Here is a 101,156-nt window from a genome sequence, read left to right on the forward strand (position 1 = left end):
CGAATTTGAGTGCAAATACCAAGCCTAATAGCTTGAGCTGGCATTCTGCGTGCTCTAACCTATTTAGCAAGGTGGCCAAGGTAGCAGCCGTTGGCCTCCTTGCTTTGGCCGTTTCTACTCCTGTTTTCGTCGGTACTCCCTCGCAGGCTGGTGGTGAAACCCGCAGCCTGAAGATCTATTATGTCCACACCGGCGAAAAGGCCGTCATTACCTACAAACGCAACGGCAAGTTCGATCCGGACGGCCTGGAAAAGCTGAACCGCATCCTGCGCGATTGGCGCAAGAATCAGCCCACCAAGATGAACCCGCGCCTGTTCGATCTGATCTGGGAGGCCTACCGCGAAAGCGGTTCGCACGAATTCATCTATGTGATCTGCGGGTTCCGTTCGCCTGGCACCAACGAGATGCTGCGCACGCGTTCGGCCCACACCGGCGTTGCCAAGAAGAGCCAGCACATGCTCGGCAACGCGATGGATTTCTATCTTCCGGACGTCAAGCTTTCCAAGCTGCGCGAAATCGGCATGAAGCTACAGGTGGGCGGTGTCGGCTATTATCCGACTTCGGGTTCGCCTTTCGTCCATATGGACGTCGGCGGCGTGCGTGCATGGCCGCGCATGGATCGCCAGGATCTCGTCCGCCTCTTCCCGGATGGCAAGACGATGCATATTCCGGCCGATGGCCGGCCGCTGCCGGGTTACCAGCAGGCAGTCGCCGATTACAAGCGCCGCATGTCGTCCGACGATATCCAGATCGCCAGCTCCTCTTCGTCGCGCCGCGGCTTCTTTGCCCGTCTGTTCGGGGGCGGTGGTGCGGATGAGGAAGAGGATAATGCGGATACCGGCACGGCGGCAGCACCGGTGGCTGTCGCTTCGGCTGTTCGCAAAGGCCAGCCCGCTCCAGCCGCCAGCGATGATGGTGACGATGGCGCTGCTCCAGCTCCGGCCCAGGTTCAGGTCGCGAGCGTAAACGCACCCGTTCCGCAGGTTCGCCCGGCATTCGGCAATCAGCCTGCCGGCAGCGATGTTGCTTCAGCTCTCGTTTCGCCGTCTCGTAACGCTGCTCAGGATGCGCTTGCCGCCGCCATGCCGGATACGGGAGATCAGCCGCAATATGCCGATCTTCGCTCCTATCATGTGCCGGTGCCGTCCTTGCTTGACCGCCGCTCACCCGGCGATGCCGAAGTGGCATCGGCCGAGGCTGACATGAAAGGCCAGCTGGCTGCCGTTCCGGTGCCGGCGCAGCGTCCGGAATTGGCCGAAAGCCTGCTGGCATCAGCCGATGCGGATCAGGAGGCTGCCGATGACCAAGCCGATGCAGGCGCACTTTCGCCTTCGGTCATTGCCGCTCTGGAGCAGAGCCGTCCGGATCGATCGGATGCCAACAATGCGGTTGCGATGACCCAGCCGTCGAACAACGTCGCGTCTAAGGATCAGCTGCCCGCGGCAGACAATGGTCTGGCTGCCGGTAATGATGCAGCGCAGGCAATTGCCTCCGTCCTGCCGCAGCAGAGACCGACCCAGCAAATGCCGATGCAGGTGGCCGCACTCGCGCCGGTTCGCAATGAGGTGAAGGCCAGCAGCCGTCGCTTCAACGACGGGTTCGAGCCGACAACGCCGCAGGAGCGCCCAATTGCCGCTGGCATTGCGACCAAGGGCGGCCGGCCGAACAAGCAGGATGCGGTCGTGGCCGATTCGGGCCGTGCAACTGTGACAACTGCGCCGACGCTGACGGATAAGATGATCTCGCAATGGGCGATCGCAAAGGCTCGGGTTGAGATCGTGAACCGCCCGGTCAAGGCTCCGCGCTTCGTGAGTCCGACGCTTCGTGCCCAGCCGACTGCCGTTTACACGGATGGCTTCAAGGTACAGACCGCGTCGATCGATCCCGAACGCTTCAGCGGAAGTGCAGTGAATTTCCTTCAGGTTAAGAAATTTAATTCGGTCGAATAGACCAGACAAACCGTTATTGTTTCGGGAGCCCGTTTGGGCTCCTTTTTGATTCGGCAAGATGTCACCTCTTTGCGTTCGCAATCGGTTTCTTGCACTCTCAAGCCCCACACAAATCTGAGCTGACGCGTGGTCCTCGGGCGCTGCTGTTGCTTGCGGGTGACATCGCGACGGCTTTCAGGTTCGTGTCAGCTTTTATGCATCCTTCCCCTCATCCGTCTTCAGTTTGGCTTCATTTGGCTTCGTTAGGTCGGCGATTTCAGACCTGATGGATACTCATATTTGACCCGCAAGACGGCAATCATCATCGGCAATGGCAAGCTGCAGCGCGACCTTTCCGAGGTCGTGGACAATGCGGAATTCGCAATGCGCTTCAACGAGCCGAAAGCCTCGATCGGGATGAGCGGCTCACGCACCGATATTCTCATGCTTGCAGCTTCCAGCAAGCCGATGCAGCGCCGATTGACGGACCCGGCCTTTCTGACAAGCCCGACTTTCACGGCGGCTAAAGAGGTCGTGCTGGCCTATCATCCCGATATCATCCGCAAATATCACCCCAAGCCCAATCTTCTCTCGCGCCTCAAAGGCAGGAGAAGCGATTGGACGATGCGGACGATCGAATTGGTCGGCGCGGCCGGCAAGGAAATCCGCATCATGCCGCCGCAATTTTACATCGAGGGCTGCGAGGAACTCGGCGTGAGCCAATGCCGCATGCACCAGCTCTTTCCGAGCACCGGCTTCTTCGGCATCCGATATGTGCTGTCACGATTGCCTGCCGACGAATGGGAGGTGAAGCTGTGCGGTTTCAGCTGGGAAGGGTGGAAACGCCATGCCTGGCTGGACGAGCGCCGCTGGGTTGAAGACAAAATGGCCAGCGGCCGCATCAGCACGCTCGTTTAGCCTTCCTTCAGTTGTTCAGAGCAGTTGAAAACAACCATTTTCAGTTTGGCCTCAGGTTTGCCTAAGCTCGCTTTCATTCAGGGTTGCTAGAGCCTCGCGAAATATGACCTCGAGGTATTCATTCATGCAAGCCCACGAATTCAACCCGTCTTCGGCGATGCCGCTCGAAAGATCTCACACGGGATTCGAGTTCGCTCCTGCGTCCAATTCGGTCGGTACCGTTCTGGACACGCCCGGCCAACCTGTCATTCGTGGCTTCATCATCCATCTCGCTCGCGCCCGCGATCGCATGCCCCAGGTTGAAAGGCTTGTTGCAAAGCTTCCGGTGCAGAGTGAGGTCATTGAGGCAGTCGATGGTCGCGCTCTGGGTGTCGCCGAGATCGACAATGTCTACCGTCCTCGGCTCCAGAGGCCATATTATCCGTTTGCCATGAGCGCGGGCGAGATCGCCTGCTTTCTGTCGCACCGTAAGGCTTGGGCCGCCATCGTCGAGCAGGGCATCGATGCCGGCCTTGTCTTCGAAGACGACGTCGAGATCGACGATGCGTTCCATGCCGCTTTTGCCGCCGCCAAGGCCTGCCTGAAGCCAGGTTCGTTTATTCGCTTCCCGTTTCGCATGGGCAAGGAGCATGGCAGATGTGTTCTATCCCAGGGAGCAACCAATGTCATTCAGCCGACGCGGATTGGGCTTGGCATGGTGGCACAGCTTGTCAGCCGCGATGCTGCCATCCGCCTACTGGAGGCGACCGCCATTTTCGATCGGCCCGTCGATACCACCGTGCAGATGAGCTGGTTTACCCGCGTGTCGCCGCTTTCGGTCTTGCCCGGCGGTGTGCGTGAAATCTCTCCCGAGCTCGGCGGCAGCACGATCAAAAGCCGCAAGACATTGACGGAAACGCTCTCCAGAGAGGTGTTGCGGCCACTCTATCGTGCCAAGATCGCGCTTCGCTCGCGCCGCATCATCTGAGATCATCCATCGTGGCCGTTCCGATCCTCGCATATCATCAGATTGCGGTGCCGCCGTCGCGCAAGGCGCCGTTTAGAAGCATGGTCGTCCACCCAGAAGCTTTCCATCGTCAGATGGAATGGCTGAAAAGGCTTGGAATTAAGGGTTTATCGCTGCGCGAGGCAATGCCTTACATCCGCGGCGAGAAGACCGGCAAAGTCGCCGCCATCACCTTCGATGACAGCTATGCCAATGTTTATGAGAATGCCTTGCCCGTGCTGCAGGAGTTCGGCTTTACCGCCACGAATTTCGTCGTGGCGAACCAGATCGGCGGCAGCAATGTCTGGGATGTCCCCCTTGGCGTGGCGCAGGCGCCTTGCATGTCGGTCGAGCAGCTGAAGCGCTGGCACAGTCTGGGGCATGAGGTGGGATCGCACACGCTCGATCACGTCCGCCTGCCGCAATTGCCCATGGAAGAAGCACGCCGTCAGATCACGCATTCGCGCGAGCTGCTCGAAGATTTGCTGGATGAGGGAATCTCGTCCTTCTGCTTCCCCTATGGCGACGAAACACCGCTCGACCGCGTGCTTGCCTATGAAGCCGGTTACAGCGCCGCAACGACGACACGCCGCGGTCGAGCGCGATCAAGCGACGATCCCTTCGGCTTGCCGCGCGTCACTATCCGGCGCAACGACAGCTGGCTGCATTTCGTCAAGAAATGTGCCCTCGGATAACGAGTCTCTGTAATCAGGGTGCTACCGTAAAGCTGTAACTGCCGTCGGTCTTATGGCCGGCGGGGCAGAAAGTACGGCGCCCACGCATCTTAATCTTCATTTCTGCCTTATCGGCCGCTGCGCCTGCTACTTCTGTTTTTGGGACGCTGAATTGGCCGTCGGATGAGCACTGCTGTCGCTGAGTATGGCAGCTCCACCGACATGGTTCTGTGCTGTCGCCGCCGGCGGCATGAGGGTCCAAGTGAAATAGGCGATCAGACCGCAAACGCCGAGCAGGAAGACGGTGAGGATCGCGGGGATGGACCACTCCTTCGTGAACATCGGTGTTTCCTGACGCGACTTGAAAGAAGCCCGACGTCCGGCTGCCGTCTTATTGAGCTGTGTTGGCACAAGCGCCTCCAATATTACGCGTCGCAGTCGAAAGTGTTGTTGTGAAGGTCGGTTTCCGCACGATCTTCCTCATTATCTGCCTTGATGAAGCACGTACGACATTCGTCATTTGGGCTCAATGCGGCAATTTGGTATGCCCACCATTGTGACCGTTTACAGGCCGCGCCGAGGTCGGCTACAGATGATCGACAGGGCTCGTGCCGGCGGATAGGCGAGCCTGACATCACCAAGTCGCGAGGCTCGGTCACGCTCCGGTGCTTGCGCGAAGGGGAATCGGAATGCCCATCGAATCCTGGAGAGGCGGCGAGGTCGACGTTGCCGTGATCGGCGCCGGCGCAGCCGGTGTAGCTGCAGCCCGGCAGCTGCAATTGCTTCGGCCGGATCTCTCGATCCTCTTGCTCGAGGCCTCCGATCGAGTCGGCGGCCGTGCTCGCTCGATCCATCCGTTCGGCACCGACGCCGCCGCGCTCGATCTTGGCTGCGGCTGGCTGCATGGCGCGCGCACAAATGCCTGGACTGATATTGCCGAGGAAGTAGGCCTGACCGTCGATCGCACGCCTGCGCCCTGGAGCGATGGCGGCCATCGGTTGGAACGGAACGATTCCGATGCAAAAGCCGCGGCCGCCGCCGTCAACGACTTCTTCGGGCGGGTCTATGAGTATGAGGGCGATGCAGACGCCGATCTCTCGATCATGTTGTCTCCTGATGATCCGTGGAATGAAAGAATTTACGCCGTTGGCGCCTTCATGACCGGTGGAGAGCTCGACAAGTCCTCGGTGATCGATCTTGGCCGCTACGATCCCGGCCCCGGTCCCGACTGGCGTGTGCTGCAAGGCTACGGTACCTTGGTCGCTACCTACGGCTTGCCGGTGCCGACCGTTGTCGGCGCCGAGGTCCGCCGCATCGACCACAGCGGCGCCGGCCATATCGTGCTTTCGACAGCCAAGGGTGAGCTGCGGGCGAAGGCTGTCATCGTCACAGTTTCAACCAATGTGCTTGCGGCCGAACGCATCGCCTTCTGGCCGCCTTTGCCGGAAAAGATCGAGGCGGCGTCCCGCCTGCCGCTCGGCCTGGCAAACAAGCTTTTCCTTCGTGTTGCCGAGCCGGCGATGTTTCCGGAAGACACGCATGTGACGGGATCGCAGCATAGCCGCCGGACGGGCGCCTATCAGCTGAAGCCATTCGGTGCGCCGGTCATCGAGGCCTATTTCGCTGCCGACCTCGCGCTCGATCTGGAGCGACAGGGCGTCGATGCGATGTTGGGTTTTTCGGTGGAACAGTTGAAGCGTGTCTTCGGTGCCGATGTCGGCAAGACGCTGTCGCCGCTGGCCGCATCGGCCTGGGCGGGAGAGCCTTTCTTCGGTGGTTCTTATTCCTATGCGACGCCCGGTGCTTCCGACCTACGCAGCGTCCTTGCCGCTCCTCACAACGAGCGTTTGTTCTTAGCCGGAGAAGCCTGCTCGAAGACGCGTTATTCTACCGCGCACGGCGCTTATGAAACCGGCGTTGCCGCCGCCGAAGCCGTTGCGAAAACGCTCTAATGGAAGCCTCATGAGATCGATAGCCAGCTTCCAGGCGAGAAATAGCGATTCGCCTCGTAATTTTATGCAAATCGCTCTTAAACTTGCGTGAGAACAGGCGTAAACGCAATCAAATACCACCCGATTTGATTTACACCATCCTTCGGGAGATGGGCGGCGAAAGCCGCAGCAAAAGAAGCATTGGAGGAGCCATGAGCACCGGCGAAACATTAACCTTCGACATCCAGAAAAATCCCAATCCCGCGACGGCGAGCGAGCGGGAAGCGCTGTTGCAGAACCCGGGCTTCGGCCGCATCTTCACCGATCACATGGTAACGATCCGCTACTCGCAGGATCGTGGTTGGCACAGCGCCAAGATCGAGCCGCGCAAGGCGCTTGCTCTCGATCCGGCAACCGTGGTGCTTCATTATGCCCAGGAAATCTTCGAAGGCATGAAGGCCTATCACTTGCCGGATGGCGGGGCCGCCCTTTTCCGCCCGAGCGCCAATGCGCGCCGTTTCCAGAATTCGGCCGAGCGGCTGGCGATGCCGCGCTTGCCGGAAGAGCTTTTTGTCGAGTCCGTACGCGAGCTGGTCAAGATCGAGCGCGAATGGATCCCGACCGCGGAAGGGGCATCGCTCTATCTCCGGCCGTTCCTGATCGGCACCGAAGTCGCTCTCGGCACAAAACCGTCGGCAGAATATATCTATTGCGTCATTGCCTCCCCCGTCGCCTCCTTTTTCAAGGGTGGCGGATCGGCCGTCACGCTCTGGGTCTCCGAGAATTTCACCCGCGCCGCGCCTGGCGGCACGGGTGCGGCCAAGTGTGGCGGCAACTACGCCGCAAGTCTTGCCGCATTGGCTGAGGGCCAGCGCGAAGGCTGCGATCAGGTCGTCTTCCTCGATGCCGTCGAAAAGCGCTGGATCGAGGAGCTTGGCGGCATGAACGTCTTCTTCGTCTTCGATGACGGATCGCTGCAGACACCGCCGCTCACCGGCACGATTCTGCCGGGCATTACCCGCGATTCGCTGATCAAGCTTGGGCGCGACATGGGCCTGACAGTACGTGAGGAGCCCTATTCGATCGAGCAGTGGCAGGCGGATGCCGAGAGCGGGCGCCTGCGCGAATCCTTCGCCTGCGGCACGGCGGCTGTCGTGACTCCGATTGGCAAGGTGAAGGGCCGCAAGCACAGCTTCACCATCGGCGACGGCAATGCCGGTACTACGACGCAGCGTCTGAAGGCGGCGCTGACCGACATTCAGTTCGGCCGCGCGCCCGACAAGAACGAGTGGCTGGACCGCCTGTTCTAAGCGAAGAATGAACCGATATTCGGCGGGAAAAGGCATGTGAGCTCTCCCGCCGGCTTCTGACTCAAGAGCGGTTCAGCTTTTCGTGAAATATCTGAACCGCTCGATCTCTTTGTTTCACGCAATTCCGGACGGAAAACCGCTGCGCACTTTTCCTGGAATTGCTCCAGAGTTCGCATAGTCACCCGAACCATCGGAGTTGTTATGATGAGCAACGTCAGCGAGCGTCCCGGCGCCGCGCCGGGCGAGGAAATTGGCTTTGTCGGTCTCGGCGTCATGGGCCAGCCGATGGCCCTCAATCTCGCAAAGGCAGGCACTAAGCTTGTCGTGTGGAACAGATCGCCGGCGGCGACCGATCCGTTGCGCGAGGTAGGTGCGACGGTCGCCGTAAGCGCAGAAGAGGTGTTCGAACGCACGCGCATCGTCATCCTGATGCTGGTCAACGAAACTGTGCTGGACGAGGTGCTGCGGCGCGGGACACCGGACTTCGCCAAGCTGGTTGCCGGCCATATCGTCGTGTCGATGGGCTCCAATCCGCCCGACTATTCGCGCGGGCTTGCCACCGATATTCTCGCAGCCGGTGGGCGCTATGTCGAAGCCCCGGTTTCGGGCTCGCGGAAGCCTGCCGAGACAGCGCAGCTGGTCGCGCTGCTCGGCGGCGATGCGGACACGGTTGCTGAGGTGCGGCCGCTGCTTGCGCCTATGTGCCGCGAAACGATCCTGTGCGGTCCGGTCGGCAATGCGCTGCTGATGAAGCTGACCGTCAACCTCTACCTTTGCACGATGCTGGCGGGTCTCGCCGAAGCCTCGCATTTCGCCGAGCGGAACGGCCTCGATCTCGAAACTTTTCAGGCTGCGATCGATTCCGGCCCGATGGCCAGCGATCTGACGCGCGTAAAAATTCCGAAGCTTGTTGCGCGGGATTTTTCAGTGCAAGCGGCGACAGCCGATGCGTTCAACAGCACGAAACTGATTGCCGAGGCGGCTCGTGCCGTCGGCATGGCATCGCCGGTCCTTGATGTCTGCCGTACTCTTTATGGCGAGAGCGTCGAACTCGGCAACGGCCGGCTCGACATGGTGTCGGTGGTTGCGGCCATCGAGGCTCGCACCGAAGCGCTCAGGCGGGGCTGATGGACCTAAATTTCGTCAAGCTCACGCTTGGGAAGCCGTCTTGCGGCACCTATGTTGCATGGAGACCTGAACAGACATTTCTGAAAGGACGCCGGACATGTCTGCCCCTATGGACAGCAATCTTTTTCAACAACTTGGTTTGAAGCATCCATTGATCGTCGCGCCGATGGCGGGCGGTCCTTCGTCGGTGGAGCTGGTGGCGGCGGCTTCTGCCGCAGGCTCGCTCGGCGCCATGGGCGGCGCCTATCTAAACGCCGCGGCGATCGAAGCCTTTGCAGCTCAGGTGCGTCAACGGACCGACAGGCCGTTTTCGATCAATCTCTTCATTCCGCACTCAATCCCGGAAGTTGCCACTGATCGGGTCGAGCGCGCGGCTGCGGCGACCGCACGATATCGCCGGGAGTTGGAGCTGCCTTCACCGCAGCTTGTGCCTCCCTATGAAGAGGATTTCGATGCGCAGTTTGAAGCGGTTTTGCGTATCAAGCCGGCTTGTTTCAGTTTCGTCTTCGGCCTGTTGCCGGCCGGCTATGTACGGGAAGCGAAGAAGGCTGGTATTCCGCTGATCGGCACGGCGACGACACTCGACGAGGCGAGGGCGTTGGAAGAGAGCGGCGTGGATGCGATCGTGTTGCAAGGGTTTGAAGCGGGCGGTCATCGCGGCATTTTCGATGCGCGGGCAGCGGATCCGGAAATCGGCATGCGCGATCTCCTGGCGCAAAGCGTCGGCACCATTCGTTTGCCGCTGATCGCAGCCGGCGGCATCATGACCCCCAGCGATATCCGGGCGGCGCTGCAGGCGGGAGCGCAGGCCGTGCAGATGGGCACGGCCTTCCTTGCCTGCACGGAAGCCGGAACATCGGCACCCTATCGCAGGAAGCTGCTGGAAACGCCGGAGCGAAGGACGCGAACGACACGCGCCTTTTCGGGCCGCTTTGCACGCGGGATCGAGAACCGCTTCATGAACGAGATGGATGGGAAGCCTGATGCCATTCTTCCCTTTCCGGCGCAAAACAAGTTTACGCGGGACATACGCGCTGCGTCGACGGCGAACGGATCGCCGGATTTCCTGTCTTTATGGTCGGGAACCGGCAAGGGTGAGCTCTGGCAGGGAAGTGCTGCCGAATTGATCGGTCGTCTTTTCGCAGAGTGATGCGCTCAAAAAGAAAGGAGCCGGCTTGCCGGCTCCTGATCATCTCACAAGGCTGAGGGGAGCCCCGATTATTCCATGCCGAGTGCGGCCATGTATGTCTGCAGGATGGATTCTTCTTCCAGGCGTTCGTTCGCGTCCTTCTTGCGAAGGCGAATGATGGTGCGGATCGCCTTGGTGTCGTAGCCGCGGCCCTTGGCTTCACCCATGACATCCTTGATGTCGGACCCAATCGCGGCCTTTTCTTCTTCGAGGCGCTCGATGCGCTCGATGAATTGACGCAGTTCCGCCGCGGCCACGTTCTCGACGCTGTTCTCTTCCATGCACTTCTCCTAAAGGGTCTCAAAGGGTCGCTTGCAGCCCGTCGCAGATGAGATCGGTCGGTCACCGATAGGGGCACATCGCTTCAGGGCTTGCGCGGGATTTCGAATTCGATCGGGCAGTTGACGTGCCGCGAATGGCGCGCAAGGTCAAGCCGAATTGGTGAAGGGAGCGTTAATCTTTCGGCTTGTTTTGCTCGAAAGCGGCTTTTTGCACAGGCGAGGCTTCTTTCTGGTGCAGGTTTTTCCAATCCTCGTAGGGCATGCCGTAGATCACTTCCCGGGACACATCCTTGCTAACGGGCAGCCCCGCCTCTTCGGCCGCTTCGCGATACCAGTTCGAGAGGCAGTTGCGGCAGAAGCCCGCGAGGTTCATCAGGTCGATGTTCTGAACGTCGCTGCGTTCGCGCAAATGCGCAACGAGGCGGCGGAAGGCAGCAGCCTCGAGCTCGGTCTGCTGTTGCTTGGTGACTTCGGTCATCTCTTTCTCCTCAATTCGCTTGCCGGTTCACGCCTCATAGGGGCCGGTGCGCGAAGGGTATCGCCTATATTCATGGAGTGACGGATCGGCATTGATCTCCGCGAAGATCGGTGCCAGGCGATCGGCCCATTCGATAATACCGGCCTCGTCGCCGATCAGATCCTGCCGGACTTCCAGCAGCGCATGCCCAATGCCTTTCATCATGCAATGGCGGAACATGGTGTCGTTGCGCAGCGCACCGTCATACGGTTCATTGTCTCCGATAACGAGATCGGTATTGGCGCCGAGCTTTGCAAGGAGCGGCACGACGGCACGATCGTCGCTGTCCCAGAGTACGCTTGCATGCCAGGGACGCGGCACACCTTTCCAAGCCGGCGTGAAGGAGTGCATCGAGAAAACCAGGGGTGCCTTGCCCGTTGCCGCGGCCACGGCGGAGATCGTTTCGTCGACCGCTTCATGATAGGGCCGATGGAAGGCTTCTATACGGTAGTTCCATTCTTCATCCGTGATTGGATGATTGCCCGGGATGATCGCGCCATCCGATATTTTCATGATGAGCGTCGGGTCGTCTTCGCCGCGGTTCGGATCGATCAGCAGACGGGAAAAGCCGCCAAGCACGCCCGGCACGTCCAGCCGCGCGCAGAGATGACGGCAAAGGCCTTCAATGCCGATGTCGTAGGCGATGTGGCGGGAGAAGGCGGTCTCCGGCAGGCCGAGGCGGCCATAACGCTCGGGCAGGCGCCGCATGGCGTGGTCGCCGAGAATGACCATGCCTTTGTCACGATTGCCGGGTATAAATTCAAACGGTCTGAAATCAGCCATGCGGATTGTCGATTATTGAAATTTTCAACTCTTTGTTTGATTGCATGTGCGGATGGAAGGTGCAAGGTTCGCAGCTTCGGTCGGATGAGGGGCGGTGGATGGTGCCGCCACCATCCCGTGAAGAAAATATAATCGATTAGAGTTGCGTTGACATTCATGGGATGGCGGCGCAAGAAGACGCAACAACGAATAACCGGGAGCCAATTGGAAGCCGTGTCCAGCCAAGTCGCGCCACGTTTCGTTAAGCGGTCAGGCCCGCTCGCCCGAATCGCCTTCCTCATTCTCGCCGCGGCAGCGCCGTTCTTCTTCATGCCGAATGCGGCTCATGCCGATTTCCGAACATGCAACGGCACGCAGAACCTTGTCGGCGTTGCGATCGGCTATCGCGCCAAGGACGGCTGGGTGACGGAGGGTTGGTGGCAAATTCCGGCCAATACCTGCGCGACTTTGATCGAGGGGCCGCTTCAATCCCGCTATTATTATCTCTACGCAGAAGATGCGGCCCGCGGCGGCCGCTGGACGGGTGACGTCGAAATGTGCGTGGCGGAAAATGAATTCAAAATCCCAGGCGTCAAGGATTGCTACGCGCGTGGCTATCAGAAGATGGGATTCAAGGAATACGACACCGGGCGCCAGGCGAGCTGGATGGTTCAGCTTTCCGAGCCCTCGGGCAGCCAAGAAAGCCAGAATTGATGAGACGAAACCGAAAAGTCAAAATCCTCGCAACGCTCGGTCCGGCCTCCTCTTCGGAGGAAATGATCCAGAAGCTTCACGAGGCCGGCGCGGACCTGTTCCGCATCAACATGAGCCACGCCAGCCATGATGTGATGCGCACGCTGATCCAGCGCATTCGCGCCGTCGAAGCTCGCTGTGGTCGGCCGATCGGCATTCTCGCTGACTTGCAGGGTCCCAAGCTGCGCGTTGGCAAATTTGCGGACACCAAGGTCGATCTCAAGCCGGGTCAAACTTTCACGCTCGACAATCAGGATATCCCAGGCGACAACACGCGTGTCTACCTGCCGCATCCGGAAATCCTGGAATCGGTTCAGCCCGGCCACCGCCTACTGATCGATGATGGCAAGCTGGCTCTGCGTGCCGAAAAGTGCGACGGCAAGAGCATCGTCACGACTGTCATTTCGGGCACCAAGATTTCCGACCGCAAGGGCGTCAGCCTGCCCGATACGCTGCTCGGCGTCGGCGCGCTGACCGACAAGGACCGCGCCGATCTCGACGCCGTTCTCGCGACCAATGAAGTCGACTGGGTCGCGCTCTCCTTCATCCAGCGCCCGGAAGACCTGACGGAAGTTCGCAAGATCTCGCACGGCCGCGTTGGGCTGATGTCGAAGATCGAGAAGCCGCAGGCTGTCGAGCGCATCGAGGAAATCATCGAGCTTTCCGACGCACTGATGGTGGCTCGTGGCGACCTCGGCGTTGAAATGCCGCTGGAAGCCGTTCCGGGTATCCAGAAGCAGCTGATCCGCGCCTGCCGCCGCTCCGGCAAGCCGGTGGTCGTCGCCACGCAGATGCTGGAATCGATGATCTCCGCGCCGGTCCCAACCCGCGCCGAAGTTTCCGACGTCGCGACCGCCGTCTTCGAAGGCGCCGATGCCGTTATGCTCTCTGCCGAATCCGCGTCCGGCGACTATCCGGTCGAAGCCGTTTCCATGATGGCGTCGATTGCCGGCACCATCGAGCGCGAGCCACATTATCCGGGCATCATCTATGCTCAGCGCGCTCTACCCGAAGCAACTGGCGCCGACGCGATCTCGCTCGCTGCCCGCCAGATCGCCGAGACGCTGAAGCTTGCCGCCATCGTCTGCTACACGTCCTCCGGCACCACCGGCCTGCGCGCCTCGCGCGAGCGTCCGCAGGTTCCGATCCTGGCGCTGTCGCCGATCATCCAGACGGCACGCCGCCTGTCCGTCGTCTGGGGTATGCATTGTGTCGTCACGCACGATGCGACCGACCTCGACGACATGGTCAACAATGCCTGCCGTATCGTCGCCGAAGAAGGCTTCGGCAAGCCGGGCGACCGCATCATCATTTCGGCCGGTGTGCCGCTCGGCACGCCGGGCGCCACTAACATGTTGCGCATTGCCTATATCGGTTCGGACGGCCAGTCGGGCGTGTGATTGCCGACATCCGATTGCGGCAGCACCTCAAACATCCGAAACCCGCTGTCGAAAGACGGCGGGTTTTTTCTTGAAGCCGAAGCGCCTGCAATCCCAGGCAGGCGGATGAAGAAGGAGATATGTCAATGAAAGTCGGATTTATCGGAGTGGGCTAGATGGGCAGCGGCATGGCCATCAATCTCATCAAGGCCGGGCATGAAGTGACCGTCTACAATCGCTCACGCGACAAGGCCGAGGCTCTGGCCGGCGAGGGCGCCAAGGTCGCGGCGACCGTGGCGGAAGCGTGCGGCGGCGAGGCTGTCTTCACTATGCTCGCGCATGACGATGCGCTGTCGGCGATCGTCCATGGCGATGGCGGCGTTATGGCAAGCCTTGGCAAGGGTGCAGTTCATATTTCCGCCAGCACGATCAGCGTCGCCATGTCGGAAAAGCTGACGAGGGAACATGCCGCGGCAGGTCAGCACTTCGTGGCGGCGCCCGTCTTCGGCCGCCCGGAAGCGGCGGCTGCGGCAAAGCTCTTCGTTGCCGCTGCGGGTGCGCCTGATGCGATTCAAACGGTCACGCCGCTTTTCGACGCCATCGGTCAGCGCACCTTTGTCCTCGGCGAGGAGCCGAAGGCGGCCAATCTCGTCAAGCTCAGCGGCAATTTCCTCGTCGCTTCGGTCATCGAGTCGCTGGGCGAGGCTATGGCGTTGGTCGAAAAGGGCGGTGTCGACAGGCACGCCTATCTCGATCTCTTGACCTCGACGCTGTTCAACGCGCCTGTCTACAAGACGTATGGCGGGCTAATTGCGGACCGCAAGTTCAAGCCGGCGGGTTTCACCGCGCCGCTCGGTCAAAAGGATATTCGGCTGGCTTTGGCTGCCGGTGAGGCGCTGAACGTGCCGCTGCCGCTGGCGAGCCTGCTGCGTGATCGGTTCCTCAACCTGCTGGCGCATGGCGGAGAGGAACTGGACTGGTCGGCGATTGGCGCGCTGGCGGCGAAAGATGCGGGTTTGGTGGGGTAGTTCGAGGGTTGGAAGATTTACCCACAGCTGATCGAGTTTGTGGTGGGTGCGTGCCCCCTCTGTCACTTCCATGACATCTCCCCCACAAGGGGGAGATCGTTGGGAGTTGTCGCCCGTTCCTTTCAAACCGGTGAACTGTGGTTTCTGCACCTCCAATATTCGCTTGAGGTGCGCCGGGACCACGAGTTACCAATCTTCCCCCTTGTGGGGGGAGATGTCCCGATAGGGACAGAAGGGGGCTGCCAGAGGTTCGGCATACCGAAGCCTCTCTTACGCCCTCTTGCTAAGCACGGCACCACATGCAACTTTCCCCTCTTCCAGAGGAGAGACTCCCATGCATCTGACCACGCTGCTCGCCTTCGCCACTGTTTCCTTCATCGGTATCGCGACGCCGGGGCCGACTGTGCTTCTGGCGCTGACCAATGGTTCGCGCTTCGGCATCAGGCGCGCCTTGCCCGGCATGGTGGGAGCCGTTCTTTCCGACGCGGTGCTAATCAGCGCCGTCGCCATCGGCCTCGGCGCCTTGCTGGCTGCCTCCGAATTCTGGTTTTCGGCTCTGAAATGGGTGGGTGCGGCCTATCTCGCCTTTCTCGGTATCATGATGCTGCGCTCGAAGGGGAGCATCGACGGCGCATTGCAGGCGAGCGCGAGCCAATCGAAGGGAACCGCTTTCTCCATTGGGCTGAAGAGCTTCCTGGTCGCCGTGACCAATCCGAAGGGCTATCTCTTCTTCTCGGCGTTCCTGCCGCAGTTCATCGACCCTTCGGCGCCGCAGATGCAGCAATATATCGTGCTCGGCGCGATCTTCGCCGCGCTCGATTTCATGATCATGCTCGGCTATGCGGTGTTCGGCTCTCATGCCGTGCGCGTTCTGAAGTCGGAGGGGGCGAAATGGCTTGAGCGCGCCTGCGGCGGCGCGCTTTTGGCTCTTGCCGGATCGCTGGCGCTCTATCGCCGCACCGTGAACTAGGGTTTAGTGGCGGCTCAGCGCCGCCTCGAAGACTTCCTGGTCGACATTGCCGCCTGAAGTGACGGCGATCACCGTATCACCGTCGATGCCCTTGCCGTGGAAAAGCGCTGCTGCAAGCGCGACGGCGCCGCCTGGTTCCACGACGATCTTCAGGCGGGTGAAGGCGAGCGCCATGGCTTTTTGCGCCTCCTCATCCGTCACGACGAGGCCGGGGCCGCAAAGGCGCTTCAGGATCGGAAAAGTAATGTTGCCCGGCTGCGGCGTGATGATGGCGTCGCAGATCGAGCCTTGCAGCGCGGCGTTGCGCTCGATCTTGCCCGAGGCGAGTGAACGGGTGGTATCATCGAAATTTTCGGGCTCGCATGGGCGCGCCTTCAGGCCCGGAGCGCGGGATTCGAGCGCCAGTGCGATTCCCGAGGTCAGGCCACCGCCACCGCAGGGGACCAGCACGTCGGCAGTTTCGATGCCTTCCTCGGCAGCCTGCTCTGCGATCTCCAGCCCGGTTGTTCCCTGGCCGGCGATCACCTGCGGCTCGTCGAAGGGCTTGATGAGCGTCAGGCCTCGCTCCCTGGAAATACGGGCACCGATCTCGTCGCGATCTTCCTTGATGCGGTCATAGAGCACGACCTCGGCGCCGAAGGCGCGGGTGTTGTCGATCTTCAGCTTCGGCGCGTCCGTCGGCATGATGATGACCGAGGGGACGCCGTGCAGCTTTGCCGCCAGCGCCACACCCTGCGCGTGGTTGCCGGAGGAAAACGCGATGACGCCTCTGGCGCGCACGGTCGGCTCCAGCGCCGAAACAGCCGACCAGCCGCCGCGAAACTTGAAGGAGCCGGAGTGCTGCAGGCACTCGGCTTTCACGAACAGGCGGCGCCCGGCGATCTCATCGAGAAAGGGCGAGGAGAGCAGCGGAGTGCGGCGCGCCCGACCGCCGAGGCGAGTGCGGGCGGCTTCGATCATTGCGATATCGACCATGGAGGGATCACTCTTCGGATTCAGAAAGACTTTCCATCCATAAAGCTCCGGCCTTTCCTTTAAAACAAGGAGATTGTCTCCATGACACTTCAGGCGACGCCGGGCAGCGAAAGATGTCCGACATTGTAGGCTTGGACCCCGGATAGACCCGGGTCTTTCGGCGGCTCGGCCAGCAGACGGAAGCGCACCAATGTCCAGTGCGTCGGTTCGAAGGCGACGAGCGAGGCGAGTGCTTCGCCGTTCGATAGGGCCTGCGCCGCAGCCTCAGTCTCGTTTGCGCGGAGTTCGGCAAGCGATGTTTCGGCGTCAATCGCGACCACCTCGCGCGTTGCGAACTTGGCGCTGCGAATATCCGCAGATGTCTCGGTGTGCCATGCGATCCAGGTATCGACCTGAGGGCGGCCGAAGTTCTCGGTCAGGGCTGAGAAGCCTGGGCCAGAGACGAAGTCGCTCAGTCCTTCTTCCTGCTGCCAGACATAGAAGGGCGAGTAGAAGTTCTGTCGGCTCCCTGTGACGGCATCGCCCTTTCTCGCCGTCAGGTAGGCCTTGAACTTCAGGCCCGGGAGATTGTCGAGCAGGGGACCTTTTTCACGGATACGGTGATCGATGATCGCCATGTCGTAATCCGCGGGTAGGGGGAAGTTATATTGCATGGCGATCATCGGTCATTCCTCCAGCCAGGTTACAGCGCTTCCATCTTGCGCCGCCTGGATGCTGATATAGGAGAAGGCATTTTCCGGCGCTGCACCGTGCCGATGGCGTTCGTTCGGCGCGAAGCTGATGCAGTCGCCGGCGCGCAGTTCCTCGGCCGTGCCGCCGAAGCGTTCGGCAAGTCCGACGCCGGACAGAACGTAGAGGATCTGCCCGTGCGGATGCGTATGCCAGCGCGTCATGACGCCGGGTTCGAGTGCGCAGCGTATGGCTGTGAGACCGCCGTTTTCGGCATTCTCCACGAGCGACTCCACCAGGAAGGAGGCCGTGGCGATGCCCTCGGGCGATGGGCGCATATTCGTGCCGGCGCGATGTATGGTCGGCGATTGGGTCGATGTGGTCTGAGGCATCGCTCTCAAACCTGCTCGATCATCTGCGCGCGACCGTCGGAGAAGGACCAATCCTCGCGCGTGGCTGTGGTGATAGTGATCATGATGTCCTCGGGGCGAACGCCTGGTGCATCGGCGAGAAGCTCGGCGACACGGCGATAGAAGGCTTGCTTGACCTCGGTGCTGCGCGGCTTGCCGATGGTGACGTCGAAGAAGACGTAATCGTCCGAACGCGGAGTGCTGGCGAAATAGGTGCGATCGAAGATGAGCTCATGCGGCTCCAGCTGATGAATAGACTGGAAGCGATCGGTCGGCGGCACCTCGAAGGCTTCGACCAGAGCGCGGTGGAAATTGTCCGAAAGTGCCTTGAGATATTCCGGCGACTTGCCGCGCAGAAGGGTGATGCGGGTGAATGGCATGGGATTGCTCCTGTTTCCGTGTCACTTGACGAGCATAGAATGCCAGTGGATAATCATCCTGAAAATCAGATAATTCTTGATGTATAGTCCCAAAAATATGGATGATTATCGATGCGAAAGATCATCTTCGATCTCGATGTGCTGCGCAGCTTTGTCACCGGTATGGATCTCGGCAGCTATGCCAAGGCGGCAGACCGGCTCGGGCGTTCCACCTCGGCGATCAGTGCCCAGCTGAAAAAGTTGGAGGAGCAGGCGGGCACGCCGATCTTCCGCAAGGCGGGCCGGGGACTGGCGCTGACGGAGGCCGGCGAGACGATGCTTGGCTATGCACGGCGGCTGCTGGATCTGAACGACGAGGCGGCCACGGCGCTGCATGGGACCGAGCTTGAAGGCTGGGTGCGCCTGGGGCTGCAAGAGGATTTCGGCGAGACGCTGCTGCCGGACGTATTGGGCCGCTTCGCCCGTGCACATCCCAAGGTGCGTATCGAGGCGCGTGTCGTGCGCAACGCGGAACTTGTGGAGCGGGTGACGTCAGGCAAGCTCGATCTGGCGCTTGCCTGGAGCGATGGTTTCCGCACGGCTTATACGGACCGTATAGCTGAAGTCCCGCTCTGCTGGGTCGGCCCGGCCGGTGGCGACATGCAATGGCACGCCGATGGCGGCGAGGCCATGCCGCTCGCCTCGCTTGAGGCGCCTTGTTTGCTGCGCAACATCGCCACGAAGACGCTCGATCGCGCCGGCATCGGCTGGCGGATATCTTTCGTCAGCCCGAGCCTCGGCGGGCTTTGGGCAGCAACGGCGGCAGGTCTTGGCCTGACACTGCGCACGCCGCTCGGCCTGCCGCCAAAGGTACGGCAATTGACGCCGGGAGAGGTGGGCTTGCCGGCTTTGCCGACGCTCGATCTCGTGCTCCATCGTGCCGAGGCGGAAGGGAGCCCGGCAACGGAGCGCTTGGCATCGATCATGCTGCAGGCGGTGCGGCAGACCATCGAGGCGGTGCCGCAGAGCCGCATATTCGAGGATGTGTCTGGTCAGGATGTCGTCATGGCCTGAGAAGAGGGCTGTCGCGTGGAAACTTCGCTGCCGAGGTCGCTGATGCGGATTTCCGCCTGTGCGGCAAGCACTTGCAGATCGCGCGGCTGGCCTGCCAGCCGTTCCATGGCGGCGATTGCGACATCCGTCGTGACATAATCCGGCTTGTGGCCGAGATTGCGGATGGTGACGAGTTCGGCGCCCGCGATATCCCGGGCAAGTCCACGCGAATGCAATTCTTCGAGCACGATATCGTCACTGTCGCCGGTGATGATGACCGTGGGTGCCTTGATCTCGCTATAGCGCGGGGAATGGGCAGAGACATAGGCAAAGAGATTGACCACATCGATCGCATTGTTGCGGAAGGTCTGCGGCCGTAGCACCAGTTCCGGCGCCGTCTTGATTATATAATCCGCCGGCCGTTCGTTAGGGCGAAAGATGCTGAGCGTGCCATTTTCGACTCGGCGCAAGCCGATCGGAATGACGAAAAGCTGAGTGAAGAGCCAGCCGAAAACGGGCATGGCGGCAAGTGTATAATACCAGTCGACGCCACCAGGCCAGGGGTGAGTCGCCGGCGCGAGAAAGAGCAGCCCCTCCGTCTTTTCGGGGTGCCGCATGCCGAAGGCGGCTGCGATCGCACCACCGAAGGAGTGACCGACGATGATGGCACTCTTGATGCCGCGCTTGTCCATCAGCTTCGCGATCGCATCGGCTTGGCCCGAGGGCACCGCGTTTTCGGCCGGCCCGCGTTCGGAATAGCCGTGACCGGGGCGGTCGACGAACAGCATTTCGGCGCGGCCAGATAAAGGTGCCGCAAAGGCCTCGAACTGGTCGCGCAGATTGCCGCTGGCCCCATGGATAAAGACCAGAGCCGGCAGATCAGCCGTTGACGGGCGCGGCAAATGGACCGCGTTGAGGCGGTAGCCGCCAATATCGGTAAGTTCGCCAATATTGGGATAGGCCTGCTCGATGGCGCGGGTCTTGTACGCGGAAAAGCCCGCGGCGGCGATAAGAAGCAAGACAATGGCGACGATGAACAGAGAATCGATCATTGCGGCACGGATCAAATATCTTGAGACGCTAATCTAGGGCGATATGGCGGCTTTTCATCCCTCCAAATGCGATTTTCGCCGGGAGACCTCGGCGGAAAATCAGGTGCGGCTGCCGGCAATCTTTTCCGAGAGCTTGTCCGCTTCCTCCTGGGCCGATCGATTCGCAGGATAGACTTCGAGAAAGCGCTGCCAGGCCTTAAGGGCGAGAGCATCGTTGCCGCGTTCGGTCAGCATCGCCGCCATGCCGGCCAGCGCTCCGAAATGGCGCGGCTCGATGCGCAGCACCTGATTGATGTCTTCCATCGACTTGCGATAGTCGCCGATCGCGAAATTGAGCGTGGCGCGGCGGTTCCAGCCTTCGACATAGTCGGGCTTCAGCGAGATCACCTGATCGAGATAATCCATCGCGGCGGCATTGCGCTTGTCCTGAATGGCCTTGTCGGCCCATTGCATCAGGAGATTGATAGTGGCGCTGCCGGAATCGGCGAACTGGGCATTGATCTGGTCCGCAATCAAGCTTGCCTGGTCGGGATCGCGCTGTCGCTTCAGCGTCGTGAACAGATTGTCGAGCTGCTGCTTGGACGACAGGGTGCCGGAGGAATTGCCCTGATTCTGCTTTTCCACAGGGTTTGGTTCATCAGCCGGCGCCGCATGGGATGCAGAGGCAGTCAGAGCAAACAGAATCGGCAGGGCTAGATATGACAAAGCAAAAACACGCATGGCGGGCATAGTAGCCCGCCAATGTCGAAGATCAAAACAAATTTGATGCGATCAACCAAAACTGAGGCTCGATCCATGGGACCGGAGCCGCGCGCTGTATCAGCCCTGACGAGCCTTGTAGCGTGGGTTCAGCTTGTTGATGATGTAGATACGGCCCTTGCGGCGGACGAGACGGTTGTCACGGTGGCGCGCCTTGAGCGACTTGAGCGAATTCTTGATCTTCATTTTTCTGATCCGCGATCTCTGAGGGGGAATGTCACATTCGCCCGGGTCTTTAACAATCAAAAGCGCGCTCAGGGCGCGCTCTTTAGGGTGGGGAGCAAATACCCTGTCGGCCGTGCGCTGTCAACCATGTCAGGGCTTTTTCCCGCTGATCTCAGCGCAGAAGCTGTGTAACGTGCCCCATCTTGCGGCCCGGCCGGGCTTCGGTCTTGCCATAGAGATGCACTAGCGTGTCGTCAAGGCGCAGCCATTCCGGCAGTGCCAGGATGTCGTCGCCGATCAGATTCGTCATGACGCAGTCCGAGTGGCGCTGAGGATTTCCGAGCGGCAGGCCGGCGACGGCGCGGATATGCTGCTCGAATTGCGAGATGACGCAGGCGGCCTCCGTCCAATGGCCGGAATTGTGGACGCGCGGCGCCATTTCATTGGCGATCAGACTGCCATCGGCAAGCACGAAGAATTCGATGCCGATGACGCCGACATAGCCGAGCGCCGTCAATATCTTCTCCGCAGCATCGCGAGCGGCGTTCGCCGTCTCTTGCGAAATGCTCGCCGGCAGCGTGGAGGTGTGGAGAATGCCGTTGCGATGGACGTTCTCTGCCGGATCGTAGCAGGCGACTTTTCCGTCGCTGCCGCGGGCGGCGATGATGGAAACCTCGCGCTCGAAGGATACGAAGCTCTCCAGAATCAACGGAACGCTGCCCAAGGCCGCGTAGCCGCCTTCGGGGCTGTCAGCGGCGGAGCGATAGACGCGCTGGCCTTTGCCGTCATAGCCGAGGCGGCGCGTCTTCAGCACGCCCTGACCGCCGAAATCCGCTAGCGCCTTTTCGAGGTCGTCCTGGCTGTCGACGGCATGGAAGCGGGCCGTCGGAATGCCGCAGCCGTTGATGAAGCTCTTTTCGGTCAGCCGGTCCTGCGCCATTTTAAGCGCCTTGGGCGGCGGATAGACCGTTACCTGCAAGGCAAGATCCTCGGCGGCGGTTACGGGCACGTTTTCGAACTCATAGGTCACGACATCGCAGCGCTTCGCCAGCTCGGCAAGGGCGGCCGCATCGTCATAGGCGGCTGTGATCTGTTCGTTGGCAACATGGGCCGCCGGACAATCGGCCTGAGGCTCGAGGATGACGGTGCGAAAATTCAGGCGCGCAGCCGCCATGGCCAGCATGCGGCCGAGCTGGCCGCCGCCGATGATACCAATCGTCTTCGCGTTCATAGGTCGTCCATCGGATATTCGGCAACGGCGGCACTCTGGCGCGCGCGCCATTCGTCGAGCCGGTCGGCAATCTCTTCGTCGCCGAGCGCCAGGACGGCGGCAGCAAGAAGGGCGGCATTGACCGCGCCGGCCTTACCGATCGCGAGCGTGCCGACGGGAATGCCGGCCGGCATCTGCACGATCGAAAGAAGGCTGTCCTGACCGGAGAGCGCGCGTGACTGAACCGGCACGCCGAAGACCGGAAGAGGCGTCATAGAAGCCGCCATGCCCGGCAGATGCGCTGCGCCGCCGGCGCCCGCGATAATGACCTTGAAACCCTCGTCCCTCGCGCCCTTGGCGAAGCTCACCAGCCTGTCCGGCGTACGATGCGCGGAAATGATGCGCGCATCATAGGTAATCTCAAGCGCTTCCAGGGTGTCCGCAGCATTCTTCATGGTCTCCCAGTCAGACTGGCTTCCCATGATGATGGCGACAGGCGGTCTTTCGGTCAGCATCGTTGCGTTGTGCTCCTCAGGCGATGATGTCGGGGATGATCTGGTCTTCCAGCTTGGTCAGCTTGTCCTTGATGACGAGCTTCTTCTTTTTCATGCGCTGGATACGAAGGGCATCGCAGCCCGTCTCGATCATGGCATTGATTGCGGCATCATAATCCTCGTGTTCCTGGCGCAGCCGCGCCACGATCAGCCTGATTTCCGCCTGTTCCTGATCGGCCATGTTCATTTCCCCAGCATATCGCGGAATCGCATTCGTTCCGCCTCCTGAATTCCGCAAGCTCCTATCACCAAATGACGATAACGGGAAGTTATCCTTCTTCACGAATTTGCCGCCTATAGGCCACGTTTTCGCCTTCGACAAAGGCTCGATCTTATGGCACAGTAAGAAGGTTGACACCTAGAGCCTTGGCGAATGGATGGTCAGGGCTCTTCAGAGGAAGGAAGGGTCATATGACTGTTCAAGCACATCTTGAATCGCTCGAAAAGAAACATGTCGCGCTCGAGGAGGCGCTGCATGCGGCAATCTCATCTCCCTCTAGCAATGATACGGAAATAGCCGACATCAAACGCAGGAAACTGCGCGTCAAGGACGAAATCCAGCGTCTGCGTTCCTCCGTTCACTGAGGCAACGTTCCAAAGTTCAAAAAAGCCATCGATCTTGGGGCAAAAGAGGCAGATCGAAAGGTCTTGAGGCAAATTCCCAGTCAGGATCGATGAGCATTTCCGTCAAAAACGGATGCGCCAGCTTCGTAGTGTCGAAGGTAGGGGTTGGCGCAATTTCCCCATCTTATGCAACAAATGCCGTCGTTGGCGACTCTCGGCTCGTTGTGGTCGCGGCACTCGCTCATCCGGAGGTCATGTCGTTTCGATCGCGGACTTAACTGGAAGAGCCGCTTTTCACGTCTTCATGGCTGACGCTATCAGCTACCAAATTCCGCAAATTTCCAAGTATAATGAAAGCGGAAAAGCCGTTTCAGGACCAGAATTGATCCAGCCATAGATTCAACTTGTCGAAGCCGCGGCTGTTGACCGCATAAATGCGCTTCGTGCCTTCATTGGTGACGGAAACGAGGTTGCTGTCGAGCAAAGCCTTGAGATGCTGCGAAACGGCTGGGCGGCTGATCGGCAGGCCCTGCGCCAGTTCGTTGACCGTCTTGGGTGCGCGGCGCAATTCCTCCAGCAGATGACGCCGGTTCGGGTCCGCGATGGCTGCGAAAGGATCCATGGTCGACATGGCGGAAAGCTACGTCAAACGCCCAAGGGCGGCAAGTTAATTGTGCGCTGCATGATATATTGTGCGAATGGCCGCTCGCGGAGGTGGCGTGCCCGATGTCCTTCATCGCGAACTGCCCGTTTCGGCCGCTGCCCCTTGTCAGAGAGAGCTAACGGATTTACTCACGATTATCGAACCGGTGCGCCATCGCTGACGATGGAGGCCGAAACCATGGAAGCTCGCATGACCGTGCCCGAAGATCGTTGCCGCCTCGTACTCATCGTTCCCGACATTGCCGATATCGAGCAGCGGGCGACGGCAGTGGCCGATGCCCTGAGGGGTGGGGACGTCGCTTCGGTGATCATTCCTCAATATGGTCTTGATGACGGTACCTTCCAGAAACATGCGGAAAAGCTCGTGCCGGTCATTCAGGCCGCGGGTGCGGCAGCGCTCGTCGCCGGTGACAGCCGCGTGGCAGGGCGTGCCAAGGCCGACGGGCTGCACATTGCCGGCAATATTACCGAGCTTACGGAAGCCGTCGAAAAATTCGTGCCGAAGCTGATCGTCGGTGGCGGCAGCGCGGCCGATAGGCACAGCGCACTGGAGGTCGGCGAACTCAGGCCGGACTATATCTTCTTCGGCAAGCTCGATGGCGACATCAAGCCCGAGGCGCATCCGAAAAATCTGGCGCTCGGCGAATGGTGGGCTTCGATGATCGAAATTCCCTGTATCGTCATGGGCGGCACCGATCCGAAGTCAGCGCTGGAGGTGGCGCTCACCGGCGCCGAGTTCGTGGCGCTGCACAAGGCGGTCTTTGCCGATCCCGCCGCCGCCCCGTCCATCGTTGCGGAAGTGAATGCGCTTCTGGACGAAAAAGCGCCACGGTTTGAGGATTGATAGCGATTCATGTCGTCAGCGCCTCGATTCCGCCATCGATCCTTCCTTGCCGTGCTGGCAGCCGGGCTTGCAGCATTCCCGTTGCTGGCCGCGGCGCAATCCGGCAATGACAGTACGTCCCTGCCGGGTGTTTCGCAGCCGGCGGAGAAGGGCGCGCGACCGGAAGACAATGCGCAATCCGATGACGACACAACCGTGCCGGATGCACCGCAGCACAACGATAATGTCATGACCCGGCCCCTGGGCGCCGATGCCGGCACTTTCAAGACTGAAAAGATTCAGCCGGGCGCAGAGCCGAAAGCCGATAGCGACATCAAGCCATCCCAGGGCGTTGGCGTTTTCGAGCGCATGGGGGCAAATTTGCCGGACCTGCCGCCGGAAAAGCCTTTCACCGGCAAGGTGGATGATGCCTATGGTGCCTTCCAACGCGGCTATTACCTGACAGCTTTTCAGAAAGCATTGCCGCGGGCGCAGCTCGGCGATCCGGCCGCACAGACCTTGATCGCGGAGCTGATGGCACAGGGCCTGGGCGTCAAGCGCGATACGAAGGACGCCGCCTTCTGGTACAGCAAGGCGGCCGAGGGCGGTGATCCCACGGCGATGTTCAAATACGCGCTGATCCTGATGGAGGGCCGCGAAGTGCCCCGCGATCAGAAGAAGGCCGATGAATGGATGAAGAAGGCGGCCGATGCGGGTCAGCCTTCGGCGGAATTCAATGTCGCCCAGATGCTGACGGCCGAAAATCCAGGCCCGAAGGGTCTGCAGATGGCGCTTCCCTATTATGAAAAGTCTGCGCAGCAGGGCATTGCCGACGCGCAGTATGCCGTTTCGCAGCTCTATCTGAACCTTCCCGATCTGCCGCCGGAAAAGAAGGCGCGCGCACGCGAGTGGCTGTCGCGTGCCGCCAATGCCGGCTTCGATACTGCACAGCTCGACATGGGCATCTGGCTGATCAACGGCACCGGCGGCGCGCAGGACCTCGAAAACGGCTTTAACTGGATGCGGGTCGCAGCCTATCGCGGCAACGTCGTCGCGCAAAACAAGCTGGCGCATCTTTATATCAACGCCATCGGCACGAAGCAGGATCCGGTGGCTGCCGCCACCTGGTATGTCATTTCGCGTCGTGCCGGCCTGAAAGACCCCGAGCTTGAGGATTTCTATCAAGGGATCGAGGACTACCAGCAGAAGGCGGCCATCGACGCAGCCAACAAGTATCGGCGCGCGCGATAATAAAGGTGTCGGATTGAGCCTTGGCGGAGCTGATCTGAGGTCAGTTTGCGTCTGCCACAGCCTCACCACTTGAAATTCCCGCGATTTTATGGTCTTGAGGCCGCCAATCTTTATTTCCGCTGACGCTCCTGCTCCGTCGGTGCCTGCTTTCGGGCCCGGTCAGCGCTTTCTGCATTATCCAAGGAACCCCGATGGCCCGTTCTGCTCTTCTCAATGTCATGGTTCAGGCTGCCCTCAAGGCAGGCAAGTCGCTCAGCCGCGATTTCGGCGAAGTGCAGAACCTGCAGGTGTCGGTGAAGGGACCGGGCGATTTCGTCAGCCAGGCGGACCTGAAGGCGCAGAAGATCATCCGCGACGAGCTGTTGAAGGCCCGCCCGACCTACGGTTTCCTCGGCGAGGAAGGCGAAGAGGTCAAGGGCACGGATGGCGCCCATCGCTGGATCGTCGATCCGCTCGACGGCACCACCAATTTCCTGCACGGCATTCCGCTGTTTGCGGTCTCGATCGCGCTTGAGCGCAACGACGAGATCGTTGCCGGCGTCATCTTCAATCCGGCCACCGACGAACTCTATACGACCGAGCGCGGTGGTGGCGCATTCCTCAATGACCGCCGCCTGCGCGTGGCTTCGCGCCGCGTACTGTCGGACAGCGTCATCGGCTGCGGCGTTCCGCATCTTGGCCGCGGCAATCACGGCAAGTTCCTCGTCGAGCTGCGCCATGTCATGGGCGAGGTCGCCGGTGTCCGCCGTCTCGGTTCCGCATCGCTCGATCTTGCCTATGTGGCAGCGGGTCGCTTCGACGGCTTCTGGGAAACCGGCCTGTCTTCCTGGGATATCGCAGCCGGCATTCTGCTGATCCGCGAAGCCGGCGGCTTCGTATCGGATTTCCATGGCGGTACCGAGATGTTCGCAACGAAATCGATCATTTGCGGCAACGAGCACATCCAGAAGGCGCTTGCCGAAGTTGTCAAGCGGCCGGTCCCGACGAAATAAGCCATTCCCCCATTCGCCTTTTCGAGGGATAAAACGGTCTGTTGCCAACGGGCTGTTTTGTGCTTTCCGTCTCTTCAATTCGGCACAATGTTGCTCTAGTCTCGCCTGCGGAAAATGCGGTGGCGGAGCGTGCAATGGAAAATGTGAAATTGGCGGATCTGGGATCGACCGACAATGTGTCGGGCAGCTACACCTATAAGCTCTCGAGCCCGATGGCCTTTTTCTGGACGATGGTGCTTTTCCTCGTCATCGTCGGCTTTATCGTGGCTATCCTTTTCCGTCAGGCCCAGGTCGCGTTTCTGCACAATCCCGGCCTCAACGGCCTGATCGTCGGTGTGCTGGTCGTCGGCATTCTGCTGGTATTCAACCATGTGCTGATGCTGAGACCTGAGGTTCGCTGGTTCAATCACTTCCGCGCAGTCGGCAATGCGGACAAGGTCGGTCGTAACCCGCGGCTGCTGGCGCCGATGCGGGCGCTGCTCGGCAATCGCCGTGCGATGCAGCTTTCCACGGCGACGCTGCGCTCGATCCTCGACTCGATCGCCACACGCCTCGACGAATCGCGGGACACCTCACGCTATCTTATCGGCCTCCTCGTCTTTCTCGGCCTGCTCGGCACATTCTGGGGTCTGATCGGTACGATCGGCTCGATCAATGACGTCATCCAGGGCCTCGACGCGGGCACCGGCGACTCAGGTGACATTCTGAGCGCCTTGAAATCGGGTCTTTCCGGCCCGCTTGTGGGTATGGGCACGGCCTTCTCCTCCTCTCTGCTCGGCCTTTCCGGCTCACTAATCCTCGGCTTCCTCGATCTCCAGGCCGGCCGTGCTCAGAACCGTTTCTACACCGAGCTCGAGAACTGGCTTTCCTCGGTCACGGATGTCGGTTCCGATATCACGCCGGTCATCGAAAATGCCGCCGGCGCCTCCTCGGAGGATGTACGTGCGCTTTCCGACTATCTGCGCAAGATCGCCGAGGAGGGCGGTGGTCAACGCTCGGTGACCGCGATGGCGAACCTCGCCGAAGGCATTCAGGGCCTGGTCAAGAACATGCGTAACGAACAGCAGATGCTGCGCGACTGGATCGAGGCCCAGCAGGAAGAGGCGAAATCGATGCGCCGCACGCTCGACCGCCTCGCCGACCGGATCAGCCATACCGAGAAGACCGGGAGCAAGTAAGCCATGGCGCTCGCCCGCAACCGACGCCACCAGAGAAGCGTCGACTATTGGCCCGGTTTCGTCGATGCGCTGTCCACGCTGCTCATGGCGATCATGTTCCTGCTGACGGTATTCGTCGTTGGCCAATTCATCCTCAGCCGCGAAATTTCCGGGCGCGACGAAGTGCTCAATCGCCTCAACAGCCGCATCAACGATCTGGTGCAGCAGCTGGCACTGGAAAAAAGCGGCAAACAGGATCTGGAGGATGCTGTCGCCAATCTTCAGGCATCGCTATCCTCGGCGGAGACTGAGCGCTCGCGGCTGCAAGACCTTCTCGCAGCAGGCTCCGGCAGCAGCCAGGCTGCGGAAAAGCGGGCTGGATCGCTTTCGCAGGAGCTTGACGATCAGAAGCAGGTGAGCGCACGGGCGATGAGCCAGGTCGATCTCCTCAATCAGCAGATTGCCGCCCTGCGCAACCAGATCGCCGCTATCGAAGCTGCCCTTCAGGCATCAGAAGCCAAAGATCAGTCATCGCAGGTGAAGATTGCCGATCTCGGCCGGCGGCTGAACGTGGCGCTGGCACAGCGCGTACAGGAACTGAACCGCTATCGTTCCGACTTCTTCGGCCGCTTGCGCGAAATCCTTTCGGATCGGGATAATATCCGCATCGTCGGTGACCGCTTCGTGTTCCAGTCCGAGGTGCTTTTCCCGTCCGGCGCTGCTGATCTCAATCCGGCGGGCCAGGCGGAGATGACCAAGCTTGCCACAGCTCTCATCGATCTTTCCAAGGAAATTCCGCCCGAGATCAACTGGGTGCTGCGCGTCGACGGGCATACGGACAATGTGCCGCTTTCGGGCAATGGCCGCTATCCGGACAACTGGGCGCTGTCATCGGCGCGCGCTATCGCAGTCGTCAAGTTTCTGATCTCGCAGGGTGTGCCCGCCGACAGGCTCGTCGCTGCCGGCTTCGGCGAATTCCAGCCGATCGCACCGGGCGATACGCCGGATGCTCGCGCCACCAACCGCCGCATCGAGCTGAAACTGACGGAGAAGTAATCGATCATTGCTCCGGCGATGCGATGCCATCGAGGCGTGCCTGCAGGAATTGCCGCACGGCTTCGCTGTCACTGAGGCCGATCGCGATCCGATAGGCATTGGAGGCGCTTTCCGTATCTCCGGCTTCTGCCAGGAGATGGGCGCGCACGGCCCAATAGGGCTGATAGTTGACGATTTCGCGCTCGGCTATCCGGTCAAGGAGAGCCAATCCCGCAGCAGGACCTTCCACTTTGCCCGTCACCGCGGCATAGCTGACGCGGGCGCCGACGGTCGGTTTCATCATAACGAGCGCCTGATAAAGCTTGGCCAGAGCTGCCCAGTCAGTGATGCCCGAGCGTCGCCGGTCGGCATGCACGGACTGGATCGCAGCCTGACACTGGAACGGGCCGAAGCGCCCGAATGCACCCGCCTTTCGTAATAGATTGTCGGCTTCCGCGATCATTTCGACGTCCCAAAGGGTCATGTCCTGCTGGTCGAGAGGGACATATCGTCCATTCGCGTCGCGCCGCGCTTCACGACGGGATTGGCTGTAGAGCATCAGCGACAACAAGCCTGCCGCCTCCGGTTCCTCGGGCAGGGTCGCAAGCAGCGTGCGGCCGAGCCAGATGGCTTCATCCGCTAAAGATCTTTGCTTGCCGATCTCTCCGTCGACACCGTCCCAGCCGAGGCCATAGGCTGCATATATCGCCGAGAGCACGCTTTCCAATCGGTCCGGCAGTGCGGACCGCTCCGGAACGATGAAGGGAATATGTGCGTCGCGGATCTTGATTTTTGCCCGTACCAGCCGCTGGCTCATGGCTTGCGGCGAAACGAGGAAGGCCTTGGCTATGGTTGCGGCATCGACGGCGAGCACGGATTGCAGCATCAGCGGGGTGTGAGCCGAGCGATCCAGAGCCGGATGGGCGCAGACGAAAAGGAGCTTCAGGCGCTCATCCGGAAAGGTGGAATTGTCGGCATTCATGCGTTCCTCCGCTTCTTCGAAGGCCATCATGATCCTGTCGCGCGCTCCAGCCCTGACGTTCTCGTGCCTGACGCGGCGAAGGAGGTTACGCTTGGCTGCAACCAGCAGCCAGGCTTCCGGATTGTCGGGGATGCCACGTTCCGGCCAAGTACTCAACGCTGCCGCGATCGCATCCGACAAAGCATCCTCGGCCGCCGGCACGTCGCGGAAGCGCGCGGCGAGAAAGGCGATCAGCTTGCCGTAGGATTGACGCGCCGTTTGCTCGGCGGCGCGTCCGGCATCCAACTCCATGATGGCTACATCTGCAATCGCGGCCGTATCTCGACTGAACCTTGCTGGGAGATCGGGACGCGCAGCGCCCATTCCAGCGCGGCATCGAGATCCGGCACATCGATCAGGTAGAAGCCACCAAGCTGCTCCTTACCTTCAGGGAAGGGACCGTCCTTTACTTCATGGTCCTCGCCCTGGCGACGGACAACCGTTGCCGTCTCCGGCGCCGTCAATCCCGCGCCTCCCGTCATGATGCCGGCCTGGACAAGCGCCTGGGTGTAGGCGATCCAGCCGTTCTTATAGGTCGGATCGGCGCGACGCCCAAAATCCTCGGCTGATTCACGGATGATCAAAGCATATTGCATGAGATGGGTCTCCCATTTGCAGTTTTGACGATGGCCGTACGGCGTACCCCGAAAGCTGAATGCCGGAATATACAACACCGCTGGCAAAACGGCTTCCTGCCGCTTCGACATAATGAGTCGCGGGCCCAAGTGAATTCGACACTCGCGAAAAGATTTCTTGAAATTCGCCGCAGAAAAATCAAAACGACCGGCATGCCCAAAGGGCAGCCGGCCGTTAATGGCTTTGCAGCAAGTGCGTGACGCGAAAATTATGCGGTGGCGGTGGTCTGGTCGTCGATGACGGCGCCGCCAACGTGAGCCTTGATCGATTCGATAGCATGCAGGGCCGAGGCCTTCGCCTTATAGCCTTCCGAACCGAACATGGTTTCGCCGTTCGAGGCCTTGAAGCGGAAGCGAAACTCGCCGGCCTTGTCCTTGTAGACTTCAAATTTATACATGGTGCACGTCTCCTAGAATCGCGTCAGCGCGGGATAACGCTGAAAATCTAGCTCAACTTTGAAACTATTTCCACAAGGTTGTATTTGAGACGACTTGCCCGCTATTTCGCGACGAGCATGTGGTCCTCGATGCCGGCATCGAATTGCAGGCGCGCGAGCTTGGCGTAGATGCCGCCGTGACGGATCAGGCTCTGGTGCGTACCTTCCTCGACGATGCGGCCCTGATCCAGCACCAGAATGCGGTCGGCCTTGAGCACAGTCGCCAGGCGATGGGCGATGACGAGGGTCGTGCGCGCCTCCATCAAGCCCTCCAGCGCCTTCTGAACAAGGGTCTCGCTTTCGGCATCGAGCGCAGAGGTCGCTTCATCGAGCAGCAGGATAGGTGCGTTCTTCAAGATGGCGCGGGCGATGGCGACACGTTGGCGCTGGCCGCCGGAAAGGGTGACGCCGCGCTCGCCGACCTGCGTATCATAGCCCATTTCGAGGCGCGAAATGAATTCGTCCGCCTGCGCGGCAATCGCGGCGGCGCGCACTTCGTCGCGCGACGCGCCCGGGCGGCCGAAGGCGATATTGTCATGAATGGAGGCGGCGAAGATCGTCGTATCCTGAGGGACGATGGCGATGCGTTCGCGCAGCGCATCCGGCAGCACGTCGCGTGCATCGACACCATCCAGGGCAACCCGGCCCTTCTGCGGATCGTAGAAGCGCAGCAGCAGCGAAAAGATGGTGCTCTTGCCGGCACCCGATGCGCCGACGATCGCGACCGTCTCCCCCGGCTTCACGGAGAAGGAGAGCCCATGCAGTGCCGATCTGTTCGGTCGTGACGGGTAAGAGAAATGGACGTCAGAAAATTCCACTCGGCCCTGCGGCGGCTGTGGCAAGGGCAGGGGATTGGCCGGGGCGGCAATGGGTGAGACTTCTGCAAGGAGCTCGCCCAGGCGATCGGCAGCACCTGCGGCCTGGGAGAGCTCGCCCCAGACTTCCGACAGCGAGCCGAGCGAGGAGCCGGCGATGACGGAATAGAGCAGGAACTGGCCGAGCGTGCCGGCCGACATCGTGCCGGCGAGAACATTCTGCGCACCGACCCAGAGAACCGCGACGATGCTGCCGAAAACCATGGCGATGGCGAAGCCCGTCAGCAGCGAACGGGATTTGATCGCCGCGCGCGCCGCCTGATAGGCATCCTCGACGGCGCTGCCATAGCGCTGAGCGGCGGCGTTCTCGCCATTATAGGCCTGGATGGTGCGGTTGGCCGCGATGGTCTCGTTGGCGTAGGCCGATGCCTGCGCCAGCGTCTCCTGCGCGGCCCGCGAGCGCTTGCGTACGGAACGGCCGAAACTGACCAGCGGCAGGACGATGATCGGGATCGCGATCAGGACGATGCTGGAGAGTTTCGGGCTGGTGACGATCATCATGATCACGGCGCCAAGACAGAGGATCAGGTTGCGCAGCGCGACCGAGGCCGTGGCGCCGACTGCGGACTTGATCTGCGTGGTATCGGCCGTCAGCCGCGAGACGATCTCGCCCGATTGATTGACATCGAAGAAGGAGGGCGACAGCCGCGTGACGTGGTCGAAGACTTCGCGGCGCATGTCGGAGACGATGCGCTCGCCGATGGAGATGACGAAATAATAGCGCAGCGCGCTCGCAGCCGCGAGCAGCAGCGCCATGATCATGATCGCTACGAAATAACTGTCGATCAGAGCGCGGTCGGCTTGATCGAAGCCGTGATCGATCATGCGGCGGACGGCGACTGGCAAAGCAAGCGAGGTAACGGCAGCGATGACGAGCGATATGATTGCCCCGGCCACCATGCCTCGATATCGCCTGAGGTATGGCGTCAGTCGTCCGAGAGGACGGATTGAACGGGTTTTCTTTTCCTCAGCCTGGCCAGTTTCTGACAAGTCGTCTCCAATCCCCATATCAGCAAGGGACTCGGCGTTTCGCCCCTTGTTATCGCCGCTGCCTTCATGTATAGGCACGCCATCTTAATTGGAAGCCGTGGCCTTTAACGGACTGCGGCTTCATTTATTCAATCGGTTCGGTTGCCGCAATGCCTTGCGACAAATGGACCCTGGCATGACAGGAAGATTGTTATGAAGGCCAACATTCATCCCGACTATCACACCATCAAGGTAGTCATGACCGACGGTACCGAATATGAAACCCGCTCGACCTGGGGTTCTGAAGGCGCTGTCATGAACCTCGAAATCGATTCCAAGTCCCATCCGGCTTGGACCGGCGGCAACCAGCAGCTGATGGACCGCGCCGGCCGTGTTTCGAAGTTCAACAAGCGCTTCGGCGGTCTCGGCATCTAATCGCATTGCGATTTACCGCTTGAAAAGAGCCCGGTTTTGCCGGGCTTTTTTGCGTTGATACGGAGCCTCGTTCCTCATCGCACGCGCCGCAGGTAATCGGCACGGTCGAACGGATTTACGGCTGCGCGCTCCCGTACACGGTGCGGACCTGATAGTGGTGCATAGTGATCGAAGGCGTGCTCCAGGACGCCGGCTCCGCCCGATAATCCCGGCAATTGTCTTTGGAGCGTCTGGATCATCGATGATGCCACCGTGCCTTCCAGCCGGGCCAGTCCCTCGTCGATCAGCGATTTTCTCATCGATGCGCCGGATTTTGCGAGCAGGCTGTGCACACCAGCCAAAGCCGTTGCCGGTATCTCGACGTGAAAATGCTCGATGGGTTCGCAGAGGATCGTTTGTGCCGATGAAAGCGCTGATGCAAGCACCAATGGCGTCAGTTTGCGGAAATCCACCGCTGTGCTCGCCGGCGAGGTCTGTCGAGCCGCCGTCATGGCGACATGGCAGTCGATGATCTGCCAGCCGAAAAGACCTTCCTTGAGTGTTTCGAACGTGGCTTCCTCGACTGCCCGGTAGAAGCTTGCGGGCATCTGGCCGACATCTACTTCCAGGGCAAAGTTGTTGCCGGCGCCTTCCGGTCGCGGCTCGACGCGCAAGCCGACTGTTGCGAGAAACGGATTGGGCTCCTTGAATATGTGCTCAACCGCGCTTCCCGTTCCAGCCAGCCTTTCGACATAGATGACGGTGCTTTCCTCGAAAGCTATATCCAAGCCGAATTCCGTGGAGAGCGTTGCCTGGATGACCTCCTTCTGCACTTCGCCATAGAGTGAGACGTATATCTCGCCGGTTTCCTCGTTGGAGCGCAGGTTGATGAGCGGATCCTGTTCTGCAAGTTGCGCCAGAGCTAGCCAGAGTGCTGCATTTTCCGAAGGGCGCATCGGGCGGATGCGGGTTTCCAAAGTGGGCGGCGCAAAGTGGCGAAGCGTGCCTGGCCGGCTTTCGATGCCGATCCAATCGCCGATACGGGCGTTCGGAAGACCGCCGACCTTGGCGATCTGTCCGGCGCTGATCTGCGCGACCTTTTCCGCCTTGCCATCCCGGAAGAGCTGGAGGCTGCTGATCTTTGCCGGGCCGTTCGTGGTTTCGATATCGTCGCGAAGGCCGATCGTGCCAGACGCCAGATAGAGATAGGCGAGCTTCTCGCCACCCCATCCGCGTTCGATCTTGAAGATCGTCCCGGAAACCGGACCGTCATGGTTCGGCTCACGGCTGGGCAGCAAAGCCTGGACCGCCGAAATCAGGGTAGGGATGCCGAGGCCCCGTGTCGCCGCGCCGGCGAACGCCGGATGAATCAGAGACTTCCTCACCTGATCGACAAGGGCTTGCTCCAGCCTCTGCCGTGTCAGGCGCTCGGGAGCTAGAACATAATCTTCCAGGAAGAGCTCGTCGTTGACTGAAAGGGCTTCGCAGACGCGCGAGAAATGCGGATCTCTTCCGAGATCGGCGGTTTCCACCGTGGCGAGCCTGCTGCCGGCATCATGGACGATCGACATCGCAATGGGGCGAACCGCCAGCTGGCTCGCAATATCCTCAAGCACCTCATCATAGCGCGCGCCCAGGCGGTCGACCTTGTTGATGAGGAAGATGAAAGGGATGCTGAGGCGGCGCAATGCCCTGACGAGCACGCGGGTCTGCGATTGCACGCCCTCGACTGCCGAAACGACGACCACGGCCGCATCGAGCAGCTGCAGCACCCGTTCGATCTCGGCAATGAAGTCCGGATGTCCCGGCGTATCGATGAGGTTCACCGTGACGTCACCGACGGTAAACGAGACCACCGCGGCGGCAATGGTGATGCCGCGCTGTCTTTCGAGTTCGAGGCTATCTGTCTGCGTACTACCGGCGTCGACGCTGCCGAGCTTGTCGATTATGCCGGTATCAAAAAGGAGTCGCTCCGTGAGGCTAGTCTTGCCCGCGTCTACATGGGCGAGGATGCCCAGATTCAATGTGCGCATGGTTCATCATCTTCTCAGAATTTCGGATTTGATTTTCGTGAGAAGTGAGTCGGCGCATTGGGTCCTCCACGCACATTCGATATCGGCTCGCCCACCCCTTGAGAGAGGCAGGCACTCTCTTTTTACAGAGGTTTCGCTGAGATCGTCAAGCTTTGCCCGCTTGCTACTTGCGGTTTAACTCCCCGCGCACGGCTTTTCGAAGAGATGAATGACTGCTCAAAACAAAACCGGCCGCGCAGTGCGCGACCGGTTCGAATTCATAGCCGATGGTAGGGCTTAGTTGCCGCCGAATGCGGTCTGCAGCAGGGTCAGCTGTGCCTTGACGCTATTCTGGTTGTCCGGAACGATGGCCGCTTCCGTAGGACGATAGATCTCGCGATCGAGGATGGCGACGCGGTTCTGCAGGCGCAGCGAACGCTCGACGAGATCGCGGAAGGATTCCGGCAGGTCATTCCAGCCGGGTGCCGTGCGGTCGACGTTGAAGCCGTCGAGGCGAACCTTGTTCTTTTCGGCCAGCACCTGATCGCGCGACATTTCGCCATTGTTGACGGCGCGCTGGAGCAGCAGCCAGGAGGCCATCTGCATGAGACGGGTCGTCAGCCGCATAGATTCGGCAGCGTAGAGTACGGAGGCCATGCGCGGCAGAACCTTGGAAGCGGCGCGGCCCTGGCCGTCGAGATAGCCGGCAGTTTCTTCGACCAGCGACATGCCTTCAGAATAGAGCGCCCTGAACTGCGCCGACGATGCGGCGTGGCCAGCAAAGCTGATCGTGTTCAATCCAAGTTCCGACATTGAATAAATCCCTGCTTCACGCAACACTTTTGTTCAGGAAAGGCCGGTCAAGTCCCTAAGAGCTTTCGGCATCCGCTTTTATGACTTTAAGATGGTTGTTTTAACTGAAATTCGCAAGGCGATTCTTAAGAAAGGGTTAATCTCCACAGTTTCGGCAAGGTCCGTGATACAGGACAAAAAAGAAGAGCCGCAAAAGCGGCTCTCAAGGTAAAACAGGGAGAAAAATCAGACCAATTCGCCAAGTGGAGGAACTGTCTGAGTCCAGAGCGAATCTGGATGGTCCTAGTAATATGTCGTAAAGCTTAATATTCAGTTGACCATGTCCTGATCCAGGACTGCGCCGCCCAAATTTTGTGCTGCGGCGATGCATCTTGGAACGATGTCTCAGAAGCGGAAAAGGCTATCAGCCGCCTTGCGGCCGGAGGTCTTGGTGGCGATTTCCTCTTCCAGCCGGGCGATCTCGCCCTGGAGCAATGCGACGCGGCTTTTCAGCTCGTCCACCGATAGTAGCGACAGGTCGCTGCCGATCTCGTGGGCGGACGGCTGCTTGGGACGATCATCATCGAATAGGCTCATTTCGGCTCCTCCTTCCCTTCAAGAGGGATCAAGTGCCGTAATTTACAGTTATATCGTCCTTTTTTGAAGTCTCGCTCCGCGCGAGCGACATACTCTCCGGCGTGATCATCTGTGCGTTGGCCGACGGCATGGTCGTATAGGCATCGCGATCGCCTGCCGGCTTTGCGGCGCGCATGCGGCTGCGGAAGATCGAATAGGAGGTAATCAGCACATGGGCGATGGCCGTGACGAAAAACAATGAGTAGGGGCCGATGGAGGACATGACCGGGCCGCTGAGCGTCGGGCCGATGATCGTGCCGATGCCGTAGAGCAGCAGCAGGCCGCCCGAAACCTTGACGAAATCCTCCGGCGCGGCGAAGTCGTTGGCATGAGCCACGGCGATCGGATAGAGCGTGTTGGCGACGGCGCCATAGATGACGACCATGCTGATGAGGAAAGCCGGGCTGCCCGGCTTCAAAAGGAAGAGCAGCAGGCCGTCGAGGGCTGCGATCGCCGCCATGCCCGCGAGCACATAGCGGCGGTCGATGCGATCGGAAAGGCGGCCGGCCGGCAGCTGCATGACGGCGCCGGCAAAGATGGTCGAACTCATCATCAGCGCGATATCGCTTTGCGAAAGGCCGGCCTTGGCGCCGAAGACGGCACCGAGAGTGCCGTATGCGCCATTGGCGATGCCGACAAGCAGGATACCGATCGAGGCGACCGGCGAATTGCGGTAGAGCGCCTTCAGATCGAGGCTGACGGCCTTCAGCGGCTGCGGCGAGGCTGCGGTCGACAGCGTGGTCGGCAGCATGGCGATACAATAGCAGATGCCACACACCATGAAGAGGATGGGCGTATGGACATCGGCAAAGGGCACCATCATCTGGCCGGCGACGGCGCCGATAAGGGTGATGCCGATATAGAGCGAGAAGATCGCGCCACGGCTTTCATTGGTGGCGCGTTCGTTGAGCCAGCTCTCGATGATCATCGAGGTGCCGGCCGTGCAGAAGCCGGTAACGGCACGCAGCGCCACCCACCAGATTGGGTCGACGATAATGCCGGTCAGAAGCGCGATAATGGCGATGACGGAGATGAAGCCCGAAAAGGCGCGCACATGGCCGATACGTCGGACCAGTTTTGGCGCCGTCAGGCAGCCGAGCACGAAGCCCGTTGCCCACGTCGTACCGAGCAGACCGAGCGTCGTCGTCGCATAGCCTTCCGCCGTGCCGCGCACAGGCAGCAGCAGGCTGTGCAGACCATTGCCCGTAAACAGGAACAGCGTGCCGAACAGCAGAGCGAGTACCGGCAATATGTTTCTTTTCATGCTCCCCACCTTCACGCGGCTCCGTTTGGGAGCCGAAAGACAGGATCGCGCCCTGCCTGTATTCGCTATTGATTGTGTCCCGGATTGCCGCTATCGGCCTGTAGAAACAGTCTGTTGGCGCGGAAAAATGTCCGTCGTATGACGATTAGAGCATGATCGCGAAAGGCGTGCAGCGGTTTTTGGTCGCGGCTGCTCTCACTCTTGCATAAATGGGGAAAAATAGCGTGACAAAAGCCATAGCGGTGCTGCTCCTGCTCGCCATGGCGGTGCACATCATCAAGCCTTTGGGGCTGCCGGGCCTGAGGCGCAGGGCTGATTTCTGGAAGATCGCCCTCTTCGCCTTTGCCATCTGGACGGTGGCGCTCGTTATCAACGAGGTGTTTTAGGGCATTCCAGACCGGTTTCGGGGCTTCAGCTCCGGCATGCGTCGCTTCCTATAGCCGGATCTCTCCGCGCATGACGAAGACGCTGCTGCCGGACAGCAAGACTTCATTTACCGTACCGGCAGATTTTTTGACGTCGACGCCGATGACGCTGCGTCTTCCCATTTCCACGCCCTGTTCAATGGTGATTTTTACCTCTGCATCCTGTGCAGGCAGCAGGGACGTGAGATAGGCGCCAATTGCGGCGGAGGCGCTGCCGGTCGCCGGGTCTTCCGTGACATTGTCGAGCGGCGCAAACATGCGGGCGCGGATAGCCCATGGATTTTCGGCGGAGCGTACGTAGAGAAAGAGCGAGAAACCGGTCTTGTCCTCTTTGTGCCGCACAGCTGCTTCGGCAAAAACGGCGGCATTCGGCCATGCTTTGCCAAGCGTTTCTAGGCTGTCCAGCTCGGCAAAGGCGAAAGGCAGGCCGACGGATGCGAAGGTCGGAGTATGGGTCGTATGGCGGATCGATTGCGGGTCGATCTGTACGCAGCGTGCAATGAGTTCGTCGGCAATCGTCTCGCCGACCGAAAGTCGGCCCGGCGCGCGAATGCTTGCGCCCGAGACCACGCCGTCGTTGCGCAACAACGTCACTTCCACAAGGCCGGCATCCTCTTCGAAAATCAGCGTGTCGCCCGTAGGCCTTCCGAAGATCGCCGGCTGCTGGCCGAGAACGAAGGCGGTGCCGACATTCGGGTGGCCAGCAAAGGGAATTTCTGATGTCGGCGTGAAGATGCGAACGCGCGCGGTGTGCTCGGCGTTTTCGGGCGGCAGCACGAAGGTCGTTTCCGAATAACCGAACTCGGCCGCTACCTTCTGCATGGCGTCGCTGCTGAGGCCACGCGCATCGGGGATGACCGCCAGCGGATTGCCGACAAAGCGTTCGGACGTGAAGACATCGACGGTGACATAGGCGATGGTGTTCATGGAGGCCCCCAGAGCTTTTGCAGATCTGCGAGGATTTAGCCGTTGCTCGGCGGATGCTGGAAGCGGGAACTTGTGCCGGTGACAACTTCACCAGCAGTGCATTAGCCGGAAAGTCGCGTCACGCAATGACGATCGCGTCAATTGTTCTGAAACTGCTTGAGCACGCTGGACCAGAGCTCGACAAGCTCCGCACTGCCTGTGTCGCCGGCCTTCGCACGTACGGCTGTGTGCACCAGGACCAGATGTGTTGCCGGATCGACGAGAATGCGCTGGCCGGCTCGTCCGTCCAGAAAGAACGTTCGGCGCGGACCGGGCATCAGCCAGGTCTGATAGCCGTAGCCCCAGGGGTTCGTTTCGTGATTGACAGCGAGGAACGAGCCCTGCTTTACCGGTTCCGTCGCATCCAATAGCCATTGACGCGGGATGATCTGCCGCCCGTTCAAGGCTCCGTCATGGGCGAGCAGCATGCCGAAGCGGGCATAGTCGCGAAGCGTCGCGCTGAAGCAGCAGTAGCCGACTTCCTGACCTGTTTTGTCGATCTGCCAGTTCGCGCTGGCTTCGGCGCCCATCGGCTGCCATATCCGGGTCTGAAGATAGTCCGCCATGCTCATATGGGTGGCGTGGGTCAGGACGAGGCTCAATCCTTCGGTATCGAGATTGCTGTAGTGCCAGACCGTATCGGGAGGCGCCACCCGCTTGTTGAAGCGGGATATGGCTGTGATGGGGTCGAGCTTTTCCGGGCCAAGCAGGGAATTGCTGAGGTGAACATTGTCGTCGGGGTTGCCGAAGTTTTCGGTAAAGGCAATGCCGGAGGCCATGTGCAGCAATGCGCGGATCGGCGTAACGCCCATCTCCGTGCCTTTCAGCTCCGGCACATAGGTCTCAACCGTATCGTCGATCGAACGGATGGCGCCTTCGGAAATTGCAATCCCGATCATCATGCCGGTCAATGTCTTTGCCAGGGATTGCGAGACAAAGTGGTCGTCATCGGTGCGGCCGTATTGATAATGTTCGAACAGGATCGTGTCGTTGCGAGCAATCAGCAATCCCGTGGTGGGATTGGTATCGAGATATTTCGACAGGGAGGCGGTCCCAGCGCCGAACGTGAACTTCACCGAAATCTCGGACGGGGCGCGTAAAAGCTGTAACGGATGCTCGGCGGGGGCGATCGTGTGCGTTGGCGCAAGCTGATCGGCATGGGTGAAGTTGCCGATCATGTTGCGTTGTTCGCTGAGCGGCAGACCGACGGGATAGCCGAGTTTCTCACCGTAAGCTTCCGCATCCGGTCCGGTCGGAGAAAACACAGGAACAGCTGCACGCACCTGTTGGGCTTGAGCAATATCTGTTTGAGCGACCAGGACTGCAGCAAGAACGGCGATAAAACTGCGCCAGGCCAGCATATGGCAACCCCTCTATTCGGCCCTTCATTATAATCGGACCTAGTGCCGCGCTTTTGTAACATCCGTTTGACACGGTTTGCTTTCCGATATCACAGCAAAGCTGATCTTGTCATTGTGGCATATGTAACTTGCCCTGTTCTGAACGTCGGACGTTATTGCCATAAAGCAAAAAGCCCCGGCCGCATCACGACCGGGGCTCTTCATTCATTCGAAGTGTCGGCTGATTTACTTGCCGGCCTGCAGAACAGCGACGCCGGGAAGGACCTTGCCTTCCATCCATTCGAGGAATGCGCCGCCCGCCGTCGAGACATAGGTGAAGTCATCGGCAACGCCGGCGTGGTTCAGCGCCGAAACCGTGTCACCGCCGCCGGCGACCGAGGTCAGCTTGCCGGCCTTGGTGCATTCGGCGGCATATTTGGCTGCCGCGACCGTTGCTGCATCGAAAGGCGTGATTTCGAAGGCGCCGAGCGGGCCGTTCCAGACGAGCGTGGTGGCGCGGCCGATCCAGTTATTGATCGCTTCGACCGATTTCGGGCCGACATCGAGTACCATGGCATCGGCGGGGATCGCTTCGATCGCGACGACTTCGTTTTCTGCGCCGGCCTTGAATTCGCGAGCGATGACGCCGTCTTCCGGCAGCACGATCGCGCAGCCGGCCGTTGCGGCTTCGATCATGATCTGCTTCGCGGTATCGGCGAGATCGTGTTCGCAGAGCGATTTGCCGACATTGGTGCCGCGCGCAGCGAGGAAGGTGTTGGCCATGCCGCCGCCGATGACAAGCGCATCGACCTTCTTCACCAGGTTCATCAGAAGGTCAATCTTGGTGGAAACCTTGGCGCCGCCGACGATGGCGACGACCGGGCGGACCGGATTGCCAAGGCCCTTTTCCAGGGCTTCAAGCTCTGCCTGCATCGTGCGGCCTGCATAGGCCGGCAGCAGGTGGGCGAGGCCCTCGGTCGAGGAATGGGCGCGGTGCGCGGCCGAGAAAGCGTCGTTGACGTAGATATCGCCATTGACGGCGAGCGCCTTGGTGAAGGCCGCGTCGTTCTTTTCCTCTTCCTTGTGGAAGCGGGTGTTTTCCAGCAGCAGGATGTCGCCATTGTTCATCTTGGCAACAGCGTCGGCAGCTGGGGTGCCGATGCAGTCGGAGGCAAAGAGAACGGCATGATCCAGAACTTCTTCGACCGTCGGGACGATAAGACCGAGCGAAAGGTCCGGGGAGGGGCCATCCTTCGGGCGGCCGAAGTGGGCAAGCAGAATGACCTTGGCGCCCTTTTCGGACAGTTCGAGAATCGTCGGGGCGACACGCTCGATGCGGGTCGCATCGGTGACCTTGCCATCCTTGACCGGCACGTTGAGGTCGACGCGCACCAGTACGCGCTTGCCGGAGATGTCGGTGAGATCGTCGAGAGTTTTGAAGGCTGCCATGGGAAGGATCCGATATTGTTGGTGGCGAAAAGCGCGCCGACCATACTACGGATGATCGGAGACGCAAGAACCGTTCGGCGTTTCATAGGATCGCCGAACGGTTCTATTTTCCTGGTTTTCGGCAATTCCGGACGGAAAGCCGTCATGCATTTTTCCGGGAATTGCTCAAGGCACTCAGGCGTCGTTTTTACCCGGTGTCGATTCGTCGGAAATAGCTTCATTGACGCGCTCGCGGCGCTTCTGCAGATAAGCCCGGATGCTCTTCAAAATATCATGGAGATTGATGAAGATCGGCATGATGACGGGCGGTTCCACCGCCTCGAGCGACATTCCGACGGATTGGATATGATCGTTCTCGTCGAGATCGCGGACGATGAGGATAATCTCGCCGAGGCGTACGCGATCCGCATAGTCGGCCTTGCCACCGAGGCGATGGCGCATGAGCTCCGCTATGGTCAGCCCCTTCTCCTGTTCGCTCAGCAATCCTGGTCCATAGGCAGCGTCGAGATCGGCGGCGGGGCGCAGCGGCGATATCGAGAAGGCACCGAAGAATTCGGCATCCTCGGGATCGACCGGCGCGCGGCTGGCGAAGATCCGGTCGAGAAGGCGCGAATAATTGGGAGAGACGAAAAGATAGACGATATCGTTTTCGCGCAGGCGGCCGGCGTATTGATAGCGCATGGATTTGCCGTCGCGAACGATGAGCGACGGTGTCGCCCAACGCGGAATGCGTTCGCCGCGCAGGACCGGGCTGTCCTTCACGACGCGATAGGAGAGGAGTTCGTGGTTGACCGTGCCCGGCAGGTCGACTTCGACCTTGTCGATCGCGCCCATGCGCGGGGGAACGATGAGGCCGAGGCGGCGCGCCATGGGTTTGATGGTCCAGCCCTGTACGAGCAGCGACACCAGCACGACGATGAAGGCAACGTTGAAATAGGTTTGCCCCGCCTGGAGGCCGCCGAGGATCGGCATGATCGCCAGAAGAATGGAGACGGCGCCGCGCAGACCGACCCAGGCAACGAAGCCGGTTTCCCGCTGCGTATAGTCGAAGGGCAGCACGCAGAGCCACACGGCGATCGGCCGGGCAACGAAGATCAGGAACAGCGCCAGCGCCACGGCCGGGATGGCGATTGCCGGAAATTCCGATGGGGTGGCGAGCAGGCCGAGCACGAGGAACATGATGATCTGAGCCAGCCAGGTCATGCCATCCTGGAAACGCTTGATCGAGGCGGAGGCTGGCAGCTTGCGATTGCCGGCATAGATGCCTGCGACATAGACGGCCAGGAAGCCGCTGCCGCCGACGGCACCGGTAAACGAGAAGACGAGGAGCGCCAGCGCCAGCACGAAGATGGGCGTCAGCCCGCGATCCGTCTCCAGCCGGCTCACGATGAGGACGATCATCATGCCGCCGAGCAGGCCAAGAATGACGCCCAGCCCCATCTGCTGGACAAATGTCGCGAGCATGGCGAGGTTGATGCCGGCATAGCCTTCGCCGCTTGCCAGGAGCTCGACCAAGGCAAGCGTCAGGAAGATCGCCATCGGATCGTTGGTGCCGGATTCGACTTCCAGCGTCGAGCGCACCTTGTCGCGAATATTGATGCCGCCGATGCGCAGCAGGAAGAAGACTGCCGCCGCATCCGTCGAGGCGACGATGGAGCCGAGCAGCAGCCCCTGAAGCCAGGTGAAGCCGAGCAGCCAGGTGGCGGCAAGGCCGAACAATGCGGCGGTTACGATGACGCCAACGGAGGCGATGGTCAGCGCCGGCGCTGCGGCGAGCTTGAAGGCCTGGATCGGCGTGCCGTAGCCGGAGTCGAAAAGAATGATGGCAAGCGCCAGGGAGCCGAGGATATAGGCGAGATAATTGTTGGAGAATTCGATGCCGAGGCCGTCCGTGCCGGCGGCAAGGCCGATCATCAGGAAGAGCAGCAGCAAAGGCGCGCCGAAACGGAAGGCGAGGAGGCTGGAGAAGGCTGCAATGAGTATGAGAACCGTGCTGATCAGCACGATAATGTAAAATGCCTCCACCTTTTCCCCTTTCCGTGCGCCGCTGCTGGGGCTAAAGCCCCGAATGCCGGAAACCCCCAGTGTCCATCATGCCGCCGCGCCTGGCAAATTGGCAAACACGGAAATCGTTCGGAGCAGAGTTCAGACAATGAAACTCTTTCCGACGACTGCATCGTCATGGTGTGATGCGCCTTGCCAGAACGGCAAAGCGGCGTGAAATAGCCTGGAAGACGTCCTGATTCAAAATTTACTGGTAAATCTGGACCATAGCAGGGCAGGGGATGAAAAATCGAAATGTTTTTAAGAGGATGCACGAGCGCACATTAGCAGGCGCTCAGACGGCGACGCGCCTGAAATAGATCGGATAATCGATTACCAGCCCATCCTCGTCGACCGGAAGATCGACGGTGAAATCCCTGTCTTCGGCGGCGTAGCGATAAAGTTTCCCCGGCGCGATGCAGGTGTAATGCTGGCCGTCGCGCACCGGCTCGAAGGTGTCGAACGGGATATAGAGCATGGAGAGCTTGGCGGCTCCGTCTTGCGGCGTCATCTCCAGCCGGCGGATCGGCAGGCTGTTGGTGAAGGGCGAGCCGTAGAGATCGATATCGACGCAGCCGTCGAACTGCGGCAGGGCCACGCCATCCTCGGTACGCCAATGTCCCTTGCCGTCAGAGATCAGCGCAAGACGGCGTCCGTCGGTGGTTTCGACCGAGAAGGAAAGAACGGCCCAGCCGGCGGAGCAATCGATACGGTAGGAGACACCATAGGGCGTGCCGCCGCGGCCACCAATAATAATGCCGGCGGCGCGGATAACCGCAGCGCCGGCATTGTCGATAGGAGCGATCGTTAGGTGCTCCAGCCCGTCTCCTTCCATGGGACGCCAGCGGACTGTCGTCGGAAGGAGCGGGCGGAAGGTCATGATCAGATCAGCTTTGCGAAGGCAACGGCCGTGTCGGACATGCGGCTGGAGAAGCCCCACTCGTTGTCGTACCAGGACAGGACGCGCACGAAGTTCCCTTCCATGACCTTGGTCTGGTCGGTCGCGAAGATCGACGAGTGGCTGTCATGGTTGAAGTCGCGGGAAACCAGCGGCTCGTCGGTGTAGCCGAGGATGCCCTTCAGCTTGCCGTTCGATGCAGCCTTGATGGCTTCGTTGATTTCGCCGACCGTCGTTGCCTTCTTGGCCACGAACTTGAAGTCGACGACCGAGACGTTTGGCGTGGGAACGCGGATCGAGGTGCCGTCGAGCTTGCCCTTGAGGTGCGGCAGAACGAGACCGACAGCCTTTGCGGCGCCCGTCGAGGTCGGGATCATGGACAGGGCTGCGGCGCGGGCGCGGTACAGGTCCTTGTGCATGGTGTCGAGCGTCGGCTGGTCACCGGTGTAGGAGTGGATCGTCGTCATGAAGCCATGGTCGATGCCGACGGCGTCGTCGAGAACCTTGACCACCGGCACCAGGCAGTTCGTGGTGCAGGATGCGTTGGAGATGACCAGGTGCTCCTTGGTGAGCTGGTCATGGTTGACGCCGAAAACCACGGTCAGGTCGGCGCCGTCGGCAGGAGCCGAAACGATGACGCGCTTGGCGCCGGCCGTCAGGTGAGCGGCAGCCTTGTCGCGGGCGGTGAAGATGCCCGTGCATTCCATGGCGATGTCGACGCCGAGATCGCGGTGCGGCAGGGTTGCGGGGTCCTTGATCGCCGTGACCTTGATCGGCTTGCCGCCGCCCACGATGATCGAGTCGCCTTCGACCTTCACTTCGGCGGGGAACCTGCCGTGGATGGAATCGTAACGCAGCAGGTGAGCATTGGTCTCGACCGGGCCGAGGTCGTTGATGGCAACGACTTCGATGTCGGTACGGCCGGATTCGACGATTGCACGCAGGACGTTACGGCCGATGCGGCCAAAGCCGTTGATGGCTACTTTTACAGTCATGAATGTCACTCCCTTTCATTCAGGGTGTTTATCTATTGGATTTGAGAGCGCTTGTCAGCGCCCTCAGGAAAGCTTTGCCTCAGCGGCGGCGACAACAGCCTCGGTGGTGATGCCGAAGTGCTTGTAGACGTCCTTGTATGGAGCCGAAGCGCCAAAGCTCTTCATGCCGATAAAGGCGCCTTCCGGTCCAATGAACGCATCCCAGCCTTCGCGAACGCCGGCTTCGACGGCAACCTTGACCGGCGAGTTGCCGATGACTTCCTTGCGGTAGGCGTCCGGCTGCTCGAAGAAGAGCTCGGTGCAGGGAACCGAAACGACGCGCGTAGAGACGCCCTTGCCTTCAAGAACGGTGCGGGCGGCAACGGCGAGTTCGACTTCGGAGCCCGAAGCGAAGATCGTCACCTTGGCATCGGCATTGCCGGCCAGCGTGTAGGCGCCGAGTTCGCAGAGGTTCTTCTCGCTGTACTCGGTACGGGCGGCCAGCAGGTTCTGACGGGTCAGAGCAAGGCCGGACGGACGGTTGGTCGTCTTGATGGCGATTTGCCAGCATTCGGCCGTTTCCGTTGCGTCCGCCGGGCGGAAGAGCTGGAAGTTCGGGATAGCACGCAGGCTGGCGACCTGCTCGACCGGCTGGTGGGTCGGGCCGTCTTCGCCGACGCCGATGGAATCATGCGTCAGGACGTGGATGGCGCGGATGCCCATCAGAGCGGCGAGGCGCAGCGGCGGACGGCAATAATCCGAGAAGATCAGGAAGCCGCCGCTATAGGGGATGAGACCGCCGTGGAGCGCGATGCCGTTCATGGCAGCAGCCATGCCGTGTTCGCGGATACCCCAGTGCATGTAGCGGCCGGAGAAATCGGTCGGGGTGATCGACTTCATCTGGCTGGTCTTGGTATTGTTCGACGGCGTCAGGTCGGCGGAGCCGCCGAGCGTTTCCGGAATGAAGCCGTTGATGATTTCCAGCGCATCTTCCGATGCCTTGCGGGTTGCGAGTGTCGGCTTGGTTTCCGCGAGCTTCTTCTTGTAGTCGCTGATGGCGGCGTCGAAGCCGGCAGGCAGCTTGTGATCGAAGCGGCGGGTGAACTCTGCCTTCTTGGCCGGGTCGGCGGCAGCGAGGCGGCCCTCCCAGGCTTCGCGGGTGCCGACGGAACGTTCGCCGGCAGCGCGCCATTCGCCGAGGATGTCGTTCGGAATGACGAAGGGCTCATAAGGCCAGTTGAGCGCAACGCGGGTCGCGGCGATTTCCTCGGCGCCGAGCGGCGAGCCGTGGACCTTGTGGGTGCCCTGCTTGTTCGGAGCGCCGAAGCCGATGATCGTCTTGCAGGCGATCAGCGTCGGGCGGTCGGACTTGTGAGCGGCTTCGATGGCGGCGCTGATGGCGGCCTGGTCGTGGCCGTCGACCTCGATCGTATTCCAGTGAACGGCCTTGAAGCGCATGATCTGGTCGGTCGAGTCCGAAAGCGAGACGGCGCCGTCGATGGTGATGGAGTTGTTGTCCCAGAACAGGATCAGCTTGTTGAGCTTGAGGTGGCCGGCCAGCGCGATCGCTTCATGGCTGATACCTTCCATCAGGCAGCCGTCGCCGCACATGGCGTAGGTGTAGTGATCCTGAAGCTCGGCGCCGAACTCTTCGCGCAGCTTGCGCTCGGCGATCGCCATGCCGACAGCGTTGGCAATGCCCTGGCCGAGCGGGCCGGTGGTGGTTTCGATGCCGGTGGCGTGACCATATTCCGGATGGCCGGCGGTCTTGGAGCCGAGCTGGCGGAAGCGTGTGAGCTCATCGACCGTCATGTCCGGATAGCCGGTGAGGTAGAGAACCGAATAAAGCAGCATCGAGCCGTGGCCAGCCGACAGAACGAAACGGTCACGATCCGGCCAAAGCGGGTTCTTCGGGTCGAAGCGCAGATATTTGCTAAAGAGAACGGTGGCGACATCAGCCATCCCCATCGGCAAACCGGGGTGACCGGAATTGGCCTTCTCGACAGCATCCATGGCAAGGAAACGGATCGCATTTGCCATCCGGTCGTGTTGTTCGCGAGAGTTCATGGGTTTTTCCGCAGTGTTCCGGGTTCGGGGGATGGCCGCACGCTTGGGAGGGAGGCCATCGGTTAAAGGCGGGTGAAGTGAGGCGCTCTTCCGAACGCCATTTCCAACGTCGCCTCAGGCGGTCGAGACATAGCAGTTAGGGCGAGCAAGTCAACAAATCGAGGGCTCAATCCGACTCCCTTGCGGCAATTTTTTAACATTTGCCCGTTCACTTTTACAAAAGACGACAATCATGCGACAAGGCCTGTGCAGACGGCAAAGGCGGCATTCATCCACAGAATAGGGGCCCTGCCACATGACAGCCTTTATTGACGTGCTGTTGCCGAGTTGAATATTGTTGCGAAATCAGACAAGTGGCCGGATGTTTTGATTCGGGCCTTGCGCGGAGAAGCGAAGGGTATGACACCTTCAGGCAAAACGGTGGACGCGGCGCTCGCCCAGTTGCGCCAGGCGCTTTCGACTTTGGAGAGTGCCGTCGACGGACGGTTCGAGCGGGAACGGGCGCAGAGCGATATAGAAGGCGAGGTCCGCAGGGTTCACGCCGACCGGTCGCGCCTTGCCCAGGAATTGGATCAGGCCGAGTTCCGGGCGAACCGGCTCGAAGAAGTCAATCGTGAAGTGTCGCGCCGGCTGGTTACGGCGATGGAAACCATAAGAGCCGTGCTGGACCGCTGATCCCTCGGGAGGCAGCCGTGCCGGAGCGGCAGTGATCGGAAAGTCGAATGGCGCAAGTAACGGTAACGATCGACGGCAAAGCCTACCGGATGGCCTGCGAAGAGGGGCAGGAAGACCATCTGACGGATCTTGCCAATCGCTTCGACCGCTATGTCCTGCATTTGAAGAGCCAGTTCGGTGAAATCGGCGATCTCAGGCTGACTGTCATGGCCGGGATCATGATCATGGACGAGGTATCGGAATTGACGCGACGGGTCTCCGCGCTGGAAGCCGAACTGGAGTCCCTGACCAGCAATCGTGATACGACGCTCGCTGCCAATGCCCGCGCCGAGGAAACGCTCGCCAGTGTGATCGACGAGGTGACGACACGCATCCACGGCATCACCGAAAAGCTCCTGGAGCGGCCGGGCATCGAGCAGGTCTAAAGCGCGTCGCGAGCTTTCAGCCTCGCTTCTCTCGCTTTAGATTCGATTTTGCGCATGTCGCGCAAAACCGCTGCTCACTTTGCGCAACATGCTTTGAGTTATTTCTGCGGATGCCCGATGCGGCCCTCTGGTGCAGCGGCACAATTCGCTCTATATAGTTCAGGCGGTCTGCGCTTCCCGACAGGAACCACAATCCCTGGGGCCATACTCGATCCAAAGGGAGCTGTCCCTGACCAGGCCCGTGGGCCTGGACACACGGTGCCCACCTACGTTTGTAGGCACCCAGGATCGTAAACATCCATCGGTCGTCGTGGATCGCTCTTCAATTTTCCGGACGATTGCCAAGGAAAACGCCGCGCAGTTCTATCGCTGCGCTGGCAACTTTCGTCCGCAGATAGGCACAGCGTTCAAGTTCGGTGTGAATGCTTGCGCTGCGCAGCCGCGGCAGATCTTGGTGGGTAATCAAGCCCACCAGGCGCGCGACCGCCCTTCAGCCGCGCCCCGCTTCGAAGGTTCTTCAGCGGCTCAGTTCGATCCATCTGGTCCAAATCCTCACGCATTTGCGGGCGGGTGACCAAAACAGCTGAGGACGCCATCGCCGCTGCCGGCTGGCGATGGCTCTGGAGATTATTGACCGAGGCGGATGCCGCCGTCACAAATCAGCGTGTGGCCGCTCGTAAAGCCGTTGTCGATCAGGAAGGCGATGGCTTCGGCTATTTCCTTGGGCTGACCGACACGACCGACGGGTGCGCGCGCTGCGAAGCCGGCAAACGTCGGCTCTTTCTGATCTGCGCTCAGGAAGTCCCACCAGGGCGTGTCGACAACTCCCGGTGAAACGCAGTTCACCCGGATCGGCTTGAGCTCGACGGCGAGAATCGGCGCCAAGGCGGCAATGGCGGCATTGATGGCTCCGAGCCCTGCGGTTCCGGGCATCGCCGCCTGTGCCGATACGGCGGAGACGAAGGTGATGCTGCCTTGCTTCGACAGATAGGGCAAGCAGGCCTGGGCGCAGGCGAAATGCGCCATCGTCTTCTGCTCGAAACCTTTCCTGACGTCGGCGAGATCGACCGTGGCGAAAGGTCCGGCGCCATTGCCTCCGCCCAATGCCAGGACGAGATGATCGAGAGGGCCGATTGCTTCAAAGGCGGCGGGAAGACCGGCGAAGTCGGCTGCATCCATGGTGATTGGCGTAAGATCGCCATTCAGGTTTTGTACTGCAGCCTGGAGTTTCGCCTTATCGCGGCCAGTGATCGTGACGCGATAGCCTTTTTCGAGAAGATGGGCGGCAGTCGCAAGACCGATACCGGAGGAGCCGCCGACAATAGCGACGTGTTGAGACGACATGGAAGTCTCCTTTCTAGAGGCTGGGGAGGGGCAAGGAATAAGGTCTTAGACCAGGCCGGTAAGGCTTTGGCTGAGTGTTCGCAGGTTGCTGCGGGCAGTTGCGTCATAGGCTTGGGCAGAGGCGCGCGATGGGCGCAGTCCGTCGTAATAGAGGCCGGTGTGTCCTTCCATAGCGGTGCCGGCGGCCAGATTGAGGATGGCATCGGCCCCTTGCTCGACCGTGCTTAGCGGCGCAACGCCTGCCTGGCGCACCATGGTCGTGTCCATATAGGTCGCCGGGTGCAGGCAGTTGGCGGTGACGCCGGAGCCGGCAAGCTCTTCGGCGAGATCGAAGGTGAACATGATCTGCGCCAGCTTGCTCTGGCAATAGGCGCGCACGCCGCTATAGCCGCGCGTCAACATGACATCGGAGAAGTCGATGGCCTGCTGGCCGACGGAAGATACATTGACGATGCGGGCGGGAGTGCTTGCCTTCAACAGAGGCAGGAGCTGGCGCGTCAGCAGGAAGCCGGCAAGATAATTCACCGCGAAGCGCAGTTCGTATCCGTCTCGGCTTACCTGGCGCCCTGTGACGCCGCCACTGGTGCCGATGCCGGCATTGTTGATCAGAACATCGAGGCGATCGTAGTCGCGCTCGATGGCGTCGGCCAGAGTGCGGACCTCTTCCAGTGAGGAAAGGTCGGCGAGGTAATAGGCCGCTTTGCCGCTCTTGTCCTGAATGCTGGAGACCAGTTCTTCCGCGCGGGTCTTGTCACGGCCGTGAACGATCAGTCTAGCACCTGCCGCTGCCAGTCGTTCCGCAACCCTGCGCCCGACACCATCCGTCGAGCCTGTAATCAGAACCGTCTTGCCGCTCATATCCATAGCAACCGCCTTCTCGTTGTCTGCATGATGATATTTGGCAGCTTGCGGATGCGGCAAACAGTTCTGACTTTATCCTAGTATTGATCCTGCTATGATAGGTCATGACCATCAACCAGAGCCAGACCATTCTCGAAGCCAGGCGTCGCGAGTTCGGCGCCTTTCTGCGCTCCCGCCGGGAAAAGCTGACGCCCGCCAGCGTAGGGCTTCCGGAGGGGTTCCGGCGGCGCACGCCGGGGCTCAGGCGCGAGGAAGTGGCGCTGCTCGCCGGTGTCGGCACCACCTGGTACACTTGGCTGGAACAGGGGCGGGACGTTCGTCCCTCCGCAGAGGTTCTATCGGCGCTGGCCGACGCGCTGCGGCTCGATCCGGTCGAGCGGCGGCATCTCTTTACACTGAGTGATCGGCCATCTGTTGACACCCCGTCGCGCGGGCCTGAGGAAGTGCCGGATGCGCTTGTGCGCATGCTTGCAAGCCTTGCCGGCCAGCCGGCCTATGTTCTCGGCCGCCGTTGGGATGTGCTGGCCTGGAATGCCGCGGCTGTTGCAGTTTTCGGTGATTATGCCCTGCTGCAGGGGGATGCGCGCAACAGCGTCCATCGGGTGTTTACCGACCCTGCCCACCGGCAGCTTCTTGTCGATTGGGAGATCGTGGCGGCGAATTCGCTGGCGATGTTTCGCGTCGACAGTGCCCGTTACGCCGGCGATCCTGATTTCGAACGGCTGATCGCTGCCTTGATGCAGGCGAGCCCCGAATTTCGCGCCTGGTGGCCGAGGCAGGATGTGCTGCGGCCGCTGACGGGTCACAAGCGTCTGCGCCATCCGGAGGGCGGCTTGATGACATTCGAATATACCGCGCTTGCCGTCATGGACCGTGCCGACATGAAGCTGGTCGTTTATACACCGCTCGAAGAGGACGGGACGAGCGACAGGCTGAAACGTCTGTTGGGCCGCGCCAGCGTAGCGTAATCCGGCTTTCTCCGAACCCAACCGTCTATTTTAGCTCTCCAGATCGTTCTTCAGCTGATCGAGGATGGAGCGGGGCGAGCGCGCCCCTGGTGGCGGGAACGACCGTCATCTGGTGGAAGAACGCCGCCGTCGAGGTCAATGAGGTGGAGGCCAACAAGCGCATCGTCTTTCACTGGGACGGCGGCACCGGCGAGGATGGCGGCACGCTTGTCATCATCGAAGAAAGCGGCTGGCGCGAGGACGAGGCCGGCCGTCGCGGCACCTATCTGAACTGCGAGGGCTGGACGCAGATGCGCTGCTGCATGAAAGCCTTCGTCGAATACGGGATCAATCTGCGCGAAGGGTTCTTCCTCAGCGAGATGCGCGGCGATCCGGCGGAGGCGCCGGATCGCTGAGTTCCGGCAAACCCGTATCGCCGGTCACTATCGTCTCGATCCCTTTCCTGGCTATCGGTCAGTGGCCCGGTGCCGATTTCGGCGCCGGGCCTATCTGTTTCCGGATTCTGCTACCGGGGAGGGCGGTTGATGCCGTGCGATGGATATCCATCTCACGTTGTAGTAGGCTTCGGACAATCGGAAGAAGGGCGGTATTGGCGGTGAGGGCGCTCAGGATGGGATGGGAATATCACTTTTGTGTGTGGATAAGCCCAAAAGCCGGGTGAATGACAAAATCCTTTAAATAATAAGAGATTCATTGCTGGCGGGACGGGGCCTGCGCCAAAATTGCCTAAATTCAGAACGATGGAGCGCGCGTCACAACGGGCTTGTCGAAAGAAGTGTATACGGCAACTCGAAGACGCGTCGTCGATGTTACTGAATATCCGGACAGTCGGAACCGGCGAAGATCACTATAAACAGGTAGAGCATGTCGAGCCCAATCGATCTGGAAAATGCCGATGAGGAATTGGAAGAGCGTGGCGGCATCGTCGGTCTGTTGAACCGCTATCGCGCGCTGATTGTCGCCGTTCTTACAGTCGCCGTCTTCTGCATCGCCGCCTATGCGATCTACGACCTGACGACCGAGGTGCGCTATGATGACGTCGTACATGCCCTGACGACGACGAAGATCTCCTCGGTGCTGCTGGCGCTGCTGTTTACTGGCCTGAGTTTTGCCTCCCTGATCTTCTATGACCAGAATGCGCTGGAATATATCGGCAAGCGGCTGCCGTTTCCGCATGTTGCGCTGACCTCCTTCAGCGCCTATGCGGTCGGCAACACGGCTGGTTTCGGCGCGCTCAGCGCCGGTGCGATCCGCTACCGCGCCTATACCCGGCTGGGGCTGTCGCCTGACGACATCACCCGCATCATCGCCTTCGTCACGCTCGCCTTCGGTCTCGGCCTGGCGTCTGTCGGCGCCATGGCGCTTCTGGTCATCGCCGACGAGATCGGTCCGCTGATCAGCGTCGATGGCTTGTGGCTGCGGCTGATCGCTATCGCCATTCTCGCGGCGCTTGCGTTCGTAGTCTATGCCGGCCGCAATGGCCGCGAAGTGCGTATCGGCCCGGTTGCCGTGCGTCTGCCGGATTCGCGCACCTGGTCACGGCAGTTTCTGGTCACTGCATTCGATATCGCAGCCTCGGCCTCCGTGCTCTATGTGCTGTTGCCGGAAACCTCCATCGGATGGCCGGGCTTCTTCGCAATTTACGCGATCGCCGTCGGGCTTGGCGTGCTCAGCCACGTTCCGGCCGGCTTCGGCGTATTCGAGACGATCATCATCGCCTGGCTCGGCAGTTCCGTGAATGAAGATGCCGTTCTGAGCTCTCTGGTCCTCTATCGCGTCATCTACAACGTCATTCCGCTCGTCATCGCCATTGCCGCGATCTCGGTCGCGGAGCTGCGCCGTTTCGTCGATCATCCGGTGGCTTCGAGCATGCGCCGCATCGGCGCGCGCCTGATGCCGCAGCTATTGTCGGCTTTTGCGCTGCTGCTTGGCATGATGCTGGTCTTTTCGAGCGTGACGCCGACGCCGGATCATAACCTGATCGTGCTATCGGACTATCTGCCGCTGTCCTTGGTCGAAAGCGCTCACTTTCTATCGAGCCTTCTCGGGCTGGCAATCATCGTGGCCGCCCGTGGCCTCAGTCAGCGTCTCGACGGGGCGTGGTGGGTTTCGACCTTCTCGGCGTTGTTCGCCCTGTTCTTCTCGCTGCTGAAGGCCATCGCCATCGTCGAAGCCGGTCTGCTGGCCTTCTTCGTCTTTAGCCTTGTCGTCAGCCGTCGCCTGTTCAAGCGGCCGGCCTCGCTGCTTAACCAGACGCTGACGGCCGGTTGGCTCACGGCCATCGCGGTCGTCTGCATCGGCGCCATCGTCGTGCTGTTCTTCGTCTATCGCGATGTCGGATACAGCAACGAGCTTTGGTGGCAGTTCGAATTCGCCGATGAGGCGCCGCGCGGGCTTCGCGCAGCGCTCGGCATTTCCATCGTGTCCTCGGCGATCGCGATCTTCAGCCTGTTGCGTCCGGCAACGAAGCGGCCGGAGCCTGTCAGCGATGATGCGGTGGCGCGTGCCGTGGAAATCGTCCGCAAGCAGGGCGTTGCCGACGCCAATCTGGTACGCATGGGCGACAAGAGCATCATGTTCTCGGAAAAAGGCGATGCCTTCATCATGTATGGCAAGCAGGGTCGCTCATGGATCGCCCTGTTCGATCCGGTCGGCCCGCGCCAGGCGCTGCCCGATCTGATTTGGCGCTTCGTTGAGACGGCGCGCGCTGCCGGTTGCCGCTCGGTCTTCTACCAGATCTCGCCGGCGCTTCTCTCCTACTGCGCCGATGCAGGCCTGCGGGCATTCAAGCTCGGCGAGCTTGCCGTGGTCAATCTTGCCAATTTCGAGCTCAAGGGCGGCAAATGGGCCAATCTCAGGCAGACGGCGAGCCGCGCGGTGCGCGATGGACTAGAATTTGCCGTTATCGAACCTCAAGATATACCCGATGTGCTGGATCAGCTCGCCCATGTCTCCGATACATGGCTTGCCGATCACAATGCCAAGGAAAAGAGTTTCTCGCTCGGCGCGTTCGATCCGGATTATGTGTGCTCGCAGCCGGTCGGCGTGTTGAAAAAGGATGGTAAGATCGTCGCTTTTGCGAATATTCTGATGACGGAGACCAAGGAGGAGGGATCCGTCGACCTGATGCGTTTTTCCCCTGATGCCCCGAAGGGTTCGATGGATTTTCTGTTCGTGCAGATCCTCGAATACCTCAAGGGTGAGGGATTTCAGCGTTTCAACCTTGGCATGGCGCCGCTGTCGGGCATGTCGAGACGGGAATCGGCGCCGGTTTGGGACAGGGTCGGGGGAACTGTCTTCGAGCACGGCGAGCGCTTCTACAATTTCAAAGGGCTTCGTGCCTTCAAATCAAAATTCCATCCCGAATGGCAGCCGCGCTACCTGGCTGTTTCGGGAGGGGTTAGTCCAATGATCGCGTTGATGGATGCCACATTCCTCATCGGGGGCGGACTTAAGGGGGTCGTGAGGAAATGATCTTGAAATACGCAATGTCATTGGCTTTCGCATGCGTGCTGTCGACGGGCCTGCTGATGTCGGGCCAAGCACGGGCTGAAGCCGACGATACAAAATATGATCTGGGCATGATCCCGGCGCCGCACATCATGCGACCGCACGGCAAGGTTTCGAACGAAGTTGTCCTAATTTCCGATCTCGCCGGCTGGGGCGACAAGGAGAAGGCTGTTGCCGACAAGCTCGTCGCCAATGGCTCGCTCGTCATCGGCATCGACTATCCGTCCTTTCTGGCCGCGCTCAACAATTATGACGTCAGCAAGAATGACGGCTGCATCTATATCGTCTCGGATCTGGAGTCGCTCAGCCAGCAGGTGCAGCGCTCCTTTGCCGACAGCACCTATCAATTGCCTGTTATCGCCGGTGTCGGCGCCGGTGGCGCCATGGCGCTGACGATCGCGGCCCAGACCCCGGATGCGACCGTTGCCGGTACGCTGGCGGTCGACCCGACTGCCGGTATCGGCCTGAAGCAGGAACTCTGCACGCCGGCCGAGAAGAAGACTGACGGCGATATGGTGTCCTTCGGTCTGCAGGAAGGCGCGCTGCCCAATCCTATTCTCGTGACCTTCACGGCGAATGCGCCGAAGGATGGCCGCGACCACGTTGCAGACATCCAGAAGGACCATCCCGAAGTCCAGACTACGGATTCCGACAATGCCGATACCTATGCGACGCTGGAGGCTTCGCTCGCCGATCTGATGAAGACGATCGACAGCTCGAAGTCGCCGCTTGGATTGCCCCTTGACATCATGGAGACGACGCCGACGGAGGACACGCTCGCAATCGTCTATTCGGGTGATGGTGGCTGGCGCGACATCGACAAGGAAGTCGGCAGCTACCTGCAGGACCAGGGAATCCCGGTCGTGGGCGTCGATACACTGCATTATTTCTGGACCGAGAAGGATCCACAGCAGACGGCCAACGATCTCGGCCGGATCATCGACTTCTACACCAAGCGCTTCAAGGTCAAGCATGTGGTGCTGGTCGGTTATTCCTTTGGCGCCGATGTGCTGCCGGCGAGCTATAATCGCCTGCCTCAGGCCGAAAAGGACAAAATCGTCCAGATGTCGCTGCTATCCCTGTCGCAGAAGGTCGATTATGTGATTTCGGTCATGGGCTGGCTCGGGGCTTCGAGCGCGGGCAAGGGCGGCGATCCCGTCAACGACCTCAAATCGATCAATCCAAAGATGGTGCAATGCGTCTACGGCAAGGACGATGACGAGGATGTCGCCTGCCCGCTGCTGAAGGGCACGGGTGCGGAAGTCATCGCCATGGATGGCGGCCATCATTTCGATGACGATTACGAAGCCCTGGCGAACCACATCATCAACGGTCTGAAGAGCCGCCTCGGTGAATGATGCCTCCGGCGCGGCAGCTCTTGCCGCCGCGCGCCCTTTCTCGTCTTTCGCAGCCATCTGTCTCGAGCTGACTTTTCCTGCGCGTTCGGCGCAGCATTTATTTGCTTCTTTCGACGGCTGCCGTTAGTCGGGAAGGGCATATCATGAGCGCTGCGTTTGCCGCAGCCGCTCACCGTCTTATCCAGAAAGGTCCGCCCTTGTCCGCCGCATCGAATTCCGCCTTCGCCAAGACCTATTCCGGCTTCCTGTTCGATATGGACGGCACGATCATCAATTCGATTGCTGCTGCAGAACGTGTCTGGGGCAACTGGGCACGCGCCCAGGGTCTTGATGTCGAGAAGTTCATGCCGACCATGCATGGCAAGCGCGGGGTTGATACGATCGGTCAGTTGAATCTGCCCGGCGTGGATCCGGTCGCGGAAGCGCTGAAGATCACCGAGGCCGAGATTGCCGATGTCGAGGGTGTGATCGCGCTGCCGGGCGCCGTCGATTTCCTCGCGTCTTTGCCGCCGGAGCGCTGGGCGATCGTCACCTCGTCGCCCTATCAGCTGGCGCTGGCGCGGCTGGATGCCGCCGGGATCCCGGTTCCGCGCTTCATGGTCACCGCCGAAGACGTGAAGGTCGGTAAGCCCGATCCGCAAGGTTACATCCTCGGGGCGCAGCGCCTCGGCCTCAGCCCGTCGGAATGCCTGGTGTTTGAAGACGTCTTGGCCGGTGTCAAGGCCGGCGAGGCGGCTGGTGCGGATGTGGTGGTCATCACGGCGACGCACTCGCATCCGATCGAGACCAATCATACGACGCTGCAGAATTATGAAAATGTTCGCGCCCATGTGGATGGCAACGGAAAATTGTCGATCATCCGCAAAGGCTGATGCAGCCCACTCCTTTCTGCGACCACGGCATGTCGCTTTCGCGCTTTGCAATGGGCTGCCGGCTCATTATGTTTTTGCGATAATATAAACTTTCGCGAAGATCCAATGACTCCCAAAGAGCTGAAAGCCCGATATCGCAACGAGCGCCTGGCGGCACGGGACGCCATTCCGGCTGAAGACCGTATTGAAAAGGGCCTGGCCATGGTGGTGCATGGTGGCGACGCCATCGATATCAGGCCGGGAGATATCGTCTCCGGCTTCCTGCCGATCCGTTCGGAAGTGGATATAAGGCCATTGATGGCGCGTCTGCGGGAGCGTGGGGCGCGGCTCTGCGTGCCTGTGATCCTCGACCGCAGCACGATCGTCTTCCGGGAGCTTGTCGCCGGGGTGCCATTGGTTCCGGTTGGATTCGGGACTTCCGGTCCGGGACCTGAAGCGGCGGTGCTGGACCCGGATATCATGCTCGTGCCGCTTTCGGCCTTCGACAGAAGCGGCCATCGCATAGGCTATGGTGCCGGTCATTACGACCGTGCGATCGAACGCCTGCATCAAAAAGGGTTGAATCCGCGGCTGATCGGCATTGCATTCGATTGCCAAGAAGTGCCATCAGTGCCGGCTGAGCCGCATGATGTCCGTCTTGACGCGATTTTGACCGAGAGCGGACTCAATTTCGTTTCGGAAGTGATTGGATAGCGAATGCGCCTGCTTTTTCTGGGAGATATGGTCGGCAAGACAGGACGGACCGCGGTGTGGGACCGCCTGCCGGGCCTCGTATCCGACCTGAAGCTCGATTTCGTCATCGTCAACGGCGAGAATGCTGCCGGCGGCTTCGGCATCACCGAGGACATCTTCCTTGAGACGATCAATGCCGGCGCTGACGTCGTGACGACGGGCAACCATGTCTGGGACCAGAAGGAAGCCGTCGTTTTCTGCGAGCGTCACGACCAGTTTCTGCGCCCTGCCAACTATCCGGCCGGCACGCCCGGCCGCGGTTCCGGCCTCTACTATGCCCGCAACGGGGCCCGCGTGCTCGTTGCCAACATCATGGGCCGCGTCTTCATGCATCCGGAGCTCGACGATCCCTTCAAGTCGGCGGAAGCCATCCTCGATGTATGCCCGCTGAAAGAGCAGGCGGATGCCATCGTCTTCGACTTCCATGCGGAGGCGACGAGCGAAAAGCAGTGTTTCGGTCACTTCGTCGATGGCCGCGCGAGCTTCGTCATTGGCACGCATACGCATGTGCCGACTGCGGATGCACAGATCCTGAATGGTGGCACCGCCTATATGTCGGATGCTGGCATGTGCGGCGATTACGATTCCTCGCTCGGCATGGAAAAGGAAGAGCCGCTCAACCGCTTCATCTCGAAGATGCCGAAGGGACGTTTCGAGGCAGCGTCGGGGCCTGCCACCATCTGCGGCGTCGGCGTCGAGATTTCTGACGCGACGGGATTGGCTGAGAAGATCGCGCCGCTCCGGCTTGGCCCAAGGCTTGCGGAAACCATTCCGGACTTCTGGCGCTGATCGCTGCCCGGTAATTCAGCATCACCATAAGATGACGCGATTGTGAGCAATCCTGTCTGATTGCCGCTGGACCCGTTTCCGGTCATGCCGCATCCTTCGGCCACTATCTGGCTTGAGGGGATGGCATGTTACAGCGATTTCCTGTCCTTGCCGCGTTTTTCCTGGCGATGATTTTTTGGTGGACTGCGGCTGACGCCCAGCAAAAGCCCTCTCGTCCGCAACCCAGCCAATGCCAGGCGATCGCGCAATCTCTTCCGAAAGCAACTTTCGCCAGCTTTTCTCCTCCCGACCCGACGCTTGCCGATGATCCGGTTAATGGCGAGGTGAAGATTACCTTCCTCGGCCATGCGACGCTGTTCATCGAAACGCCGGGCGGCGTTTCCATCGCCACGGATTATAGCGGTGCCTATCCGCCGCCCTATACGCCCGAGGTCGTCACGATGAACAAGGCGCATCCGAGCCACTACACGCTGACGCCGGACCCGGCGATCAAATATGTGCTGCATGGATGGAGCGATGTGCCTGGAGAGCCGGAAAAGATCCGCATGACTGTGGGAGATACGCTGATCCGCAATGTTGTCACCGATATTCGCTCCTGGGGCGGCGGCATCGAAGCCAACGGCAATTCGATCTTCATCTTCGAGGTGGCGGGCCTTTGCATCGGACATCTGGGCCATTTGCATTTCGAGCTCACCGACCAGCAATATGCCGAGATCGGCCGTCTCGATGTCGTGATGGTGCCGGTCGACGGCGGTCTGACCATGGGGGCCGACAGCATGAGCCGCGTGGTGAAAAGGCTGCGCTCGTCGCTGATCCTGCCCATGCATCGCTGGGGTCCGCCGGTCGATCAGTTTCTCGCCCTGTTCGGCCCCGACTTCGATATTGCCTATGCACCGACGCCGAGCGTCACGGTGTCGGTGAAGACCTTGCCGCGCAAGCCGCTGATCTATGTGCTCAAGGGGCTGTGACCATCGCGATCACCTTTGAGACCTTCTCGATCGCGACCGCTCTTCATCCCCATTATCCGGCTTTTTACTTGAATGAGGGCCGCTTCGCTCTTATAAGGCAGCCCATTCCCAACAAAAGACGTGAACAGGGGTGCCATGGCTGGCCATTCACAGTTTAAAAACATCATGCACCGCAAGGGTCGTCAGGACTCTGTGCGCTCGAAAATGTTCTCGAAGCTGGCGCGCGAAATTACGGTCGCTGCCAAATCGGGCCTGCCCGACCCGACCATGAACGCGAGCCTGCGTCTGGCGATCCAGAACGCCAAGGCCCAGTCGATGCCGAAGGACAATATCGACCGTGCCATCAAGAAGGCTTCCGGTGCCGATACCGAGAATTACGACGCGATCCGTTACGAGGGCTACGGTCCGGGCGGTACGGCGATCATCGTCGAAGCGCTGACCGACAACCGCAACCGCACAGCATCCAACGTTCGCTCGATCTTCACGAAGGCCGGCGGTGCGCTTGGCGAAACCGGTTCGGTGTCCTTCTCCTTCGATCACGTCGGCGAAATCACCTACAAGCCGACCGCCGGCGATGCCGACAAGGTCATGGAAGCGGCGATCGAGGCAGGCGCCGATGATGTCGAAAGCGATGAAGAGGGCCATGTCATCATCTGCGCCTTCGAATCCCTCGGCGAAGTCGCCAAGGCGCTCGAAGCGACGCTCGGCGAAGCCGAAACCGTGAAGGCGATCTGGCGCGCGCAGAACAACGTGCCGGTCGACGAAGAAAAGGCCCAGTCGCTGATGAAGCTCATCGAAAACCTTGAAGACGATGACGACGTTCAGAACGTCTATTCGAACTTCGAAGTTTCGGACGAAGTTATGGCCAAGCTCTCGGCCTGATCCCTTCTGATCATTCAGAAAAGCCGGCTGCAGCGATGCGGCCGGCTTTTTGCGTTATGGGGCTGTCGTGCGGATAAAATCATCGCGGAAGGTGGTGAGATCCGGTGCGGCGACATCGGAGACAGCCCAAAAGACCAGCCCGTCGGCATGCCATTCGACGAAATTATAGCCCTCCTTCTCGGCATTGGTTTTGGCTCCCGCAGCGCCCGGCCAGATGAAGAGATTGATGACATGACCATGCCGGCGATAGATCAGCGCCGCCACCACCCGACCATCGAGATAATCCACCCTGCCGCCGACGAGAGGGAAGCCCTGTGCTGCCAGATCGACTACGGGCGGGGAGAAATCGATCTTGCCGTTGAACCATGGTTTGACCGTGTGCTGGTCTGATGTCAGCACGTCGGTCAGATGGTCGGCGAGCATCGAGCGCACATGGCTTGCGAGAAGCTGATCCTCGATCGTCTGGCTCTGCTGCGGCACGTTCAGTACCAGCATGAGGCTTGCCGCAAGGACGGCAAGCGACGGCACGAAACTCCATTCGCGGACCAATCGCCACACGTGCTGCCACGGGCTCTCCGTTTGGCTCGCGGCCGTGGTTGCGCGCCTCATCATGGATTGCTCCAGCGTCAGTGCCGCCTGCACGCGGGCATGGACGGTATCAGGCGCCTGCCATTTGACGCCCTCGCGTGCGGAAAGACGCTTGACCATCAGAGCATTCTCCATCTCGCCGGCGCAGTCCCGGCAAGTCGCCAGATGCGCCTCGAAACGCGCCGCGTTGGTTGCGTCCAGTTCGCCGTCGATGAAGCCGTGCAGCAGGTCGTTCCATTCACTGTGATCATGTTGCTCTCTGCCGCTCATCGTGCCGCCCCTTTCTCGTCGAGGCTGCGCCAGACTTCGCCGAAATCACGGCGGGCGCGGGCAAGGCGCGACATGACGGTGCCGATCGGCGCATCGATGATCTCGGCAATTTCCCTGTAGGAGAGATCCTCGAGTTCGCGCAGGACCAGGACCTCGCGCATGGCATCGGGCAGCCTGTTGATGACCTCGCGCACGCGCTGCGTTTCCGACTTGCGGATGAAGGCCGCCTCGGGCGTATCCTCTTCGGAGGCGGGATCAGGGGAGGGCGGGCCCTCATCCGAATCCCGTTCGTCCGTCATCGGCTGCTCATAGCGAGTCTTGCGCCGGCCCTCCTGCAGCCAGGCATGGTAGCAATTGCGGACGATGGTGAAGGTCCAGGCGCGGGCATCGCCGTCGCGAAACCCGCCGAAGCCGCGATAGGCGCGAAGATAGGCTTCCTGCACGATATCCTGGGCTGCATCGGCATCACGGCTCAGGAACCGCGCGAAATTATAGGCGGCGTCCAGATGCGGGATGATCGTTTGCTGGAAGCGACGCATAGTCTCGTCGGGGGAGGCGGTCGCACGCTGTGCAGGCATTTCATGCGACGATGAGTCTGCCGTAGTCGTGAGGACAATGTATCCGCTCGGCTTCAGTGCCGCAAGGAAAGCGCGCAGGCAGTTTGTAAACCAACCCGACCTGCCAACCGCGTCGTCTTGCGATGGGCGCAAGCTCCATATCGGGAACTCGCCGAGCGTCATCGAAGTCATAAATTGGGCGTCTTTCATCATGATCCCCGCAAAACGCCGATACCGACTGTAAGCCTCGGATACGGTGCTTGCAATGTTGCCTGCGATACTAGATCGCGCCCGCGCGGGTTTTATTCCCGGTCGAAAGCAAAAAATCGCAGATGCCGAATGCGGAGGCCCGCCATTCTGCCGCTCCAATCCAGTCTCATGAAAAATAACCTCATACATTTCAACGGTTTGTGAGAATTTTTCGCGCGATTGGGAATAAGCGCTCATTGCTATCGATCTTCTTCCTCAGTGGACGGCCGCGATTGCTTGCGACCTCCGCCCGGCCCGAAAAGCCATAACCCTGAGGAGATATTGCGATGTTTGATATGACCCGCCGCGCCGTGCTCGGCACGGCCGCAGCTGCGGCAGCCTTCGGGCTGTCGTCGAAGCTCGAATTCATTCCGCAAGCTTTTGCCGCCACGCAGCTGGAGCCGACGGTCGGCTTCTACAAATACAAAGTCGGTTCGATCGAGGTCACGGCCATCTATGACGGCATCTGGCGCAAGCCGCACGATCCGGCCTTCATCAAGAATGCTTCCGTCGAAGACACCAAGGCAGCACTCTCAAAGGCCGGCCTTACCACAGACTTCATGCCGATTCCGCTGACCGTCGTCGTTCTCGATATCGGCGGGCGCAAGATCATGATGGATGCCGGCTCCGGTGTCGGCCAATGGCAGACCAATGCCACGCATCTGCCGGCCAACATGGCTGCCGCCGGCATCGACTATAAGAAGATCGATACGATCATGATCTCGCATTTCCATCCCGACCACGTCTGGGGCCTGATGGAAAAGGAAACGAACGCGGCCGTCTTCCCGAATGCCGAGCTGATCGTCAACGCCGCCGAATACAACTGGTGGACCGATCCCGGCCGCGTCGACAAGCTGGCGCAGGGCCGCAAGGAAGCCGGCCGCCGCATCGCCTCCGTCTTCCCGACGTGGAAGAACTGGAAGCTGGTCGAGGACAATGCCGAAGTAGCGCCCGGCGTGCACATGCTTGCCGCATACGGTCATACGCCGGGCCACTCGGTCTTCCTCATCGATGGCGGCAGCGAGCAGCTGATGGTCTCGGCCGACATCATGTATGTGCCGGCACTGCTGGCGCCTCATCCCGAATGGGAAGGTGCCTACGACCAGGATGGTCCGATGGCGGTTGCCACCCGCCGCAGGCTGATCGATCGCGTCATTGCCGACAAGATCAGGATTTGCGGCTCGCATTTCCCGTTCCCGGGCTCCGGCACCTTCGTCAAGGACGGCAATGCCTACGGATTCACCCCCACCATCCAGGCCTGAGCGGCCAAAAACAGGAGCAATTACCATGTTCAGACATGTCATTTTCGGGATCGCAGGCCTGTGCGTCGTCGCCATCCTTCCGGCCGCAACGGCAGGCATTGCCTTTGCCGTCGACAATATGGAATCGACCGATGCGCCGGACCTGACCTCCGTGCGTACCAAGATCGATGCGAAGGACTATGCCGGCGCACTCGCCGAGCTTCGCGATATCGCCGAGGAGCACCAGCAGGCCGATGTCTACAATCTGATGGGCTTCACCCTGCGCAAGACCGGCGACTTCAAGACGTCGCTCACTTACTACACCAAGGCCCTGGAACTGCAGCCGGGTCACAAGGGCGCGCACGAATATCTCGGCGAGCTCTATGTCGAGACGGGCGACATGCCTAAGGCCCGCGAGCAGCTGGCGACGCTGACAAAGCTTTGCCCGGCGGGATGCGAGGAGCTTGAGGACCTGACCAAGGCGATCGCCGCCAAGGCCAGCAACTGAGCCCGATCTCCATCGTTCCGGCGGCATTTCACTCGGTCATGTCGAGGGGATGCCGCCGGACGGGATCGGAAGCCGCACGAATATCGACAGGAAGGAGAAAGGTCATGGAATTCGAAGAGGAGAGTGCCGTTCTTGTGAATATGGCCGACATGGCATTGCTGTTCGGCCGCCTGCTGCTATCGCTGCTCTTTCTGGAAGAAGGCATCGAACTTGCCAGCAATCTCGACACCGCATTGGAGGCCATGGCGAGGCTTGGCGTCACTGCCCCTATCGCCATTGCCACCATCGTGCTGCAGCTTGGCGCCGGCCTCGCCATCGCGCTCGGGCTTATGACGCGCCTTGCGGCATTTGGCCTTGGCCTATTCTGTGTGCTGACGGCGCTACTTTTTCACACCAACTTCGCCAGCCATAATGAGTTGCTGCATTTCGAAAAGGATCTGGCGATCGCGGGCGGTATGTTCGCGCTGATCGTCGCCGGCGCCGGCAAGCTGTCGCTCGACATGCTCATCCGGCGTCATTGGAAGACGAGGCTCGTGGCTTGAGCCCGCCGATCGCCCGGTGAGCCATATATGCTGGATCGGCTCACCGGATTAGACCGTTCGCTTTCGAAGGTCAGGAGACCTTCTTGAAGCTTGGAAGCGTCGCGAAGAGTTCCACCGACTTCAGGCGTGCCTCGATATCGTGAATCGGCATCGATATGATGACTTCATCGGCTTCCGTATCCTTGATGAATTGCGAAAGCTTCGCCTCCGCCGTTGCCGGCGAGCCGACCACGGCATAGCGCAACGTATTTTCCACGTTCAGTTTTTCCATTGGCGTCCAGAAATCATCCATGTCACGGCGCGGGCGCGGGAAGGGGCCGCGCACGTTGCGGCGGAGATTGACGAATTGCTGTTGCGCGGAGGTGAAGTGATACTGCGCTTCCTCATCCGTCTCCGCCACCGCTCCCATGGCGCCGACCATGACATAGGGCTTGTCGAGCGTGGCCGAAGGCGTGAAGCGCTCGCGATAGATGGCGATGGCATCCATCAAGGCTTCCGGGGCGAAATGCGAAGCGAAAGCATAGGGCAAGCCCAGCATAGCGGCGAGGTGGGCGCTGTAGAGGCTGGAGCCGAGCAGCCAGATAGGGATATTGGCGCCATGGCCGGGAACGGCAAGGATGATCTGATTGTCGTCCGCGGGGCTGAAGAGGTGCCGCAGTTCGACGATATCCTGAGGAAAGCTCTGCGCGCCGGCATCTATATTTCGCCGCAGGGCCTGCGCCGTGCGCATGTCGGTGCCCGGGGCGCGGCCGAGGCCGAGATCGACGCGGCCGGGAAACAGCGCTTCCAGCGTGCCGAACTGTTCGGCAATCACGAGCGGTGAATGGTTCGGCAGCATGACGCCGCCCGAACCGATGCGGATGCGCGAGGTTGCCGCGCCGACATGGCCGATGACGACCGATGTCGCGGCGCTGGCAACACCCGGCATGCCGTGATGCTCGGCAAGCCAGAATCGGTTATAGCCCAGCTCTTCCGCCTTCTGCGCCATGCGCTTCGAGCCGTCGAAGGATTGGCTGATGGTGCTGCCTTCGGCAACGGGCGAAAGATCGAGGATGGAAAAGGGGACCATGGCAAGAAACCTGCGTGGTGGAAGGGAGGGTCGCTTGCACATGTAGGAGCGCTGTCCGCCTATTCCAAACCCATCGCCGCAATTTCGTCACGATGTTTTCAGCGCGGCTTTGGCGATCCAACCAGACCCTTGTTTTTGTTTTGTTCACATTTTGCTGGCACATGTCGAGCCTGAAAGATAGGTTGGCTTATGCAGAATACGATTCGCATCATCGGCATCGATCCGGGCCTGCGCCGTACCGGCTGGGGTATCATCGATACGCTTGGCAATTCCCTGCGCTTCGTGGCGTCGGGGACCGTGACCTCGGACGGCGACATGGATCTCGCGTCCCGTCTCTGCCAGCTGCATGACGGACTTGCCGAGGTTGTTCACAGCTATCAGCCCAATGAGGCCGCCGTCGAACAGACCTTCGTCAACAAGGATGCGGTGGCAACCCTGAAGCTCGGTCAGGCGCGCGGCGTCGTCATGCTGGTTCCGGCGCGCGCTGGCCTGCCTGTCTCGGAATATGCGCCGAATGCGGTCAAAAAGGCCGTCATCGGCGTCGGCCACGGCGAGAAGCAGCAGATTCACATGATGCTGAAGATCCTGATGCCCAAGGTCGAGTTCAAGGGCAATGACGCGGCCGATGCGCTCGCTATCGCCGTCTGTCACGCCCATAACCGCGGCGCCAGCCGGCTGCGGCAGGCAGCGCTGGCCGGGTAGTTTGTTCTTGACTTGTTCTTATGGTAATGATAATTCTTACTTTAAGTTTGGAGAGTAAGAATGCGTGTGACATCCAAAGGGCAGGTGACCATCCCCCGCGACTTGCGCGAGTTGGCTGGCATAGAGCTCAATAGCGAAGTCATATTTTCCATCGAGGATGGAAAGCTGGTTGTTTCGCCCAAGAACGGTAAGCGGGACATCGAGGATCGGCAGCGGCTCGATCGGTTTATGGCTACCCTCAAGCGGTTGGAAGGCACCGGCGATCAGGAGATCGATGCCGAAGCGCTGATGTCGATGACTCGTGACCGGTAATCATGGTCACTATCGTCGATACGAATGTGTTGGTTGATTTGGCCATCCCTGGTTCAGTTTGGCATGGTTGGTCCAGCGCGCAGGTTCTTTCCGCTTTCAAGCGAGGAGCAGTCATTATCAACCCCATCATCTATGCGGAATTCTCGGTGCGATACAGCAGTATGGATCAAGTGGACGAACTGCTGCCGCAAAGCGAATTCCGCCGCGAAAGCCTGCCGTGGTCAGCGGCATTTGCCGCAGCGGCGGCTTTCAGGGTTTATCGTCAGGCTGGCGGTGGGAGAGAACGCATTCTTCCTGATTTTATGATCGGCGCACACGCTGCGGTGCGTGGCTATTCCATATTAACACGAGATCCCAAGGGCTATCGCTCCTACTTTCCCTCGCTCGACCTCATCACCCCAGAAACCCATCCCTGACGGACATCATCCATGATCGGCAAGCTGAAAGGCACAATCGAAGAGATCGGCGAAGACTATGTGCTCGTGGATGTGCACGGCGTCTGCTACGTCGCCTATTGTTCGGCTCGGACGCTGTCGAAGCTCGGGTCGGTCGGCGAGGCCTGCATTCTCTTCATCGAGACATATGTGCGCGAAGATCAGATCCGGCTTTTCGGCTTCATGACGGCGCTGGAACGCGAGTGGTTCAACATCGTGCAGACGGTTCAGGGCGTCGGTGCGAAAGTGGCGCTGGCGCTGCTATCGACGTTGACGCCGGCCGAGCTTGCCAATGCGATCGCCTTGCAGGATCGCGCCGCCGTCTCGCGAGCGCCGGGTGTCGGCCCCAAGGTCGCCATGCGCATCGTGACGGAACTGAAGAACAAGGCGCCGGCTTTTGCCGGCGACGCGGCCAATATCGCGCTCAAGCAGGAGCTGGGCGAAGGCGTTGCCGCAGCACCCGTGGCCGATGCCGTTTCGGCGCTGACCAATCTCGGCTACTCCCGCGATCAAGCAGCCAACGCCGTTGCGGCGGCTATAAAGGCGGCCGGCGAAGGTGCGGATAGCGCCAAGCTGATCCGGCTCGGTCTCAAGGAACTCGCGCGGTGAGGCTTTGCACCATCCGCAATCCTGACTATTGTCGCAAAGCTGAGAGATCGGGCCTCGGCACTCCTTAGTCACAGAGTATTTTTGAGGCGGTGGTTGTGATAACGCCTTCGGCGCAGAAGCCGCAAAACGCATACCGGGAATGGAACCTCTGACATGAGTGAAGCCGCACGTCTGATATCGCCGGAAAAGCGGGGCGAAGACATCGATGCGACGCTCAGGCCGCAATCGCTGGACGAGTTTACCGGCCAGGCGGAAGCGCGCGCCAATCTGAAGGTCTTCATCGAGGCGGCCAAGGGTCGTGGCGAGGCACTGGATCATGTGCTGTTCGTCGGCCCGCCCGGCCTCGGCAAGACCACGCTGGCGCAGATCATGGCCAAGGAACTCGGCGTCAACTTTCGCTCGACGTCTGGCCCGGTCATCGCCAAGGCGGGCGATCTTGCGGCGCTGCTCACCAATCTCGAAGAGCGGGACGTGCTCTTCATCGACGAAATCCATCGTCTCAATCCGGCTGTCGAGGAAATTCTCTATCCGGCGATGGAGGATTTCCAGCTTGATCTCATCATCGGCGAAGGCCCGGCGGCGCGTTCGGTGAAGATCGATCTCGCCAAGTTCACGCTGGTTGCGGCTACGACCCGCCTCGGCCTCCTGACCACGCCGCTGCGCGACCGTTTCGGCATTCCTGTACGGTTGAGCTTCTATACGGTCGAGGAGCTGGAGCTGATCGTCCGGCGTGGTGCCAGGTTGATGGGTCTTGGCATGACGGATGAGGGCGCGCGCGAGATCGCGCGTCGGGCTCGCGGCACGCCGCGCATTGCCGGCCGCCTGCTGCGGCGCGTGCGCGATTTTGCCGAGGTCGCCAAGGTTGAAGCGGTGACGCGCGAGATTGCCGACGAGGCACTGACACGGCTTCTCGTTGATAATGTCGGCTTCGATCAGCTCGACAAGCGCTATCTGAACATGATCGCGGTCAATTTCGGCGGCGGGCCTGTCGGTATCGAGACTATCGCCGCTGGCCTTTCCGAGCCGCGCGATGCGATCGAGGATATTATCGAGCCCTATATGATCCAGCAGGGCTTCATTCAGCGTACGCCGCGCGGGCGCGTCCTGACCGCAATTGCCTGGAAACATCTTGGCCTGCAGCCGCCCAAGGATATTGAGGCGGCACAGTTCCGGCTGTTCCGGGAGGCCGATGAATGATCAGCCGTCGCCGCTTCCTGAAGCTCTTCGGCGGCAGCATTTTCGGTTTGATGGCACTTGGCGGATATGCCCTCGGATATGAGCCGGTCGTTCGCCTGAGTGTCACTCGCTATGCGCTGACCCCGCCTGGCTGGACGCCGGGGCTGAAGCTCAGGATCGTCGCGCTTGCCGATTTCCACGCCTGCGAACCGTGGATGAGCGCCGAACGCATTGCCTCGATCTGTGCGCACGCCAATGATCTCGGTGGCGATATCATCGTTCTGCTCGGCGATTATACGTCGGGAACCGATCTCATCACGGCCCGTGTCGATCATAGCATCTGGGCGGCAGAACTCGCGAAGCTGCAGGCGCCGCTCGGCGTGCATGCCATCGTCGGCAATCATGACTGGTGGCACGATGCGACGGCACAGAGAAACGGCCATGGCCCGACATTCAGTCATCGGGCGTTGGCCGGCGCCGGTATCGATGTCTATTCCAACCGTTCAGCACGCCTTGAAAAGAACGGTCAGGGGTTCTGGCTTTCGGGTGTGGAAGATCAGCTTGCCCTGCGCCGCAGCATGCGGTGGAAGCGGTCTGTGACCAGGGGGCTGGACGATCTCGGCGGTACGCTGGCGCAGGTGACCGACGATGCGCCCGTCATCCTTCTTGCGCATGAGCCGGATATCTTTCCGAGCGTTCCGTCGCGGGTGTCGCTGACCTTGTCCGGACACACGCATGGCGGACAGGTGCGCGTGTTGGGTTGGTCGCCTTATTCGCCGTCGCGCTATGGCGACAGATATGTTTATGGCCATATCGTCGAGGAGGAGCGCCATATCATTGTTTCCGGCGGTCTCGGCTGCTCCATCGCGCCGGTTCGCTTCGGCGTGCCGCCCGAAATCGTCGTCATCGACCTGGGGTGAACATGATGCCGAAACGCAGGCTCATCAGACTGAATGCCGGTGACACGCGTTTTCAGATGCGGGTGGCGGGCCTGGCTTTTCGCGACGGTCATGTACTTGTGCATCGCGCCGTCCACGAAAGCTTCTGGACCTTTCCCGGTGGCCGGGCCGAAATCGGCGAGACCTCAGAGGAAACGCTCAGGCGGGAAATGATGGAGGAACTCGATATCGAGGTGACCGTCGAGCGCCTTCTCTGGTCGGTGGAGAACTTCTTTCACTACGAGCAGCGTGACTGGCACGAGTTCGGCCTCTACTACCTTATGGAAATCCCCGCCAGTTTTCCGTTCCATGCGCGCGATGTCGTGCATCGCATTCAGGATGGCGATAGTGAGCTGGAATTCAAGTGGGCACGGGCAACGCGGGAGGCTCTGGTTGAGCTGGATATCCCGCCCTACTTCATTGCGGAGGAAATCGAAAATCTGCCTGCAACGCCCCGTCATCTCGTCTGGCGTGATGGCGATCTCGACAAAGCCTAAGGGGGTGTCCGATGCCCGATTACGATCCACTCCGAAGCGTGCGAAAGCTTGCCTATAACAATGCGCTGGCGAATGTTCGGCTTTATCGGGCCTGTACGGCGCTGAAGCCCGGAGAATTCGAGGCCGCGCGGGTCAGCTTTTTCCCGTCGATCAAGGCGACGCTTAATCATAACCTCACGGTTGATTGGTTCTATGTCGATGCGCTGGAAGGCGGCTCTTTGGGTCTTCAAGCCTTCGAGGTCGACGAGCCCTACGACCGGCTGGATGATTTGAGCTGGGAGCAGGCGGAGGTCGACCGCCGGCTGGTCGCATTCTGCGAGGCGCTGACGCCGGAAGAAGCCTTACGGGTGATCGATATCCAACGCAGCGGCCGCGTCCAGCGGGAGAGGGCAGACGACGTGCTGAGCCACCTGTTCCAGCACCAGACGCATCACCGCGGTCAGGTGCATGCGATGCTGGCCGGGACAAGCGTTGCCCCGCCGCAGCTCGATGAATTCGTTGTGGCTGACGATGCCCAATTCAGGGGTGCGGAGTTAGCAGCTCTCGGCTGGGACGAGATCAAGCTGATGCGCTGATCTGGCGCTGGTGCAGAGTCGCGGACTTTGCGAGTGTCTCGACCGTCATCTGCAGCAATGCCTTCCCGCCGCCCTGCCAGCCGAGAGAACGGATTTTTGCCGTGCTCATGATGCCGGTCGGCGCGTCGGGCGCTGGTGCGGGCAGGGGATGCGGACAGTGTGTTGCCGCCTGAAGGTGTTGCAGGATTTCGTGGGTATCGGTCGCTATATCCGATAGGTTGAAGGCTTCGCCGTCGATGCGGCCTGCCTCCGTTTCCAGAAGCAGGCGAATAGCGCGGCCGAGATCGCGGCCGTGCACTTCCGTACCTGCCCGTGAGGCAACCGGTCTGCCATTCAGATAATCACTGAACAACGTGTCCCATTTGTTCGGCCGCAAGTCGCCATAGACGCCGGTCGCCCTTATGCTTGCCGTGGCGAAGCCGGGTGTCGAGAGCGAAAAAAGAGCGTGCTCGGCATCGCGCTTGACCGCGCCGTAGAGCGTGTTTGCGGCGGGCTTCGTCGCTTCCGTCACCTCTTCGTTGCCAGCCTGATCGCCATAGACAGCGCGGGAGGAGAGGAAGATGCAGCGACGAATGCCGGCCTTTTTGGCTGCTTCGAATAGCCTTACCGTGCCGTCCAGATTGAGGCGGCGGAACGCTTCGGGATCGTCTCCTTCACCGCCGCGATATTTGCCCGGCAGGTGGCTGAACGCTGCGTGGACGAAGAGATAGGCGTCATCAAAGGCATGACGCTGGTCTTCGGCGGGATCCAGGCTCAGCGGTACGAAGGAAACCGGCCGGGAAAACAAAGCAGGGTCTGGCGGTGTGCGCCCGCCGATCGCGACCTTGTATCCGGCCGACAACAGCTCCTCGGCGATATATCGGCCGACGAGGCCCGTACCGCCCGAGAGGAGGACTCTCATGCCGCTGCCTTCGGATTTGCCAGCGTGGCGATATCAGGCATATCCCGCCCGGTGTGGAAGCTGTGCCACAAGTCGATCAACGGTCCTAGCCGATCGGCCTTGGGGTGATTTTCCTCCCAGGGCTTTTCATACTGGTAATGCAGGATGGAGACGCTGTTCCAGTTCCAGAGTTGAGGCATGCTGAACCAGACATATTGCAGCATGTTCATGAAGACAGGAAGGCCGTGCCAATCGGGGAAAAAGGCTTCCAGAAAAGATTGGTCCGTGCGCCGCCAGAAGACGTCTGGGCGGTCGAGCCGCTGCAGCATGTCCTGAAACGTCAGAAGCGACGGCTTGGCGACGAAAACGCCGGAATTCAGCCGGTGAAAATCCGAAAGGCTCTCATAGACATTCGGGGCTGCCGAAAACTCCGGATAATCGAACAGCTTGTCGACATTCTTCAGCACCAGCGCGTCGGCATCGATGAAGACGCAAGTGTCGTATTCGATGAGCTGCCAGAGCCGCAGCTTGCAGAAATTATCGAGCGGCGTGTGAAAGGACGGCTTGCGGCCCTTAGTAAAAGGCGCGGCGGCATGGAGGTTGCCACGCGCATGCCGCTCGTTGAAGGCGTCCGAAAGCGGGAGATGCTCGACCTCGATCAACCGGCAATCCAGCGCGAGAAGCGGGGCGAGATCGCTTTCGCGAACGCCCGCCGTGTGCAGCACCACAATATCGGCTCTGGTGCCGCTGCGAGCAATCGAGCGCGCCAGCGCCAATGCTCCCATGGCATAGTCGGCATTCGTGACGAGTGTCACGAATGCCTGCCTGGCATGCGGGCGGCTGTGTGGACGCAGCCCCTGCAATATTTCGCTTCTCGGCATCATGACACGGACTTCAATCTCTTGCCCTCGGGATCGTGGTTGACCGTCGCGGCGAGATCCTTTGTCCAGGCCGAGACGGCCGGGACCCGCGAGCGGTCGACGCGATAGGCGTATTTCTTGGCGACATCGACGATCTCGCTCAGCAGGCCGGCTTTCAGTGTGATTGGATCGAGACCGAGACCCAGGAATTTGTCGTTCTTGACGATCAGCTCGTTCTCTGCGGCTTCCTTGCGCGGGTTGGGAAGCCGGACGATTTCGGCGCCGCTGATCTTGGCGATCATCTCCGCGAGATCGCGTATGCGATGCGTTTCCGTCATCTGGTTGAAGATCTCGACACGGGCATTGCGTTGCGGCGGGTTCTTCAAGGCAAGTTCGATGCAGCGCACCGAATCCTGAATATGGATGAAGGCACGCGTCTGGCCGCCGGTGCCGTGGACGGTCAGGGGATAGCCGATCGCCGCCTGGATGAGGAAGCGATTGAGCACCGTGCCATAGTCGCCGTCATAATCGAACCGGTTGATCAGTTGCTCATGCCGGTGCGTCTGCTCGGTATGCGTGCCCCAGACGATGCCCTGATGCAGGTCGGTGATCCTCAGCCCGTCATTCTTGGCATAGAATTGAAAGAGCAGCTGATCGAGGCACTTCGTCATGTGATAGATCGAGCCGGGATTGGCGGGGTAAAGAATCTCCTGGCTCGCCGTGCGACCATCGGTCGTCTCGATGCCGACGGGCAGATAGCCCTCGGGGATAGCAGCGCCGATCGTCGAATAGCCATAGACGCCCATCGTGCCGAGATGCACGAGATGGGCGTCGAGATTGAGGTCTACCAGCGCGTTCAGGAGGTTGTGGGTGGCGTTGACGTTGTTGTTGACCGTGTAGTTCTTGTGGCGGTCGCTCTTCATCGAATAGGGCGCGGCGCGCTGCTCGGCGAAATGGACGATGGCATCGGGGCGATGCTCGGACAGCCATTTTTTCAGAAGCTCATAGTCCCTGGCGAGATCGATCAGGTGGAAATGGATGCGGCGGCCGGTTTCGGCGTGCCATATGCGGGTGCGTTCCTGGATCGAATCCATCGGCGTCAGGGACTGGACACCCAGCTCGGTATCGATCCAGCGGCGGGAGAGATTGTCGAGGATGTGGATCTCATGACCGGCGTCGGAGAGGTGAAGCGAGGTTGGCCAACCAATGAATCCGTCACCGCCCATAACCGCAATTTTCATAGGATCTTCCTTCTATGCCGATCCGCTAGCCGGCACGATTCCGGATAGTCGGAGTTTATGACAATTGTTCAAAGCTTGCTTGATGGCAGAACTTCGGCCAAAGAGATGCCGGACATTCAAGGAGATGCGGCAACGATGAACAGCCCCTTTCTGATAGCTGGGGAACTGGAAGCCGGAAGCCACCGGCTGGTGCAGCGAGTCTACTATGAGGATACGGATTTTTCCGGGCTCGTCTATCACGCGCGCTATCTGCATTTCCTCGAGCGGGGACGCACCGACTACCTGCGTTGTCTCGGAGTGGAACAGCGCGAACTTCTGAATGCCGATGAAGAGGGGCTGGTTTTCGTTGTCCATCGCATGGAGATCGATTTCAAGGGACCGGCTCGCATGGATGACCTGCTGACGATCCGCACGGTCACCGAAAAGGCCGGTGGCGCCAAGATGGTGCTGTCTCAGGAAATCCGGCGCGACGAGACACTGCTGATTGCCGCGAAGGTCATCATTGCCGTGATCAATGCAAAGGGGCGTCCGCGCCGCCTGCCGGAGAAGCTTGCGGCACAAATGCTCACGGCGTCGGAAAGTGCTGGGTAATCAGTAACTTGGAATGCTCATCGCATCAGGGCTGCCTTGCATAAGGATAGCATGATCGACAAGAGGCGGCTTGCAATAACTTGAGTTTTATGTGAAGGAATTCGCCGCGCAAGCTTTGTCTGCGTTTGTCGCCGGTTTCGTCCGGTCAGTTCTTCCCTGGAGCGAGAATAACCTTCGCCGCCGTTAAATCCTTCGTGTTTCGACGCTAACATTCTTTTAACCATAATAGTGTCTTACTGATTAAGTCGGAGTTTGTGCGGTGCACGCCTTCCTTTGACCAAATTTGACGGCAAGAAGGCAGTTGTAAGCTTGGAAGGCTTGACCAGGGCGTTCAGCGGCGGCTGCCAAACAATTCTTGTGAGATCACTTTTAGCCGCCCGGTCTAGCACCGGGCGTTTGGATTCGGGGATTTTGGATCAATGGAACAAGTAGCATTGGCAGCGGCCACCACACCGGACATCACCCTCTGGTCGCTCTTCATGCAGGCAGGCCTGGTGGTCAAGCTCGTCATGATCGGCCTGCTGGCAGCGTCCGTATGGACCTGGGCGATCGTCATCGACAAATATCTGAGCTACGCGCGAGCGCGGCGGCAGTTCGATCACTTCGAGCAGGTTTTCTGGTCCGGCCAGTCGCTCGAAGAGCTCTACCGCACGCTTTCGGAGCGCAACAATACGGGCCTTGGCGCCATTTTCGTCGCAGCGATGCGCGAATGGAAGAAATCCTTCGAGCGCGGCGCTCGCTCGCCGATCGGTTTGCAGATGCGTATCGACCGCGCGATGGACGTGACGCTGGCGCGTGAATCGGAACATCTGACCGCCCGCCTCGGATCGCTCGCGACCATCGGCTCCGCTGGTCCGTTCATCGGTCTCTTCGGTACGGTCGTCGGTATCATGACCTCGTTTCAGGCGATCGCCGGTTCGAAGTCCACCAACCTTGCGGTCGTCGCGCCGGGTATCGCCGAAGCGCTTCTGGCAACCGCGATCGGTCTGGTTGCCGCTATTCCGGCCGTTATCGCCTACAACAAGTTCTCGGCTGATGCCGGCAAGCTTTCGGGCCGCATGGAAGGCTTCGCGGATGAATTCTCCGCCATCCTTTCGCGCCAGATCGATGAAAAGCTGCAGCCGCGCCAGGCTGCGCAGTAAGTCGCGGACAGAACCGGAGTATTCACATGGGAATGTCTGTTGGAGGCAATGGTGGCGGCGGTGGCCGCCGTGGCAGTCGTCGTGGCGGAGGCCGTGGCGGCCCGATTTCCGAGATTAACGTGACGCCGCTGGTCGACGTCATGCTCGTGCTGCTGATCATCTTCATGGTGGCGGCGCCGATGATGACGTCGGGCGTGCCAATCGACCTGCCGCAGACGCAGGCCGGCGCACTGAACGCCCAGACTCAACCGATCACGATCTCGATCAAGGCCGATGGCCAGGTCTTCCTGCAGGAGACGCAGATTAACGTGACCGAGATCGCCGACAAGTTGAAGGCGATCGCGACGACTGGCTATAACGAGCGCATTTTCGTGCGTGGCGACGGCAAGGCGCCTTACGGCGTCATCGCCGACGTCATGTCCCGCATTCAGGAAGCCGGTTACAAGAATATCGGCCTGGTTACGCAGCAGCAGACAACGGATCACTGACGAACCGACATGAAGCGCAGTCTTGCCACATCTGCTGTCATTCACATCCTGGTGCTGATCGGCGCCATGGTGTCGCTGAGTGCGCCGGCGCCGTTGGAGACGCCGGAAAGCACGGCGATGGATGTCGATATCGTGACGGCGGATCAGCTGCAGCAGGGCGAGAAGAAGGCGCCGGTCACAGATCACGCCGCGCGCAAGCCGACGACCAAGCAGGACCAGGTCGCCAACGCCCAGAATACCGGCGAGAACAAGGTGGATATCAAGAACCCGGTCGTGCCGACGCAACGGCCGGAGAGCGAGACTGCGGCTCAAGCGCCGAAGAAGGTGGATACCCCTGTACCGCAGGACGATCCGAGGCCGAACGAGGTCAAGACGATCGAGCAGAAGGAAACGGAGGCCGCTCCCAAGGAAGTGGCCGCCATTCCGCAGCAGAAGCCGGACGTGACGCCGACCCCGAAGCCGGATCCCACGCCGCCGACCCCGAAGGCCGATGCAACGCCGACGCCGCCGACGCCGCAGCCGACCGAGCAGGCTGAAATCCAGCTGCCGAACAATGTTCCTGTGCCGGATATTAAGCCGCAGCCGACGCCGCCGAAGGCTGCCGAGCAGAAGCCTGAGGTTAAGCCGACGCCGAAGCCGGACGTGAAGGTCGCCGACGCAAAGCCGACGGACAAAACGACGACGCAAAGCACGAGCAAGAATACCTCGGCCGACGACGGAAAGAAGGACGCTGACAAGAAGCGTCAGACCCCGAAGGCCTCCAGCAAGGGCCTTGACGATGGTCTTGCCGATCAGATCAACGATCTTCTCAACAACACCTCGTCGAAAGGCGGTGCGAAGCGTTCGTCGCAGCAGGCTTCCGCGGGTGCCGATACGCCGGTCGCTTCGCTTGGCGGCAAGAAGTCGCTTGGTGCCGGCAAGCTCAGCCAGAGCCAGCAGGATGGCCTGCGTGATCTGATCCAGAAATACTGGAACCTCCCGCCTGGTCTTGAAGGCGCCGGCGATGTGCGAATCAAGGTGCACTTCAAGCTCGACAAATCCGGGCAGATCGTCGGTCAGCCGGAAGCGACGACCAACGGGGGACCGGCTTCGACACAAGGTGCCATGCAGTCCGCCGCTGTACGCGCGGTCCTTCGCGCGCAATCGGAGTTCATGTCGATTCTTCCCGTGGACAAATATGAGGACTGGCAGGAAGTCGTCGTCAATTTCAGTGCAGCGGATCTGGGGATGTGATGCGGAGAGCGCGGCTTTTGACGAACCACTGTCTCCGTCTCGGCATGAGCTTGCTTGTGGCCTTGGGCGTGATGTTGGCTGGTGCCGTGTCGGTGCAGGCTGCAAGCGTTAAGCAGCAGCCTGGAAATTCGACTGGGGACCACATCCGCGAGAACGTCGCGAAGTATTGGAACTTTCCTCCGGGGCTCGAGGGAGCGAGAGATGTCCGCGTCCGGGTGCATCTCAGGATCAGCCGAAGCGGAGAAATCGTGGGCGAGCCGAAGGTTACCGTTACCGGTGGCCCCAAGGCGACGCAGCAAGCCATGGCGGCAGCCGCAATGCGAGCTGTGCTTCGGGCTGCCCCGTTCAAGAACCTGCCAATAGATCAATATGACACCTGGAAAGAAGTTAGCCTTAACTTCGCACCGGCTCTGTGACGAATTAATGCTGAAAGGCTTGGCACATATGATCAGAAAATCCTTCGTCCGCCTCCTGGTGGTGCTAGCAGGCCTGATGGCTGTGGCATCCACTCCGGCCTATGCCGTGGTCGAGCTCAATATCAACAAGGGCAACGTCCAGCCCATGCCGATCGCTATCACCGACCTTCTGTCGAATGATACGCTCGGCCCGCAGATCTCGAGCGTCATCGCCGCCGATCTGCAGCGCTCCGGACTGTTCGCTCCGATCAACAAGCAGGCCTTCATCGAGAAGATCACCAATCCGGATTCGACCCCGCGCTTCCAGGACTGGACCTCGATCAATGCGCAGGCCCTGGTGACCGGCCGCGTGACGCAGGAAGGCGGCCGCCTTCGTGCCGAATTCCGCCTCTGGGATACGTTCGGCAACAGCCAGATGATCGGTCAGCAGTTCTTTGCCCAGCCGGATAACTGGCGGCGCGTCGCGCACATCATCGCCGATGCGATCTATCAGAAGATCACTGGCGAAAAGGGCTATTTCGATACCCGCGTCGTTTTCGTCGCCGAAAGCGGCCCGAAGACAGCCCGCAAGACGCAGCTCGGCATCATGGACCAGGACGGCGCCAACGCGCGCATGCTGACCGACGGCAGCGACCTGGTACTGACGCCACGCTTCTCGCCTAATCGCCAGGAAGTGACCTACATGTCCTTCGCCAACCAACAGCCGCGCGTCTATCTGCTGCAGCTGCAGACGGGCCAGCGCGAACTGGTTGGCAACTTTCCGGGCATGACCTTCTCACCGCGCTTCTCGCCGGACGGGCAGCGCGTCATCATGAGCCTTCAGCAGGAAGGCAATGCCAATATCTACACGATGGATCTGCGCTCGCGCACCACGACCCGTCTGACGTCTACGGCCGCGATCGATACCTCGCCATCCTATTCGCCCGATGGCACGCAGGTTGCCTTCGAAAGTGACCGCGGTGGACAGCCGCAGATCTATGTCATGAATGCCGACGGCTCCAACCAGCGCCGCATCTCCTTCGGTAATGGCTCCTACTCCACGCCGGTCTGGTCGCCGCGCGGCGATCTGATCGCCTTCACCAAACGCGCCGGCGGCAACTTTTCCATCGGCGTCATGAAGCCGGACGGTTCCGGCGAGCGAATCCTGACCTCAGGCTCCTACAGCGAAGGACCGACCTGGGCGCCGAACGGCCGCGTCATCATGTTCTTCCGCGCGCCGTCGGGTGCGAGCGGACCGCAAATTTATTCGATCGATCTGACCGGTTATAACGAGCAGAAGATCCCGACCCCTGGCTTCGCTTCCGACCCGGCATGGTCGCCGCTGCTCGAGTAGCGGGAAGGGCCGCCACGTTATCGCCGCAAAGTCCTGTGAGTGGACCGTTTGGCGACAATTTTAGGACATCATTAACCATACTTGTTGGAATCCGATTAACCGAACCCGGTTACAGTCTGGCAACCCTGATAGAGACTTAAGGAGAGACCGGCCATGAGCCGCACCGCAACCCAGGCCGTTGGCCATATGCAGAACCTCGCCCGCAACCCGATCATGATCGCGCTTTTCGTTGGCCTTTCTCTGGCCGGCTGCGCTTCCAAGAAGGGTCTGCCGAACGATGCCAACGGTCTTGGCCTGAACGGTGCCGGCAATGCCACTCCGGGCTCGCCGCAGGACTTCACGGTCAATGTCGGCGACCGCATCTTCTTCGTTGTCGACAGCTCCTCCATCAGCTCCGAAGCAGCACAGACGCTCGATCGTCAGGCTCAGTGGCTCGCCCGCTATCCGAACTATTCCATCACGGTCGAAGGCCATGCCGACGAGACCGGCACCCGCGAGTACAACCTTGCTCTCGGCGCGCGCCGCGCTGCCGCTGCGAAAAGCTATCTCGCTTCGCGTGGTGTCCCGGCGAACCGCATGAAGACGATTTCGTATGGCAAGGAGCGCCCGGTCGCTACCTGCGACAACGAGTCCTGCTGGTCGCAGAACCGCCGCGCGGTCACCGTGCTCAACGGCGCCGGCTCCTGATCGTCAAAGACCAATCGAAATGCAAAAGGCGGCCTCGTGCCGCCTTTACTTTTTTGACCACACTTTGGCCGAACTCCGTTGCTTTTTGAGAGCAATTGTAAAAATCTCCTGTTCGAGCCCTCCGGCCCGAAGAATCAATAGGACAGGACGATCCATATGAGAAAACTTGTCGTGGCGAGCATGCTTTGTCTCGCTGCCATCGTGGGTAGCGAGCGCGATGCTTCTGCCTTGTCGTTGTTTGGAATGCATCTCGGAGGCCGCGATGCCTCCGCGCAGGCGGCTCCCGGCAACGGAAATCAAAGACAAGCGCAATACGGCCAGGCACCTGTCATCAACGTTCAAAACAGCGACGCGGAAATGCGCCTGCAGCAGCTCGAAGACCAGATGCGCCAGCTGAACGGCCGCGTCGAGGAGATGAGCTACCAGCTTCTCCAGATGCAGGAGCAGATCCGCAAGGCACAGGAGGACAACGAATTCCGCTTCCAGCAGCTGGAAAAGCGCGGCGGCGGTGGCAGCGCGCCCGCATCGGGCGGCACGATGAAGAAGAGCGAGGCCGATGTCCCCGCGCAGAGCGGCGGCAAGCAGGACGATATTGCCGGCGTTATCAGCAACTCGCAGAATGGCAGCGCCACCGGTGCACGCGGCGCCGGCGCTGGCAAGCCGCCGAGCGAGCTTGGCTCTATTCAGTTCGATCAGGGCGGCGACCAGATCGGCTCCTCGATTACAGGGGCCAACAACGGTTCGGGTGCGCCGCCAAGTGCAGGCTCCGGTTCGCAGACGGCATCGCTCGGCAGCGAGAACGATCAATACAAGGCTGCCTACGGCCACGTCCTGTCCGGCGACTATAGCGTCGCCGAACAGGAATTCCGCCAATATCTCGACAGTTATCCCAGCAGCTCGCGGGCCGCGGATGCGAATTTCTGGCTCGGCGAAGCGCTTTATTCGCAGGGCAAGTACAATGATGCTGCCAAGACTTTCCTGAATGCTCATCAGAAATATAGCACCTCGGAAAAGGCGCCCGAAATGCTCCTGAAGCTCGGTATGTCCCTGGCCGCTCTCGACAACAAGGATACCGCCTGCGCCACGCTTCGCGAGGTCACCAAGCGTTACCCGAAGGCCTCCAAGGCTGTGACCGGCAAGGTTGCCAGCGAACAGAAGCGGCTTGCCTGCTGACCGCCATGTCCATTGATGCTGTGACCGGCGATGCCACAGCCACTACGCCTGAAGCCGCAACCAGCGGATTTCTGCATTCTCTCTCGAAGCCTGCTCATATTCTCGTCGCCGTTTCGGGCGGCAGCGATTCCACCGGGCTTCTGATTGCCCTTGCCGAGCGGCTGAAATCCCATCCTCACGACGATATTACCCTTACCGCAGCAACGATCGACCATGGCTTGCGTGCCGCATCAGCGGACGAAGCGCGAGAAGTCGCGGCACTCTGCGCCTCGCGCGGTATTTCCCATTTTATCCATCGCTGGGAGGGGGAAAAGCCCGGAACCGGCATCATGGCTGCAGCACGTGAAGCGCGTTATGCGCTGCTTGCGGAGCTCGCCGCCGAGATTTCGGCCGATGCGATCGTAACCGCCCACACGTGGGACGATCAGCGCGAGACGATTGCCATGCGCGGCGCGCGGCGGGGGCAGGGCGGTTATGGCACGGGCATCGCCGATGCGGTTCTGTTCGATCGGCGTATCTGGATTCTCAGGCCGTTTCTCGCTTGCCGGCGGGCTGAAATCAGGACCTATCTCGAGACGCGCGATGTATCCTGGCTCGACGACCCCAGCAACGAGGATGTGCGGTACGAGCGCGTACGCACCCGCATGGAGCTTGCAAGGGAGCCGGTGGCGGAAATGCCGGCTGATGGGGGCGCCGATCGCGCCGCGCTTTCCGAGAGGGCTGCAGTGTGGTTGGACGAGCATGTCGCAATCCATGCGGCTGCGCTGTGCGCCGTTGCGCGGCCCGGTCTTTCCGCTGATGCAGCGGTCGTTGCCTATGCCCTGTCTTATCTTGCCGCCATCTTCGGTGGCAGTTCCTATCCGCCGGGGCGTACGCAAATGGAGCGTGTTCTCGAATTTGTGAACGGTGCGAACCTCGGACGGCGTACGGCGGGAGGCGTGATCTTCGATCTGCGGCGCGATGCGCTTTATCTTATGCGGGAGAGCCGCAATATCGCTCCGGTTTCGGTCCTGCCTGGTGAAAAAGTCAACTGGGATGGCCGCTTTGAAATCGAGAATTTCGGCCAGACGGCAGTCCGCGTCAGCGCTCCGGGGGCGGGAAATGCGACGATTTTTCCGGCAAATCTGCCGGGAGGCGTGGTGAAACGCGCTCAGGCGGCGGTGCCGTCGATCGTGCCGGAAGGAGGGGACAAGGCGGCGAGCGTCGCGCTTCTACCCCGTCTCGCGCCCTTCGACCGCTTTTTGACACGATTTGATCTCACATTTGCCAATAGCCTCTCGGTCGCTTTCGGGCGTGAAGCCTATAGGCGGCTGCCGATTTCGGCCCTATAGACGGAAAAAACATGCGGCGATGCGGTTTGCCTTGGCAAGGGCTTGGCGCAACCCTATGTTAGGGATCAAGTAATACCGCCGCTTGACGGCGGGAGTTTCAGTGCTGGGGAGTTCGATGAACCCTAATTTTCGTAATTTCGCTCTGTGGGCAATCATAGCCTTGCTGTTGATTGCCCTGTTCAGCATGTTTCAGAACGCGCCGGCACAAACAGGCTCCAGGGAAATACCGTATTCGCAGTTCCTTCGGGAAGTTGATTCCGGCCGCGTTCGTGACGTTACTGTCACCGGCAACCGCGTCGTCGGCAGCTATGTCGAAAACGGCACGCCCTTCCAGACCTATGCTCCGGTCGTGGATGACAGCCTGCTTGAGCGCCTGCAAAGCAAGAACGTCAACATCGTCGGCCGTCCGGAATCGGATGGCTCCTCGAGCTTCCTGAGCTATCTCGGCACGCTGTTGCCGATGCTCCTGATCCTCGGCGTTTGGCTGTTCTTCATGCGTCAGATGCAGGGCGGCTCGCGCGGTGCCATGGGCTTCGGCAAATCGAAGGCAAAGCTTTTGACGGAGGCGCATGGTCGCGTCACTTTCGATGACGTCGCTGGTGTCGATGAAGCCAAGCAGGATCTGGAAGAAATCGTTGAATTCCTGCGCGATCCGCAGAAATTCCAGCGTCTCGGCGGCCGTATCCCGCGCGGCGTTCTGCTTGTCGGCCCTCCCGGTACTGGTAAGACGCTTCTTGCGCGCGCCATTGCCGGCGAAGCCAATGTGCCGTTCTTCACCATCTCCGGCTCTGACTTCGTCGAGATGTTCGTCGGCGTGGGCGCAAGCCGTGTCCGCGACATGTTCGAGCAGGCCAAGAAGAATGCACCTTGCATTATCTTCATCGACGAAATCGACGCCGTCGGCCGCCATCGTGGCGCCGGTCTTGGCGGCGGTAACGACGAGCGGGAGCAGACGCTCAACCAGCTGCTGGTCGAGATGGACGGCTTCGAGGCCAATGAAGGCATCATCCTGATCGCCGCGACTAACCGTCCCGACGTTCTCGATCCTGCGCTGCTGCGTCCGGGCCGCTTCGATCGTCAGGTCGTGGTGCCGAACCCGGATATCGTCGGACGTGAACGCATCCTCAAGGTTCATGCCCGCAACGTGCCGCTGGCGCCGAACGTCGATCTGAAGACGCTCGCTCGCGGCACGCCCGGCTTCTCCGGTGCCGATCTCATGAACCTCGTCAACGAAGCTGCCCTCATGGCCGCCCGCCGCAACAAGCGCCTGGTCACCATGCAGGAATTCGAAGACGCCAAGGACAAGATCATGATGGGCGCCGAGCGCCGCTCTTCGGCCATGACCGAGGCGGAAAAGAAGCTCACCGCCTATCACGAAGCCGGTCACGCCATCACGGCACTCAAGGTTGCCGTCGCCGACCCGCTGCACAAGGCGACGATCATCCCACGTGGCCGTGCGCTCGGCATGGTCATGCAGTTGCCGGAAGGCGACCGCTACTCCATGAGCTATACGTGGATGGTGTCGCGGCTCTGCATCATGATGGGTGGCCGCGTTGCTGAAGAACTGACTTTCGGCAAGGAAAACATCACCTCCGGTGCATCCTCGGATATCGAGCAGGCGACCAAGCTTGCCCGTGCCATGGTCACGCAATGGGGTTTCTCCGACCAGCTCGGTCAGGTTGCCTATGGTGAGAACCAGCAGGAAGTGTTCCTCGGCCACTCGGTTTCGCAGTCGAAGAACGTGTCCGAAGCTACCGCGCAGACGATCGATAATGAGGTCCGCCGCCTGATCGATCAAGCCTATCAGCAGGCCAAGGATATCCTGACGGAGCATCACGATGGCTTCGTGGCGATCGCCGAGGGCTTGCTCGAATATGAGACGCTGAGTGGTGACGAAATCAAAGCTCTGCTTCGCGGCGAAAAGCCGGCGCGCGATCTTGGTGACGATACGCCGCCGAGCCGTGGCTCGGCCGTGCCGAAGACCGGCGCGAAAAAGGACGGCTCGCTCGGTGCCAAGGGTGACGAGCCCGAAGGCGGTTTCGAACCGCAGCCGCGTTAAGGCGTGAGAGGTTCAAACCTCGAAATTGAAAGGCCAGCCCATGAAAATGCGGCTGGCCTTTTTGCTGAAAGGTCCAGGGGGAGGCAATGGGCCGAGCTGCAGACCCTTTGCATATTGGCACATCAGTCTGAAATAACGGAGACGCGGCAGGCTGTGGATCGGACCATGTCCGTCACGATCCGATGCAGTTTTTTAGTGCTTATTAATGGTAACGCGGTGTAATAGGCGTTCTCGGTAATTTAAGTGCCGAATTTTACAATCTATGGCATGAGCCAGAAGCATCGATGTTTGCAGTGCCGCGGGTTTCCAAGCGGCGATATCGATGCCGCCGTATTCCTCGCGAGGACGCGGCAACGACAGGAGTGCATATGAAACGCCGTTATTTCGGAACTGACGGAATTCGCGGTCAATCCAACATCTATCCGATGACGCCAGATCTTGCCATGCGCGTGGGTATCGCTGCCGGCACGATCTTCCATCGAGGCAGCCATCGCCATCGGGTCGTCATCGGCAAGGATACGCGCCTTTCCGGCTATATGCTGGAAAATGCCATAGTGGCAGGCTTTACCGCAGCCGGCGTCGATGCCTTCGTTCTCGGACCTATCCCGACGCCGGCAGTCGCGATGTTGACGCGCTCGCTGCGCGCCGATATCGGCGTCATGATCTCGGCTTCGCACAATCCCTATCAGGATAATGGCATCAAGCTTTTCGGCCCTGATGGCTATAAGCTCTCCGACGATCTCGAAATGAAGATCGAGGACATGCTCGACAAGGACATGTCGGAGCATCTGGCCAAATCGGAGAATATTGGCCGCGCCAAGCGTATCGACGGTGTCCACGATCGCTACATCGAGCATGCCAAGCGTACGCTGCCGCGCGATGTGACGCTGCAGGGGCTGCGGATCGCAATCGATTGCGCCAATGGTGCCGCATACAAGGTTGCCCCAGCCGCCCTTTGGGAGCTTGGCGCCGACGTCGTGACCATCGGCAATGAGCCGAATGGTACGAATATCAATCTGAATTGCGGCTCCACCAGCCCGGTCGCCCTGCAGAAGAAGGTGGACGAAGTGCGTGCCGATATCGGCATTGCGCTGGATGGCGATGCCGATCGCGTCATCATTGTCGATGAAACCGGCACGATCATCGATGGCGACCAGCTGATGGCCGTCATTGCTGAAAGCTGGGCCGAGAGTCAGACGTTGCGCGGCAATGGCATTGTCGCAACCGTCATGTCCAATCTCGGACTGGAACGGTTCCTCGACGATCGCGGCATGTCGCTTGCGCGCACGGCGGTCGGCGACCGCTATGTCGTCGAGCATATGCGCCAGCACGATTACAATGTCGGCGGCGAACAGTCGGGCCATATCGTGCTTTCCGACTATGGCACCACGGGCGACGGTCTGGTGGCTGCACTGCAGATCCTTGCCGCAGTGAAGCGCACGGGCAAGCCGGTCAGCGAAGTCTGTCGCCGTTTCGAGCCGGTGCCGCAGCTGCTGCGCAATGTCCGTATTTCCGGCGGCAAGCCGCTGGAGGATATTCATGTGCGCCAGGCGATCGCCGATGCAGAAAGCGAGCTGTCCCGCAACGGCCGGCTGGTGATCCGCCCCTCCGGCACGGAACCCTTGATCCGCGTCATGGCGGAGGGGGACGATCGCGGCCAGATCGAGCGCATCGTCGGCGGATTGATCGACGTGATCTCGAGCGTGCGCTCGGCTGCCTGAGCAGGCAAAAGATGTAATTGCGGATAAAATAGCATGGCCGTCCTATCGGGCGGCCATTATGTTTTCGGTTTCGGAATGACGGCAGTTCTACCGGAACATTTCTCCGGGATAAGCGCCCCAGAGCTTGTTCTGCCGGATATAACCCCTGATGGAGTGGTCGCGGACGGAGATGCGGCACCACGTTCCGGTGCAGGATTGCAGTGAAACCAGCACGCGGGGCTGCAGCTCAGCGATCGTCGTGGCGGCGGGATTCGGATTTGCGCGCAGCGTGGCATTCTTCGCCAGCCAGGGGGCGATCAGGGCCGTACGCGCTCCCGAAAGCAGGGCGCTGTGCATCCAGCCGGTAACGCCCGTATCGTCACGAACCTGCCGCCAATGGCCGTATTCGTCGATGATCTCCAGGGGAAGACCCGGCTTCATATAGATCCATTTCGTGGCATAGATCGTCGACGGGCCGACGCGCATGCGCGCCTTTTGGGCGCGGAGGGAAACATAGCGTGGGATCGGCAAGCCGGTTTCACGCCCCTTGTTCCATGCGGTGGCTATGGCGGCTACCGGCTTTACCGGCATCGCGCCTGCCAGGGCCACGGAGCTCAGAAAGATGAGAGCAAGGCCCAGGCCGGCCGATATTATGCGATGGTAAGTCAATGACTCCCTCCTGAGTTATCTCCCCGGCGACAGCACTGTAATGGTTCGATTCTTGCCAAACGGTTTAGGAACTGCCGCCTCTGGGTTCATCCGCAGATCCGGTGCCTGAGTTAAAAAAGGAGGTGGGCGCCGCTTCTTATCTCGTTCTCTTCATTCAAGTATCAATTTTCTCTAATATATGAAGCAAAGTATAATTCCTAAATAAACACGGTAAATATTCGTAGTTAATCAGGTTTTAACTCCTTTTCATCATTATTCCCGTCATGTCATTTCAATTGGCAAGCTTTTGCTGTGCCAAGGGCAAGAAATTTGGAGCCAAAGCCATGATGAAAACCCTGATTGGGGCACTTGCCACTTTGCTTGTCGGCACGTCGGCCTTTTCTGCTGATCTTTATACGCCCGAACCGGTACAGCCGGCGCCGGAAGTGACGGTCGCTCAATCCAGCGGCTGGTATCTGCGTGGCGATGTCGGCTATGCCTTCACGAACCTGCGCGGCGCGAACTACTTCCAGGGCTCCAATGCGAGCCTAGTCGATTTCGATCGCGCCAAGCTGGACGGCAATGTCACGCTCGGTGGCGGTGTCGGTTACCAGATCAACAACTACCTTCGCACGGACTTGACGCTCGACTATCTCTTCAAGTCCGATTTCAAGGGCTCCACGAAGGGCGATTGCGGCGCCTGCGGCCCGGGCTTTACTCCGACTGCGGCAACCTCGCGCGATCTTGCCTCCCTGACGGCCTATAGCTTGCTTGCCAACGCTTATGTCGATCTCGGCACCTACGGCATCTTCACTCCCTATGTCGGCGGCGGTCTCGGCGGCACTTACGTCAAGTGGAGCAATCTGAAGAACACGTCCTGCTCCGACGCCAACCCGGATTCCTGCGACGGAACGGTCTCGCATAACGGCCGCGGCAGCTGGCGCTTTACCTATGCGCTGATGGCCGGTACCTCCATCGATCTGACCTGCAACCTCAAGGCGGATGTCGGTTATCGTTATCGCCACGTTCAGGGCGGCGACATGTTCGGTTACAACGAGAATGGCGGTCCCGGTTACGACAAGGGCCTGAACCTGCACGAAGCCCGCATCGGTGCCCGCTATACGTTCGGAGGCTGCCAGACGGCAAGCTACATGCCGCCGGCTGATATCCCGGTCCAGGCACCGGTTTACAAGTAAGCAATATCCATTCAAGTTATTGAAAAGCCGTCCGGTTTCTCGCCGGGCGGCTTTTGTTTTTCCTCTATCCCGTTAAGCAATTCTCCGTCGCCTTAAAGCTTCATTAACCATGAATTCCTTATGGTTAATGAAATGAGAATGGCAGCCTTCCCGCTCAGACCCAGACATATGAGATATCAAGGGGAGCTAGCCGGTTCGACATTCGGGCGCGAGCCCGAGGATGGAAGGCGAGGGGTAATGATCCGTTTTGACGCTTTGGCGCTGGCCGCGGCGATGGCAGGCGCATCGGCTGGTGTTGCGTTTGCGGCCGATGCGACACCGCCGGAAATCAAGATGTCGGAGGTGAGCGTCAAGGATGCCAAGGGATGGTATGTGCGCGGCGATGTCGGCTATGCCGTCAATGCCAGCCGCACCGACACGAAATTTCGCGCCTATGATCCTGCGGGTGGCGACTACAGTTCGAGCAGCTTTGATTCGACCCGGTTCGGCGGGGATTTTTCCGGCGGTCTCGGTGTCGGCTATCAGTTCAACGATCTGTTCCGCGCGGATGTGACGGGCGATTTCTTCAGCGGTGATTTCAATGGCCGCATTTCGAGCGATTCGCCTTGTTCCGGCGGGGCTGGTGGCACGGGATGCTCCACGAGAGCTCGTTCTTCTTTCAGGGCCGGCAGCCTGATGGTCAACGGCTATGTCGATCTCGGGACGCTCGCCGGCTTCACGCCCTATGTCGGTGCCGGCCTCGGCGCCACGCGGGTTTCCTGGAGCAACGTCGACGCCATCGGCTCCTGTGTCAATGGCACGTCGGGCTGCGGCGGCGCTGCCCCAGTCAGCGCACGCTATCCTGGTGACAGTGACTGGCGCCTGACCTACGCTTTGATGGCGGGTGTGGCTTATGAGGTTGCGCCGAATATCAAGGTCGATCTTGGCTACCGCTTCTCCCATATCGCGGGTGGTGACATGTTCGGCTATTCCGCCGCAGATTCGGCTGCAGGCGCCGGCGGCACGGCAGGCCGGGACGGCGCGTTGTCGCGCCATGAGATTCGCGTGGGCTTGCGGATCACTACCTGGTAAAGCCCGAGGCTTACGGCGTCGTCAGTACGTAGGCGATACGCCGAAAGAAATCCACGGTTCGGAAGATGTGTGCGGGTATGCGCCGCCAAGCCGGTGCCTTGGCCGCGCGGTAGTCGCGACGCCAGCCGATCATCGTCGTTCGCTGCAGCCGGCTAAAACCGGCAATATTCGCGCGCGTACTCACGATAGATACATTCATGTCCCAGCCACGCTCCACGGCCACATCCCAGGGCAGCGACATGATGGCCAGCGATTTCACGATCTTTTCGGCGCCTTTGCGCGTGACGAGATAGCAGGCCGTCGAGCCTTGTGGACCAAAGAGGCAGCGTCCGACGATATCTCCCTTGCTGCTCCGGCCCATGGCACGAAAGCCGTTCCAGCGGTGATTGACGAGCTTGATCAGGTCGGCATTGGGCGCAGCATTCTTCGCGGCCACGGCGCGTGCGAGGAAATCGATATCCAGCGCAACATCATCTTCGATGACCACGGCCATTTGGTCGTCGCTCGCCAAAAACTGTTGCAGCGCCAGCAGGTGACTCCGGTAGCAGCCATACTCACCGGGTAGGATGGTGCGGCCATGCCGGCGCTGGAAGCGATCGTGATCTACATCGATCCATTCGTCACGCGGGATGAGGGCACCGTCGACGCCGTGAATACGCTCGAATCGAAAACCGAACTCATCGCTCTGCCGCTGAATCTCCGTCAGTCGTTCGGCTGCCCGGTCGATATTGATAAGATAGACCGGCATGGTTTGTGACGGTGTAAAAGAAGTTTCGGCGAGCGCAGTTAGGGACATCGAGCACACTTGATAATTTCCATCGGCGCAAAACGGCGAGCGCCTAGCCATATATGATTGTGCATCAGCATAGAAACCAGCTTTTGTGGCGTTAAATTTGGCTTATTTCCATTGCGCGTGACTTGCCTGGCATCAAAATCTCGCACGAAATCGTGAGGGAGCGCCATGAGCAATTTTTATTGTTGCGCTAACGGGCTGCTTCCAATATATCCGGCGGCGGGACACTCCTCCCCAACGAGGAGCTTTCTATCTGAGAGGATAGCATCATGACTAAGCTCGCCAAGCCGGACATCCGTCCGAATAATACCCATTTCTCTTCTGGTCCATGCTCGAAGCGCCCCGGTTGGGCGCTTAACGCTCTTTCCGACGCGGCTCTTGGCCGTTCGCACCGCGCGAAAGTTGGTAAGGCGAAGCTGAAGCAGGCCATTGATCTTACCCGCGAAATTCTAGAAGTGCCGGCCGATTATCGCATTGGCATCGTTCCGGCTTCCGACACCGGTGCCGTCGAAATGGCGCTCTGGTCGCTGCTCGGCGAACGCGGAGTCGACATGCTCGCCTGGGAAAGCTTCGGCGCCGGCTGGGTTACCGACGTCGTCAAGCAACTGAAGCTCAAGGACGTCCGCAAGCTCGAAGCCGGCTACGGCGAGCTGCCCGATCTTTCCGCTGTCGATTTCGACCGCGACGTGGTCTTCACCTGGAACGGCACTACCTCCGGCGTGCGCGTTCCGAACGGCGATTTCATTCCGGACGACCGCAAGGGGTTGACGATCTGCGACGCTACTTCGGCCGCATTCGCTCAGAACCTCGATTTTGCCAAGCTCGATGTCGTCACCTTCTCCTGGCAGAAGGTTCTCGGCGGCGAGGGCGCCCATGGTGTTATCATCCTATCGCCGCGTGCTGTCGAACGCCTGACGACCTATCAGCCGGCCTGGCCGCTGCCGAAGATCTTCCGCATGACCAGCGGCGGCAAGCTGATCGAAGGTATCTTCACCGGTGAGACGATCAATACGCCTTCGATGCTCTGTGTCGAAGACTATATCGACGCTCTCCTCTGGGCGAAGGATCTCGGCGGTCTGAAGGCGCTGATCGGCCGTGCCGATGCCAATGCCAAGGTCATCCATGACTTCGTCGCCGCCAACGACTGGATCGCCAATCTCGCCGTCAAGGCGGAGACGGCGTCCAACACCTCCGTATGCTTGAAGATCGTCGACAAGGATGTCGTCGCGCTTGATGCCGATGGCCAGGCGAATTTCGCCAAGGGCCTGGTTGCGCTCCTTGAGAAGGAAGGCGTCGCCTATGACGTCGGCCATTACCGCGACGCGCCGTCGGGCCTGCGCATCTGGGCAGGTGCCACGATCGAAGCTTCCGACATGCAGAAGCTGATGCCCTGGCTCGCCTGGGCTTTCGAAACGCAGAAGGCGACGCTCTCCCAGGCTGCTGCCTGAGGCTTGAAGCGTTTATGGCTCCGCCACGACAGGCGGAGCCCCGAGTCCCGAAATTCTCGTTGTTTTCATGCAATTCCCTACGGAAAGCCGTTTTCATACCTTTCCCGGATTGCGCGTCTTAGCTGATCTTTTTCAGGAGGCCTCCATGGCACCTCGCGTTCTCGTATCCGACGAATTGTCGGAAACCGCCGTCCAGATATTCCGTGACCGCGGCGTCGAAGTCGATTTCCAGCCGCAGCTTGGCAAGGACAAGGACAGGCTGTTCGAAATCATTGGCAATTACGATGGTCTTGCCATCCGTTCCGCCACCAAGGTGACGGAGAAGATCATCGAAGCGGCCAAGAACCTCAAGGTTGTCGGCCGCGCAGGTATCGGGGTCGACAATGTCGATATTCCGGCCGCCTCGCGCCGCGGTATCATCGTCATGAACACGCCCTTCGGCAATTCGATCACCACGGCCGAACACGCCATCGCGCTGATGTTTGCCGTTGCCCGTCAGCTTCCGGCCGCGGATGCCTCGACGCAGGCCGGCAAGTGGGAAAAGTCGAAGTTCATGGGTGTCGAAATCACCGGCAAGACGCTCGGCATCATCGGTGCCGGCAACATCGGCTCCATCGTCATTGCCCGCGCCCTCGGCCTGAAGATGCATGTTCTGGCCTATGACCCGTTCCTGTCGAAGGAGCGCGCCGAGGAAATGGGCGTGACCAAGGTCGAGCTCGACGAGCTCTTCGCCGGTGCCGACTTCATCACGCTGCACGTGCCGTTGACCGACAAGACCCGCAACATCATCGACGCCTCTGCCATCGCCAAGATGAAGCAGGGAGTGCGCATCATCAACTGCGCCCGCGGCGGCCTGGTTGACGAGGCAGCCCTTGCTGCTGCCATCAAATCAGGTCATGTCGCCGGCGCCGCCTTCGACGTCTTCGAAGTCGAGCCGGCCAAGGAAAGCCCGCTCTTCGGCCTGCCGAACGTCGTCTGCACGCCGCATCTCGGTGCCTCTACGACCGAAGCCCAGGAAAACGTCGCCCTGCAGGTCGCCGAGCAGATGGCGGATTACCTCGTCAAGGGCGCGGTCTCGAACGCCATCAACATGCCCTCGATCACGGCTGAAGAAGCGCCGATCCTGAAGCCGTTCATCAAGCTTGCCGACGTTCTCGGCGCCTTCGTCGGCCAGGTCACGGACGATCCGATCAAGGAAATCGAGATCCTCTATGACGGCGTCACCGCCAACATGAACACCAAGGCGCTGACGAGCGCGCTGCTTGCCGGCTTGATCCGCAATCAGGTTGCCGACGTCAACATGGTTTCGGCGCCGATCATGATCAAGGAAAAGGGTATCGTTCTTGCCGAAGTCAAGCGCGACAAGACCGGCGTCTATGACGGCTACATCAAGCTGACTGTCACGACAGACAGCATGAGCCGCTCCGTTGCCGGTACCGTCTTCTCGGACGGCAAGCCGCGCTTCATCCAGATCAAGGGCATCAACCTCGATGCCGATGTCGGCAACCACATGGTCTACCTCGCCAATACCGACGTTCCCGGCATGATCGGCTTCATCGGCACGACGCTCGGTTCCGCCGGTGTCAACATCGCCAACTTCCAGCTCGGCCGCGACAAGCAGGGCGGCGATGCCATCGCGCTTCTCTATGTCGACGGTCCGATCAGTGATGAGGTGCTCGGCAAGCTGACGGCGCATCAGGCGATCCGTCAGGCAAAGCCGCTGGTATTCAACGTCGATTGAGCCTGCCCGCCCTTAAGAAGGGCGGCAGCTATAGAATTCGCTCCTCCCAAGAGCCAATCCGAAAGCCCGACGCGACATAAGTTGCGCCGGGCTTTCTTCATGGTTGTGAGGGTTGTGGATAAGCCCGGTGCACAGGCTATCGGGGGCGATGAAACGCGCCTATCTCTATGTCATGGAGGCTTTGCGGAAGAACATCCTCGGGGAAGGAATGGGCACGCCGATCGAATGGCTGGCGAAACCCGTTTCCGTGGCGATCGTGCTCTTTGCGCGAGCAATTACCGCCGTTCGGGCGATCTGGCCCGAAAGTGGCATGCAAACCCGCCGCTGCGTCTATTTCGCCAATCACTCCAGCCATGGCGATTTCATCCTGATCTGGACTGTCCTGCCGCCACGATTGCGCCGCCGCGTACGCCCGGTGGCGGGCGCCGATTATTGGCTGAAATCGCCGCTGAACAGCTTCATCGGCCGGGACGTCTTCAACGCCGTGCTGATCGAACGGGATCGTGAAGCGCGCAAGGAAGATCCGGTCACGCAGATGACGCAGGCGCTCGATGCCGGCTCCTCGCTGATCCTGTTTCCAGAGGGCACCCGCAATCTCACCGAGCAGCCGTTGCAACCCTTCAAGAGCGGGCTTTTCCATCTTGCGCAGGCTCGCCCTGATATCGATCTCGTGCCCGTCTGGATCGACAATCTCAATCGCGTCATGCCCAAGGGCGAGTTCGTACCCATTCCGCTGATCTGCACGGTCACCTTCGGCGAGGCGCTGCATATCGGCGAGACCGAAGAGAAGGCGGAGTTTCTGGCGCGAGCCGAAGCGGCGCTGCTGGCGCTGGCGCCCAAGCGGGCGGGAGACTGAGCATGGGCGCGGCAAGTGCGGATCTGATCCACCTCGTTCTTGGCATTTTCGGCGTTCTGATTGTCGCCTCCGTCATCGGCTACTTGCTGGAGCGGCGGCTGTCGCCTGACGGATCGAATGCTGCGATCGAAAATCTGAATGCGCGCATCAAGGCCTGGTGGGTGATGGTGGTGCTGATCGGCATCGCCTTCATTGCAGGGCGCGCCGGCGTCATCCTGCTCTTCGCCTTCTGCTCCTTTGCGGCGCTGCGCGAATTCATGACGCTGATCAACACGAAGCGGGCGGATCACTGGGCACTTGCCGCGGCCTTCTTTGTGGCCTTGCCGCTGCAATATTATCTGCTCTGGGCCGAGCAATATGGCATCTATTCGATCTTTATCCCCGTTTACGCCTTCCTCTTCATGCCGATCATCGCGGTGCTGCGCGGCGACACGGAGCGGTTTCTGGTGCGGATCGCCGAGGTGCAATGGGCGCTGATGATCTGCGTCTTCTGCGCCTCGCATGTGCCGGCGCTGCTGACGCTGCACATTCCGGGCTATGAAGGCCGCAATGTGCTGCTGATCGCTTTTCTGGTGATCGTCGTGCAGCTCAGCGACGTCCTGCAATATGTCTGGGGCAAGTTGTTCGGGAAAACGAAGATCGCGCCGCGCCTGTCGCCATCGAAGACGGTGGAGGGTTTCGTCGGCGGCGTCATCAGCGCTTCGCTGATCGGGGCGGCGCTCTGGTGGGTGACGCCGTTCACGCCGCTGCAGGCCGGACTTCTCGCCTTCGTCATCACGCTCATGGGTTTCTTCGGCGGGCTCGTGATGTCGGCGATCAAGCGGGATCGTGGCGTCAAGGATTGGGGCCATCTGATCGAGGGGCATGGCGGGCTGATCGACCGTCTGGACTCGGTCGTCTTTTCCGCGCCGATCTTCTTCCATCTCGTGCGCTACTGGTGGTCGCTGTCATGACAGGAAAGCTGAAAGCGCTTGCCGGCAGCAGCATCGTGCACGTGCTTTTCGCCTTCCTCGCCATGGGCGGCTGGGCTTTCTTCGCCAACCGTATGCACCCGATGCCGAGGCCACTGATCGCGGGCTTCGTGCAAGGTGTGCTTTCGGGCTGCCTGACGCTGTTCCTGAAATCCGTGGTCGAAGCTTTATCGCGGCGGTTCGGCGGCTCTACGCGCCTTTGGGCGCCGCCGCTGATCGCCTGCCTGGGCTCGGCAACCTTACTGATCGTCATTCATGCGCTGAGCGGCACGCCGGAAATCCTGAAGACCATTGCTGTACCGCTGCTGGTCTCTTCCAGCTATGCGGCGATCTACAATTATTCGATATCGGGCGGAAGGCCGCGAAGTCATGAGGGGTGAGGGCGTATGACCGGCGAGGGAACAGGCGACAGGCGGCCGCTGGCGAGCCGCAACACGCGGTGGGCACAGGCACTGGCGCGGCGCATGACTGGGCTTTCGGTGACGCCAAATCAGATATCTCAGGCGAGCATGCTCATGGCAGCTTTGGCGGGAGCATCATTTTGGTTCTCCGGCGTCGCTGGCGGCGAGGGGGCGCGAGTGATCTTGCTGATCCTCGCCGCCTTGTTCTGCCAGCTGCGTCTGCTCTGCAATCTGCTTGACGGTATGGTGGCGATCGAGGGCGGGAAAGGTGAGGCCGATGGACCGTTCTGGAACGAATTTCCGGATCGCATTGCTGATATCCTCATCTTTGCGGGTATCGGCTATGGCATCGCAATGCCAGGCATAGGCTGGGCGGCGGCGGCCTTCGCCGTGCTGACGGCCTATGTCCGCGAGCTTGGCCGCGCCACCGACAATCCGAGCGACTTCGGCGGTCCGATGGCCAAGCAGCATCGCATGGCGGTCGCGACGGCTGCGGCTTTGCTCTCGATTATCGAGGCGTTATGGAGCGGCGGCAGCTGGATTTTGACGATCGCGCTCTGGATCGTCGCCATCGGCTCGGCGGTCACGGTATTGAGACGTAGCCGCAATCTGATCCGGCATTTGAAGGCAAAGGGATGATTCGCGATTTCGCCCACCCCTTGCATGGGTTGGCAATCCTTTCTATATCCGTCCACAATTGAGGCTGGCTGCAAAGAGCGGCTAAAGGCCCTGTGTAATGAAAATTCGCCGCTTTTGCATGGCATCCGGCGGCAACAAGCATGATCCCGAAAAGTGTGCAGCGGTTTTTGGATCAGATCATGCGAAATGAAATCGTGAGAGCGTGACGACGTTTCGAAGAAACGTCTCCCGCTCGACAGCATCGAAGATCGTTCAAGACTGGCGGCAACGACCGTGAATACACTGGATTTTGACAAGAGGCCGGAAGATACCCGCGTCGTCGTCGCCATGTCGGGCGGTGTCGACAGTTCCGTCGTCGCCGGCATTTTGAAGCGGCAGGGCTATGATGTGCTCGGCATCACGCTGCAGCTCTACGATCATGGCGCTGCCGTGCATCGCGCCGGCTCCTGTTGCGCCGGCCAGGATATCGACGATGCGCGCCGTGTCTGCGAAACGCTCGGCATCCCGCACTATGTGCTCGATTATGAAAAGCGCTTCCGCGAGACGGTGATCAATCCCTTCGCCGAGAGTTATGTCGCCGGCGAAACGCCGATCCCCTGTGTTGCCTGCAACCAGACGGTCAAGTTCGCCGATCTTCTGCTGACCGCCAAGGAACTCGGCGCCGATGCGCTGGCGACCGGCCATTATATCCGCTCGCGCCCGAATCCATCTGTGGAGCACCCAAATCGCCGCGCCCTCTATCGCCCGGCCGATGCCGATCGCGACCAGAGCTATTTTCTCTTTGCGACAACGCAGGAGCAGATCGACTATCTGCGCTTTCCGCTCGGCGGGATGCCCAAGGCCGAGACCCGCGCGCTTGCCGAGGACATGGGCCTTGTCGTTGCCAAGAAGGCCGACAGCCAGGACATCTGTTTCGTGCCGCAGGGCAAATATTCCGACGTCATCGCGAAGCTGAAGCCGAACGCGGCGCTTGCCGGCGAGATCGTCCACCTCGACGGCCGCGTACTCGGCCAGCACGAGGGCATCCTGCATTACACGATCGGCCAGCGCCGGGGTATCGGTGTTGCCACAGGCGAGCCGCTTTACGTCGTCTATCTCGACGCCCGCTCGCGCCGCGTCATCGTCGGCCCGAAGGAAGCGCTGGAAACGCACCGCGTCTATCTGCGTGATGTCAACTGGCTTGGCGACGAACCGCTGGCGCAGGCCGCTTTCGGCGCGGGCTTTGCCTGTTTCGCCAAGGTCCGCTCCACCCGCGCGCCGTCGACGGCTGTACTGCATGCCGATGCCAGCGGCATCTATGTCGACCTCACCGTCGGTGAGGCAGGCGTGGCTCCCGGCCAGGCCTGCGCGCTCTATTCGGCACCCGGCGATGACGCCCGCGTCTACGGCGGCGGCTTCATTGAGCGTTCGGAACGCGAGCCGACGGCGGAAGCGTCGTTGAAGGCGCTGCTGGCAGGTCCTGTCGCCGCCTGAGAGCAGGCGGCGTCGGCATCAAGAGAAAGCACTGATTTTTCCAAATCATCCGCTTGACACCATGCCGAACCGCACCTTATAAGCCGCTCAACCGACGAGCTAGCGCTTTCGAGCGGCGGTTCGTTTGACCTTTGCATTTGATGTTCAACATCAAATGTGGCGTGGCGGAGTAGCTCAGTAGGTCAGAGCAGAGGAATCATAATCCTTGTGTCGGGGGTTCAAATCCCTCCTCCGCTACCAGAACTTCCAAAGTGTTGAAAGCTCTCGTGATCGCAAGCTCTTAGCGACCTGTGTAGCCGGACGCGACTTTCCGGAATTTTGACACGAGGTTCCGGAATTTTCAAATTGTGATGGGAGCCTAGAAACGGCCCCATACATCCACAATTCCGGGAGTTCCCCTGAGAGCAACGCCGATCTTATTCATCTCATCTTCCGGTATATCGATCGGGAGTGAAATAAATAGCGAACTGTCTTCCTGGTGCACTTGGCACCATACGCCATACTCAGGCGATGCAGCCGCAATGATGGCCCTGATGTCGGTATCCGGTCTATACATCAGGAGATTTATGCGAGCCTCCAGAGGTTTAAATTCCTGCATTGAGCGTCGAAAAGGTTTACGGAGATTTGGGTCGCTGATAAGGCGTCGCAGTTCGGAAATCTCATCCCATAACAGCTGCATCTCTGGTGTTGCGGTTGTCTCGAATTTTTTCAATCCGAGCGCCCGCGTCACCGGGTTAATCACCGTGAATCCCGGTTTGATAGCTTCTGTCACGGCGTCTTTGAGCGCGACGCCTGCCAGCCACAAGTCTTCGATATGGTCAATGGAAAACGGAATAGCTCTGTGCGGAGCGACGTCGAATGGGATCTTGGTGCCTTGCGCGAACATATGAATGACAGGCTTAGAGAAGGCGTGTCTAATGCCCATCTCGTAGAACGCATTGGCGTTGGTTTCGGACATGTCAACGATGACAAGCTCGGCTTCAAAAAGCATTTCAATCAGCTGAACATCAATCATACCGGGCGATGAGATCGTGTCAGCTCGTTTAATCTCAAAACCTGAGAAATGGTCGTTAAACGTAGGAACGATAACCCCTTTTAGAAGCCAGTCAGCACGCCGCCGTGTCTCTGAACCAGATTCACCGATCGGACCCACGACGAAACAGACAGGCCTGGGGTTGTCTTTTTTCTCGCTCTGCTCGGTTTTAGTCATGATTTCCTCTGTGACATTAACATTGGCAGTCATTTCAGTGCGCACGCTTCGAAGATCGGCCTGTGCTTGTCAGGCCAGAAGTTCTTTCCCCAGGCCGCGACAGGCATGTAGGACATGATCCGGGTCTTGTCTGGCCCAATGCCCATAACATCGATCTTGGCTGCCGTAGACGAGTCGTTGCCGAACGACAGCTCGACTTTGTTCATGCTGTCTAGATCAGTTTTGTGCCAGCCACCCATCTTCTGAAAACTCTGCCAAGCACAATCGCCAACGGCTTTGTAGTTGCCTGCAACGTCAAGCGTGAAATCGGTTTTATCCGGCACCGTGTAGCAAGAACTTAAGAGAGAAAAAGCCGAAGCAACGAATAAGAACCGACGCACCAATTCACTCCCACAAATTAAACGCTATAGCCCTAACCTATCTTGCCATGAAGAGTCGCGCTCTATCTAAAATGGCGACTGAAATTGACGTTCGAAACCCATTTGAAACGAAGTTGGAACCACGCCCAAGGTCCTCTGCGCACTTCGTGCGACACCGCGGAGCAGTTACGGGCAAAATTCTTCAGCATTAAATGGGCGAATAGCATAGCAAAAGTCCGCTCGGAAATTATCCAAAAACTGCGTCTTGTCCCGCCGATGGAAAAAACTGCACTCCGAGCAATTCATGAACTTGGAGATAGATGTCTTTATGTCGACAACGCCCTGTGGAACGCTGTAGGCGAGGAGCGAAATGGAAAACACAAATGGTATCCAGAAACCCAATATCTGTCTTTCGATGGAAATGAAGAGCTTCCCCCGATAGAGATCTTTGCTGATCGCACTAGCCTGTTTCCTAAAATCGGCGGCAATCTCAGCGATCCTTGGCCCTTTTTTCTGTAGCTCATCATCGATGTACGACCGCGTCGAATTGAGGTTCTCGCTTAGTTGTTGCAGGAGGGTTCTGTGCTCGTCGTATATGCTTTGCCCAGCTTTGATGTCTGCGGATATCGGCCCGAAGAAGCCTGTGTAGGGATCGAATGGGCTGGTCTGGAGATGCGAGCTTTTTGACGGTCTGTTAGCAATCACGTCGGGCTGCGTTTGCACAGTTTCAGCGCGTGAACGCGCATGGTTTTCCAAAGTTTCGATTATTTGCTCTCCAGCGCCTCGGAGGCGCTCGCTCGCTGCGAACAGCTGTTGGTTTTCACGCGGAACTGAGCCGGTCAGGCGCATAATTTCCATTGAGAATTGAGCCATGTGAACCTTCCCCCAACGCGGTGAGCGACAG

105 protein-coding genes, 1 tRNA gene, 1 other RNA gene and 1 pseudogene (1 of these 108 cut by a window edge) are annotated in these 101,156 nt (G+C 60.1%); 65 read left to right on the forward strand and 43 right to left on the reverse strand.

The features are described from left to right. The 4 genes from FHT73_RS21110 to FHT73_RS21125 form a co-directional block, all read left to right on the forward strand. Positions 1-1,949 carry the 3' portion of a DUF882 domain-containing protein gene (locus FHT73_RS21110; RefSeq protein ID WP_183714587.1) on the forward strand. Its footprint begins 4 nt before the window's first position, so the window shows 1,949 of its 1,953 coding nt (coding positions 5-1,953); its start codon lies off the left edge, out of view; its stop codon occupies positions 1,947-1,949. A 279-nt stretch (positions 1,950-2,228) separates the two neighbouring features. Beyond that, positions 2,229-2,846, forward strand: coding sequence for a hypothetical protein (locus FHT73_RS21115; protein WP_183714590.1), 618 nt, complete (start codon positions 2,229-2,231; stop codon positions 2,844-2,846). A gap of 124 nt (positions 2,847-2,970) precedes the next feature. Then, positions 2,971-3,813 carry a glycosyltransferase family 25 protein gene (locus FHT73_RS21120; RefSeq protein ID WP_183714593.1) on the forward strand — a complete coding sequence of 281 codons (843 nt, stop codon included), beginning with the start codon at positions 2,971-2,973 and terminating at the stop codon, positions 3,811-3,813. An 11-nt stretch (positions 3,814-3,824) separates the two neighbouring features. Then, positions 3,825-4,526, forward strand: coding sequence for a polysaccharide deacetylase family protein (locus tag FHT73_RS21125; RefSeq protein ID WP_183714596.1), 702 nt, complete (start codon positions 3,825-3,827; stop codon positions 4,524-4,526). Positions 4,527-4,652: 126 nt separating this feature from the next. Here FHT73_RS21125 and FHT73_RS21130 read toward each other — a convergent pair whose 3' ends face one another. Next, positions 4,653-4,847, reverse strand: coding sequence for a hypothetical protein (locus tag FHT73_RS21130; protein WP_183714599.1), 195 nt, complete (start codon positions 4,845-4,847; stop codon positions 4,653-4,655). A 347-nt stretch (positions 4,848-5,194) separates the two neighbouring features. Here FHT73_RS21130 and FHT73_RS21135 point away from each other — a divergent pair, with 347 nt between their 5' ends. From FHT73_RS21135 to FHT73_RS21150, 4 genes are all read left to right on the forward strand, one after another. Then, complete coding sequence (locus FHT73_RS21135; RefSeq protein WP_183714602.1) at positions 5,195-6,457, forward strand: NAD(P)/FAD-dependent oxidoreductase; 1,263 nt, start codon at positions 5,195-5,197, stop codon at positions 6,455-6,457. Between the two features lie 191 nt (positions 6,458-6,648). Beyond that, a complete protein-coding gene (locus FHT73_RS21140; RefSeq protein ID WP_183714604.1) occupies positions 6,649-7,746 on the forward strand; it encodes a branched-chain amino acid aminotransferase in 1,098 nt (365 codons plus the stop codon). Positions 7,747-7,950: 204 nt separating this feature from the next. Beyond that, positions 7,951-8,874 carry an NAD(P)-dependent oxidoreductase gene (locus FHT73_RS21145; protein WP_246712181.1) on the forward strand — a complete coding sequence of 308 codons (924 nt, stop codon included), beginning with the start codon at positions 7,951-7,953 and terminating at the stop codon, positions 8,872-8,874. Between the two features lie 97 nt (positions 8,875-8,971). Continuing rightward, the gene (locus FHT73_RS21150; protein ID WP_183714609.1) at positions 8,972-10,024 is read left to right on the forward strand and encodes a nitronate monooxygenase; all 1,053 of its coding nucleotides are present in this window, start codon (positions 8,972-8,974) and stop codon (positions 10,022-10,024) included. Between the two features lie 68 nt (positions 10,025-10,092). Here FHT73_RS21150 and FHT73_RS21155 read toward each other — a convergent pair whose 3' ends face one another. The 3 genes from FHT73_RS21155 to FHT73_RS21165 all read right to left on the reverse strand — a co-directional run bounded on the left by FHT73_RS21155 (position 10,093) and on the right by FHT73_RS21165 (position 11,644). Continuing rightward, positions 10,093-10,344, reverse strand: coding sequence for a DUF2312 domain-containing protein (locus tag FHT73_RS21155; protein WP_015341059.1), 252 nt, complete (start codon positions 10,342-10,344; stop codon positions 10,093-10,095). A 172-nt stretch (positions 10,345-10,516) separates the two neighbouring features. Beyond that, entirely contained in the window at positions 10,517-10,822 is a 306-nt protein-coding gene (locus tag FHT73_RS21160) for a DUF1244 domain-containing protein (RefSeq protein ID WP_183714612.1), read from the reverse strand. 27 nt (positions 10,823-10,849) lie between these two features. Further along, the gene (locus FHT73_RS21165) at positions 10,850-11,644 is read right to left on the reverse strand and encodes an N-formylglutamate amidohydrolase (protein ID WP_183714615.1); all 795 of its coding nucleotides are present in this window, start codon (positions 11,642-11,644) and stop codon (positions 10,850-10,852) included. Positions 11,645-11,848: 204 nt separating this feature from the next. On the opposite strand from FHT73_RS21165, the gene FHT73_RS21170 reads away from it, so the two are divergent. The 4 genes from FHT73_RS21170 (at position 11,849) to FHT73_RS21185 (ending at position 15,753) form a co-directional block, all read left to right on the forward strand. Then, positions 11,849-12,337, forward strand: a complete 489-nt coding sequence (locus FHT73_RS21170) for a DUF1036 domain-containing protein (protein WP_069613236.1) — start codon at positions 11,849-11,851, stop codon at positions 12,335-12,337. Continuing rightward, positions 12,337-13,776 (forward strand): pyruvate kinase, encoded by a 1,440-nt coding sequence (gene pyk / locus FHT73_RS21175; RefSeq protein ID WP_015341054.1) that lies wholly within the window; start codon positions 12,337-12,339, stop codon positions 13,774-13,776. The genes FHT73_RS21170 and pyk overlap by 1 nt, the downstream gene beginning before the upstream one ends. Before the next feature lie 155 nt (positions 13,777-13,931). Further along, positions 13,932-14,783 carry an NAD(P)-dependent oxidoreductase gene (locus FHT73_RS21180; RefSeq protein WP_246712180.1) on the forward strand — a complete coding sequence of 284 codons (852 nt, stop codon included), beginning with the start codon at positions 13,932-13,934 and terminating at the stop codon, positions 14,781-14,783. A gap of 334 nt (positions 14,784-15,117) precedes the next feature. Continuing rightward, positions 15,118-15,753 carry a LysE family translocator gene (locus FHT73_RS21185; RefSeq protein ID WP_183714617.1) on the forward strand — a complete coding sequence of 212 codons (636 nt, stop codon included), beginning with the start codon at positions 15,118-15,120 and terminating at the stop codon, positions 15,751-15,753. Between the two features lie 3 nt (positions 15,754-15,756). On the opposite strand, the gene FHT73_RS21190 is transcribed toward FHT73_RS21185, so the two are convergent. The 4 genes from FHT73_RS21190 to FHT73_RS21205 all read right to left on the reverse strand — a co-directional run bounded on the left by FHT73_RS21190 (position 15,757) and on the right by FHT73_RS21205 (position 18,187). Further along, positions 15,757-16,728, reverse strand: coding sequence for a threonine/serine dehydratase (locus tag FHT73_RS21190; RefSeq protein ID WP_183714620.1), 972 nt, complete (start codon positions 16,726-16,728; stop codon positions 15,757-15,759). 89 nt (positions 16,729-16,817) lie between these two features. Then, a complete protein-coding gene (locus tag FHT73_RS21195; protein WP_183714623.1) occupies positions 16,818-17,390 on the reverse strand; it encodes a DUF4865 family protein in 573 nt (190 codons plus the stop codon). A 3-nt stretch (positions 17,391-17,393) separates the two neighbouring features. After that, positions 17,394-17,789 carry a cupin domain-containing protein gene (locus tag FHT73_RS21200; RefSeq protein ID WP_183714625.1) on the reverse strand — a complete coding sequence of 132 codons (396 nt, stop codon included), beginning with the start codon at positions 17,787-17,789 and terminating at the stop codon, positions 17,394-17,396. Positions 17,790-17,794: 5 nt separating this feature from the next. Continuing rightward, positions 17,795-18,187 carry a tautomerase family protein gene (locus FHT73_RS21205; protein WP_183714628.1) on the reverse strand — a complete coding sequence of 131 codons (393 nt, stop codon included), beginning with the start codon at positions 18,185-18,187 and terminating at the stop codon, positions 17,795-17,797. Between the two features lie 111 nt (positions 18,188-18,298). Between FHT73_RS21205 and FHT73_RS21210 the strand changes: the two genes are divergently transcribed. Then, complete coding sequence (locus FHT73_RS21210) at positions 18,299-19,240, forward strand: LysR substrate-binding domain-containing protein (RefSeq protein ID WP_112410017.1); 942 nt, start codon at positions 18,299-18,301, stop codon at positions 19,238-19,240. On the opposite strand, the gene FHT73_RS21215 is transcribed toward FHT73_RS21210, so the two are convergent. The 6 genes from FHT73_RS21215 to FHT73_RS21240 form a co-directional block, all read right to left on the reverse strand. After that, positions 19,219-20,271, reverse strand: a complete 1,053-nt coding sequence (locus tag FHT73_RS21215) for an alpha/beta hydrolase (protein ID WP_183714631.1) — start codon at positions 20,269-20,271, stop codon at positions 19,219-19,221. The genes FHT73_RS21210 and FHT73_RS21215 overlap by 22 nt on opposite strands. A 99-nt stretch (positions 20,272-20,370) precedes the next feature. Beyond that, on the reverse strand, positions 20,371-21,000 hold the full coding sequence (locus FHT73_RS21220) for a hypothetical protein (protein WP_183714634.1): 630 nt from the start codon (positions 20,998-21,000) through the stop codon (positions 20,371-20,373). Between the two features lie 90 nt (positions 21,001-21,090). Continuing rightward, complete coding sequence (ykgO, locus tag FHT73_RS21225) at positions 21,091-21,216, reverse strand: type B 50S ribosomal protein L36 (RefSeq protein ID WP_003582204.1); 126 nt, start codon at positions 21,214-21,216, stop codon at positions 21,091-21,093. Between the two features lie 151 nt (positions 21,217-21,367). After that, entirely contained in the window at positions 21,368-22,426 is a 1,059-nt protein-coding gene (locus tag FHT73_RS21230; RefSeq protein ID WP_183714638.1) for a 5-(carboxyamino)imidazole ribonucleotide synthase, read from the reverse strand. After that, positions 22,423-22,920 carry a 5-(carboxyamino)imidazole ribonucleotide mutase gene (gene purE / locus FHT73_RS21235; protein WP_015341043.1) on the reverse strand — a complete coding sequence of 166 codons (498 nt, stop codon included), beginning with the start codon at positions 22,918-22,920 and terminating at the stop codon, positions 22,423-22,425. The genes FHT73_RS21230 and purE overlap by 4 nt, the downstream gene beginning before the upstream one ends. Positions 22,921-22,936: 16 nt before the next feature. Further along, entirely contained in the window at positions 22,937-23,140 is a 204-nt protein-coding gene (locus FHT73_RS21240) for a DUF465 domain-containing protein (RefSeq protein ID WP_015341042.1), read from the reverse strand. A gap of 230 nt (positions 23,141-23,370) precedes the next feature. On the opposite strand from FHT73_RS21240, the gene FHT73_RS21245 reads away from it, so the two are divergent. Further along, a complete protein-coding gene (locus tag FHT73_RS21245) occupies positions 23,371-23,544 on the forward strand; it encodes a DUF465 domain-containing protein (RefSeq protein ID WP_015341041.1) in 174 nt (57 codons plus the stop codon). Between the two features lie 349 nt (positions 23,545-23,893). Here the strand turns inward: FHT73_RS21245 and FHT73_RS21250 are convergent, their stop codons facing one another. Then, the gene (locus tag FHT73_RS21250) at positions 23,894-24,154 is read right to left on the reverse strand and encodes a metalloregulator ArsR/SmtB family transcription factor (RefSeq protein WP_015341040.1); all 261 of its coding nucleotides are present in this window, start codon (positions 24,152-24,154) and stop codon (positions 23,894-23,896) included. A 222-nt stretch (positions 24,155-24,376) separates the two neighbouring features. On the opposite strand from FHT73_RS21250, the gene FHT73_RS21255 reads away from it, so the two are divergent. The 5 genes from FHT73_RS21255 to FHT73_RS21275 all read left to right on the forward strand — a co-directional run bounded on the left by FHT73_RS21255 (position 24,377) and on the right by FHT73_RS21275 (position 29,465). After that, positions 24,377-25,030 (forward strand): thiamine phosphate synthase, encoded by a 654-nt coding sequence (locus FHT73_RS21255; RefSeq protein WP_112335297.1) that lies wholly within the window; start codon positions 24,377-24,379, stop codon positions 25,028-25,030. Positions 25,031-25,039: 9 nt separating this feature from the next. Next, positions 25,040-26,260: a tetratricopeptide repeat protein gene (locus FHT73_RS21260; RefSeq protein WP_112399748.1), complete on the forward strand. Its 1,221-nt coding sequence runs from the start codon at positions 25,040-25,042 to the stop codon at positions 26,258-26,260. Positions 26,261-26,451: 191 nt separating this feature from the next. Next, a complete protein-coding gene (locus FHT73_RS21265; protein ID WP_015341037.1) occupies positions 26,452-27,252 on the forward strand; it encodes an inositol monophosphatase family protein in 801 nt (266 codons plus the stop codon). A 134-nt stretch (positions 27,253-27,386) separates the two neighbouring features. Beyond that, complete coding sequence (locus FHT73_RS21270) at positions 27,387-28,430, forward strand: flagellar motor protein MotA (protein WP_183714641.1); 1,044 nt, start codon at positions 27,387-27,389, stop codon at positions 28,428-28,430. A 3-nt stretch (positions 28,431-28,433) separates the two neighbouring features. Further along, positions 28,434-29,465, forward strand: a complete 1,032-nt coding sequence (locus FHT73_RS21275) for a peptidoglycan -binding protein (protein ID WP_112335091.1) — start codon at positions 28,434-28,436, stop codon at positions 29,463-29,465. Positions 29,466-29,469: 4 nt separating this feature from the next. On the opposite strand, the gene FHT73_RS21280 is transcribed toward FHT73_RS21275, so the two are convergent. The 4 genes from FHT73_RS21280 to FHT73_RS21295 all read right to left on the reverse strand — a co-directional run bounded on the left by FHT73_RS21280 (position 29,470) and on the right by FHT73_RS21295 (position 33,402). Further along, positions 29,470-30,717 carry a DUF6596 domain-containing protein gene (locus FHT73_RS21280; RefSeq protein ID WP_183714644.1) on the reverse strand — a complete coding sequence of 416 codons (1,248 nt, stop codon included), beginning with the start codon at positions 30,715-30,717 and terminating at the stop codon, positions 29,470-29,472. A gap of 5 nt (positions 30,718-30,722) precedes the next feature. Continuing rightward, positions 30,723-31,061, reverse strand: a complete 339-nt coding sequence (locus FHT73_RS21285; RefSeq protein ID WP_112335089.1) for a YciI family protein — start codon at positions 31,059-31,061, stop codon at positions 30,723-30,725. 248 nt (positions 31,062-31,309) lie between these two features. Beyond that, positions 31,310-31,498, reverse strand: coding sequence for a YegP family protein (locus tag FHT73_RS21290; protein ID WP_015341032.1), 189 nt, complete (start codon positions 31,496-31,498; stop codon positions 31,310-31,312). A gap of 101 nt (positions 31,499-31,599) precedes the next feature. Then, positions 31,600-33,402: an ABC transporter transmembrane domain-containing protein gene (locus FHT73_RS21295; RefSeq protein WP_183714647.1), complete on the reverse strand. Its 1,803-nt coding sequence runs from the start codon at positions 33,400-33,402 to the stop codon at positions 31,600-31,602. Between the two features lie 192 nt (positions 33,403-33,594). Between FHT73_RS21295 and rpmE the strand changes: the two genes are divergently transcribed. Next, complete coding sequence (gene rpmE, locus FHT73_RS21300; RefSeq protein ID WP_015341030.1) at positions 33,595-33,816, forward strand: 50S ribosomal protein L31; 222 nt, start codon at positions 33,595-33,597, stop codon at positions 33,814-33,816. Between the two features lie 74 nt (positions 33,817-33,890). On the opposite strand, the gene FHT73_RS21305 is transcribed toward rpmE, so the two are convergent. From FHT73_RS21305 to FHT73_RS21320, 4 genes are all read right to left on the reverse strand, one after another. After that, a complete protein-coding gene (locus FHT73_RS21305) occupies positions 33,891-35,828 on the reverse strand; it encodes a TetM/TetW/TetO/TetS family tetracycline resistance ribosomal protection protein (RefSeq protein WP_183714650.1) in 1,938 nt (645 codons plus the stop codon). 276 nt (positions 35,829-36,104) lie between these two features. Then, positions 36,105-36,620, reverse strand: coding sequence for a DUF1465 family protein (locus tag FHT73_RS21310; protein ID WP_069611865.1), 516 nt, complete (start codon positions 36,618-36,620; stop codon positions 36,105-36,107). Between the two features lie 384 nt (positions 36,621-37,004). Next, entirely contained in the window at positions 37,005-37,196 is a 192-nt protein-coding gene (locus tag FHT73_RS21315) for a DUF1192 domain-containing protein (RefSeq protein WP_069611864.1), read from the reverse strand. A 28-nt stretch (positions 37,197-37,224) separates the two neighbouring features. Further along, positions 37,225-38,499, reverse strand: a complete 1,275-nt coding sequence (locus FHT73_RS21320; RefSeq protein ID WP_112335085.1) for an MFS transporter — start codon at positions 38,497-38,499, stop codon at positions 37,225-37,227. Between the two features lie 224 nt (positions 38,500-38,723). Between FHT73_RS21320 and FHT73_RS21325 the strand changes: the two genes are divergently transcribed. Beyond that, positions 38,724-38,885 (forward strand): hypothetical protein, encoded by a 162-nt coding sequence (locus tag FHT73_RS21325; protein ID WP_015341025.1) that lies wholly within the window; start codon positions 38,724-38,726, stop codon positions 38,883-38,885. Between the two features lie 48 nt (positions 38,886-38,933). On the opposite strand, the gene FHT73_RS21330 is transcribed toward FHT73_RS21325, so the two are convergent. The 7 genes from FHT73_RS21330 to tkt all read right to left on the reverse strand — a co-directional run bounded on the left by FHT73_RS21330 (position 38,934) and on the right by tkt (position 48,661). After that, a complete protein-coding gene (locus tag FHT73_RS21330) occupies positions 38,934-39,851 on the reverse strand; it encodes a PhzF family phenazine biosynthesis protein (RefSeq protein ID WP_183714653.1) in 918 nt (305 codons plus the stop codon). 137 nt (positions 39,852-39,988) lie between these two features. Further along, complete coding sequence (locus FHT73_RS21335; protein WP_183714656.1) at positions 39,989-41,251, reverse strand: serine hydrolase; 1,263 nt, start codon at positions 41,249-41,251, stop codon at positions 39,989-39,991. Positions 41,252-41,476: 225 nt separating this feature from the next. Continuing rightward, complete coding sequence (locus FHT73_RS21340; protein WP_183714659.1) at positions 41,477-42,679, reverse strand: phosphoglycerate kinase; 1,203 nt, start codon at positions 42,677-42,679, stop codon at positions 41,477-41,479. A 174-nt stretch (positions 42,680-42,853) separates the two neighbouring features. Further along, positions 42,854-44,704: a potassium/proton antiporter gene (locus FHT73_RS21345; RefSeq protein ID WP_183714662.1), complete on the reverse strand. Its 1,851-nt coding sequence runs from the start codon at positions 44,702-44,704 to the stop codon at positions 42,854-42,856. Positions 44,705-45,017: 313 nt separating this feature from the next. Next, entirely contained in the window at positions 45,018-45,602 is a 585-nt protein-coding gene (locus FHT73_RS21350; RefSeq protein WP_183714665.1) for a putative glycolipid-binding domain-containing protein, read from the reverse strand. A 2-nt stretch (positions 45,603-45,604) separates the two neighbouring features. Next, the gene (gap, locus tag FHT73_RS21355) at positions 45,605-46,615 is read right to left on the reverse strand and encodes a type I glyceraldehyde-3-phosphate dehydrogenase (RefSeq protein ID WP_112609522.1); all 1,011 of its coding nucleotides are present in this window, start codon (positions 46,613-46,615) and stop codon (positions 45,605-45,607) included. A 63-nt stretch (positions 46,616-46,678) separates the two neighbouring features. Continuing rightward, positions 46,679-48,661 carry a transketolase gene (gene tkt / locus FHT73_RS21360; RefSeq protein ID WP_112335079.1) on the reverse strand — a complete coding sequence of 661 codons (1,983 nt, stop codon included), beginning with the start codon at positions 48,659-48,661 and terminating at the stop codon, positions 46,679-46,681. A gap of 399 nt (positions 48,662-49,060) precedes the next feature. On the opposite strand from tkt, the gene FHT73_RS21365 reads away from it, so the two are divergent. The 3 genes from FHT73_RS21365 (at position 49,061) to ssrS (ending at position 50,082) form a co-directional block, all read left to right on the forward strand. Then, entirely contained in the window at positions 49,061-49,336 is a 276-nt protein-coding gene (locus FHT73_RS21365; protein ID WP_015341018.1) for a DUF4164 domain-containing protein, read from the forward strand. A gap of 47 nt (positions 49,337-49,383) precedes the next feature. Next, the gene (locus FHT73_RS21370) at positions 49,384-49,761 is read left to right on the forward strand and encodes a cell division protein ZapA (RefSeq protein ID WP_015341017.1); all 378 of its coding nucleotides are present in this window, start codon (positions 49,384-49,386) and stop codon (positions 49,759-49,761) included. Positions 49,762-49,923: 162 nt separating this feature from the next. Beyond that, positions 49,924-50,082: non-coding RNA, 6S RNA (ssrS, locus tag FHT73_RS21375), on the forward strand. A 306-nt stretch (positions 50,083-50,388) separates the two neighbouring features. Here the strand turns inward: ssrS and FHT73_RS21380 are convergent. Further along, the gene (locus tag FHT73_RS21380; RefSeq protein ID WP_183714668.1) at positions 50,389-51,105 is read right to left on the reverse strand and encodes an SDR family oxidoreductase; all 717 of its coding nucleotides are present in this window, start codon (positions 51,103-51,105) and stop codon (positions 50,389-50,391) included. A 45-nt stretch (positions 51,106-51,150) separates the two neighbouring features. Further along, positions 51,151-51,969 carry an SDR family NAD(P)-dependent oxidoreductase gene (locus FHT73_RS21385; protein ID WP_183714671.1) on the reverse strand — a complete coding sequence of 273 codons (819 nt, stop codon included), beginning with the start codon at positions 51,967-51,969 and terminating at the stop codon, positions 51,151-51,153. Positions 51,970-52,070: 101 nt separating this feature from the next. Between FHT73_RS21385 and FHT73_RS21390 the strand changes: the two genes are divergently transcribed. The 9 genes and pseudogenes from FHT73_RS21390 (at position 52,071) to FHT73_RS21430 (ending at position 62,045) form a co-directional block, all read left to right on the forward strand. After that, positions 52,071-52,934, forward strand: a complete 864-nt coding sequence (locus FHT73_RS21390) for a helix-turn-helix transcriptional regulator (protein ID WP_183714674.1) — start codon at positions 52,071-52,073, stop codon at positions 52,932-52,934. A 71-nt stretch (positions 52,935-53,005) separates the two neighbouring features. Beyond that, positions 53,006-53,329 (forward strand): annotated as a pseudogene (locus tag FHT73_RS21395) (ATPase); the annotation flags it as partial. 469 nt (positions 53,330-53,798) lie between these two features. Beyond that, positions 53,799-56,408, forward strand: coding sequence for a bifunctional lysylphosphatidylglycerol flippase/synthetase MprF (mprF, locus tag FHT73_RS21400; protein WP_112335072.1), 2,610 nt, complete (start codon positions 53,799-53,801; stop codon positions 56,406-56,408). Further along, complete coding sequence (locus tag FHT73_RS21405) at positions 56,405-57,802, forward strand: AcvB/VirJ family lysyl-phosphatidylglycerol hydrolase (RefSeq protein WP_112399329.1); 1,398 nt, start codon at positions 56,405-56,407, stop codon at positions 57,800-57,802. Before mprF ends, FHT73_RS21405 begins: the two co-directional genes overlap by 4 nt. Positions 57,803-57,945: 143 nt before the next feature. Then, positions 57,946-58,674 (forward strand): HAD family hydrolase, encoded by a 729-nt coding sequence (locus FHT73_RS21410; RefSeq protein ID WP_246712179.1) that lies wholly within the window; start codon positions 57,946-57,948, stop codon positions 58,672-58,674. Between the two features lie 105 nt (positions 58,675-58,779). Next, on the forward strand, positions 58,780-59,367 hold the full coding sequence (locus FHT73_RS21415; protein WP_183714677.1) for a 5-formyltetrahydrofolate cyclo-ligase: 588 nt from the start codon (positions 58,780-58,782) through the stop codon (positions 59,365-59,367). Between the two features lie 3 nt (positions 59,368-59,370). Then, positions 59,371-60,195: a YmdB family metallophosphoesterase gene (locus tag FHT73_RS21420; RefSeq protein ID WP_183714680.1), complete on the forward strand. Its 825-nt coding sequence runs from the start codon at positions 59,371-59,373 to the stop codon at positions 60,193-60,195. A gap of 167 nt (positions 60,196-60,362) precedes the next feature. Continuing rightward, positions 60,363-61,163 (forward strand): MBL fold metallo-hydrolase, encoded by an 801-nt coding sequence (locus FHT73_RS21425; protein ID WP_246712187.1) that lies wholly within the window; start codon positions 60,363-60,365, stop codon positions 61,161-61,163. 135 nt (positions 61,164-61,298) lie between these two features. Then, complete coding sequence (locus FHT73_RS21430) at positions 61,299-62,045, forward strand: YebC/PmpR family DNA-binding transcriptional regulator (RefSeq protein WP_112410001.1); 747 nt, start codon at positions 61,299-61,301, stop codon at positions 62,043-62,045. Positions 62,046-62,099: 54 nt separating this feature from the next. On the opposite strand, the gene FHT73_RS21435 is transcribed toward FHT73_RS21430, so the two are convergent. Both FHT73_RS21435 and FHT73_RS21440 read right to left on the reverse strand, forming a co-directional pair. Further along, on the reverse strand, positions 62,100-62,903 hold the full coding sequence (locus FHT73_RS21435; protein WP_112609510.1) for an anti-sigma factor: 804 nt from the start codon (positions 62,901-62,903) through the stop codon (positions 62,100-62,102). Beyond that, a complete protein-coding gene (locus FHT73_RS21440; RefSeq protein WP_112609508.1) occupies positions 62,900-63,652 on the reverse strand; it encodes a sigma-70 family RNA polymerase sigma factor in 753 nt (250 codons plus the stop codon). Before FHT73_RS21440 ends, FHT73_RS21435 begins: the two co-directional genes overlap by 4 nt. Positions 63,653-63,996: 344 nt before the next feature. On the opposite strand from FHT73_RS21440, the gene FHT73_RS21445 reads away from it, so the two are divergent. The 3 genes from FHT73_RS21445 to FHT73_RS21455 all read left to right on the forward strand — a co-directional run bounded on the left by FHT73_RS21445 (position 63,997) and on the right by FHT73_RS21455 (position 66,000). Further along, a complete protein-coding gene (locus FHT73_RS21445) occupies positions 63,997-64,971 on the forward strand; it encodes an MBL fold metallo-hydrolase (protein WP_112609506.1) in 975 nt (324 codons plus the stop codon). A gap of 25 nt (positions 64,972-64,996) precedes the next feature. Continuing rightward, positions 64,997-65,458, forward strand: a complete 462-nt coding sequence (locus FHT73_RS21450) for a tetratricopeptide repeat protein (RefSeq protein WP_112609504.1) — start codon at positions 64,997-64,999, stop codon at positions 65,456-65,458. Between the two features lie 104 nt (positions 65,459-65,562). After that, complete coding sequence (locus tag FHT73_RS21455; RefSeq protein WP_112609502.1) at positions 65,563-66,000, forward strand: DoxX family protein; 438 nt, start codon at positions 65,563-65,565, stop codon at positions 65,998-66,000. A gap of 70 nt (positions 66,001-66,070) precedes the next feature. Here FHT73_RS21455 and FHT73_RS21460 read toward each other — a convergent pair whose 3' ends face one another. Further along, positions 66,071-67,069: an LLM class flavin-dependent oxidoreductase gene (locus FHT73_RS21460; protein WP_112609500.1), complete on the reverse strand. Its 999-nt coding sequence runs from the start codon at positions 67,067-67,069 to the stop codon at positions 66,071-66,073. Positions 67,070-67,258: 189 nt separating this feature from the next. Here FHT73_RS21460 and ruvC point away from each other — a divergent pair, with 189 nt between their 5' ends. The 8 genes from ruvC (at position 67,259) to FHT73_RS21500 (ending at position 72,312) form a co-directional block, all read left to right on the forward strand. Continuing rightward, positions 67,259-67,771 carry a crossover junction endodeoxyribonuclease RuvC gene (ruvC, locus tag FHT73_RS21465; RefSeq protein WP_112335061.1) on the forward strand — a complete coding sequence of 171 codons (513 nt, stop codon included), beginning with the start codon at positions 67,259-67,261 and terminating at the stop codon, positions 67,769-67,771. Positions 67,772-67,831: 60 nt separating this feature from the next. Further along, positions 67,832-68,083 carry an AbrB/MazE/SpoVT family DNA-binding domain-containing protein gene (locus FHT73_RS21470; RefSeq protein ID WP_112609498.1) on the forward strand — a complete coding sequence of 84 codons (252 nt, stop codon included), beginning with the start codon at positions 67,832-67,834 and terminating at the stop codon, positions 68,081-68,083. A 2-nt stretch (positions 68,084-68,085) separates the two neighbouring features. Continuing rightward, positions 68,086-68,499 carry a type II toxin-antitoxin system VapC family toxin gene (locus FHT73_RS21475; protein ID WP_112335059.1) on the forward strand — a complete coding sequence of 138 codons (414 nt, stop codon included), beginning with the start codon at positions 68,086-68,088 and terminating at the stop codon, positions 68,497-68,499. Between the two features lie 12 nt (positions 68,500-68,511). After that, positions 68,512-69,126: a Holliday junction branch migration protein RuvA gene (ruvA, locus tag FHT73_RS21480; RefSeq protein WP_112409994.1), complete on the forward strand. Its 615-nt coding sequence runs from the start codon at positions 68,512-68,514 to the stop codon at positions 69,124-69,126. Positions 69,127-69,279: 153 nt separating this feature from the next. After that, positions 69,280-70,323, forward strand: coding sequence for a Holliday junction branch migration DNA helicase RuvB (gene ruvB / locus FHT73_RS21485; RefSeq protein WP_112609496.1), 1,044 nt, complete (start codon positions 69,280-69,282; stop codon positions 70,321-70,323). After that, positions 70,320-71,222, forward strand: coding sequence for a metallophosphoesterase (locus FHT73_RS21490; protein ID WP_112609494.1), 903 nt, complete (start codon positions 70,320-70,322; stop codon positions 71,220-71,222). Before ruvB ends, FHT73_RS21490 begins: the two co-directional genes overlap by 4 nt. Positions 71,223-71,227: 5 nt before the next feature. Beyond that, a complete protein-coding gene (locus FHT73_RS21495; protein WP_112609623.1) occupies positions 71,228-71,737 on the forward strand; it encodes an NUDIX hydrolase in 510 nt (169 codons plus the stop codon). 11 nt (positions 71,738-71,748) lie between these two features. Next, positions 71,749-72,312, forward strand: a complete 564-nt coding sequence (locus FHT73_RS21500; protein ID WP_112609492.1) for a DinB family protein — start codon at positions 71,749-71,751, stop codon at positions 72,310-72,312. Here the strand turns inward: FHT73_RS21500 and FHT73_RS21505 are convergent. From FHT73_RS21505 to FHT73_RS21515, 3 genes are read right to left on the reverse strand one after another with little or no spacing between them, the layout of a single operon-like run. Further along, complete coding sequence (locus tag FHT73_RS21505) at positions 72,296-73,213, reverse strand: NAD(P)-dependent oxidoreductase (RefSeq protein ID WP_112609490.1); 918 nt, start codon at positions 73,211-73,213, stop codon at positions 72,296-72,298. The two genes, FHT73_RS21500 and FHT73_RS21505, sit on opposite strands and share 17 nt — an antisense overlap. Beyond that, positions 73,210-74,076: a glycosyltransferase gene (locus tag FHT73_RS21510; RefSeq protein ID WP_183714686.1), complete on the reverse strand. Its 867-nt coding sequence runs from the start codon at positions 74,074-74,076 to the stop codon at positions 73,210-73,212. The genes FHT73_RS21505 and FHT73_RS21510 overlap by 4 nt, the downstream gene beginning before the upstream one ends. Further along, entirely contained in the window at positions 74,073-75,293 is a 1,221-nt protein-coding gene (locus tag FHT73_RS21515) for an NAD-dependent epimerase/dehydratase family protein (RefSeq protein ID WP_112609488.1), read from the reverse strand. Before FHT73_RS21515 ends, FHT73_RS21510 begins: the two co-directional genes overlap by 4 nt. Before the next feature lie 135 nt (positions 75,294-75,428). Between FHT73_RS21515 and ybgC the strand changes: the two genes are divergently transcribed. The 11 genes from ybgC (at position 75,429) to glmM (ending at position 87,467) form a co-directional block, all read left to right on the forward strand. Further along, positions 75,429-75,884: a tol-pal system-associated acyl-CoA thioesterase gene (gene ybgC / locus FHT73_RS21520; protein ID WP_112335292.1), complete on the forward strand. Its 456-nt coding sequence runs from the start codon at positions 75,429-75,431 to the stop codon at positions 75,882-75,884. Positions 75,885-76,303: 419 nt separating this feature from the next. Further along, the gene (gene tolQ, locus FHT73_RS21525) at positions 76,304-77,026 is read left to right on the forward strand and encodes a protein TolQ (RefSeq protein ID WP_041677650.1); all 723 of its coding nucleotides are present in this window, start codon (positions 76,304-76,306) and stop codon (positions 77,024-77,026) included. 26 nt (positions 77,027-77,052) lie between these two features. Beyond that, positions 77,053-77,514 carry a protein TolR gene (gene tolR, locus FHT73_RS21530; protein WP_112335052.1) on the forward strand — a complete coding sequence of 154 codons (462 nt, stop codon included), beginning with the start codon at positions 77,053-77,055 and terminating at the stop codon, positions 77,512-77,514. A gap of 9 nt (positions 77,515-77,523) precedes the next feature. After that, positions 77,524-78,747 (forward strand): hypothetical protein, encoded by a 1,224-nt coding sequence (locus FHT73_RS21535; protein WP_183714689.1) that lies wholly within the window; start codon positions 77,524-77,526, stop codon positions 78,745-78,747. A 248-nt stretch (positions 78,748-78,995) separates the two neighbouring features. After that, positions 78,996-79,163: a hypothetical protein gene (locus tag FHT73_RS29810; RefSeq protein ID WP_348648149.1), complete on the forward strand. Its 168-nt coding sequence runs from the start codon at positions 78,996-78,998 to the stop codon at positions 79,161-79,163. A 28-nt stretch (positions 79,164-79,191) separates the two neighbouring features. Continuing rightward, entirely contained in the window at positions 79,192-80,496 is a 1,305-nt protein-coding gene (tolB, locus tag FHT73_RS21545; protein ID WP_015340981.1) for a Tol-Pal system beta propeller repeat protein TolB, read from the forward strand. 153 nt (positions 80,497-80,649) lie between these two features. Beyond that, positions 80,650-81,183 carry a peptidoglycan-associated lipoprotein Pal gene (pal, locus tag FHT73_RS21550; protein ID WP_015340980.1) on the forward strand — a complete coding sequence of 178 codons (534 nt, stop codon included), beginning with the start codon at positions 80,650-80,652 and terminating at the stop codon, positions 81,181-81,183. Positions 81,184-81,339: 156 nt separating this feature from the next. Continuing rightward, the gene (gene ybgF / locus FHT73_RS21555; RefSeq protein ID WP_183714695.1) at positions 81,340-82,356 is read left to right on the forward strand and encodes a tol-pal system protein YbgF; all 1,017 of its coding nucleotides are present in this window, start codon (positions 81,340-81,342) and stop codon (positions 82,354-82,356) included. A 5-nt stretch (positions 82,357-82,361) separates the two neighbouring features. Further along, positions 82,362-83,687 (forward strand): tRNA lysidine(34) synthetase TilS, encoded by a 1,326-nt coding sequence (gene tilS, locus FHT73_RS21560; protein WP_183714697.1) that lies wholly within the window; start codon positions 82,362-82,364, stop codon positions 83,685-83,687. Between the two features lie 115 nt (positions 83,688-83,802). Beyond that, a complete protein-coding gene (ftsH, locus tag FHT73_RS21565) occupies positions 83,803-85,746 on the forward strand; it encodes an ATP-dependent zinc metalloprotease FtsH (RefSeq protein ID WP_041677649.1) in 1,944 nt (647 codons plus the stop codon). Positions 85,747-86,114: 368 nt separating this feature from the next. After that, the gene (gene glmM, locus FHT73_RS21570; protein ID WP_112335047.1) at positions 86,115-87,467 is read left to right on the forward strand and encodes a phosphoglucosamine mutase; all 1,353 of its coding nucleotides are present in this window, start codon (positions 86,115-86,117) and stop codon (positions 87,465-87,467) included. An 87-nt stretch (positions 87,468-87,554) separates the two neighbouring features. On the opposite strand, the gene FHT73_RS21575 is transcribed toward glmM, so the two are convergent. Continuing rightward, positions 87,555-88,115 carry an SH3 domain-containing protein gene (locus tag FHT73_RS21575; RefSeq protein WP_183714700.1) on the reverse strand — a complete coding sequence of 187 codons (561 nt, stop codon included), beginning with the start codon at positions 88,113-88,115 and terminating at the stop codon, positions 87,555-87,557. 323 nt (positions 88,116-88,438) lie between these two features. Between FHT73_RS21575 and FHT73_RS21580 the strand changes: the two genes are divergently transcribed. Both FHT73_RS21580 and FHT73_RS21585 read left to right on the forward strand, forming a co-directional pair. After that, the gene (locus tag FHT73_RS21580; RefSeq protein ID WP_015340974.1) at positions 88,439-89,290 is read left to right on the forward strand and encodes an outer membrane protein; all 852 of its coding nucleotides are present in this window, start codon (positions 88,439-88,441) and stop codon (positions 89,288-89,290) included. A gap of 237 nt (positions 89,291-89,527) precedes the next feature. Then, entirely contained in the window at positions 89,528-90,361 is an 834-nt protein-coding gene (locus FHT73_RS21585; RefSeq protein ID WP_183714703.1) for an outer membrane protein, read from the forward strand. A gap of 10 nt (positions 90,362-90,371) precedes the next feature. Here the strand turns inward: FHT73_RS21585 and FHT73_RS21590 are convergent, their stop codons facing one another. Beyond that, on the reverse strand, positions 90,372-91,208 hold the full coding sequence (locus FHT73_RS21590) for a glycosyltransferase family 25 protein (protein WP_246712178.1): 837 nt from the start codon (positions 91,206-91,208) through the stop codon (positions 90,372-90,374). 215 nt (positions 91,209-91,423) lie between these two features. On the opposite strand from FHT73_RS21590, the gene FHT73_RS21595 reads away from it, so the two are divergent. From FHT73_RS21595 to FHT73_RS21630, 8 genes are all read left to right on the forward strand, one after another. Beyond that, positions 91,424-92,602 carry a phosphoserine transaminase gene (locus tag FHT73_RS21595; RefSeq protein ID WP_183714705.1) on the forward strand — a complete coding sequence of 393 codons (1,179 nt, stop codon included), beginning with the start codon at positions 91,424-91,426 and terminating at the stop codon, positions 92,600-92,602. 145 nt (positions 92,603-92,747) lie between these two features. Then, positions 92,748-94,343, forward strand: coding sequence for a phosphoglycerate dehydrogenase (gene serA / locus FHT73_RS21600; RefSeq protein WP_112604080.1), 1,596 nt, complete (start codon positions 92,748-92,750; stop codon positions 94,341-94,343). 208 nt (positions 94,344-94,551) lie between these two features. Beyond that, positions 94,552-95,199 (forward strand): lysophospholipid acyltransferase family protein, encoded by a 648-nt coding sequence (locus FHT73_RS21605; RefSeq protein ID WP_112335291.1) that lies wholly within the window; start codon positions 94,552-94,554, stop codon positions 95,197-95,199. A gap of 2 nt (positions 95,200-95,201) precedes the next feature. Further along, positions 95,202-96,152: a phosphatidate cytidylyltransferase gene (locus FHT73_RS21610; protein ID WP_183714708.1), complete on the forward strand. Its 951-nt coding sequence runs from the start codon at positions 95,202-95,204 to the stop codon at positions 96,150-96,152. Further along, entirely contained in the window at positions 96,149-96,550 is a 402-nt protein-coding gene (locus FHT73_RS21615) for a hypothetical protein (RefSeq protein ID WP_183714711.1), read from the forward strand. Before FHT73_RS21610 ends, FHT73_RS21615 begins: the two co-directional genes overlap by 4 nt. Positions 96,551-96,556: 6 nt before the next feature. Beyond that, positions 96,557-97,210, forward strand: coding sequence for a CDP-alcohol phosphatidyltransferase family protein (locus FHT73_RS21620; protein WP_183714713.1), 654 nt, complete (start codon positions 96,557-96,559; stop codon positions 97,208-97,210). Positions 97,211-97,483: 273 nt separating this feature from the next. Then, entirely contained in the window at positions 97,484-98,683 is a 1,200-nt protein-coding gene (gene mnmA, locus FHT73_RS21625; RefSeq protein ID WP_183714717.1) for a tRNA 2-thiouridine(34) synthase MnmA, read from the forward strand. Between the two features lie 163 nt (positions 98,684-98,846). Next, positions 98,847-98,923, forward strand: a tRNA-Met gene (locus FHT73_RS21630). 118 nt (positions 98,924-99,041) lie between these two features. Here the strand turns inward: FHT73_RS21630 and FHT73_RS21635 are convergent. The 3 genes from FHT73_RS21635 to FHT73_RS21645 all read right to left on the reverse strand — a co-directional run. Further along, positions 99,042-99,893, reverse strand: a complete 852-nt coding sequence (locus FHT73_RS21635) for a hypothetical protein (RefSeq protein ID WP_183714720.1) — start codon at positions 99,891-99,893, stop codon at positions 99,042-99,044. Positions 99,894-99,922: 29 nt separating this feature from the next. Beyond that, entirely contained in the window at positions 99,923-100,273 is a 351-nt protein-coding gene (locus tag FHT73_RS21640; RefSeq protein ID WP_183714723.1) for a hypothetical protein, read from the reverse strand. A gap of 165 nt (positions 100,274-100,438) precedes the next feature. Next, positions 100,439-101,156: hypothetical protein (locus FHT73_RS21645; protein WP_210290434.1), on the reverse strand; the 718-nt coding region annotated here is incomplete at its 5' end.

Origin of the sequence: Rhizobium sp. BK098 (assembly GCF_014193155.1) — a bacterium.
Lineage (GTDB): Bacteria > Pseudomonadota > Alphaproteobacteria > Rhizobiales > Rhizobiaceae > Rhizobium.

What these genes read in the sequence shown, in the direction of transcription:
- FHT73_RS21120 (WP_183714593.1), top strand. Translation starts at nt 2,971, where the DNA reads ATGCAAGCCCACGAATTCAACCCGTCTTCGGCGATGCCGCTCGAAAGA.
- FHT73_RS21130 (WP_183714599.1), bottom strand. Translation starts at nt 4,847, where the DNA reads ATGTTCACGAAGGAGTGGTCCATCCCCGCGATCCTCACCGTCTTCCTG.
- FHT73_RS21135 (WP_183714602.1), top strand. Translation starts at nt 5,195, where the DNA reads ATGCCCATCGAATCCTGGAGAGGCGGCGAGGTCGACGTTGCCGTGATC.
- FHT73_RS21140 (WP_183714604.1), top strand. Translation starts at nt 6,649, where the DNA reads ATGAGCACCGGCGAAACATTAACCTTCGACATCCAGAAAAATCCCAAT.
- FHT73_RS21145 (WP_246712181.1), top strand. Translation starts at nt 7,951, where the DNA reads ATGAGCAACGTCAGCGAGCGTCCCGGCGCCGCGCCGGGCGAGGAAATT.
- FHT73_RS21150 (WP_183714609.1), top strand. Translation starts at nt 8,972, where the DNA reads ATGTCTGCCCCTATGGACAGCAATCTTTTTCAACAACTTGGTTTGAAG.
- FHT73_RS21155 (WP_015341059.1), bottom strand. Translation starts at nt 10,344, where the DNA reads ATGGAAGAGAACAGCGTCGAGAACGTGGCCGCGGCGGAACTGCGTCAA.
- FHT73_RS21160 (WP_183714612.1), bottom strand. Translation starts at nt 10,822, where the DNA reads ATGACCGAAGTCACCAAGCAACAGCAGACCGAGCTCGAGGCTGCTGCC.
- FHT73_RS21165 (WP_183714615.1), bottom strand. Translation starts at nt 11,644, where the DNA reads ATGGCTGATTTCAGACCGTTTGAATTTATACCCGGCAATCGTGACAAA.
- pyk (WP_015341054.1), top strand. Translation starts at nt 12,337, where the DNA reads ATGAGACGAAACCGAAAAGTCAAAATCCTCGCAACGCTCGGTCCGGCC.
- FHT73_RS21180 (WP_246712180.1), top strand. Translation starts at nt 13,932, where the DNA reads ATGGGCAGCGGCATGGCCATCAATCTCATCAAGGCCGGGCATGAAGTG.
- FHT73_RS21185 (WP_183714617.1), top strand. Translation starts at nt 15,118, where the DNA reads ATGCATCTGACCACGCTGCTCGCCTTCGCCACTGTTTCCTTCATCGGT.
- FHT73_RS21190 (WP_183714620.1), bottom strand. Translation starts at nt 16,728, where the DNA reads ATGGTCGATATCGCAATGATCGAAGCCGCCCGCACTCGCCTCGGCGGT.
- FHT73_RS21195 (WP_183714623.1), bottom strand. Translation starts at nt 17,390, where the DNA reads ATGATCGCCATGCAATATAACTTCCCCCTACCCGCGGATTACGACATG.
- FHT73_RS21200 (WP_183714625.1), bottom strand. Translation starts at nt 17,789, where the DNA reads ATGCCTCAGACCACATCGACCCAATCGCCGACCATACATCGCGCCGGC.
- FHT73_RS21205 (WP_183714628.1), bottom strand. Translation starts at nt 18,187, where the DNA reads ATGCCATTCACCCGCATCACCCTTCTGCGCGGCAAGTCGCCGGAATAT.
- FHT73_RS21210 (WP_112410017.1), top strand. Translation starts at nt 18,299, where the DNA reads ATGCGAAAGATCATCTTCGATCTCGATGTGCTGCGCAGCTTTGTCACC.
- FHT73_RS21215 (WP_183714631.1), bottom strand. Translation starts at nt 20,271, where the DNA reads ATGATCGATTCTCTGTTCATCGTCGCCATTGTCTTGCTTCTTATCGCC.
- FHT73_RS21220 (WP_183714634.1), bottom strand. Translation starts at nt 21,000, where the DNA reads ATGCCCGCCATGCGTGTTTTTGCTTTGTCATATCTAGCCCTGCCGATT.
- ykgO (WP_003582204.1), bottom strand. Translation starts at nt 21,216, where the DNA reads ATGAAGATCAAGAATTCGCTCAAGTCGCTCAAGGCGCGCCACCGTGAC.
- FHT73_RS21230 (WP_183714638.1), bottom strand. Translation starts at nt 22,426, where the DNA reads ATGAACGCGAAGACGATTGGTATCATCGGCGGCGGCCAGCTCGGCCGC.
- purE (WP_015341043.1), bottom strand. Translation starts at nt 22,920, where the DNA reads ATGCTGACCGAAAGACCGCCTGTCGCCATCATCATGGGAAGCCAGTCT.
- FHT73_RS21240 (WP_015341042.1), bottom strand. Translation starts at nt 23,140, where the DNA reads ATGGCCGATCAGGAACAGGCGGAAATCAGGCTGATCGTGGCGCGGCTG.
- FHT73_RS21245 (WP_015341041.1), top strand. Translation starts at nt 23,371, where the DNA reads ATGACTGTTCAAGCACATCTTGAATCGCTCGAAAAGAAACATGTCGCG.
- FHT73_RS21250 (WP_015341040.1), bottom strand. Translation starts at nt 24,154, where the DNA reads ATGTCGACCATGGATCCTTTCGCAGCCATCGCGGACCCGAACCGGCGT.
- FHT73_RS21255 (WP_112335297.1), top strand. Translation starts at nt 24,377, where the DNA reads ATGACCGTGCCCGAAGATCGTTGCCGCCTCGTACTCATCGTTCCCGAC.
- FHT73_RS21260 (WP_112399748.1), top strand. Translation starts at nt 25,040, where the DNA reads ATGTCGTCAGCGCCTCGATTCCGCCATCGATCCTTCCTTGCCGTGCTG.
- FHT73_RS21265 (WP_015341037.1), top strand. Translation starts at nt 26,452, where the DNA reads ATGGCCCGTTCTGCTCTTCTCAATGTCATGGTTCAGGCTGCCCTCAAG.
- FHT73_RS21270 (WP_183714641.1), top strand. Translation starts at nt 27,387, where the DNA reads ATGGAAAATGTGAAATTGGCGGATCTGGGATCGACCGACAATGTGTCG.
- FHT73_RS21275 (WP_112335091.1), top strand. Translation starts at nt 28,434, where the DNA reads ATGGCGCTCGCCCGCAACCGACGCCACCAGAGAAGCGTCGACTATTGG.
- FHT73_RS21280 (WP_183714644.1), bottom strand. Translation starts at nt 30,717, where the DNA reads ATGGAGTTGGATGCCGGACGCGCCGCCGAGCAAACGGCGCGTCAATCC.
- FHT73_RS21285 (WP_112335089.1), bottom strand. Translation starts at nt 31,061, where the DNA reads ATGCAATATGCTTTGATCATCCGTGAATCAGCCGAGGATTTTGGGCGT.
- FHT73_RS21290 (WP_015341032.1), bottom strand. Translation starts at nt 31,498, where the DNA reads ATGTATAAATTTGAAGTCTACAAGGACAAGGCCGGCGAGTTTCGCTTC.
- rpmE (WP_015341030.1), top strand. Translation starts at nt 33,595, where the DNA reads ATGAAGGCCAACATTCATCCCGACTATCACACCATCAAGGTAGTCATG.
- FHT73_RS21305 (WP_183714650.1), bottom strand. Translation starts at nt 35,828, where the DNA reads ATGCGCACATTGAATCTGGGCATCCTCGCCCATGTAGACGCGGGCAAG.
- FHT73_RS21310 (WP_069611865.1), bottom strand. Translation starts at nt 36,620, where the DNA reads ATGTCGGAACTTGGATTGAACACGATCAGCTTTGCTGGCCACGCCGCA.
- FHT73_RS21315 (WP_069611864.1), bottom strand. Translation starts at nt 37,196, where the DNA reads ATGAGCCTATTCGATGATGATCGTCCCAAGCAGCCGTCCGCCCACGAG.
- FHT73_RS21320 (WP_112335085.1), bottom strand. Translation starts at nt 38,499, where the DNA reads ATGAAAAGAAACATATTGCCGGTACTCGCTCTGCTGTTCGGCACGCTG.
- FHT73_RS21330 (WP_183714653.1), bottom strand. Translation starts at nt 39,851, where the DNA reads ATGAACACCATCGCCTATGTCACCGTCGATGTCTTCACGTCCGAACGC.
- FHT73_RS21335 (WP_183714656.1), bottom strand. Translation starts at nt 41,251, where the DNA reads ATGCTGGCCTGGCGCAGTTTTATCGCCGTTCTTGCTGCAGTCCTGGTC.
- FHT73_RS21340 (WP_183714659.1), bottom strand. Translation starts at nt 42,679, where the DNA reads ATGGCAGCCTTCAAAACTCTCGACGATCTCACCGACATCTCCGGCAAG.
- FHT73_RS21350 (WP_183714665.1), bottom strand. Translation starts at nt 45,602, where the DNA reads ATGACCTTCCGCCCGCTCCTTCCGACGACAGTCCGCTGGCGTCCCATG.
- gap (WP_112609522.1), bottom strand. Translation starts at nt 46,615, where the DNA reads ATGACTGTAAAAGTAGCCATCAACGGCTTTGGCCGCATCGGCCGTAAC.
- tkt (WP_112335079.1), bottom strand. Translation starts at nt 48,661, where the DNA reads ATGAACTCTCGCGAACAACACGACCGGATGGCAAATGCGATCCGTTTC.
- FHT73_RS21365 (WP_015341018.1), top strand. Translation starts at nt 49,061, where the DNA reads ATGACACCTTCAGGCAAAACGGTGGACGCGGCGCTCGCCCAGTTGCGC.
- FHT73_RS21370 (WP_015341017.1), top strand. Translation starts at nt 49,384, where the DNA reads ATGGCGCAAGTAACGGTAACGATCGACGGCAAAGCCTACCGGATGGCC.
- FHT73_RS21380 (WP_183714668.1), bottom strand. Translation starts at nt 51,105, where the DNA reads ATGTCGTCTCAACACGTCGCTATTGTCGGCGGCTCCTCCGGTATCGGT.
- FHT73_RS21385 (WP_183714671.1), bottom strand. Translation starts at nt 51,969, where the DNA reads ATGGATATGAGCGGCAAGACGGTTCTGATTACAGGCTCGACGGATGGT.
- FHT73_RS21390 (WP_183714674.1), top strand. Translation starts at nt 52,071, where the DNA reads ATGACCATCAACCAGAGCCAGACCATTCTCGAAGCCAGGCGTCGCGAG.
- mprF (WP_112335072.1), top strand. Translation starts at nt 53,799, where the DNA reads ATGTCGAGCCCAATCGATCTGGAAAATGCCGATGAGGAATTGGAAGAG.
- FHT73_RS21405 (WP_112399329.1), top strand. Translation starts at nt 56,405, where the DNA reads ATGATCTTGAAATACGCAATGTCATTGGCTTTCGCATGCGTGCTGTCG.
- FHT73_RS21410 (WP_246712179.1), top strand. Translation starts at nt 57,946, where the DNA reads ATGAGCGCTGCGTTTGCCGCAGCCGCTCACCGTCTTATCCAGAAAGGT.
- FHT73_RS21415 (WP_183714677.1), top strand. Translation starts at nt 58,780, where the DNA reads ATGACTCCCAAAGAGCTGAAAGCCCGATATCGCAACGAGCGCCTGGCG.
- FHT73_RS21420 (WP_183714680.1), top strand. Translation starts at nt 59,371, where the DNA reads ATGCGCCTGCTTTTTCTGGGAGATATGGTCGGCAAGACAGGACGGACC.
- FHT73_RS21425 (WP_246712187.1), top strand. Translation starts at nt 60,363, where the DNA reads ATGATTTTTTGGTGGACTGCGGCTGACGCCCAGCAAAAGCCCTCTCGT.
- FHT73_RS21430 (WP_112410001.1), top strand. Translation starts at nt 61,299, where the DNA reads ATGGCTGGCCATTCACAGTTTAAAAACATCATGCACCGCAAGGGTCGT.
- FHT73_RS21435 (WP_112609510.1), bottom strand. Translation starts at nt 62,903, where the DNA reads ATGAGCGGCAGAGAGCAACATGATCACAGTGAATGGAACGACCTGCTG.
- FHT73_RS21440 (WP_112609508.1), bottom strand. Translation starts at nt 63,652, where the DNA reads ATGACTTCGATGACGCTCGGCGAGTTCCCGATATGGAGCTTGCGCCCA.
- FHT73_RS21445 (WP_112609506.1), top strand. Translation starts at nt 63,997, where the DNA reads ATGTTTGATATGACCCGCCGCGCCGTGCTCGGCACGGCCGCAGCTGCG.
- FHT73_RS21450 (WP_112609504.1), top strand. Translation starts at nt 64,997, where the DNA reads ATGTTCAGACATGTCATTTTCGGGATCGCAGGCCTGTGCGTCGTCGCC.
- FHT73_RS21455 (WP_112609502.1), top strand. Translation starts at nt 65,563, where the DNA reads ATGGAATTCGAAGAGGAGAGTGCCGTTCTTGTGAATATGGCCGACATG.
- FHT73_RS21460 (WP_112609500.1), bottom strand. Translation starts at nt 67,069, where the DNA reads ATGGTCCCCTTTTCCATCCTCGATCTTTCGCCCGTTGCCGAAGGCAGC.
- ruvC (WP_112335061.1), top strand. Translation starts at nt 67,259, where the DNA reads ATGCAGAATACGATTCGCATCATCGGCATCGATCCGGGCCTGCGCCGT.
- FHT73_RS21470 (WP_112609498.1), top strand. Translation starts at nt 67,832, where the DNA reads ATGCGTGTGACATCCAAAGGGCAGGTGACCATCCCCCGCGACTTGCGC.
- FHT73_RS21475 (WP_112335059.1), top strand. Translation starts at nt 68,086, where the DNA reads ATGGTCACTATCGTCGATACGAATGTGTTGGTTGATTTGGCCATCCCT.
- ruvA (WP_112409994.1), top strand. Translation starts at nt 68,512, where the DNA reads ATGATCGGCAAGCTGAAAGGCACAATCGAAGAGATCGGCGAAGACTAT.
- ruvB (WP_112609496.1), top strand. Translation starts at nt 69,280, where the DNA reads ATGAGTGAAGCCGCACGTCTGATATCGCCGGAAAAGCGGGGCGAAGAC.
- FHT73_RS21490 (WP_112609494.1), top strand. Translation starts at nt 70,320, where the DNA reads ATGATCAGCCGTCGCCGCTTCCTGAAGCTCTTCGGCGGCAGCATTTTC.
- FHT73_RS21495 (WP_112609623.1), top strand. Translation starts at nt 71,228, where the DNA reads ATGCCGAAACGCAGGCTCATCAGACTGAATGCCGGTGACACGCGTTTT.
- FHT73_RS21500 (WP_112609492.1), top strand. Translation starts at nt 71,749, where the DNA reads ATGCCCGATTACGATCCACTCCGAAGCGTGCGAAAGCTTGCCTATAAC.
- FHT73_RS21505 (WP_112609490.1), bottom strand. Translation starts at nt 73,213, where the DNA reads ATGAGAGTCCTCCTCTCGGGCGGTACGGGCCTCGTCGGCCGATATATC.
- FHT73_RS21510 (WP_183714686.1), bottom strand. Translation starts at nt 74,076, where the DNA reads ATGATGCCGAGAAGCGAAATATTGCAGGGGCTGCGTCCACACAGCCGC.
- FHT73_RS21515 (WP_112609488.1), bottom strand. Translation starts at nt 75,293, where the DNA reads ATGAAAATTGCGGTTATGGGCGGTGACGGATTCATTGGTTGGCCAACC.
- ybgC (WP_112335292.1), top strand. Translation starts at nt 75,429, where the DNA reads ATGAACAGCCCCTTTCTGATAGCTGGGGAACTGGAAGCCGGAAGCCAC.
- tolQ (WP_041677650.1), top strand. Translation starts at nt 76,304, where the DNA reads ATGGAACAAGTAGCATTGGCAGCGGCCACCACACCGGACATCACCCTC.
- tolR (WP_112335052.1), top strand. Translation starts at nt 77,053, where the DNA reads ATGGGAATGTCTGTTGGAGGCAATGGTGGCGGCGGTGGCCGCCGTGGC.
- FHT73_RS21535 (WP_183714689.1), top strand. Translation starts at nt 77,524, where the DNA reads ATGAAGCGCAGTCTTGCCACATCTGCTGTCATTCACATCCTGGTGCTG.
- tolB (WP_015340981.1), top strand. Translation starts at nt 79,192, where the DNA reads ATGATCAGAAAATCCTTCGTCCGCCTCCTGGTGGTGCTAGCAGGCCTG.
- pal (WP_015340980.1), top strand. Translation starts at nt 80,650, where the DNA reads ATGAGCCGCACCGCAACCCAGGCCGTTGGCCATATGCAGAACCTCGCC.
- ybgF (WP_183714695.1), top strand. Translation starts at nt 81,340, where the DNA reads ATGAGAAAACTTGTCGTGGCGAGCATGCTTTGTCTCGCTGCCATCGTG.
- tilS (WP_183714697.1), top strand. Translation starts at nt 82,362, where the DNA reads ATGTCCATTGATGCTGTGACCGGCGATGCCACAGCCACTACGCCTGAA.
- ftsH (WP_041677649.1), top strand. Translation starts at nt 83,803, where the DNA reads ATGAACCCTAATTTTCGTAATTTCGCTCTGTGGGCAATCATAGCCTTG.
- glmM (WP_112335047.1), top strand. Translation starts at nt 86,115, where the DNA reads ATGAAACGCCGTTATTTCGGAACTGACGGAATTCGCGGTCAATCCAAC.
- FHT73_RS21580 (WP_015340974.1), top strand. Translation starts at nt 88,439, where the DNA reads ATGATGAAAACCCTGATTGGGGCACTTGCCACTTTGCTTGTCGGCACG.
- FHT73_RS21585 (WP_183714703.1), top strand. Translation starts at nt 89,528, where the DNA reads ATGATCCGTTTTGACGCTTTGGCGCTGGCCGCGGCGATGGCAGGCGCA.
- FHT73_RS21590 (WP_246712178.1), bottom strand. Translation starts at nt 91,208, where the DNA reads ATGGCTAGGCGCTCGCCGTTTTGCGCCGATGGAAATTATCAAGTGTGC.
- FHT73_RS21595 (WP_183714705.1), top strand. Translation starts at nt 91,424, where the DNA reads ATGACTAAGCTCGCCAAGCCGGACATCCGTCCGAATAATACCCATTTC.
- serA (WP_112604080.1), top strand. Translation starts at nt 92,748, where the DNA reads ATGGCACCTCGCGTTCTCGTATCCGACGAATTGTCGGAAACCGCCGTC.
- FHT73_RS21605 (WP_112335291.1), top strand. Translation starts at nt 94,552, where the DNA reads ATGGGCACGCCGATCGAATGGCTGGCGAAACCCGTTTCCGTGGCGATC.
- FHT73_RS21610 (WP_183714708.1), top strand. Translation starts at nt 95,202, where the DNA reads ATGGGCGCGGCAAGTGCGGATCTGATCCACCTCGTTCTTGGCATTTTC.
- FHT73_RS21615 (WP_183714711.1), top strand. Translation starts at nt 96,149, where the DNA reads ATGACAGGAAAGCTGAAAGCGCTTGCCGGCAGCAGCATCGTGCACGTG.
- FHT73_RS21620 (WP_183714713.1), top strand. Translation starts at nt 96,557, where the DNA reads ATGACCGGCGAGGGAACAGGCGACAGGCGGCCGCTGGCGAGCCGCAAC.
- FHT73_RS21635 (WP_183714720.1), bottom strand. Translation starts at nt 99,893, where the DNA reads ATGACTAAAACCGAGCAGAGCGAGAAAAAAGACAACCCCAGGCCTGTC.